Origin of the sequence: Sphingopyxis sp. DBS4 (assembly GCF_024628865.1) — a bacterium.
In the GTDB taxonomy this organism is placed as follows: Bacteria; Pseudomonadota; Alphaproteobacteria; order Sphingomonadales; family Sphingomonadaceae; genus Sphingopyxis.
This window is the reverse complement of the sequence record NZ_CP102384.1, coordinates 872385-985736: the sequence shown is the minus strand read 5'-3', so window position 1 is coordinate 985736 and position 113352 is coordinate 872385. Positions and strand designations below refer to the sequence as shown.

The window sequence follows — 113352 nt, the reverse complement described above, 5'->3', positions numbered from 1 at the left end:
AGGCGCAGCGGCTCGAAGCCGGCGACACGATCCTGGAAGTCATCAATTGCGAGGATTGCGAAGCGAGGCCTAGCCCCGCCAGTAAATCCACCCTGCCCAAAGCCAGCCGATAATCAGCAAAGTCCCGCCGATCGGGGTCACCGCGCCGAGCCATTTCGGCGCCCCGAGCGCCATCGCATAGAGAGTCGCGGCAAAGATCGCGGCCCCGACCAGCAAGGTGATCGCCGGCCCGCGCGCGCTCCCCATGATCGCGAGCGCCGCGACTGCATGGACAAGCTGATAGAGGCCGCCGGTACGCAGCCACTCGGCCTGCTGCGGCCCCGCCGCGCCATGCGCGCCGAACGCCCCTGCCGCCACCGCGATCGCCGCCGAAATCGCCGCCAGTACGCCGATCATGGTTCGCTCCCTCTCATCCGTTTGTCGCGCATCAGGTCGGCATCCCCCTCTTCCGCTCGACACGAACGGAAAGATAGGTCAGCTTCAACACGGCCGCTCTATAGCCACGAGGGAGGGAGAAAGCGATGCCCCGCGACATTCCGCTGCCCCGCGGCCTGAAACCGCCGAGCCGGCTCGCGACGCTCGGCGAATTGGCGCTGCCGTTCGACATGCTGCGCTATGGCCTCGGCGGCTGGCAGTTGATCGGGGCCCCGCGAGGCGACGGGCGGCCGGTCGTGCTGCTCCCCGGCTATGGCGCGAGCGAACTGTCGATGCGCCCGCTCGAAGCGTGGCTCCGCCACCTCGGCTATCATGTCCGCGACTGGGGTCTCGGCCGCAACGAGGGCCGCGTCGGCGCCGACGTCCAGCGCTTCGCCGCGCAGGCGGTCGAATGGGCCAAGACCGACGGCGCGCCGCTGACCCTGGTCGGCTGGAGCCTCGGCGGCGTGATCGCGCGCGAGACGGCGCGCGAATATCCGCATCTGGTGCGCGAGATTATCACCATGGGCACGCCGATCATCGGCGGTCCCAAATATACTGCGCTCGCCGAACGCTTCGCGGGACGCGACTTCGACGCCTATGAGCGCGAGATCCACGCACGCAACCTGAGGGGACTACGCCAGCCGCTAACGGTGATCTATTCGGACCGCGACGGCATCGTCGGACCCGACATCGCGGTCGACATCTACAATCCGCAGGCGCGGAACCTGAAAGTCGACGCGACGCATCTCGGCCTCGGCATCAACCCGCGCGTGTGGCGGATCATCGCCGATACGTTGGCGGGGAAAGGCTGAGTCGTCATTGCGAGGAGCGGAGGCGACGAAGCAATCTCCAGCTATCGACCAGCCAGGGCGATAGCTGGAGATTGCCGCAGTTCCTTCGGAGTCTCGCAATGACGCCAAAGCACAAGCGTGACAAACCCGCAAAAATCCCCTATGGGCGCCGCCGATCATGACAGTCAAAACCCTCCCCTCCCAGCCGAAGGTCGGCATGGTGTCGCTCGGCTGCCCGAAGGCGCTCGTCGACAGCGAACGGATTCTGACCAAGCTGCGCGCCGACGGCTACGGCCTGTCGCCCGATTACGCCGGCGCCGACGTGGTGCTCGTCAACACCTGCGGCTTCCTCGATTCGGCGAAGGAAGAGAGCCTCGAGGCGATCGGCGAGGCGATGGCCGAGAACGGCCGCGTCATCGTCACCGGCTGCATGGGCAGCGAGGCCGACGTCATCCGCGCACGCTTCCCGAAGGTGCTCGCTGTCACCGGCGCGCATCAATATGAGCAGGTCGTCGATGCCGTCCACGACGCCGCACCGCCAACGCAGGGCCCCTTCGTCGATCTCGTGCCCGAGGGCGGGCTGAAACTCACGCCGCGCCATTACAGCTATCTGAAGATCAGCGAAGGCTGCAACCACAGTTGTTCCTTCTGCATCATCCCCGATCTGCGCGGAAAGCTGGTCAGCCGCCGGATCGACGCGGTGCTGCGCGAGGCGGAAAAGCTCGTCGCGGCGGGAACGAAGGAATTGCTCGTCATCAGCCAGGACACCTCGGCTTATGGCGTCGATATCCGCCACGACCCGCGCGCGTGGAAGGGCCGCGAGGTCCGCGCGCACATGACCGACCTCGCGCGCGAACTCGGCCAGCTTCGCACCGGCGAGGGCCGCGCGCCGTGGGTGCGCCTCCATTATGTCTACCCCTATCCGCACGTCGATGCGGTGATCCCGCTGATGGCCGAGGGGTTGCTGACGCCGTATCTGGACATCCCCTTTCAGCACGCGAGCCCGAGCGTCCTCAAGCGGATGAAGCGCCCCGCGAACGAGGCCAAGGTGCTCGAACGTCTGAAGGCGTGGCGCGCGATCGCCCCCGACATCGCGATCCGGTCGAGCTTCGTCGTCGGCTTCCCGGGCGAAACCGAGGAAGATTTCCAATATCTGCTCGACTGGCTGGGCGAAGCGCAACTCGACCGCGTCGGCGCCTTCCGCTTCGAGCCGGTCGCGGGCGCGCAGGCGAACGCCCTGCCCGATCCGGTGCCCGAAGAGGTCAAGGAAGAACGCTTCCAGCGCATCATGGCCAAGACCGCCGCGATCAGCGCCGCGAAACTCGCGGCCAAGATCGGCCGCACGCTGCCTGTGATCATCGACGAGGTCGGCGAGGCGGACGAAGAGGGCAGCATCGGCGCCACCGGCCGTTCGCAGGCCGACGCGCCCGAGATCGACGGTCATGTCTACCTCCGCGACGTCGCGGCGACGCTGAAGGCCGGCGACATCGTCGATGTCGTCGTCGAGGATGCCGACGAGCACGACCTGTTCGGGGTGGTGCCCGGCTGAATTTCACCGCACAGCAAGCCAAAACCGCTGTCCTACAAAGGACGGCCGAGTTAGCGTTTGCTCATGCCCGACCCGTGTCTTTCTTTCTGCCCTATGCGGAAGCGCGAACCCGCACAACGCGCTCCCTGCGGTTATTCGCTTAAGGCGACAAAGGAGACAATTTCATCGCGCACGTCCGTAGCTTTTGTCGCCTTTAGCTTCTTCGCCTTCGGGCGGCGGGACGTCGGTGCAAACCGAATCCAGTGTGAAGTTACGCAGATTTTCGCGCCTTTCCGATCGCCCCTTCTTCACCGGGAACCGCTTCGCGCCATCGACATTATAACCGTCATGGATTGCATCAGGGGCATGACATGCGGATGACCCGGCTCTTGATATCGGCCTTGCTGTCGACCGCGACACTCACCGCCTGCGACCCCGCCAAGGGAGGCGCCGAAGCTCCGCCGCACGCCACCGATAGCGCGCCTACGCCCAGCCAGACGTCGCTGATCGCGGTGCCGATCGACGCGAACATCGCGTCGCTGCGGCAGGAACTCGAACGCGCGGTGCCGCGGACATTATGGTCGATCGACCAGCGCGAGAAGGCGTGCGTGCCGCCGCAGCGCGTCAAGGTCTTCGGGCGCAAGGTCAAGGTCACACCCGCCATTCCCTGCACGATCGTCGGACAGGTCACGCGCGGCGCGCTGCGGCTGCGCGGCGAAGGCAATGAGGTCGTCGTCGACGTGCCGCTGAACGCGACGGTCGCGGCGCGCGACGTCGGCGGGGTGCTGAAGGGCGAGACCGCGACCGGATCGGCGCTCGCCCATGCGCGCATCCGCATCGACCTGACCTCCGACTGGCGGATGCAGGGCAAGGCGCGGATCCGCTATGGCTGGACCAGGGCGCCGGGGATCGATTTCCTCGGCAAGCGGATCACCTTCACCGATCAGGCCGACGCCAAGCTCGCCCCCGTCGTTCGCGACGTCGAGCGCGAAGTGAATCGCGAGATCGCGAAGATCGACATTCGCTCGCAGGCCGCCGACATCTGGCGGCAGAGCTTCACCGCGCTCGAACTCAACCGCGAGAATCCGCCGGTCTGGATGCGCGTGACGCCGCAGCGCATCCTCTACGGCGGCTTCCGGCTCGACGGGCTGCGGCTGAAGCTCAATCTCGGCATCGAAGGCGTGACCGAGACCTTCGTCTCGGACCGCCCCGAAGACCCGAAGCCGACGCCGCTGCCGAAACTGGTGCGCGAGACGCCGCGCCCGCGCCTCGACATCCGCGTTCCGGTGATCGCCGACTATGCGCAGCTCCAACCGGTGATCGACCGCGCGCTGGCGAAGCGCGCAACGCGGCCCTTCGTGCTGCCGAAGCTCGGGCCGATGATGGTCAAGTTCGGTAAGTCGACCGTCTATGGCGCGCCGGGCGGCCGGATCGCGGTGGGCACCGACGTCGAGGCGCGGCTGGAGGCCCGGACCGGCGAACCGACGCGCGGGCGGATATGGATGACCGCGGTGCCGGCGAACGAACCGGGATCGGCGCAGGTCCGCTTCACCGATCTCGTCGTCAACGGCGATACCGATGGCGTCGGCGGCGACTTGCTGATCTTGATCGGCCGCAGCCCGGATTTCGCGCCGCTGATCGCGGAGGCGCTCACCCAGAATTTCACCCGCGATCTCGAAGAACTCGAAGGCAAGATCAGGCGCGCGGTCGACGAGCGGCGAGAGGGCGCTTTCGTGATCCGTACCCGCATCGACGGCTTCGAGACAGGCGAGATCAAGGCCTATGGAAATGGGCTGTATCTGCCGGTGCGGATGACCGGTGGAGCGAGCGTCGCCTGGCGCCCGGCGCGCTGATTCAGAAAAGGCGCGTCAGCGAATAGAAGATCGCCGCCACCACCGCGCTCGCCGGGATGGTGATGAACCAGGCGACGACGACGTTGCTCGCGACGCCCCAGCGCACCGCGCTGGCACGGCGGGCGACGCCGGCGCCGATGATCGCGCCGGTGATCGTGTGCGTCGTCGACACCGGGATGCCGAGCAGGCTGGCCGTGAACACGACGATCGACCCGCCGGTCGAGGCGGCGAAACCCTGATGGTGCGACAGCTTGGTGATGCGGCCGCCCATCGTCTCGATGATCTTCCACCCGCCCGACAGCGTCCCCATGCCGATCGCGATGTAGCAGGAGATCGCGACCCAGTGCGGGACATGGAATTCGCCGGTCATATAGCCGGTCGAATAGAGGAGGACGGTGATCACCCCCATCGTCTTCTGCGCATCGTTGAGGCCGTGGCTCAGCGAATAGGCGGCCGAGGAAAAGAGGTGGAGGAAGCGAAAGCTGCTCTCGGCGAATTTCGCGGTCGCGCGGCGCAGCGCCCAACTGCTGAGCAGCATCACCAGCATCGCGAGCAGCATCCCGAGCATCGGCGAGAGGAAGATCGCGATGACCGTCTTGTTGAGGCCCGTCCACTGGATACCCTCGAACCCGGCATGCGCGACCCCGGCGCCGACGATGCCGCCGACGAGCGCGTGGCTCGACGAGGAGGGAATGCCCTTGAGCCAGGTCACGACATTCCAGAACATCGCGCCGACCAACGCGCCGAACACGACCGCGGGCGTCACCAGATCCTTGTCGATCAGCCCGGCGCCGATCGTTTCCGCCACCTTGTGCAGCGCCGGAAAGGCGAGGCTGAGGAAATATGCCGCGAAGTTGAAGAAGGCCGCGAAGAGCACCGCCTGCACCGGCCGCAGCAGCCGCGTCGCGACGACGGTCGCGATGCTGTTCGCCGCATCGTGCAGGCCATTCAGGAAATCGAACGCCAGCGCGAGCAGGATCAGGCCGGCGAGCAGGGGAAAAGCGAGTTCGTGCATCCGATCAGTCTTCCGCCGATCCGCGCCCCGTTCGTGTCGAGCGAAGTCGAGACACCCATCGGCCGAACGCCGTAACGATGGGCATCTCGACTTCGCTCGATGCGAACGGAATTTGGGGGAGCATTACCCCATCAGGCATGGTCGATGACCAGGCCGTCGATTTCGTTCGCGACGTCCTCGAAACTGTCGGTGACCCGTTCGAGGTGGCGGAACAGTTCGCGCGCGATCAGGAAGCGCATCGTGTCCGACGAGCCATATTCCTTGAACAGGCGCTTGAGTCCCGCGGCGTGGATTTCGTCGGCGTGGCCCTCCATCCGCACCAGCCGTTCGGTCAGCTCGTGCAGCCGTGCGCCGTTGGCGGAGATGTTGCGCAGCAGCGGCAGCGCCTCGACCGTCAGCCGCGCGGCATCGACGATCAGGCCCGCGATATCGCGCATCTCGGGCTCGAACTGGGTGACGTCGTAAAGGTCGACCGCGCCTGCGGTCTTCTGCATCTCGTCGATCGCATCGTCCATCGCCGCGATCAGGTCGGTGATCGCGCTGCGGTCGAACGGGGTCAGGAAGGTGCGGCGCACCGTCTGGAGCACTTCGCGGGTGATCGCGTCGGCGTCATGTTCGCGCTCGACGATCTCCTGGATATGGTCGGCGATCCCCTCGCCGCCCTGCATCATCCGCGCCAGCGCCTCGGCTCCCGCCGACAGCGTCGCCGCATGGGCCTCGAACATGTCGAAGAAATTGCCCTGCTTGGGAAGCAGGCGCTGGAACCAGGCAAACATGCGATTGACCCCCGTTTTCTGGGCAACATTATAGACGACGCCCGACCGCCGCGCCGCGGCGCGGAACCCCCCGTCGCCGAACGAACGGATCATCGCCTGCAAATCGGCCTCGTCGACCGAGTCCGCCGCCTGATCGAGCGTGAACCAGCGCCGCTCGCGCTCGTCCATTTCCTTCCATTCGTCGAGTTCGCGCGTCACCGCGAGCGGAAACACCTCGACATTGTACATGATCGCGGCGCCGTTCGCGCGGCGCTTGCGATATTCATAGCTGCCGATCGAGGTCGGGCAGACCGCGCCGATCACCCCGGCCTCTTCCTCGGCCTCCACCGCGGCGGAGGCATGGCGGTCGAGCCCGGTGAGCGGATTGCCCTTCGGAATCACCCAGCGCCCCGTGCCGCGCGAAGTGACGAGCAAAATCTCGGTCGGCCCGTCCTTGTCGGGGCCGCCGAATCGATAAGGAAGGACCGCGATCTGCCGCATTCGTCTGGTCTGGTTCGTTCCGTTGCCGCCCCGTCCGGCGGCCCTGATTGCAAATGAATGACATCGCCATGACGGATATGTGACAGCGAAAAAAGCCCATAGCCGCAGCGGCACTTTCCGTAAACGTCAATTCGATTGCAAAATGCAACGCGGTGCGTAAGCTGCACCCTAAAGACAGACGGGAGACGAAATCATGGCAGGCACGGCGAGCCCTGTGGACCAGGACGTCCTGATCGTTGGCGCGGGCCTTTCGGGCATCGGCATGGCGGCGCATCTTCAGATGAACTGCCCCGATCGCAGTTTCGCTCTGGCCGAGCGGCGCGCCAATCTGGGCGGCACCTGGGATCTGTTCCGCTATCCCGGCATCCGCTCGGACAGCGACATGCACACGCTGGGCTTCGTCTTCGAACCGTGGAGGCATGAAAAGTCGATCGCCGACGGACCCGCGATCCTCGACTATCTGAACCGCATCGTCGACGAACGCGGCATTCGCGACAAGATCCGCTTCAATGCCAAGGTGATCGGTGCCGACTGGGACAGCGCGGCGGCGCGCTGGACGGTGACGATGGAGAACGACAAGGGCGCGGTGACGACGACGACCGCACGCTGGCTCTATCTCGGCTCGGGCTATTACGATTATGACGAGCCGTTCGACGCCGAATTCGCGGGGCGCGAAGATTTCCAAGGCCAGATCATCCATCCGCAATTCTGGCCGAAGGACCTTGATTACGCGGGCAAGAAGGTCGTCGTGATCGGATCGGGCGCCACCGCCGTGACGATCGTCCCCTCGATGACCGAAAAGGGCGACGGCAAGGGCGCGGCGCACGTCACGATGCTCCAACGCACCCCGACCTGGTATTTCATCCGCCCCGCGAAGGACGCTTTCGCGAACACGCTCCGCAAATTCCTGCCGGAGAAGCTTGCCTACAAGATCACGCGCTTCAAGAATGTCCGGCTCCAGGACATCGCCTTCCGCCGCGCGCGCGAAAGGCCCGAGAAGGTCAAGGAATTTCTGACCAAAAAGCTGAAGGACAGCCTCGGCGACCGCTATGACGCGCAGGCTTTCACGCCGCCCTACAACCCTTGGGAGCAGCGGCTCTGCCTCGTCCCCGACGCCGATTTCTTCGAGGCGATGAAGGCCGACAAGGCGTCGGTCGTCACCGACCATATCGAGCGTTTCGACAAGACGGGCATCCAGCTCAAGTCGGGCAAGCATCTCGACGCCGACATCATCATCACCGCCACCGGGCTGAAACTCGCGGTCGCGGGCAAGATTCCGGTGCGCGTCGACGGCGAAGCGGTCGCGTGGAACGAGCATTATTATTACAAGGCGTGCATGTTCTCGAACATCCCGAACTTTTCGGTCGTGTTCGGCTATCTGAACGCGAGCTGGACGCTACGCGCCGACATCGTGTCCGAATATGTCTGCCGCGTGCTCAACCACATGCAGCAGACCGGCACCGACGTCGCAACCCCGGTGCTCGCCGATCCGAACAGCCTGACCGAGGAAAATATCTTCGACTTCTCGTCGGGCTATATCCAGCGCGCCCTGCACATCATGCCGAAGAACGCCGACAAGCTGCCGTGGCGGCTCAGCCAGACTTATGTGCAGGACCGCATCGACATGCGGACCGGCGAGATCGCCGACGGCGTGCTGACCTTCACCAAGGCGGGCGAGGCCGCAAAGGTGATGCCGGCTCCAGCGGAATTGGAAGCGGCGGAGTAATTCTTCCTTTCGTCATCCCGGCGAAGGCCGGGATGACGAGACAGGGAGAGCGCGCGCTAATCCGCGTGCTCGGGCTTGCCCTTGGTCGAGCCTTTGGCGAAGTCCTCGAGCTGCTTTTCGGACATGCTGTCGACCATCTCCTTCGACGCGCCCTTCAGCTTCGATTTCGGGGTGTCGCCGCGTTTGGCGCTAAGCGCAGCGCCGGCAGCTTTCTGCTGAGCTTTGGATTTGGCTGGCATGAGTCTGTCTCCTTGCTCGCCCCGCAAATCCTTAACGATCGGACCGCCGTCGGGATGCACAGTTCTTACGCGAATCAATGTATCGGCAGGAAATCGCGCTGATATTCGCGCTTCAGCGCATTCACCAACGCCGCCGACATCGGCAGGTTGATCTTGTAGCTGCCCTCGGCATAGGGGCCGATTTCATAAGGGCCGATCGCGATCGTCAGGCGATCGAGATAGCGACCGTCCGACGAGCCGAGCCAGATCGTCTGCGCCGACGGCACCGGGCAATCCGCAAAAGGCGTGCCGGGCTCGCGCGACCAGGTGACGCCGCGCGCTGCCTTTGCGCGCTCGATGCCGGCGCACAGATCGTCCTTCACGGCGTTGTCGAAGGCGGCGGGACTGGTGAAGAGGTCGAGCGGCTTGAGCCGGCGCGCATGGTTGCGGTCCCAGATCAGCGTGTCGAACCCCTGCATCCCGTGCGCGCCGCCCATATAGGTTCCGATCTCGCTCGACAGGCTGAGGAAGCGCGGGGTCGAGGTGACGCGCTTCCAGCTCTGCAAATGGCTGTGCGCATGATAGGGAAAGCCCTCCTTCTCCGCCGTCGCCCGGTCGCGCCGTGCCTCGGCGACCAGCGCGTCGCGCTTCACCGCGCGATCATTGTCGAGCCATTTGGCGAGTGCCGGAATGCGCGCCGCTTCGACCGGATAGGAATAGGCGAATTCGACGAGATCATTCGCTTCGCGCACGTTCGACGCCGTCGCCTGCCGCGCCGCGACATCGTCGGCGCCGCCCGGCGGCGCGCCGGGAACCGCGGCGGCCGCGGCCTTTTCCGCTGGGGTTTGCGCTTTCTCCGAACAGGCGTTGATCAGGGGAAGGCTCGTCAGAAGGAGCGCGGCGATCGGGTGGCGGAATGTCGTCGTCATGCTCCAACAACGCCGGGAATCGACAAAGTTTCCCCACCGGCCTAGCACGGCGGCATGACCGACTATTCCGACCTGATCCAGCCCGACAAGGGACAGGATGCCCGTGCGATCCATGTCGTCGACAAGACGAACTACGACGAATGGCTGAAAGGCCGCAACGCGCGCGAGCGCGCGCACCTCGCCGCGGTCGGGTTCAAGCCCGACGCGTTCGTCCACGCCATCCTGCCCGGCGACGATCCCGAGCGCTGGGCAGTGGTGACCACGGTGGCGAAAGTCGACGCGCTGTCGGCCTGGTGCCTCGCCAAGCTCGCGCAGATCCTGCCCGAAGGCCGTTACCGGCTCGAAGGGCAGCAGCCGGGCAAGGCGCTGTTCGGCTGGCTGAGCGCGCAATATCGCTTCGACGCCTATAAATCGAACCCGCCCGTCAAGGGCCCGCGCGTGCTGCTGACCGCCGACGTCGGCGCGATCGCACCGACGGTCGCGGAGATGCGCGGGGTCGCGCTCGTTCGCGACCTCGTCAACACGCCCGCCGCCGACATGGGGCCCGCGGCGATCGAGAAGGCGGCCGAGCGCATCGCCAAGGCGCACGGCGGCACGCTGACCGTCACCAAGGGCGAAGCGCTTGAACAGGGTTATCCGATGATCCACGCGGTCGGACGCGCCGCGGCGAAGCATCACGCGCCGCGGCTGATCGAGATCGTCTGGGGCAAGGAGGATCATCCGCGCATCGCACTGGTCGGCAAGGGGATCAGCTTCGACAGCGGCGGGCTCGACATCAAGCCCGCGGCGGGCATGCGTCTGATGAAGAAGGACATGGGGGGCGCCGCGCACGTCCTCGCACTCGCCGAACTGGTGATGGCGAGCGGGTTGCCGGTGCGGCTCCAATGCCTCGTCGCGGCCGCCGAGAACGCCATCTCCTCGGACGCTTTCCGCCCCGGCGACGTCCTCAAAAGCCGCAAGGGGCTGACGGTCGAGATCGGCAATACCGACGCCGAGGGCCGGCTCGTGCTCGGCGACGCGCTCGCAAAGGCGGGCGAGGACAAGCCCGAACTGATCGTCGATTTCGCGACGCTGACCGGCGCCGCGCGGGTCGCGCTCGGCCCCGACCTGCCCGCGCTCTATGCCAATGACGATGCCCTCGCCGACGATCTGCTGCGCGGCGGCACCGATCGCGACGACCCGCTGTGGCGGATGCCGCTGTGGGACGGTTATGCCGACCTGCTCGAAACCGACATCGCCGACCTCGGCAATGCGGGCAATTCGTCCTTCGCGGGATCGATCACCGCGGCGCTGTTCCTCAAACGCTTCATCCCCGACGATGCCGCCTGGGCGCATTTCGACACCTTCGCCTGGCGCCCTTCGGCCAGGCCCGGCCGGCCGAAGGGCGGCGCAGCGCTCGGCCTGCGCGCCGCCTGGGCGATGCTGCAAGCACGCTACGACCGCCGCGGCAAGGGCGAAGCGTCTTGATAAAATGGGGACCGCTGGTCTAATGCGCCGCGATTGTCCGCCTGCGGCGGCTTATGACAGGACGGTATGTGACAGCGAATAGTGGCGATTATCTGGCGGCGAACCGCGTGCGGATGGGGCGCCCCGGCGTCGCCGGGCATGGCCGCGACCGTTTCGGGCTGACCGGCACGTCGCAGGCGTTCGACCCGCGCACCGTCGCGATCCGTCCCGACCTCGCCGACATCGCGGTCGCCGGCACCCATTTCGCGCCGCACTATGCCGCGCCGATGATGATGAGCGGCGTGCTGCCCGCCGCGGCGATGCGCGCCTCGCCTTCGCTCGACGCCGAGCAGACAAGCGAATTGCTGTTCGGCGAAGGCTTCGCGCTGCTCGACCTCACCGGCGGCTGGGCGTGGGGTTACAGCCTCGCCGACCATTATGTCGGCTATCTGGCCGCCGAAGCGCTCGGCGCGCCGATTGCGCCGACGCACCGCGTCGCGATGATCGAGGCGATGCTCCACTCGGCGCCCGATGCCGCGAGCGGCGGCCCCGCCGTCCTGCCGCGCGGCGCGCTGGTAATGGGTCAAGCCGAGGGCGAATGGCTCAAGACCGCGCACGGCTACCTCCCCCTCGCCGCGCTCGTCGAAGCAGGCCGCGCCGAGGACGATCCCGCCGCGGTGGCCGAAAGCATGGCGGGCACGCCCTATCTGTGGGGCGGGCGCACCGCGAACGGCATCGACTGCTCGGGGCTCGTCCAGCTTGCCTGGGCCTCGGCGGGCATCCGGCTGCCGCGCGACAGCGATCTTCAGCTTGCCGCGCTCGGCGCTGACAAGGACGTCGCGCCCGCCGACCTTGCGCGCGGCGACCTCGTCTTCTTTCCCGGTCATGTCGGCATCATGGCCGATCCGGGCACGCTCATCCACGCCAGCCGACGATGGATGGAGGTCAGGACCGAGCCGCTCGCCGACGTCGTCGCGCGCTTTGCGGAAGAAGGACATCAGCCGCCGGTGAGCGGCATGAAGAGATTGCGATAGCATCATCATGACACAGACGGTTTTCATCGACGGCGCGGCGGGGACGACGGGCCTCGAAATCGCCGAGCGGCTGGCCGGCCGGACCGAATTTTCGCTGATCACGCTCGACGAGGCGCGCCGCAAGGATGCCGCCGCGCGCACCGAGGCGCTGAACGACGCCGATTTCGTCATCCTCTGCCTGCCCGACGCCGCGGCGGTCGAGGCGACGGCGATGATCGCGAACGAGCGGACGCGGGTGATCGACGCCTCGACCGCGCACCGCGTCGCGCCCGATTGGGCCTATGGTTTTCCCGAACTCAAGGCGGGCCAGCGTGCAGCGATCGCGACGGCGAAGCGCGTCAGCAATCCCGGCTGCTACCCGACCGGCTTTCTCGCGCTCGTCGCGCCGCTCGTCGCGGCGGGCATCGTCGCGCGCGACGCGCGGCTCAGCGTCAACGCGGTCTCGGGCTATTCGGGCGGCGGCAAGGAACTGATCGCGCGCTTCGAGGCCGACGCGGACATCGGCTTTCGCAGCTATGGCCTGACTCTTGCGCACAAGCATGTGCCCGAAATGCGCGACCATGCCGGCCTGATCCATCCGCCGCTCTTCGCCCCCGCGGTCGTTCCCGTCTTTCGCGGCATGCTCGTCGAGGTGCCGCTCGCCTTCGATCACGCGGTTGCGGACGCCGCCTTCGATGCCCTCGCGGCGCATTTCGAGGGATCGCCGCTGATCAGCGTCCGCAGCGCGGGCGATGAAAGCGAACTGCTGCTCCGCAAGAGCGACGTCGCGACCGACCGGATGGAGTTGATGCTCTATGCCGACCCAAGCGCCAGCCAGCTCCGCCTTGTCGCGCGGCTGGATAATCTGGGCAAGGGCGCGAGCGGCGCGTGCGTCCAGAATCTCAATATCATGGCGGGGCTGGACGAAACGGCGGGCCTGCGGCTGTAAGTGAGTCCGTGACGAGCGATCATTGGCTCGTCACGACTATGGCCGCACGACCTCAAGAATCGTGAAATGGGCGTTCGCATATGCGGGCGCTAGGTCGCCAAACGTCGGCGCTTCCGAGGACCGCACGACAAGATAATCAATTCCCTCGCGCCGTGCGAGAGCGACGATCTTCTGGGGTGTGGACGCAGCGTCGAGCGCGGCTCTCCGGTCGGACCAGAGCGGCAGGAAGGACGGCTGCCACAAGACGGCCGCACCCTGCGACTGCTCCCACCACACCGACCGGCGCGAAAAGAGCGAAAAATCATCCGCGACGCCGATCGGCAGGACATTGGCGCTTTGCGGCATATGCACGCGCGCCCATCGCTGCGCCGCCATAAAGTCGCGCTGTTCGTCAGTCGGCGTGGGGGCGAAGCCGTGGCGCGCACCGTTGACGAAACCGGCGACCATCAACAGCGGCACGAGCGCGAAAAGCCCCACCCGGGCGAGCGGCGGCACGATCGCAATCGTGCGCAGCATCGGCGCGAATGCCAGCAACAGGACGCCGAGTCCCATCATCGCCAGAGCGGCCGGATCGTCCCGCACCGTCCAGAGCATCAGCGCCGCCGCCGCGGCAGCCACCGCGCCGGCGGCGTGCGGACGCCGCGGCACGGCGCACAGGATCGCAGCAACGGTCGCCAGCAGGACCGACACGCCGATAACGGGCGACAGCGGCAAGGTCGCAGCCTCGCCGAGCGCGGCGACGGTGAGCCGGAGCGGCAGGGGTGCGCCTTCGGGACGGAGAAGGGCGACCGCCGCCAAAATTCCGCACATCATCAGCAAAGCTAGCGCGGCCTTGCCCGGCGCAGCGGCATCGGGCGCCGGCAGGAACAGCGCAAGCGAGCAGGCGACCGACAGCAGCAGGGCCACGGCTCTCGTCCGCGGATAGTCCCGCGGCACCGCCAGTGCGAAGCCGAACAGGCTGACCACCGGCAATTTCAAGGCGAAACCGCTCAACGCCAGCGCCGCCGCAAACAGTGGCGGTGCATATGGCGATCCGTCCGCCGGGCCGCGCAGCGCTGCAAGGAACAGCGCCCCGGCGCAGCCCGCTGCCAGCACGACCGGGATGCTGGTGAAGCGCAGCGGGTGAAGCAGCAGCAACAGCGATGCGTCGGTCAGATAAGGCATGGCCGCCGCCGCTGCGAGCACCGCAGTAGCGACGAGCATGACGATGCCGAGCCGCTGCCCCGCTTCGTTCGAAAACGCCGAACAAGTCGCCAATCCCGCCGCCAGCAGCAGCGCGAAACTCTGCGTCAGCGCGCGCGGATAATCGAAGCCATAGACATGGCCGGCAAGGAAATCCCGAAAGAAGGCGGCCGGAATGCCCCCTCCGCTTTCGCCCGCCGACAGGCCCCACAATGTCACGGGCGCGGCGATCGCCAGGAACAGCAGCGAAACGCCAAGCTGCTCGCGCGTGACGATCCGACACTGGATGGCGACAAGCGCGCACCCGGCGGTGAGCCCCCCCCAGACCGCCATGAACAAATTGATGTTGGCCGCGATGCCGAACAGGATCGCCGCGAGATAGGGCCGGTTGCCCATGATCAGCGCCAGGCCGAACAGGCACAGCGCGATGGCATATTGGGTATGCGTGGCGTAAGTGACGAATATCTCGGAATAACCGAGCGGCGTCGCGCCCCACAGGCCGTAGCAGAAACACAGAAAGCCGGTAACGAAAGCGGCGGGCCAAGGCCGGTTCCCCGCTTGCCGGATCAGCGTGAAGATCGCGCTGGCGAGCAGCGCATTGCCTGCAAGCTGGATCGCGACGAACACCGCTTCGATATTGCTTTCGTTGGTGAAGCCGCGAACCGCAATCCAGAACAGGCTGATGAAATTGGCAAAGCTGCGCGAATAGGCGTCATGCGGTCCTTCCGCCGAACCGGCAAAATCGAGCACGACGGGAATCTGCCATCGATTATTCTGTTCGGGAAAGTTGATTCCCGAGAGCCAGGTCGAACAAAGCGCAGCCAGCACGCAGAACAGCAACGCACCGCCGCGATGCCGGCCCAGCGCGGCGATGCTTCGCACCGCCAGCCCCTCAGGCGCGGCAAGGCGCGACAGGGCCGTCGTCTTTCTTTCTCTCGCGCTCAAGCTGCCGCGATCCCGGCCGCGGCCGGGCCATAAAGCGCTGCAAGGAAAATGGCCGCCATCGCCGCCCCCACGGCAATGCTGCGCCTGTCCCGGATCGCAAAGGCGACAGGATCACCGTCCACTTCCCCGCGCCGGGCCATCATCCAAAGGCGGTTGATCCAATAGAGCAGCGGCAGGCACAGCAGCCACAGCAATTGGGGCGCGGCATAGTGGCGCGCGGTGTCCGGGTCGTGCGCGAACAGAGCCAGGACCAGTATCGCGACCATCCCCGACGCGACGCCCGACATCATCACCACGTCGAGATCGCTGCCGACATAGCCGCGCCCGCTCAGCAGCCGGTCGGGGGCGATCGAATCGCGCATCTCGATGTAGCGCTTCAGATAGGCGAGGCTGAGGAATAGGAAAACCGAGAACAGCAGCAACCAGAAGCTGAGCGCCACGCCTATTGCGACACCGCCGATCAGGATACGAATGGTATAGAGGGTGGCGAGGACGATGGCGTCGCCGACCATGACGGATTTCAGCCGGAAGGAATAGGCCGTGGTGATCGCCATATAGGCCAGAAGCCATAGCGTCAGTTCGACGCCGCCCAGCAGCCACCCGCCGCCCAGCCCCGCCGAGCCGAGCAACAGCGACAGTCCCAGCGCGACCGGAATCGAAAGATCGCCGTTCGCGAGCGGACGATGCTTCTTGGTGCGATGCGCGCGATCGGCGTCCATGTCGAGCAGGTCGTTGACCAGATAGATCGACGAAGCGATGAGCGACATCAGTCCCGCCGCCGCGGCCGCCGCCAGCAGCACGCGGGGTTCCATGAACAGCCCCGAAGTGAAAGCCGGAACCAGCACCAGCGCATTCTTGGCCCATTGGTGCGGTCGCACCGCCTTCATCGCGGCGCGCGCAAGGCTCATGGATGGTTCGCCCAGCCGCTCGACGGCCGATCCCGTCGGCACATGTCGGACCGACCAGCCTTGCCTCGCGGCGCTCCAGAGGCAGTTGTCCGCCCGGCTATCGCCCACATAGTCGAAGGCGCCGTGCTGACCGACGCGCGAGCGGATGGCCGCGAGCTTGGCCTCGCCTTTCAAATTGGCTCGCCCCCGTGTCGCGATGATCCCGTCCACAAGGCCAAGATACCCGGCGATGCGATGGATGTTGCGCCAATGGCTGGCACTGGCGAGAATGACGGGGCGACCCGCGGCGCGTGCCTGTGCGATCAATTCCAGCACGTCCGCGCGGTAGGGAAGGCTCGCGGGATCGAGGGGATCGCGCCGCGCCGCCATTGCCTTTGCCATGGCCCGCCCCCGCAACAGCCAGAGCATCACCGCAAAGCAAGCGACGAAGCCCTTTCGCGCGACCCGAACCAGGCTTTCCAGCGATATGTCGGCGCGCGTCAGCGTGCCGTCGACGTCGACGAATAGAGGCACGGCATTGCTCGACGCGCCATCGATCGCCGCCGCCGGCGCGGCGCTGTTGTCATGGATAGGGGCAGAACCAGCCATGCTGCGAAATCGTCAGGCCGAGCGCGCGACCAGCACGCAGCCGATGGCGATCAGCATCGTCCCCGCGCCCCGCGCGAGACCGACATGCTCGCCAAGATACAGCGCCCCGGCGAGCATCGTCAGAATGAAGCCCATGCCGACAAAGGGGTAAACAAGCGACAGGGGCGCGCGGCCGAGCACGAACAGCCAGAGCAAGGCCCCCACCCCGTACAGCCCCAGCCCCGCCAGCACCCAGGGAGACTGGATCAGCCCGCCGAGTTCTCCCGCCACGCCCTGCGCACGGCCTGCCGCTGCCGCGCCGGTGCCCACTTTGAGCGCAAGCTGGGCCAAAGCGGACAGGCCGACACTGGCGAGGATGAGCAGGAACAGGCGCAAGGTCATGGACGGGATTACCGTGTAGGGGATCGATGTTGGCCTACCCTACTGATTCAGGAATAAAAATATGGTGAAGCGCCTGCATTTGCCTGTCAACACGCTTTGGTGGGGCAAGAGGCGCTTCGATATTCGGGGCAATGCAAGATCATTGACCGGTAGAAGGTGTCTGAATCGGTGGATCGCCGCACCATTCGTTTCCGCTGCGGGGATCGCCATCGGACCGCGCCCCACCCTTGTCGATGCCGGAATATCGAATGTTTGATATGACGCCGGCCTTTCAGCATATAGCCCAGAGGCTTGGACCAGCCGAATCGTGTGGAACCCGCGTTTTCCCTGCAGTTTGACGCGGCGAAACACATGCGAATGGTTTGCGGCTACCAATGATTTTTAGCGCATGATAGGGCGCAACGATGGACAGGATCGCAAACAAACTCAACCGGTTGTGGAAAGAGCGCGTGCACCGCGCCGCAGCGCGTGCTGTTCTGGATACACCGCCGATCACGCCTGCCGACGACGGACTTATATTGTTCTCGATGATCGGCACGCGCGTGCTGTTGCCCTATTTGGTTGCGGTCAAATCCTTGCATGCAAGACTGCGGCGGGGGCGGATCGTCATTCTTGACGACGGCACATTGACAAGCTCCGATCGGGACGTGCTGGCCGCGCACCTTGGGAATCCACGGCTTTTGTCGATCTCGGATGTCGATACGGGACCGTGTCCGCGCGGCGGCACATGGGAACGACTGCTCACGATCCTCGATTTGCGAGCGGGCGACTATGTCATTCAGCTCGATTCCGATACGGTCTCCCTTGGCGATATGCCGGAAATTGCCGAAGCTATCGCATCCAACCGCAGCTTCACATTGCGCGGCGATCCCGATTCCGAATATCTGTCCTTTGCCGAAACGGCATCTCGTCTTGAAGATGAGGAATATCTCTACAATCCCTCCGTGCATGTGCAGGGCGCGATCGAATGCGGTCTCGACAGGATTTCGCTGCCGATGCTGAGCAGCCCCCGCTATGTTCGGGGTTGTTCCGGCTTTGCCGGGTTCGCGCGGAGCGATGGCGGGCGGACGCTCGCAGAAGCCTTCTCGGTCGAGGCGACGCGTTTGCTGGGAGCCGAGCGTTGGGCGCAATGGGGAACCGAGCAAGTAACGTCGAATATGGTTATCGCCAACGAGCCCGATTCCTTGCTCCTGCCTTATGACCACTATCTCAATTTCTGGGATAGAGGGATACCGGCCGACGCACGCTTTGTTCACTTCATCGGAAGTTGCCGGTTTAACGGTCGGGCTTATATCGACGCGACGCGTGCAGCCATTTCCACCCTGCAACAAGGGGTCGGGGCGCGGGATTCCTAATCGGCTTCGATGCTCTTCCCGCGGACAAGTCGAATCAGATCATCGATCGTTTCGCGCGCGAACAGCACCAGCCACGCGCAATAGATCAGGCCGCCCGAGAAAATGAGGAGGGCCAGCCGGATTGCTTGAGGCAATGACGGCAACATATGATCGATCATACCCACCATGATCGCCATGGCGGCAGCGGCCAATATGGGCGGGGCTGCCGCCCGGATGAAGACCGCCGGTCGAATCCCGATGATCGGCAAGGAACGCGCGGCGGAATAGGCCAGGAGAAGCGGATAGGCGAACAGCCAGGCCCAGGCGATGCCGGCAATCCCCCATCGAGCGCCGACCAGAAAGGTCACCGGCATCAAGAGTGCGCCAGCAGCCGCATTGCCCGATCCAATGCCGGGGCGCCCGAGGGCGTCGGTCGCCGGACGCAAGAGGGTGAACAGGGTCCAGAAAGGCATGGCAAGCGCCAGCGGCAGAAGCAGCGGCACGATTTCGCGCCACTTTTCGCCCAGCAATGTGAGCACCAGCGGCTCCGCAACGGCGGCAAGGCCGAAGAAAAACGGCATCGCGGCGACCATGATGGCGCGGGTCGAGCGCGTGAACCCCGCGGCCAAGGCCGGGCGATCGTCCTGCATTCGCGAATAGGCCGCGAAAGCCACTTCGTTCAACGGCGGCACCACCTTGTTGTTGAAAATCTGCGTCAGCAACAAGGCCGTCGTGTAGACCCCGACCAGATGCGGATCGAACCAGCGGCCGGCGACCAATATATCTGCCTGACTTTGCACGAAGCCGAAAAACTGCCCTACGGCCACCAGCCCACCGTAGCGCGCGATCGCCCCCGCACCGCGGAAATCGAAGCTGGGCCAAAGCCACATCCGCGCTGCGACCGTCAGTCCCAGCGCCCGCGTCGCGAACAGCGCGATCGGCGCCCAGACCAGCGCCCAGACTCCCCAGCCCGCCAATGCGCCGCCCAGCGCCACCGCTGCCCCGATCAGCGCGGACAGCATGTTGACTTGCGCTTGGCGACGAAATTCCAGCGTGCGCGCGAGCTGCGCATAGGCAAGCGAAGAAAAGGGAGTGGTGAGATAAATGAGGGATTGCACGCGCAGCAGGTCCGCTACCCTCGGTTCGCGATAATAGGCCGCGGCCAGCGGTGCGCATGCGATTTGCGCGAGAGCGAGCGTTCCATTGAGCAGCAGTAGCAGCCCGAAAATCTGCCGCATCGCGCGCTTATCGATATCCTGGCGCTGGATCACGGCGCTCGCGAGCCCCTGACCATTGAGCAGGGTCAGCAGCATCAACATGACCTGCGTCAGCGCAAAAAGGCCATAGTCTTCGGGCGTCAGAATGCGAATGACAAGGAAGGTGGCCGCCCAGGCGATAATCTGTCCCGCGATCTGAGAACCCGAACGCCAGATGACGGCGCGGCGTATCCGATGGGCGAAATCGGGCTCCGGCTCCATTCCGGGTGTCATGGTCTTTTTACGGGGTAGCGTGTCGCCTGCCATGACGTCTTACCTAGCACTTATAAGTTCGCAAAGCGTTGCCACGATGCGTGCGCCATCAACGGGACGGGCTCGCCCTTGCCGAGCGTATAGTCGCTGACGCAAGGTTGCACCACGGATGTCCGACAGGCTTTCACCCATTGCGGTTTGCGTCCCGGCCATGCGTTGAAAGAATGTTGAGATTGCTTCTCCGCAATCGCTGTCATCGCAGCGGCTTTGGGTGGAGTATACGGAGAAGCCTTGATTTGCAGCGTCTATGGAGGATGTTTCCGCGAAGGCGGGAATAGGGCTTTAATGCACCGTGTCGAGCGCGCTCTCGATCGAAAGATAGGTGATCAGCCGCTCGATCTGTCGCCAGCGCGCAAAATGGAGGTGATTGCCGAGCACGCGATATTGTTCCGCGCGCGCCGCCGCCGCGAAGCCCGCTTCCTCGCCATGCTCGCGAATCAGCATGGCGGCATCGTCGACCGCGGTGCGGTCGGCTAGAAAAGGTGCTGGCAGTTGCATGCTGTCCCCGGCCCGTTGCATCGGCACCGCTCTACCCCGAACGCCTGACCAGCCCGTTCCCGACCGTGATGAACGTCCAGGTAAGGTTAATGCGGATGCCGCCCGGATTAACCAACATGCTGCGCCAATCGCCCCTTTGCCGCCGCCTCATCGCGGTGTAAGACCGGTTTCATGCGCAAAATCCTGAAAATTGCCGGCCTCGTCCTCGCCCTTCTGATCGTGGTCGCCGTCGCCGCTTATTATTGGCTGTCGCGGCCCGACGTCGCGCGCTTTTCGACCGCCGAACTCAGCGGCCGCGTGCCGGTGATGGCGGCGCAGCGCGGCCAGGTCATCCCGACCATGAACGTGCCGGAGGCGACAAGCTGGCCCGCCGGTCAGGCCCCGCATGCCGCCGAGGGACTGACGGTCGCGCGCTTTGCCGAGGGGCTGGACCATCCGCGTTCGATCTTCGTGCTGCCCAACGGCGACGTGCTGGTCGCCGAAGCAGAGAGTCCGCCGCGCGACACCTCGGGGATCGAGAACAAGATCATGGCCCGCCTGATGAGCAAGGCCGGTGCCGGCGGCCAATCGGCGAACCGCATCACGTTGCTTCGCGACGCCGACGGCGATGGCAAGGCCGAGGTCAAAAGCGCCTATATCACCGGCCTCAACTCGCCCTATGGCATGGCGCTGGTCGGCAAGACGCTCTACGTCGCGAATACCGACGCGATCCTCGCCTTTCCCTATGTCGAGGGCGAGACGAAGATGAGCGGCAAACCGAAGAAGATCGCCGACCTGCCCGCAAAGGGCACCAACCGCCACTGGACAAAGAGCCTCGTCGCGGCGCCCAACGGCTGGCTCTATGTCGGGGTCGGCGCCGATTCCAACATCGGCGAAAAGGGCATGGGCAACGAAACCCGCCGCGCCAGCGTGCTCGAGGTGCGGCCCGAGAACGGCTATGTCCGCACCTATGCCGCGGGCATCCGCAATCCGGTCGGGCTCGCTTACTATCCGGGCAGCGACCGACTGTGGGCGGTGGTCAACGAGCGCGACATGCTCGGCAGCGACGTGGTGCCCGACTATATGACCACCGTCGACGAAGGCGATTTCTTCGGCTGGCCCTGGTATTATTGGGGTGGCTTCGTCGATCCGCGCGTTCCGCCCGAGGAAGAGGATCGCCGCCAATATGTGAAGCGCCCGGACTATGCGCTCGGCGCCCACGTCGCGCCGCTCGGCTTCACCTTCACCAACGGGCTGGCGCTCGGCGAGCGCTGGGCGAACGGCGCGCTGATCGCACGGCACGGATCGTGGAACCGCGAGCCGGTGGCGGGCTATGACGTGATCTTCGTCAAGTTCGGCGCGAACGGCAAGCCGGTCGACGCGCTGCCCGTCCCCTTCCTCGACCAGTTCCTCGCCAAGGACAGCAAGACGACCCGCGGCCGCCCCGCCGACGTCAAGGTCGCGAAGGACGGCAGCGCGCTGGTCGCCGACGATACGGGGAATATGATCTGGCGGGTGGCGAAGGCGGGGTAACGCCAAGACACCTCGTCATTGCGAGCGTGAGGCTCGAGAACCGAATCGTCATCCCGGCGAAGGCCGGGATCTCGCCGTATCGACCTAACGCACCGGTGAGATCCCGGCCTTCGCCGGGATGACGAGATAAGCAGGAAAGTGTCTCAGTATAATCCGATCAGGGTCTTAGACCCGCATCGGCATCAGCACGTACAGCGCCGGGCTCTTCTCGCTCTCGCGGATCAGTGTTGGCGCATTCGCGTCGGCGAGGTGCAGTTCGACGCTGTCGCCGTCGACCTGGCCCAGGATGTCGCTGAGATATCGGGCATTGAAGCCGATCTCCATCGCGTCGCTGTCATAGCCCGCGGCGAGTTCTTCGGCCGCGGTACCGTTTTCGGGGCTGGTCACGCTCAGCGTGATGCGATCCTTGTCGAGGCCGACCTTGACCGCGCGGGTCTTTTCGCTGGCGATCGTCGACACGCGGTCGACGCCCTGGAACAGACTCTTTGGATCGACCTTGAGCAGCTTGTCGTTCGCGGTCGGGATAACGCGGCTGTAATCGGGGAAAGTGCCGTCGATCAGCTTCGAGGTCAGCACGGCATTGCCGAGCTGGAAGCGGATCTTCGACGCCGACAGGCTGATCTCGACATTGCCTTCGGCCTCGTCGAGCAGCTTGCGGATCTCGCCGACGCATTTGCGCGGGACGATGACGTCGGGCATGCCGGTGGCGCCGTCGGGGCGCGTCACCGTGTAGCGCGCGAGGCGGTGGCCGTCGGTTGCCGCCGCCTTCAGCACCGGTCCCGTCGCATCTTCGGCGACGTGGAAGAAGATGCCGTTCAGATAGTAGCGCGTTTCCTCGGTCGAGATGGCGAAGCGCGTCTTGTCGATGATCTGGATGAGTTCCGCGACCGGCAATTCGAAGCTGGTCGGCAGGTCGCCCTCGGCGATCACGGGGAAATCGTCACGCGGCAGCGTCGGCAGGTTGAAGTTCGAGCGGCCAGCCTTCACCTGCATCTTGCCCTCGGCGGCGGCGAGGCTGACTTCGGCGCCTTCGGGCAGCTTGCGCGCGATCTCGAACAAGGTGTGCGCCGACACGGTCGTCGTGCCGGGGGTTTCGACCTTCGCCGCGATCGTTTCGACGACCTGGAGATCGAGGTCGGTCGCCATCAATTTGAGCTGACCGGTCGCATCGGCTTCGATCAGGACGTTCGACAGGATGGGGATGGTATTGCGCCGTTCGACCACCGACTGGACGTGGCCGAGGCTCTTCAGAAGCACTGCGCGTTCGATCGTCGCTTTCATTCTAATCCGCCATCCTCAGTATCTTGCGGGAGAAGTCCCCGAAGGCCGTCATCGCGGGCGCGGCGGCGCCCCGATTCCCTGCCCCCGTAAAAATGTCCACCTTCCTTAACGAACGCATCGCGCCGCGCAAGCCATGCTTGCAAATCAGCCGCTTTCGCGCAATCGAGGCGCGATGCGCCGCGCGGCTTTCCTCCTGTTCCTGTCCTTGGCGCTGCCTCCCTTTGCCGTGGCCGCCGCGCCGGCCGCGCTCGGCATCTTCGACGGCTGGGGGGCGTTTCGCGATCCCGGCACCCCGCGCTGCTACGCCATCGCCGCGCCCGCCGCGACGATCGGCAAGCCGCAGACCAAGGCCTATGCCAGCATCGGCTATTGGCCGAAGTCGCGCATTCGCGGGCAATTCTACGTCCGCCTGTCGAAGGAACGCGGCACCGGGCGCGAGCTTCGCCTGACGGTCGGCAGCCGCCGCTTCATCCTGACCGGCAACGACGCGCATGGCTGGGCGAGCGACGCGCGGATGGACGCCGCGATCATCGCCGCGATGCGATCGGCACCGAGCATGAGCGTCGAAAGCGCGACCGCGACGGGCGGCGCGATCGCCGACACCTATCGCTTGCGCGGCGCCGCCACCGCGATCGATGCAGCGGCACTGGGGTGCGCCAGCTTTCGCTGAGGCCGTTCGGAAAAGCGACGGATTTCCGCGCAACTTCACTCGCAATTCATTCTCTTTCGCCGCCCGGGACTTGATCGAAGGGCGACGACAGCAAAAAAGCGGCTCGCGAGGAAAATGGCAGAAAACTGCGCAACTTCACTCTGAATCGCGCTGACGGCGAAAAAGGCCGATCACGACATTCCCAAGACATGGCTTCACCCGCGCATCATGGCCGACACCCAGGCCAGCACGAAAGACAGGAAGGAGAACAGCACCAGAATAGCCGCCAGGATGCGAGCCTTGCGGCCCTTGACTGGGCGCTTGAGCCCAAGGCGCAGTTCGCGTCGCCGCCAAGTAATCACGGCAAGCGTGAGAAGCGGAAGGTTGATGACCGCCCACATAAAAGGAATCTGGGCGCCCCATGACGTGGTGAAGAGAGAAAGAACCCCCAAGCCAATGAAGCCCGCCGGTATGGAAATATAACCGGCGGTCTTGATCCGAAGTTTCAGATCGTCCTCGGCCCATTCGGCCTCGAGCGCCTGCTGCTCGGTTTCTTCCGCCGGTCCCCAATCTTCTTCAGGCGTATAAAGCCATTCCTCGAAAGCGTTGTCGCCGAGTTGCTTGCGTGCCTTCAGCAGCCCATCGAATGGCGCAGCAGCATTGCCGGAATCCTGCGATCTTTCCAAATACCCCCTCCCGGCCAATCATCGCCAACCACGGCATGACCCCGTCTTCCGTTCCATTTGAACCACGCGCAAACATATTAGGAAAGCGGTATTTCGACAGGATCGAACCCACCTATTCCCGCGCCAGTCGGGTCAGCGCGCCCGCCAGGAAATCGAGGACGATGCGCACCCGCGGCACATGACGCAGCCGTTCGTGGGTGAGCAGCCACAGGCCCGTCGTATCGTCGGCCTTGGGCGGGATGCAGCGGATGAGGTCGGGTTCGTGGTCGGCGAGAAAGGCCGGCAGGATGGTGAGCCCCATTCCCGAGCGCACCCCGGCGAGCAGGCCCGCCGCCGAATCATATTGCATGACCACCGACTCCTCGAGCCGATATTGCCGGAGCCACGCGCGATAGGGTTCCCAGACCGAGCCGCCGCCGCCGATGAAGGGGTGGGTCGCCAGTTCCTCGCGGCTGTGCGGAATGCCGTGGCGGTCGGCATAGTCGCGGCTGCAATAGAGCGTCCAGCCATTGTCGGCGATGCGCCGCCCGACGAGGCCCGCGCCTGCCGGCTGCTTGCTGCTGCGGATCGCGATGTCGGCGGCGCCCGTCGCGAGATCGCGCGGATCGTCCGACGTGTCGAGGTGGATATGGATTTCGGGATGCGCCGCGCGCAGGTCGCGCAGGATCGGCGGCAGGACGGTGATCGCGAAAATCTCCATCACCGTGACGCTGACCGCACCGCCCGCGTCGCGCGAGCGGGCGCCCGCCGCCTCGTCGAAGCGATCGGCGGCGTCGCGGACCGCCAGCGCATTCGCCAACATCGCTTCACCCACCGGGGTCAACGCATAGCCCGCCTGACGGCGTTCGAAGAGGGTAAGCCCCATCGCCGCCTCTAGCGCCGCGATGCGGCGGGCGACCGTGGTCTGGCTGACGCGCAGCGCGCGCGCCGCCGCGAGCGTGCTGCCGCTCTCCGCGACGGCAAGGAAATAGCGAAGATCGTTCCAGTCGAACATGATGTCTTGTGCGCGATACGCGCGATGGCCGCATTCTGCAATTTTGCAGAATGGCCGCGCAACATCGTTGCTCCCGCCGTGGGGAGCCGGGGATTATCTCCCGTCCTGCCGGCTTCCTCCCCTCCTTATCAGCCGGTCGATGGAGACAAAGATGAGCAAGATTCTGATCCTCGCCGCTCTCGCTGCCGCGCCGTTGGCCCAGCCCGTTCTCGCCCAGCCCACTGGGCCGCGCACAGCGACGGTGGCGCATACCGACCTGGACCTGAGCACCGCAAAAGGCGTCAAGGCGCTCGACCGCCGCATCTGGCGCGCCGTCGTCGCGGTGTGCGGCACCGCACCCGACTATGACCTCGAAGGCAAGAATGACGTTCGCGCGTGCCGGCGCGACACGCGCATCCTCGCGGCGGCCGAGGCCGAGCAGGTGATCGCCGATGCGGCGCGGGGCCAGCCGATCCGCATCACGACCCGTGCCAGATAAATCGTCCGGCGGGTGCGTTATCCGCGCCCGTCGAATGCCGTCCGCGCCGCTTCCACCCGATCGAGATTGATTTCCGCCCATTGCCACACGCCGCAAAAGGCTTCTCCGAGGCTATGCCCCAGCGCCGTCAGACTATATTCGACCTTGGGAGGAACGACCGGGTGGACCTTGCGGTGGACCAGTCCGTCGCGTTCCATGGCGCGCAGCGTCTGGGTCAGCATCTTCTGGCTGATACCGGGAACAAGCTGCGCGAGGCGCGTGAAACGACAGGTGCCATGCTCCTCCAACTCTTCGAGTACAAGCAGCGTCCATTTGTCCGCGACTCGTCCGATCAGGTCGTTGACGAGCATTTCGACACGCGGGTCGACGGGCACCTCGGGGTCATAGACGCGTTTTTCCGGTTGCGGCATGGCAGGAAAATCCATTTCTCTCTTTCAGGTAAGTATAGCACCTTTCGGTGCCTTCTTTCCTTTGGAGAGTATAGGAATAAATAGACCTCCTCACCACCCCGAACGAGGAACTCTCCATGAAAACCACAGGCAACACCATTCTCCTCTCCGGCGGCGGCTCGGGCATCGGGCTCGCGCTCGCGCAGCGTTGGCACGACGCGGGCAATGTCGTGATCGTCACCGGCCGCAACGCAGCAAAGCTGGAAGCCGCGACCGCGGGTCGCGCGAATTTGCACGCCCGGGTGCTCGACATCACCGATCCGGCGGCGATCGCGGCCTTTGCAACCGAGATCGTGGCGGCCTTTCCGGCGCTCAACATCATCGTGAACAACGCGGGCGTGATGATGTACGAACGGGCGGACGCAAAGCGCGACCTGGCCGACGCGGAGGCGACGGTCGTCACCAACATCCTCGGCCCGATCCGGCTGATCGACGCGCTGGTCGATCACCTGACGGCGGCGGCGGACAGCGCGATCGTCAACGTCACGTCGGGGCTTGCCTTTGTGCCGCTGCCCAAGGCGCCGACCTATTCGGCGAGCAAGGCGGCGCTGCACAGCTATACGCAGGCACTGCGCGTCCAGTTGGAAGGCAAGGTCGAAGTGATCGAACTCGCGCCGCCCGCAGTCCGTACCGAACTGACGCCGGGGCAGTCGACGCGCGAGGCCTATATGCCGCTCGATGCTTTTGCCGACGAAGTGATGGGGCTGTTCGCGCAGACACCGACGCCGGCGGAAATATTGGTGCAGAACGTCCTGCTGCTGCGTAATGCCGAAGCCGATGGCGCGGTGGCGGAGCGACTGGCGTTTCTGAAGAACCTGTAACCCTGTCTTCAGATCGTCATTGCGAGCGGAGCGAAGCAATCCAGAGTCTCCTTGCTCCGCCCTGGATTGCTTCGTCGCTGCGCTCCTCGCAATGACGAGAGCGAGAATTGCGCTTTTTGCCCTTCCCGCCTATATGCGCGCGCATCATGCAGATTCCTGGCCATATCGACCCAGTCACCACGGGCACCGTTCCCCTGCGCGGGGGCAACCGCATCGACCTGGTCGGGCTGACCCGCGACGCGATCGGCGGCGTGCTGGTCGAGGCCGGGCTCGACGCCAAGGCGGCGAAGCTGCGCGCGAAACAGATCTGGCACTGGATCTATCATCGCGGCGTCACCGATTTCGAGGCGATGACCGATATCGCCAAGGCGATGCGCCCGTGGCTGACCGACCGCTTCATCATTGGCCGCCCCACCGTGCGCGAGGCGCAGGTGTCGAACGACGGGACGCGCAAATGGCTGCTCGCCGCCGCCGACGGCCAGGAATATGAGATGGTCTTCATCCCCGACGCCGATCGGGGAACGCTGTGCGTGTCGAGCCAGGTCGGATGCACGCTCAACTGCCGCTTCTGCCACACCGGGACGATGCGCCTCGTCCGCAATCTGGCGGCGGGCGAGATCGTCGGGCAGGTGCTGCTCGCGCGCGACGCGCTCGGCGAATGGCCCAAGGGGACGATGGCCGGCTTCGGCCCCGATCCCGAGGATGACGACGCCGACGAAGGCGGCAGCCATTACACCGCCGACGGCCGGATGCTCACCAACATCGTGATGATGGGGATGGGCGAGCCGCTCTATAATTTCGACGAGGTCAAGGGTGCGCTGAAGATCGTCATGGACGGCGACGGGCTGGCGCTGTCGAAACGGCGCATCACTTTGTCGACGAGCGGCGTCGTGCCGATGATGGCGCGCGCGGGCGAAGAGATCGGCGTCAACCTCGCGGTGTCGCTGCACGCGGTCAGCAAGGAGGTGCGCGACGAGATCGTGCCGCTCAACCGCAAATATGGCATCGAGGAATTGCTCGCGGCCTGCGCCGCCTATCCCGGCGCGAACAACGCGCGGCGCATCACCTTCGAATATGTGATGCTGAAGGACAAGAACGACAGCGACGACGACGCGCGCGAGCTCGTCCGGCTGATCAAGCACTATAATCTGCCCGCGAAGGTCAATCTGATCCCGTTCAATCCGTGGCCCGGCGCACCCTATGAATGTTCGTCGCCCGAGCGGGTGCGCGCGTTCAGCAGCCTGATCTTCAAGAGCGGGATTTCGGCGCCGGTCCGCACGCCGCGCGGGCGCGACATCATGGCCGCGTGCGGCCAGCTCAAGAGCGCGGCGACCAAGCCGACCCGCGCCGAACTCGACCGCATCGCCGAGGAAAAACAGGCGGCGCTGGGCTGAAACATCGGCCCGGGCAAGTCTCGGCCATCCCGGCGAAGGCCGGGATCTCGACCTCGCATCATGACGCATCGGCGAGATCCCGGCCTTCGCCGGGATGACGGATTGAGGCGTTCTCCCCCGCATACCTATGCTGTGTTGTAAAAATAACACAGGTAAGAAAATTGTCATATTCTGAACGATCCATTCATTGCAGCGACAGCCGCGAAGGCCATTTAGAGCCCCGGGCCGCGACCCAAAGGGCGTGGTCCGAAGGAATGAAAAGGAAAAGATTATGAAGAAGTTCGCAGTTGCTGCCGCTCTCCTCTCGGCTGCCGTCGCCACCACCCCTGCCTTTGCTGCCGATGGCGGCGAAGCCCGCGTCGAAGTGCGCGGCGGTTACATCACCGGCAGCGGTTTCGACGACGCCACCCTCGGCGTTGCGGGCGGCTATGATTTCGACCTCGGCTCGACCGCTTTCGGCGGCGCCGAAATCGCCGGCGACAAGGTCCTGATCGACGGCGCCAAGGTCCAGTTCTCGGCCGGTGGTCGTGCGGGCGCCAAGATCGGTGCCAACGGCAAGCTCTATGCCAACGCCGGTTACACCTTCGGCCAGATCGACGATCCCTATGTCGGTGCCGGCTACCAGCACAAGCTGGGCCAGAACCTGTACGGCAAGGTCGAGTATCGCCACCAGTTCCTCGGCAACAACGTCAACGACTTCGACACCTTCGCTGTCGGTCTCGGCTTCGCGTTCTGATCTTTCGGAACAGCGATATGACACGGAAAGGGGCGACCTGCGGGTCGCCCCTTTTCTTTTGTGGGAATGGCCGGAAGCGGCCGATCTTGCTCTTCGTCATCCCGGACTTGATCCGGGATCCATTCCCGCAGCGTTGAAAGAATGGATCCCGGATCAAGTCCGGGATGACGAAAGAAAAGGACGCAACTCGCATTCCAAGCTGCTCTCCCCTTCCCTTTCCCATCCACCCGCGCCACGGTGCGCGCATGACCGCCTTCGCCTATATCGCCGCTGCACTGGCAGAGATCGCCGGATGCTTCGCCTTCTGGGCGTGGCTGCGGATGGACAAGTCGGTCTGGTGGACCCTGCCGGGGCTGGCGTCGCTGGCGCTGTTCGCGTGGTTGCTGACGCTCGTCGATACCGATCATGCCGGGCGCGCCTATGCCGCTTATGGCGGGGTCTATATCGTCGCGGCGCTGTTGTGGCTGTGGGCGGTCGAGGGCGCGCGGCCCGACCGCTGGGATCTGATCGGCGCCGCGATCTGTCTCGGCGGCGCGGCGCTGATCCTGTTCGGTCCGCGCGGGGGCTGACGATCCCGCGCGGCGCCGAGTTTATTTGAGCGCGTCGAGCGAAGCGCCGAAATTGATGTGATAGGGCTGACCGCCGAGCACGAGCGCGGGAACCGATTGGACGCCCGCGGCCTCCGCTTCCGCGACGCGACCCGGATTTTCGCCGAGGTGAACGCTTTCGACGGTATAGCGCGCGGGATCGATCGCTTCGGCGACTGCCTGTTCGGCATCGACGCAAACGCCGCAACCGGCGTGATAGAAAATCGCTTTCTGGGTCATCGTTCTTCTCCTTCGATCGATCGCAATGGTAGCGAGTCGATACAAATCATATGCCATCCGCAATATGGGTTGAGCAAATGGTTTTTAGTCGATACCATTTGCTCATGACCGACCGGCTATCCGACCTGCTGACTCGTGCGGCGCGGCTGATCGCGGGGGATGGCTATTGGGCGGGATTGAAGCCCGCCCAATGGCAGGCCCTGCGCTATCTTGCCGTCGCCAATCGCTTTTCCCGCACCCCCGGTGCGCTGACCGCGTGGCTGGGCCAGACGAAGGGGACGGTGTCGCAGACGGTCGCCGCGCTCGAACGCAAGGGACTGGTCATGCGGTCGGAGGATCGGGACGATCGCCGTCTCGTCCGGCTGGCGCTGACCCCGGCGGGACGAGCGCTGCTGGCCGAGGCCCCCGAAACGGTCGCCGATGCGATGACTGCCGGCCTGACCGGCGACGAGCGCGCCGCGCTCGCACCGCTGCTGGCACGCATGCTGACCGAACATCTGACGCGGCGCGGCTACCGTCCGTTCGGCCTGTGCGCCGAGTGCCGCCATTTCATCCGCAATGCTGCGGACGGTGCGCCCCATCGCTGCGGTCTGCTGGCACTGCCGCTGTCGGCCGAGGATGCCGGCGCGATCTGTGTCGAGCAGGAGGCGGCATGAGCATAAAGATCGACGCGGTACTGACCGGCAAGGCGCGCGCCTTTCGCGGCGACGAGGCGAGCGCGATCGGCAAGACGCCGTTCGAGGGCGCACGCGCCGTCCGCCGCCTCGGCATCGACGGCGACGAGCAGGCCGACCTGACGGTGCACGGCGGGGTCGACAAGGCGATCCATCATTATCCGCGCGACCATTATCGCTGGTGGGCGGAGGCGCTGGGCGGCCACGCCCTGCTGACGGCACCGGGCGCGTTCGGCGAGAATATCTCGACCGAAGGGCTGGTCGAAAGCGATCTTTGCATCGGCGACCGCTTCCGCCTCGGCACGGCGCTGGTCGAAGTCAGCCAGGGGCGCCAGCCGTGCTGGAAGCTGGGACACCGCTTCGGCATCGCCAGCGTCCCCGCGACGGTGGTGACGAGCGGGCGCAGCGGCTGGTATTATCGCGTGATCGAGGACGGCGCGGTCGCGGCGGGCGATACGCTCGACCTGATCGAACGGCCGCTGCCCGAATGGAGCGTCGAGCGGGTGTTCCGGCTACTGATCGGCGGCGCGGGCAAGCGCGAGCCGGGCGCATTGCGCGAGTTGGCTGCGATGGAAGCGCTGGCAACGACGTGGCGGGCGCGGGCGACGAAATTGCTGCCATAGAGCAGTATCTTTTTGACTGAATCGTCATCCCGGCGAAGGCCGGGATCTCGCCCTCGCTTCCTGACGCACCGGCGAGATCCCGGCCTTCGCCGGGATGACGAGATAAAGAAGGTATGGTTTCAGTCTAACCCCATCACATTCTACCCCTCCTCCCTTCGCTAATGGGCGTTCGGCAACGCATCCTCCACCAGCGGCGCAAGCCCCGCAGCCACGATCTTTACCCCTTCGGCATTGGGGTGGATGTGGTCGCCGAGCATCAGTTCGGGCTTCCCAACCACATTGTCGAGGATGAAGGGATAGAGGCTGGTGTCATATTTGGTCGCGAGTTCGGGATAGATGGGGTTGAATGTCTTCGCATAGTCCGGCCCCATGTTCGGCGCCGCGACCATGCCGGTGAGCACCACCGGGATGCGGCGCTTCTTGAGCTCGGCGAGCATCGCGTCGAGATTGGCGCGCGTCTGCGCGGCGTCGATCCCGCGCAACATGTCATTGCCGCCGAGCCCGAGCAGAACGAGCGCGGGCTTCGTCTTCGCATTGTCGAGCACATAGGCCAGCCGCTGGCGCCCCGCTGCGCTGGTGTCGCCCGAAACCCCGGCATTCTGGACCCGCGCGACGATGCCGTCGGCGGCGAGCGCCGCCTGCAATTGCGGTGCGAGCCCTTCCTTCGGGCCAAGCTGATAGCCGGCATAGAGGCTGTCGCCGAAGGCGATGATCAACGGCGCGTTCGCCGGCATCGCCGCCGCTTTTGCCTCACCAGTCTTGTCCTTGGTCGACGCGGCGGGGGCGTCGGCCGAACCGCAGGCGGCGAGCGGTTGGCAAAGCGCGATTACGCAACCATATATCAAGGCAGAACGCCATCCGGCCGTTTTCATTTCCAAAGGGCTCCTTCTTGACCGACGCCTCACGAGCTTCGCCGGACTTGGCGCCTGATCCCGTGATCGCCGCCCATAATGTGACGCTGACGCTGGGGAGCGACAAGGCCCCGGTCGAAATATTGCGCGGGGTCGATCTGGAGGTCGAAGCCGGAACTTCGGTCGCGCTGCTCGGGCCGTCGGGGTCGGGGAAAAGCTCGCTGATGGCGGTGCTTGCCGGGCTCGAGCGCGCGGGCGGCGGGACGATCCGCGTCGCAGGGCTCGATTTCGGCGCGATGGACGAGGATGCGCTGGCGCGCGCGCGGCGCGGGCGGATCGGCATCGTGCTGCAGGCCTTTCACCTGCTGCCGACGATGACCGCGCTCGAAAACGTCGCGGTGCCGCTCGAACTGGCGGGGATCGCCGATCCGTTCGGCAAGGCGCGCGCCGAACTCGAAGCGGTGGGGCTCGGCCATCGCCTGACCCATTATCCCGCGCAGCTTTCGGGCGGCGAGCAGCAGCGCGTCGCGATCGCCCGCGCGATGGCGAGCGCGCCCGCGATCATCTTCGCCGACGAGCCGACGGGCAATCTCGACACCGCGACGGGGCAATCGATCATCGAGCTGATCTTCGCCCGCCGCGCTGCGCTGGGCGCGACCTTGCTGATCATCACCCACGATCCCGAACTGGCCGAGCATTGCGACCGCGTGGTCGTGATGCACGACGGGCGGATCGAGGAACGCGCGTGAGCGGCGTCGAACGATCCTCCCCCATCGGGGGAGGGGGACCACCCGAAGGGTGGTGGAGGGGCGCAGGCAGATCGATGCACGGTCGAAAGAAGGCGCAGAGAGGCACCTGCCCCTCCACCATGCTTCGCATGGTCCCCCTCCCCGTGCCGGGGAGGATCTGATGCTTCCCTTCGCCACCCTCTGGCGGATTGCGCGGCGCGACCTCGCGGCGCGGATTCGCGGGCTTCGGTTGCTCGCAGTCTGCCTGTTCCTCGGCGTCGCGACGCTCGCCGCGATCGGCAGCCTGACGAGCGGCATCACTTCCGAACTCGAAGCGCGCGGGCAGACGATCCTCGGCGGCGATATCGAGTTCAGCCTGCCGCAGCGCGAAGCCACGGGCGAAGAGATGGCGGGGTTCCGCAGCATCGGCACGCCGTCCTCGACGGTGCGGCTGCGCGCGATGGCGAACGCGCCGGGCGGCGATGCGCTGCTGTCGGAATTGAAGGCGGTCGACGGCGCCTATCCGCTATATGGCACGATGCGGCTGGAGAGCGGTGCGCGGCGCGGCGCACCGCCGTCGGGCGCGATCTGGATCGGCAAGGACCTCGCCTCGCGGCTCGACCTGAAAGTCGGCGGGCCGTTGAAGTTCGGCGAAAGGACCTTCCGGATCGACGGCATCATCGCCGAGGAGCCCGACCGGCTGGGCGAGGGTTTCGCGCTCGGCCCGGTCGCGATCATCGGCTTGGCCGACCTGGCCGCGACGCAGCTTATCCAGCCGGGCAGCCTCTACGAAAGCAAATATCGCGTCCGCCTGCCCGCGGGCGCCGATCCCGCGGCGACCGGGAAACGGCTGACCGCAGAGTTTCCCGAAGCGGGCTGGAAGGTCACGGATCGCAGCAACGGCGCGCCGGGAACACGGCGTTTCATCGAGCGGATGGGGCAATTTCTGGCCCTCGTCGGCCTCGCCGCGCTGGTGATCGCGGGGATCGGCGTCGGCAACGGCGTCGCGAGCTATCTCGCCGGCAAGCGGCCGGGGCTGGCGACGCTCAAGATTCTCGGCGCCGACAGCGCGGCGATCCTGCGCATCTATGGCCTGCAGATCCTCGCCGTCGCCGCGGCGGCGATCGGCGCGGGGCTGGTGGTCGGTGCGCTCGCGCCGAGCCTCATCGGCTGGATCGCGGGCGACGTGCTGCCGGTGCGGCCGGGCTTCGCGCTCTATCCGCTGCCGCTCGCGGTGAGCGCCGCCTATGGCCTGCTGATCGCCATCGCCTTCGCGCTGCCGCCGCTCGCGGCGACGCGGCATGTGCCGGCGGCGGGACTCTATCGCGCGACGGTCGACGGCACGGCGCGGATCGACCGGCAGACGGTCATCGCGGTCGGCGCAGCGCTGGCCGCCATCGTCGCGCTGGCGGTCGGCACCGCGCGCGATCCGCTGTTCGCGCTGTCGTTCATCGGCGCGGCGGCGGCACTGTTGCTGATCCTCGTCGGGCTCGGCTGGCTGGTGCGGCGCACCGCGAGCCGCCTCCCGCGGCCGAAGCGACCGCTGCTGCGCCTCGCGCTCGCCAATCTGCACCGGCCGGGCGCGGCGACCGGCGCGCTCGTCGTCGCCCTCGGGCTGGGCCTCACCCTCTTCGTCACCCTCGCCGCGATCCAGACGAGCATCACCGCCGAGATCGCGCGCACCGTGCCGCAGCGCGCGCCAAGCTTCTTCGTCCTCGACATCCCGCGCGACCGCACGGGTGACTTTCGTTCGCTGGTGACCGATGCCGCGCCCGATGCCGCGATCAACATGATTCCGGCGCTGCGCGGCAGCATCACCGAATTTCATGGGCAACGCGTCGACGAGCTGGCCGAACTGCCCGAAGGCGCCTGGGTGCTGCGCGGCGATCGCGGGCTGACCTACAGCCCTACCTTGCCGAGCGGCAGCACGCTGGTTGGCGGCGCATGGTGGCCGGCCGATTACAAGGGGCCGCCGCTGGTCAGCGTCGAGCAGGAGGTCGCAGCATCGCTGGGGCTGAAGCTCGGCGATACGCTGTCGGTCAATGTGCTCGGCGTCGAGGTGCAGGCCAAGGTCGCGTCGCTGCGTACCGTCGAGTGGGACAATTTCGGGCTCAACTATGTCCTCGTCTTCTCGCCCGGCGCCTTCGACGCGGCGCCGCACAATATGGTCGCGACCGTCGCGGTGCCGCCGAAGGCCGAGGCCGGGCTCGCGCGCAGCATCCCGCGCGCCTTCCCTTCGGCCTCGCTGATCGAGGTGCGCGACGTCGTGTCGCAGGTCACGACCCTGCTCACCCAGATGAGCCAAGCGATCGCCGCGGCGGCGAGCATCGCGATCCTCGCCGGCATCGCGGTGCTGATCGGCGCGATCGCGGCGAGCCGCGAGCGGCGCGTCTACGACAGCGTCATCCTGAAACTGCTCGGCGCCACGCGCGGGCAGATATTGGGGGCGCAGGGGCTGGAATATGCGGTGCTTGCGGGGATATTGGCGCTGCTTGCGCTGGGGCTCGGCCTTGCCGGCGCCTGGTATGTCGTGACGCAGCTTTTCGATTTCCGCTTCGCGCCCGATCCGGCGATCGTCGGCGCAACGCTGCTCGGCGGCGCGGGCCTGTCCTTCCTGATCGGGATCGCGGGAAGCTGGCCGCTGCTCTCGGCCAAGCCCGCGCAGGCGCTGCGGAGCCTTTAGGACAGCAACCGCACCACCGCCGAGATTGCGGCAACGCCCAGTACGACCGCGACCATCGCCTGCCACACATGCGGCGGCACGCGGCCGAACTGGCGACCGCCGACACGGTTGCCGAGCCACATGGGCACGAAAAGCAGCAGCGCGAGCAGGAACAGGCGCTGCGTCGCGATCCCGACCCATAGCGCCGCCGCGGTGCCGGCAATCGCGGTGAGGAAGAAGATCAGCAGCATCGACGCGCGCGCGGTCTTGGGCTCGAGGCGGCGGCGCAGATAGAAGGGCACGACCGGCGGCCCCGGCATCGCGGCGAAGCCGGTGAGGATGCCCGAGGCGACCCCGGTACCGATCACCGCGGCGCGGCCCGGCCTGTGCCCCTCGGGCTGTTTGGGGAGCAGCACGGCGACGAACGCCCCCACCGCGACCACCGTGATCAGCAGCCGCGCGACATCGGGCCGCGTTACGCCCAGCACCGCCATGCCGATGGGGGTCGTCACCATCGCGATCAGCCCGATCGGCAGCGCCGTGGCGCGGTCGGCATCGGCATGGATCAGCCCCAGCCCGACCGGCCCGATCAGCAGTTGCAGCAAGATGCCGAGCACCACCGCCTGTGCCGGCGGAATGATCAGCCCGAGCAGCGGCACGAGGATGATCGCCATGCCGAACCCGGTCAGCCCGCGCACAAAGGCCGCACCGAACGTCATCACCGCCGCACCGATGAGCGTCAGCGGCGCGAAGCCGAGGATCGGGTGCAGGCCGGTCAAGCCGTGCGCAGATCCGGCGGCGTCGCTTCGCCCTTCAGCATCGCGATCGCCTCGGCGAGCGGCAGGATGCGCTGGCCGTCCTGGCCGAGGGTGCGGATCGCGACCGTGCCTTCGTCAGCCTCGCGCTTACCTACGACGAGCAGGTACGGAACCTTCTGCAGGCTGTGCTCGCGCACCTTGTAGTTGATCTTTTCGTTGCGCAGGTCGGCCTCGACGCGGACGCCGGCGGCGGTGAGCTGCTCGACGGCGTCCTTCGCATAATCGTCGGCATCGCTGACGATCGTCGCGACCACCGCCTGCACCGGCGCGAGCCAGGTCGGGAACCGGCCGGCGAAATGCTCAATCAATATGCCGATGAAGCGCTCGTAGGTGCCGAGGATGGCGCGGTGGAGCATCACCGGGCGGTGGCGTTCGCCATCCTCGCCCACATAGGAGGCGTCGAGGCGTTCGGGCATCACGCGGTCGGACTGGATCGTCCCGCATTGCCACGTCCGGCCGATCGCGTCGGTCAGGTGGAATTCGAGCTTGGGGGCATAGAAGGCGCCCTCGCCCGGCAGCTCCTCCCAGCCATAATCGTCGTTCGCCATACCCGCGCGTTCGACGGCTTCGCGGAGTTCAGCCTCGGCCTTGTCCCACATCTCTTCGGTGCCGAAGCGCATATCGGGACGCAATGCGAGCTTTACGGCATATTTTTCGAACCCGAGCTGCTTGTAGACGCGGTCGAGCAGCGCGCAGAAATCGCGCACTTCCTCGACGATCTGGTCCTCGCGGCAGAAGATATGGCCGTCGTCCTGCGTGAACTGGCGCACGCGCATGATGCCGTGCAGCGCGCCGTGCGGCTCGTTGCGGTGGCAGCAGCCCATTTCGGCCATGCGCAAAGGCAGGTCGCGATAGCTCTTGATCCCCTGACGGAAGATCAGGACATGCGCGGGGCAGTTCATCGGCTTGAGCGCCATCCACTCGGCGTCGTTCGAGACGATCGGCCCCTCATCCTCGGTGTTCGGGATTTCGTCGGGGATGACGAACATATTCTCGCGATATTTGCCCCAGTGGCCCGACTGCTCCCACTGGCGCGCGTCCATGACCTGCGGGGTCTTGACCTCCTGATAGTCGGCGCCGTCGATCGCGCGGCGCATATAGGCCTCAAGCTCGCGATAGATGCGATAGCCCTTGGGGTGCCAGAAGACGCTGCCGTGCGCCTCTTCCTGGAGGTGGAACAGGTCCATCTCGCGCCCGATCTTGCGATGGTCGCGCTTCGCGGCCTCTTCAAGGCGCACGAGATGTTCGGCGAGCTGCTTTTTGTTGAGCCAGCCGGTGCCGTAGATGCGCGAAAGCTGCGCATTCTTCTGATCGCCGCGCCAATAGGCGCCCGACACGCGCGTCAGCTTGAACGCGGCGGGATCGAGCTTGCCGGTCGAGGCCAAGTGCGGCCCGCGGCACATGTCCATCCAGCCTTCGCCGCTGCGGTAGACGGTCAGTTCCTCGCCCTCGGGCAGTTCGGCGGCCCATTCGGCCTTGAACGTCTCGCCCTCGGCGCGCCATTTGGCGATGAGCTTGTCGCGCTCCCACACTTCGCGCGTGAGGGGAAGGTCGGCGGCGATGATGCGGCGCATCTCCTCCTCGATCAGCGGCAGTTCGTCGTCGCGGAACGCGCCATGCTCGGCGGTCGGGGCGAAGTCGTAATAGAAGCCGTCGTTCGTCGAGGGGCCGAAAGTGATCTGCGTGCCCGGAAACAGGCTCTGCACCGCTTCCGCCAGCACATGCGCATAATCGTGGCGCACGAGTTCGAGCGCGTCGGCCTCGTCGCGGCTCGTCACCAGCGCGAGGTTGGTATCTTCCTCCAGCGGACGCATGATGTCGCGCAGTTCGCCGTCGATCTTCGCGGCGAGCGCGGCCTTGGCGAGACCGGGGCCTATGTCCGCAGCGATCTGCGCCGGGGTGGTTCCGCGCGCGACTTCACGGGCAGAGCCATCGGGAAGGGTGACGCGGATCATCTGGGACATCGGGAAAAGGAGCCTTTCTGGGCAGGATTGCCGCGCTCCTTTGCCAGCGCGCGAAAGCAGCGGCAAGGGCCGTTTTCATGCCCAGGGGTTGCAATGATACATTGTATCATTATGTGCGGTGCCATCCGCCCGCCGAAAGCCCTGTTCCGAAAGCCCCACCATGTGCCTCCCCGCCCGCCCTTCGCTGCGCTCGCGCGCCGCCGACCTGCTCGGCGTCGGCCTGTCGCTCGCCTGCCTGATCCATTGCCTCGCGCTGCCGCTGCTGCTGCTCGCGGCGCCGGCGCTCAGCGCCTGGCTGGCGCTGCCCGAGGCGTTTCACGCGATCGTCCTGCTGCTCGCGGCGCCGGCGGCGGCGCTCGCGCTGTCGGACGGGTGGCGGCGGCATCGGCATCCTTATCCCGTCGCGGCGGCGCTGACGGGTATCGCGCTGCTCGCCGCCGGGCTCGCCGCGCATGAAGGCTGGATCGCGGGGCTCGATCCCGAAACCGGCGACCGCCTGCTCACCTCGCTCGGCGCGCTCGGTCTGGCGAGCGCCCACATCGCCAATTGGCGGCTCCGCCACGGCAAGACTCCGCCCGGCATCTGAACGCGCGGGGTTGGCTTACTTGTCATTGTGTAAATGACGCTTGACAATCACAAATCATGATGTCAATGTCCCTTTACTGATTAACAAGGGAGCTTGACCAATGCCGAAAACCCTCCGCATCCTCGCCCTGCCCGCCGCGATCGCGGCCCTTGCAGGGGCGGCCGGGCTGGTGTCGCCCGGCCTGACCAGCACGCTGATCGTCGCGCTGCCCGCCTTCACCGCGGCGCTGCTGATCGCCAAGCGGCACGAAGCCGCGCTGGCGAAAGGCTGAAGCGATGGCGATGAATCCCGCGCAGCGGCGCTATATCGGCCGCATGATCCCGGTCAGCATCGCTTATGTGGCCGCGATCTTCCTTGCCAGCAGCCTCGTTCCGAACGGGTCGCCCGCGACCCCGTTGACCGTCGCCATCGCGCTGGTCCCCGGCCTTGCGGTCGTCGGCTTCATCTGGGCGATGGGCAGCTATTTGTTCGAGCTCAAGGACGAATATGTGCGGCTGCTCGAAGTGCGCAAGGCGCTGATCGCGACCGCCCTGACCCTGGGCGTCAGCGCGACCTGGGGGATATTGGAGATCTACACCAATGTGCCGCGCCTCGCGATCTTCTGGGTCTTTCCGATCTGGTGCGTCGGCCTTGCCATCGGCGGGCTGGTCAACCGGCTGACGCTCGGGGCCGGCGGAGGGTGTCCATGAGGAACCGCCTCAAGGTGCTGCGCGCCGAGCGCGACTGGAGCCAGGGGGATCTGGCCGAGCGGCTCGAAGTGTCGCGCCAGTCGGTCAACGCGATCGAGACGGGGAAATATGACCCCTCGCTCCCCCTCGCCTTTCGCATCGCCGACCTGTTCGGCCTCCCCATCGAAGAGATTTTCCTGAAGGATTGATGATGAAAAAACTCGCTATCGCCGCTTTGTTCACTCTGCTGGTCGCGAACCTTGCCGGTCACGCCAACGCCGCGGAAGCCCCGACCGAGGGCGCCTGTTCGGCCGACATCACGCTCGGCAAGAGCGTGACGATCCTGAACGAGGGTCAGGGCCCCGACGTCATCCTGATCCCCGGCCTGTCGACCCCGCGCGCGGTGTGGGACCCGACCGCCGAGCGGCTGAAATCGAAATACCGGCTCCACATCGTCCAGATCCGCGGTTTCGGCGACGATGCCGGTCCGAACGCCGAGGGACCCGTGCTGCCGCGCGTCGTCGAGGATGTCCACGGCTTCATCGCCGACTGCATCGCCGGACAGGACCGTCCCGCCCCGGCGATCATCGGCCATTCGCTCGGCGGCCTGACCGCGATGATGATCGCGGCGCGCACCCCGGACGACGTCGGCAAGCTGATGGTCGTCGACAGCCTGCCCTTCTTCGGGATGCTGTTCGGCCCGACCGCGACCGTCGCCACCGTCGAACCGCAGGCGGCCGCGATGCAGAAGATGCTCGCCGCGAAGAGCAATGCGGAGGCCGACGACCAGACGCTGCAGATCATGTCGGCGACCGATACCGGGCGCGCCCAGGTCAAGGCGTGGACGGCCACCGCCGACGCCCGGGTGGCGGCACAGCTCATATACGACGACATGACCACCGACCTGCGCCCCGAACTCGGCGCGATCCGCGCGCCGCTGACGATGCTCTATCCCCTCGACGTGAGCGCGATGCCGGCCGCGATGGTCGACGGCCTCTACAAGGGCGCCTTCGCCACCGCAAAGACCGCGACGCTGAAGCGGATCGACGGCAGCCGCCATTTCATCATGCTCGACCAGCCCGCCGCTTTTGCCGCCGCGGTCGACGCCTTCCTCGCGAATTGACGGCTTCCCGGCGCGCCGCCCTTGCGGGAGAAAGCCTCTCCCGCTAGGGCGGCGGCAGCCGGAAAGGAGCCACCCCAGATGTTCAAGCGCCTGTTCGTCGATCACCCGAAGAGCGTCGATGAAAATTATGTCGAGCATTTCGGCGTCGCATCGAAATTCGGGGTGACGATGATCTTCGGCGGCCTCTGCGCACTGGTGCACGCGGTCGTCCCCGGCTGGTGCATCACCACCGGCAGCGACACGATCCGCCGCCTGAACCGGATCATGGTCGAACAGCGCGCCGCCAAGGGGCTCGCGACGATCCAGATGAACACGGTCGACTGGGTCATCTGACGCCGGTGGAAACACCCCCCCATTATCTCGACCGGTCCGATCGCCCGCGCCTTGCCTATCGCCATGTCGCGGGCCGGGGGCCGACGATCGTCTTTCTGCCCGGCTATATGTCCGACATGGCGGGCGGCAAGGCGACCGCCCTGTTCGATTGGGCCGCATCCGAAGGCCGCGCCTGCCTGCTGCTCGATTATGCCGGCTGCGGATTGTCGGACGGGCTGTTCGCCGACCAGACCCTGCTCGACTGGCGCAGCGATGTGCTCGACCTGATCGATGCGAAGACCGACGGACCGGTGCTGATCGTCGGATCGTCGATGGGCGGCTGGCTGATGCTGCTCGCGGCGCTCGCGCTGGTCCGGCGCGACGGGCCGAGGCGGATCGCGGGGCTCGTGGGCATTGCGGCGGCGCCCGACTTCACCGACTGGGGCTTCTCACCCGAGGAGAAGGCGATCATCCTCGCCGAAGGGGCGCTGGTCGAGGAGACGCCCTACAGCGACCAGCCCTATGTCACCACGCGCGGCTTTTTCCAGTCGGGCGAGGCGAACCGGCTGCTCGATGCCGACATCCCGCTCGCCTGTCCGGTGCGGCTGCTGCACGGGCAGGAGGATGGCGACGTTCCGCCCGAGATCAGCCTTCGCCTCGCCGCGGCGCTCGCCAGCGAGGATGTGCAGGTGACGCTGGTCAAGGGCGGCGATCACCGCCTGTCGCGCGACGGCGACATCGCGCTTTTGATCGATACCGTCGCGCATTTGGCGGCCGCAAATTAAACTTTGATTGAAAAAAATCCGTTCCCCCGCGAAGGCGGGGGTCCATCTCCGGTGGGCGCAAGCTCGAACCGTCCGGAGATGGGTCCCCGCCTTCGCGGGGACACAAAGCGTTTCAAAGGATCATCATGGCTCGCAGCGACTTCAAATTCCACGTCACCAAGCGCGTCCGTTATGCCGAGATCGACGCGCAGCGCGTCGTGTTCAACAGCCGCTACCTCGAATATTTCGACATCGGCATCACCGAATATTGGCGCGCGGTGGGCGTCTATGACCGCTGGCCCGACCACAGCAGCCCCGAGTTCCACGTCGCGCACGCCGAAGTCGATTACAAGGTGCCGATCCTTCTCGACGAGGAGATCGACATCTGCGTGCGCTGCTCGCGCGTCGGCCGCAGTTCGATGACCTTCCTGTTCGAGCTCCACGGCAAGGGCGCGGACGACCTGCGCGCTACGGGCGTCGAGGTCAGCGTCCACGTCGCCGAAGCGCGCGGTGCGCCGACGCCTGCGCCGGATGATTTCATCGCATTGTTCGAAGCATTTGAAGGACGGGCTCTTCGCGCCTAACATGGGCGCATGACCCAATATCTTCACACGATGATCCGCGTGTCGGATCCCGACGCCACGATCGATTTCTTCAAGCTGATCGGGCTCGAGGAAGTGCGCCGTTTCGACAGCGAGGCGGGCCGCTTCACGCTGATCTTCCTCGCGCCGCCGGGACAGGCGGGCGTCGCCGAGGTCGAGTTGACCTATAACTGGCCGCCCGAGGACGGCAGCGCGCCCGAAGCCTATACGGGTGGGCGCAATTTCGGCCATCTCGCCTATCGCGTCGACGATATCTATGCGACTTGCCAGCGGCTGATGGACGCCGGGGTGACGATCAACCGCCCGCCGCGCGACGGGCATATGGCGTTCGTGCGCTCGCCTGACGGCATTTCGGTAGAACTATTGCAGGACGGCCATCTGCCGCCGCAGGAACCCTGGGCCTCGATGCCCAACACCGGCGTCTGGTAAATCGGCCAAGGCTGACCGCCCGGCGCTCCGTCTGGGAGGCATGAGGCCGGAAGAAAGGAGATATTCGTGAGCCCGCTCGACATCGTCCGCATTCCGGTCCTCAATGACAATTATGTCTGGCTGGTCCACGATTCCGACAGCCAGGCGACGATGGTCATCGATCCCGCCGTCGCCGAGCCCGTGCTCGAAGCGGCGGCGGCGCGCGGCTGGACGATCACCGACATCTGGAACACCCATTGGCACCCCGATCACACCGGCGGCAACGCAGCGATCAAGGAAGCGACAGGCTGCACGATCACAGGCCCGGCGGCGGAATATGAACGCATCCCGACGCTCGATGTGCGGGTGACGGGCGGCGACCGCGTCCGGCTGGGCGCGCATGTCGCCGAGGTCTGGGACGTGCCCGCGCATACCGCCGGGCACATCGCCTATCATTTCGCGACCGACGACGCGATCTTCGTCGGCGACACCATCTTCGCGATGGGCTGCGGCCGGTTGTTCGAGGGCACCGCCGAACAGATGTTCGCGAACATGCGGCGCTTCGACGCGCTGGGCGATGCGACGCGCGTCTATTGCGCGCACGAATATACGCTGTCGAACGCGCGCTTCGCGGTCACCGTCGACCCCGGCAACGCCGCGCTCGCCGAACGGCTGGCGGCGGTCGAGGCCGCGCGCGCGGCGGGCGAGCCGACGGTACCGACCAGCATCGGCGCCGAGCGCGCGACGAACCCCTTCCTCCGCGCCGCCACGGCGGCCGAACTGGGTCGTATCCGCGCGCTGAAAGACGCCGCCTGATGCCGCGACTTCACCATCCGTTCATTTCGAAACTGTCAGCATCACCGATGCTGCAAGGAGCCTGACGATGACCCTGACGATAACGGGCACCGCGTTGATCCGCGCCGCGGCACTGACGCTGCTGGCCGCGCCAATGATGGCAAGCTGCGCCCCCGGCGGCGCCACCGAAGCCGGCGCCGCAGCGCTCAGCCCCAAGCAGGCCGAACAGCTCGACAAACAGCTCGCGGGCAAGGTGCCAGGCGAGCCGGTCCAGTGCCTGCCCAGTTATCGCACGACCGAGACGATCCGCATCTCGGACAATATCCTGCTCTATCGTGCGGGCGGCAAGCTCGTCTACCGCAACGATCTCAAGGGAAGTTGCCCGGGCCTCGCGCGCGACAGCGACATCATGGTCGTGCGTCAGTTCGGCTCATCGACCTGTGAAGGCGATTTCTTCCATCTGGTCGACCGCAGCAGCGGCATTCGCGGCCCGACCTGCGTCTTCGGTCCATTCGTCCCCTATCGCAAACCGGCGGGGGACGCTGGCTGAGTCACTGGCTCAGTCCGCAGGCGGGGCTCCGGTTTGCACCGAGCTCTTTCGGGTCGCATCCCCGCCTGCAACCTCAGCGCTCGCATCGAACTAGCGTCCGCTACGTACCTGCCGGGTCGCTAGCGTCCGCGCCTGCTCGACATACCAGTCGTCGGCGCTGGTTCGGCCATCGACCTTTGCGCGCTGCGCATATTCGGGTGCGAGATTCCGGACCCCGGAACCGACGGCCAATCCGACCGACCGCGCCCATTCGACCGTTTCCGCCCGACCGTGGGCGTTGCTGCGACGTGCGATCTCCGGCTCGATGATCGCAAAGGTCGCATCCTCGGCACGCTTACGCGTCGCCGCGGGAATGCCGCCGATCACCGCTTCGCCGATCGCCGCGCCGCGACTGCCGCTCACATAGCGGGCGGCGATCGCACGCGCGCTTTCGACATACCATTTATCGGCGCCGACACCTCGGCGCCGGTATTCGGCGTTCAGCGCGCCGACCTGCCGGCCGGTATCGCCCGCCGCCTTGTTGAGCCATTGACCGGCATTGGCATTGCCATAGGCCTGCAGCCGGCGCCGATATTCGGCATTGAGGACGGCCATCACCGCATTTTCGGCCTGGTTGGCGACCGCCGACGCGATGCCGGTCGGACGCGGCCGCATCGCTCTGCCCTCGCAACCGCTGAAGCGCCGGTTGGCATCGTAGCAGACGCCGTTACGCGCATCGCTGCTGCGTGTCTGGTCGATCTGGTCCTGATTGATATTGTACCAGACGTTGGTCGTCAGCGTCGCCTGAAACATCTGCTGCGCGCACTCGACGCATTGCGCCTGGACGGGCGCTGCCCAGAGACTGCCGAGCAGGCACAGGATCGAGACAGAATAACGCATTGGAGGCCACCTCTCGTATCAGCTTGTCCGTCATCCGGACATGGCCCCCTCTTCCTTACGCCCCTGTGAACGCGAAGAGTCAAGCCACTGATCTTGCGCGGCAATCGCTTCTGCTTACCCGTCAGCCGCCGTACAGCGCCGCGATCTTGTCCTCATAGACCTGCCGCAGGATATGCCGCCGGATCTTCATCGAGGGCGTCATCTGCTCATTCTCGATCGTGAAGGGTTCGTCGGCGAAGTCGAACTTGCGCACCTTTTCGATAACCGAAAGCTGCTCGTTGACACGGTCGACCGCGGCGCGGACGGCGGCACGGAATTTCTCATGCTCGCGGAGCCGTTCGAGCTCTTTCGGCAACCCCTCCGCCTCGGCCCATTCGGCCATCCATTCCGGGTCGGGAACGAGAATGCCGACAAGATGCGGACGCTTGTCGCCATAGACCATCGCCTGGAGGATTTCGGGCTGCAGCGTCAGCATCCCCTCGACGCGCTGCGGCGAGACATTGTCGCCCTTGTCATTGACGATCAGATCTTTCTTGCGGTCGGTGATGACGATCCGGCCCTTGGCGTCGATATGGCCGATGTCGCCGGTGTGGAGCCACGGCCCCTTGTCGGGCTCCGCCGGGTCGACGACGAGCACGCGCTCGGTCTCCGGCTGGTTGCGCCAATAGCCCTTCATCACCAGTTCGCCGCGGACGAGGATTTCGCCGTCGTCGGCGATCTTCACCTCGGTATTCATCAGCGGCGGGCCGACGGTGTCCATCTTGAGCCCAGCGGCGGGGCGGTTGCAGCTGATCACCGGCCCCGCCTCGGTCTGCCCATAGCCTTGCAACAGGGTCAGGCCGATCGAGTGGAAGAAGACCCCGATTTCGGGATTGAGCGGCGCGCCGCCCGACACCAGCGCCTTCATCCGGCCGCCGAAGCGCTGCTGGATCTTGGGGCGGAACAGCTTGTTGAGGAGGAGGTCAACGGGGCGGTCGAACACGCCCATGCGGCGTTCATAATCCTTTTCGCCGACGCGCAGCGCCTGCCCCAGCATCCAGTTCGCAAGCTTGCCCTGCTTCTCGACCGACTTGATCATCCGCGCGCGGATCACCTCGAACAGCCGCGGCACGACGACCATGATCGTCGGCTTCGTCTCCTCGATGTTCGAAACGAGCTTTTCGAGCCCCTCGCTGTAATAGATTTGCGCGCCGACCATGATCGGCAGGAACTGCCCGCCGGAATGCTCATAGGCGTGGCTCAAGGGCAGGAAGGACAGGAATGTCTCATTCTCGCCGATCCCGAAGTCGTTGACGAGAATCTCGGCCGCCCCGGCGCCATTGTGCAGGATCGCGCCATGATGCTGCATCACCCCGCGCGGCGCGCCGCCGGTGCCGCTGGTGTAGATGAGGCAGGCGGTGTCGTCGCGCGTCATCGCGAGGCCGCGCGCCTTCGTTTCCTCGACCCACGCCTCGCCGCCGGTGACGAGCGGGTCCCAGTCGAGTACGCGCACATCGCCCTGCTGGCCGACGCGCAGGCTTTCCATCGTGATGACGAGCTTGACGTTCGAACGCAGCACCGCGGGCATCAGCGTCCGCGCGAGTTTCGCGGTCGAGACGATCACCGCGCTCGCGCCGCTGTTGTCGAGGATATGCTGGTGATCGCGCTCGGTGTTGGTGGTGTAGGTCGGCACGGTGATGCAGCCCGCCGCCATGATGGCGAGGTCGGCGATGCAGAATTCGGGCCGGTTCTCGCTGACCAGCACGACGCGGTCGCCGTCCTTCAGCCCCAGTTCGCGCAGGTTGTGCGCGAGCGCCGACACCTGGTTCGCGACCTGCCGCCAGCTCAGCGGCTGCCACGCGCGATCGGCCTTGCGCCACAGGAACGGATCTTCGCCGCCCCGCCCCGCGCGGTCGAAGAACATCGCGACCAGACTCGGAAAATGGTCGAGATGGGGGTTTACCAGCTTCATGCCTGCGCCTCTCCTCGGGAGATTATATTGTCATTGGGCCATTCTTAAGGTCAATCGCCACACGATAGAAGCCCATAACCCCTCCGTCATCCCGGCGAAGGCCGGGATCTCGCCGCTGCGCTGTGACGCGAGGGTGAGATCCCGGCCTTCGCCGGGATGACGATGAAAAAGGCCGTAATAATCAGTTCTGCGCCGGCGCGCCATCGACCGACGAGGTGCCGGGGCCGCGCGGATCGGCGGCGCCTTGCCAGCCATCCCCGACCCGTTGGATCGCATTGAGTTTCGAGCCGAGGTCAGTCGGCGTGAAGCTGTAGCCGAAAGGCTTCATTTTCGCGGCAATCGCCTCGCCCGCCGCATTATTCTCGATCAGCACGCCCTGCTGGCCGAAGAAGAGGTTGGGAAGCTCCATCGCCGACTTGGCGTCGAGGCCCCAGTCGAGGACGCCGATCAGCGTCTTGGTCACATGCATGATGATCCGCTTGCCGCCCGCCGAGCCGAGCGCGAGCACGACCTTGCCGTCGGGGCCATAAACGATCGTCGGCGACATCGAGGAAAGCGGCCTTTTACCCGCCTGCACCCGGTTCTGCGTCGGCACCCCATCCTGGGTCGGCGCATGGTCGAAGTCGGTGAGTTCGTTGTTGAGGAAATAGCCGTTCGCCATGAGCTGACTGCCGAAGATGCTCTCGACCGTCGAGGTCATCGACATCACGTCGCCGTCCTTGTCGGCGACGACGAAATGCGTCGTCCCCTGCTCCTTGACCGGCGCCGCCGCGGCGCGCGGCTTGGCGCCCGGCGGAGTGCCGGCCTCATAATGCCCCGCGGCGCCGAAGGGCGAGATGAGCTGGCGGCGTTCGGCGAGATAGGCCTTGTCGAGCAGCCCCTTCACCGGCACGTCGACGAAATCGCTGTCGCCGAGATAGGCGGCCCGATCGGCATAGGCGAGCTGCATCGCCTCGGCGAGCAGGTGCCAGCTCATCGGATCGTCCTTGCCCATCGTCTTCATGTCATAGGCTTCGAGCATCCCGAGAATGCCGAACACGGTCGTCGCCCCCGACGAGGGCGGCCCCATGCCGCAGACTTTATAGATGCGATAGGTGGTGCAGACCGCCGGGCGCTCCTTCGCCTTGTAGGCGGCGAGATCCTTGAGCGTGAGCTGGGTCGCGTTGCGCGGCGCCTTCGCGACCGCGTCGCTGATCGCCTTGGCATTGGCGCCCGAATAGAAAGCTTCCGGGCCGCGCGCCGCGATGTCGCGGAGGATCGCGGCATAGGCGGGGTTCCTGATCGTCGTGCCGACCGGCGCGGGCTTGCCGCCCACATAATAGATAGCGCGCGCCGCCGGGAAATCCTTCCAAAGCGGCTCAAACTGGACGAGCCAGTTATTGAGCGCGGGGGTGACCTGATAGCCCTCCTCGGCCAGCTTGATCGCGGGCTGGAACAGTGCCTTCCATTCGAGCTTGCCCCATTTCTTGTGCGCCATTTCCATCAGCCGGACGTTGCCCGGAACGCCGACCGAGAGGCCGCCCGGAATGATGTCCATATAGGGACGCGGCTTGCCGTCGGGACCGAGGAAACGCTCGGGCTTCGCCGCGGCGGGCGCGGTCTCGCGGCCATCGATCGTCGAGATGCTGCCGTCCCCGGCATCGTGATAGACCATGAAGCCGCCGCCGCCGATGCCGCTCGACTGCGGCTCGACCAATGTCAGCACCGCGACCATCGCGATCGCGGCGTCGGCGGCGGTGCCGCCCTCGTGCAATATCTCGCGCCCCGCCTCGGTCGCGCGCGGATCGGCGGACGAGGTGACGCCCTGCGCGCTCGCAAGCGACGGGAAGGCGATGACGAAGAGGCTGAAGGCCGCAAGGAGTCGTTTGATCATGGGCGCGACATTGGCGCGGGGGTCGGGGTAGCGCAACCCTTGTTCCCCCTTCCGCAGGCGGGAGGGGTTAGGGGGTGGGCCAGCGGCGGTGCGAGGTCCCACCCCGCTGCGACTAGCGGACAAGTCCGCAAGTCTCGTTGCCCCTCCCGTTTACGGGAGGGGAAATCAGTCGCCTGCCCCCACCGCATCGCTCACCCGCGCAAAGCCGTCGCGCGCGGCGAGCGTTTCCAGCCCGCGCGCGATGCGCGCCGCGAGCCCCGGCCCTTCATAGACCATCGCCGAATAGATCTGGATCAGGCTGGCGCCCGCACGGATGCGCTCCCACGCCTGCTCGGCCGAGCCGATCCCGCCCGCGGCGATCAGCGGCAGCTTGCCGCCGCTCGCAGCGCGAAAATCCCTGACGCGCTGGAGCGCCAGTTCGGCGAGCGGGGCGCCCGACAGCCCGCCGGCCTCGCCGGCATGGCGCGAGGCAAGCGCCGGCCGCGCGATCGTCGTGTTCGACACGATCACCGCGGCGAGCCCCTTGGCGAAGGCAACCGCGACGATGTCGTCGATGTCGGCGGGTTCGAGGTCAGGCGCGACCTTGAGGAACACCGGCTTTGCCCCGCCCTTCGGCTGCGCGGCCGCAACGCCGTCGAGCAAGGCCTCCAGCGCGCCCTTGTCCTGCAAGGCGCGCAGTCCGGGCGTGTTCGGCGACGATATATTCACCGTCAGATAATCGGCGAGCGGCGCCATCGCGGCGGTGCCCTTCGCATAGTCGGCGATGCGGTCGGCGCTGTCCTTGTTCGCGCCGATGTTGATGCCGAGCGGCACCGGCAGGCCGTAACGGCGTAGGCACGCAATGCGATCGGCCGCCCGCGCCTGCCCGCCGTTGTTGAAGCCCATGCGGTTGATCACCGCGTGATCCTCGACCAGCCGGAACAGGCGCGGGCGCGGATTGCCGTCCTGCGGCAACGGAGTCAGCGTCCCGACCTCGACGAAGCCGAAGCCGAAATGCGGCATCGCGTGCGCGACGCGCGCATCCTTGTCGAAGCCCGGGGCGAGGCCGACGGGATTCGGGAAATGCAGCCCGGCCAGGTCGGTCGCGAGCGCCGGACTGGTCAGCGCATGCCGCGCGCGCGGTAACGGCTGGAGCGCGTTCAGCGTCAGATTATGCGCCGCTTCGCCATCGGTGGCGTGGACGAGCGGGCGGACGAGCGCATAGGCGGCGTCGGCGGCGGATGCGAGGAGCGACATGGGCCCGCCATTGCGCGCGCGGGGCCCCTATGGCAAGTCCATCGTCACAGGAAAACAGGGAGAAAATCGTGTCGCACCGCCGCCTGATCGCCGCATTGTCCGCCAGCCTGATGGCGCTCGTCATGGCCGGCTGTGCCGCGCAGCCCGGCGTCGTCACGCCCGCCGCCGAGGCCGCGCCGGACCAGCCGCCCGCGGGGGCCAGCCTCGGCGATTTCTTCCAGAAATACGACGATGCGCAACTCTCGCTGAGCCCGCAGGGCAAGGCCTATCGCGGCATTCGCGACGCCGATTATGGCCGCTGGGACGATGTTGGCGACGAGGCTGCGGTCGCGCGCCACAAATTGCAGCAGGCGAGCGCCGACGCGATGCGCGCGAGCTTCGACCCGGCGAAACTGTCCGCCGACGATGCGCTGTCGTTCGAGCTGTTCAACGCGCAGGCGGCGCGCGCCGACCGGCTCTTCGCGTGGCGCGACCACGACTATATCTTCGACCAGATGAACGGCGCGCAGAGCCGGCTGCCCGCCTTCCTCATCAACATTCACCGCATTGCCAACGCCGACGAAGCCTTGGCTTATATCGAACGCATTCGCGGGCTCGGGCCGCTGCTCGACGCGCTGTCGGCGGAATCGGCGAAACGCGCCGCGCAAGGCTATGCGCCGCCAAAGTGGGTTTATGCTTATGTCATCTCCGATATCGACAACCTGCTCAAGGATAAGGGAGGCCCCATCCTCGATGATTTTGATGCCAAGATCGGACGACTGCTACCCGACAACGACGGACGCTCCCGCGACATGCGGCTGAACCTAATACTGGATGCCACAAGCGCGTGGCAGAATTCAGCGCGGCCTGCATATGAACGGCTGCGCGCCGAGATGGAACGCCAGCAGGCGGCCGCACCGACCGAGGACGGCGTCTGGCGGATGCCCGGCGGCAAGGATTATTACGCCGCGCTGCTCGCCAATTATACGACCACCGACATGAGCGCGGCCGAGATTCACGCGCTCGGCCTTTCCGAAGTCGCGCGCATTCACGGCGAGATGGAAGCGATCATGAAAAAGGTCGGCTTCAAGGGCGCGCTGCCGCAATTCTTCGAGCATCTGCGGACTAGCCCGCAATATTATTACACGACCCGCGAGGCCTATCTGTCCGACGTCGCGGCGAAGGTGAAGGCGATGGAGGCGCGGCTTCCCGCCTATTTCAACACGCTGCCGAAGGCGCCCTTGCAGGTGAAGGCGGTCGAGGCATTCCGCGAGAAATCGGCGGGCAAGGCCTTTTATCAATCGCCCTCGCCCGACGGGTCGCGGCCCGGCACCTATTATGTGAACCTCTATGACCTGCGCGACATGTCGAAGATCGAGCTCGAGGCGCTGGTCTATCATGAGGGCATTCCCGGCCACCACCTCCAGCGCGCGGTGCAGACCGAGCTCACCGGCCTGCCGCCCTTCCGCCGTTTTGGCGGCTTCACCGCCTATACCGAGGGCTGGGGCCTCTATTCGGAGGAGATGGCGAAGGACATGGGCGCCTATACCGATCCCTACAGCGATTTCGGGCGGCTGGGGATGGAGCTGTGGCGCGCGTGCCGGCTCGTCGTCGACACCGGCATCCACGACAAGCGCTGGAGCCGCGAACAGGCGATCCAGTATCTGAAGGACAATACCCCCAACCCCCAAGGCGACATCGAGAAAGCGATCGAACGCTATATCGTCTATCCCGGGCAGGCGACGGCCTATCTGATCGGCAAGCTCAAGATCATGGAGCTCAGAACCCGCGCGCAGACCGCGCTCGGGGACCGCTTCGACATCCGCGCCTTCCACGACACGGTACTGCAATCGGGTCCGGTGCCGCTCGACATATTGGAGCGCCGGGTCGATGCCTGGATCGCGAGCGAGAAGCAGGGCTGACACGGAATTGCGGCTTGACGCCTCGCCGTAAATGGAAAATTATGGCGGATAGAAAAAGGCGGCAACAAAGCTGCCTGGGGTCGGTCTCGTCATGTCGGAAACTGCTACGCCAGCGGGCGCGGAGGGCGATGCGCCGTTCGAGCTCCAATATTTCCCGCCCGATCCCGATCTGGCGGAGATGGTATCGAGCTTCTACTTCGTGCGGATCGACATGCCGTTGTTCGACGAGGCCGAGCGCGCCGACCGCCCGCAATTCCGGATCATGAGCACGGCCGAGGGCGAATATGTCTTCCCCGACGGCCATCGCTTTCCCGCCGGGCGCGCGACGATCATCGGCCCCACGAGCGGCAGCGTGCGCGCGATCGGCCGCGGCCCGCTTCGCATCTATGGCTTCGGGATGATGCCCGCGGGCTGGGCGACGCTGATGGGCGATCATGCCGATAAGCTCACCGACCGCGCGATCGATGCCGCCGACCTGTTCGGAAACTGGATCGAGGAGGTGATCGAAACGCTGATCGGCGCGGCCGACACCGCCGAGCGGCTGGTGATCGCCAATAATTTCGTCCGCGAGATCCTGAAGAAGAACGAGCCGGCGCCGGTGTGGTTCACGCGCACCGTCGACCAATGGCTGACCGCATCGATATCGCCGCAGGTTCCCGATCTCGTCGAGGCGACGGGCATGTCGATCCGCTCGGTCGAACGGATGACCAAACATTATTACGGCCTGTCGCCGCGGATGCTGGCACGCAAATATCGCGCGGTGCGCGCAGCCTCCGCGCTCGCGCGCGGCGAATGCCTGGAGGAAGCGCAACTCGGCGACGCCTTTTACGACCAGTCGCACCTGATCCGCGAAATGAAGCGCTTTGCAGGCGCGACACCGGGCCAGCTCGCCCGCCCGACGCTTTATACCGAAGCAACGACCAAGGGGCGCAAGCAGATGGCGGGCAAGGTCAGTCCGCTCGTCTCGGACACCTGATCCCCGACCTGTCCCGGGACAGGACGAAAGAAAATAGCGCCGGATGACGATTTGGCGTTTCCATCCAATCGCGAATCGCGCGGTCGGCATAATTCGAGCTTGCGACCCAGAAGAGCTCTTCCTCTGACGAGGACAGAGACCTTCATCTCGGCACTCGTTCGGCCTCGGCCGGGCGGGTGCCTTTTTCTTTGGACCTCCCAATTCGCGCTTGCTTGCGCCGCGCGCAGCCCTCGCCTATATAAGTGGAGTAATTCGCTCCAGTTAAGAATCATTCGCAATTCCAACGAGGATTTCGTGCGCCTGTCGAACCTTGCCGATTATGCCGTCGTGCTGATGAGCGCCGCCGCGCGCCAGTGCGGATCGGTGGCGCTCAGCGCCGGGATGCTCGCCGAACAGACGGGAATTCCGGGGCCCACCGCGCAAAAGCTGGTGAGCGGCCTCGCGCGTGCCGGCCTGCTCGTCACTTCGCGCGGCAGCGGCGGCGGTATCCGCCTCGCCCGGCCCGCGGCGGCGATCAGCGTCGCCGACATCATCGAAGCGGTCGAGGGACCGATCGCGCTCACCGCCTGCTGCGACGAGGGACGCCACGACTGCGGCTTCGAGGGCGCGTGTCAGGTGCAGCCGCATCTGGGCGTCGTCAACGGCGCGGTCCGCGCGGCGCTGGATGGGATCAGCCTCGCGAGCCTCGTTAAGCCCCTCCCGCTTGCGGGAGGGGTTTGGGGAGGGCCTGTTGCCACCCCCGCTTCCGCCGACATTCCCTCCCCCAACCCCTCCCGCAAGCGGGAGGGGAGGATAGAAGCATGACCGACAACCCCACCCTCCCCGTCAAGGACCAGGCCGCGCACGATGCCGCGGCGAAGGTCGCCGATTATGAACATGGCTGGTCGTCGGCGATCGAAACCGATTTCGCGCCGAAAGGGCTGAACGAGGATATCGTACGCTTCATCAGCGCCAAGAAGAACGAGCCCGAATGGATGCTCGACTGGCGGCTGAAGGCGTTTCGCCACTGGCTGACGATGACGCCGCCCGACTGGGCGAAGCTCGACGTCCCGCCCATCGATTACCAGGACGCCTATTATTACGCAGCGCCCAAGGCGAAGCCGAAGCTGGCGAGCCTCGATGAGGTCGATCCCGAAATTTTGGAAGTCTACAAGAAGCTCGGCATCCCGATCGAGGAGCAGAAAGTGCTCGCCGGGGTCGAGGGCGCGCGCAAGGTCGCGGTCGACGCGGTGTTCGACAGCGTCAGCGTCGCGACGACCTTCCGCGAGGAACTGAAGCGCGCGGGCGTGATCTTCCTGTCGATCAGCGAAGCGATCCGCGAATATCCCGATCTGGTGAAGAAATGGCTCGGCAAGGTCGTGCCAATGCACGACAATTATTTCGCGACGCTCAATTGCGCGGTCTTTTCGGACGGCACCTTCGTCTATGTGCCCGAGGGGGTGCGCTGCCCGATGGAGCTCAGCACCTATTTCCGCATCAATGCCGAGAATACGGGGCAGTTCGAGCGCACCCTGATCATCGCCGACAAGGGCGCCTACGTCTCCTACCTCGAAGGCTGCACCGCGCCGATGCGCGATGAAAACCAGCTGCACGCCGCGGTGGTCGAACTGGTCGCATTGGACGATGCCGAGATCAAATATTCGACCGTCCAGAACTGGTATCCCGGCAATGCCGAGGGGCTGGGCGGCATCTATAATTTCGTCACCAAGCGCGCACTGTGCCAGGGCGCGCGGTCGAAAGTGTCGTGGACGCAGGTCGAAACGGGCAGCGCGATCACCTGGAAATATCCGAGCTGCGTCCTCAACGGCGACGACAGCGTCGGCGAATTCTATTCGGTCGCCGTCACCAACAATTTCCAGCAGGCCGACACCGGCACCAAGATGATCCACAACGGCAAGCGCACGCGCTCGACCATCGTGTCGAAGGGCATCAGCGCGGGCCAGTCGAACAACAGCTATCGCGGCCTGGTGCGCGTCGCGCCGAACGCCGAGGGCGTACGCAACTTCACCCAGTGCGACAGCCTGCTGCTCGGCGACCGCTGCGGGGCGCATACGGTGCCCTATATCGAGGTCCGCAACCCGAGCGCGCAGGTCGAGCATGAGGCGACGACGAGCAAGATCAGCGACGACCAGCTTTTCTACGCGATGCAGCGCGGGCTTTCGCAGGAAGAAGCGGTGGCGCTGATCGTCAACGGTTTCGCGAAAGAGGTATTGCAGCAACTGCCGATGGAGTTCGCGGTCGAGGCGCAGAAGCTGCTGGGGATCAGCCTTGAGGGGAGCGTGGGGTGATCGACATCAATCAAGTGATCACGGGCTTTCTTCTGGCCCCCTCCTTGTGGCTGTTTAGTTTAGCCTTTGCGTGGTGGGGTGTCCGGAACCGCAGTCCAATCGCCGCAGGCGCAATCATGTTTGCCTTATGGATGATCTATCGCTTTGTAACGCTCGGAAGCGTCATCGCTATGTACATGATCGTATGGACGCCCGTTGCGGCGATAGTGGCTTTCGCCTTTTGCTTCATGATTATGTTCTTCCTCAACAACGCTCTTTCTCAGAATCGGTAACATGCTCAAAATTGAAAACCTCCACGCCACCGTCGCCGACAAGCCGATCCTGAGAGGCCTTTCGCTCGCCATCAATGCGGGCGAAATCCACGCGATCATGGGGCCGAACGGCGCGGGCAAGTCGACGCTGTCCTATGTGCTCGGCGGTCGGCCGGGGTATGAAGTTACCGAGGGGTCGGTGAGTTTCATGCCCGATGTCATGTTCCCCGGCGCTGGTTCCGACGAAGTCGGTTCAGATTTTGTCCGGGGTACGGGGACCACCGAAACGCTCGACCTGCTCGCCCTCGATCCGCACGAGCGCGCCGCGGCGGGGCTGTTCCTCGGCTTCCAATATCCGGTCGAAATTCCCGGCGTCTCGAACGTCCAGTTCCTGCGCGAAAGCCTCAACGCCCAGCGCAAGGCGCGCGGTGAGGAGCCGCTGTCGGGCGGCGATTTCCTGAAGCTCGCGCGCGAGAAGGCGGGGCTGCTCAAGCTCGACATGGATATGCTCAAGCGCCCGGTGAACGTCGGCTTTTCGGGCGGTGAGAAGAAGCGCAACGAGATGGTGCAGATGGGCATCCTCGATCCGAAGCTCGCGATCCTCGACGAAACGGACTCGGGGCTGGACATCGACGCGCTGCGCATCGTCGGCGACGGGATCAACGCGATCATGCGGCGCCCCGACAAGGCGGTGCTGCTGATCACCCACTATCAGCGGCTGCTCGATTATGTGCAGCCCGATTTCGTCCACGTCCTCGCCGCCGGGCGCATCGTCAAGTCGGGCGGACCCGAACTGGCGCGCGAACTCGAAGAACATGGCTATGCGGAGGTGGTGGCGTGACCCGCTTTCGCGCCGCAGGCGCAATCTCTTCTTTTCTCCGCGTCTCCGCGTCTCCGCGTGAATCCTTCATATTGTTCACGCGCAGACGCGGAGACGCGGAGAGGAGCAGGCCGTGAGCGCAGCGACTCTCCCTACACGCCGCGACGAGGCGTGGCGGTATAGCGATATGGAGGCGCTGGCGCGCCTCTGGCCGCTACCCGCGCCCGAAAGCATCATGGTGCCCGCAGGCGGCAGCTTTGCGCGCGCGATCGTGCAGGACCTTGGCGACATCCGCCAGATCAACCTCACCCTTGGCAAGGGTGCGGTTGCCAAACTGCATGTGCTGAACATCGGCGGCGCCTACGGGCGCATCGAGATGAACGTCACCCTCCATGAGGGCGCTGATTTCACGCTCGGCGCGGTGCAGATCGGCGGGGGGGAACAGACGCTCGAGATCGTCACCACCGTCACCCACGCCGAGCCCGGCGCGACCTCGCGGCAGGTGGTGCGCTCGGTGCTGGCGGGGACCGCGACGGGCACCTATCTCGGCAAGGTCGCGGTCGCGCGCGGGGCGCAGCAGACCGACAGCGCGCAGGATGTGAAGGCGATGCTGCTGACGCGCAGCGCGACCGCCAACGCCAAGCCCGAACTCGAAATCTTCGCCGACGACGTCAAATGCGCGCACGGCTGCGCGATCGGCGAGCTCGATGCGGAAGCGCTCTTCTACCTCCAGTCGCGCGGGATGCCGCCCGCCGAGGCGAAGAAGATCTTGCTGCAGGCGTTCGTCGCCGGCGTGTTCGACGGGGCGGAGGACGAGGCACGGTTGCAGGAACTGGCGCTGGCGAAGCTGGGAGAATTGGTGTGAGCGTCGCGGCAGCCACGGACATGCCCTCCCCTAACCCCTCCCGCAAGCGGGAGGGGGACATAAGGGCCGAGTTCCCCGGCCTCACCCCCGGTTGGCATTATCTCGATACCGCCGCGACGGCGCAGAAGCCGCAGGCGGTAATCGATGCCTGCACGCTGGCGATGGGGCGCGACTATGCGACCGTCCATCGCGGCGTCTATGCGCGGTCGGCCGACATGACGCTCGCCTATGAGGCGGCGCGGCGGCGGATCGCGGCGTTCATCGGCGGGATCGAGGAGCAGGTGACCTTCGTGCGCGGTGCGACCGAGGCGATCAACCTCGTCGCCTATAGCCACCCGCGCAAGGGTCGCGTGCTGCTCTCGACGCTCGAACATCACAGCAATATCGTGCCGTGGCAGCTCGCGGGCTGGCAAATCGACGTCTGCCCACTGACGGCGGACGGCCGCATCGATCTGGGCGCGGCGGAAAAGCTGCTGACGCGCGATCACACGATGGTCGCCTTCGCGCATGTCTCGAACGTGCTCGGCAGCCCGCTCGACGTCGCGCGCGCGGCGGAGCTCGCGCACCGCGTCGGCGCCGAGCTGCTGATCGACGGCTGCCAGGCGGTGCCGCGGCTGCCGGTCAACGTCGCCGCGCTCGGCTGCGACTATTATGTCTTTTCGGGGCACAAGCTCTATGGCCCCACCGGCATCGGCGTCTTGTGGAGCGACAAGCTCGACGCGCTGGCGCCGTGGCAGGGCGGCGGGTCGATGATCGACCGCGTGACGTTCGAAAAGACGACCTACGCCCCTGCCCCGACCCGCTTCGAGGCCGGCACCCCGGCGATCGTCGAGGCGCTGGGGCTCGCGGCGGCGGCCGATTATGTTTCAGCGCTGGGCGTCGAGGCCATTCATGCGCACGAGTGTGCGCTCGTCGGCTCGTTGCGCGAACAGCTCGCGCGCAAGAACAGCATTACCCTGTTCGGCCCCGAGGACAGCGCCGGGATCGTCAGCTTTGCGATGGCGGGGGTCCACCCGCACGACATCGGCACGATCCTCGACGAAAGCGGGGTCGCGATCCGCGCCGGGCATCATTGCGCGCAGCCGCTGATGGCGCACCTCGGAGTGCCGGCGACCGCGCGCGCCAGCTTTGGACTTTACAGCAACGACGACGATGTGGCGGCGCTGGTCGACGGCCTCGCCCGCGTCGAAAGGATTTTCGGATGAGCGACGAGCGGACGATCAGAATCGAGGAAGTGGAAAGCGTCGAGGCGCCGCCCAGGGCGCGCGTCGAGGACGCCGAGCCCCCTGCGGCGAAGCTGGAGCGCAAGCGCGATTATCTGGAAGGTTTTCTCGCCGCCAAACCGGTCGCCGAGGATCCGAGCGCGGTCGGCGGCGACCTCTACGAAGCCGTCGTGGGGGCGCTCAAGGACATCTACGACCCCGAAATCCCGGTGAACATCTATGACCTCGGCCTCATCTATAATGTCGAGATCGACGAGGGACATGTGCTGATCACCATGACGCTGACGACCCCGCATTGCCCGGTCGCCGAATCGATGCCGGGCGAGGTTGAATTACGCGTCGGCGCGGTGCCTGGCGTGGGCGATGCCGAGGTCAATCTGGTCTGGGACCCGCCGTGGTCGCCGCAGAATATGAGCGACGAGGCCCGGCTCGAACTCGGGATGCTTTGACCGGGACTCGTTAGGGGTGGGCGCGAACGCGAACCGTCCCTATATTGCCGGAAACCACCCCCGACCCCTCCTGCAAGCCGGAGGGGGGAGATGACGATGACCGACACCAACACCCGCACCCGCCCCGCCGCGGTGACCCTGACCCCCAACGCCGAGGCGCGCGTCGCCGCCTTGATGGCGGCCGCTCCCGACGGCGCAATCGGCGTCCGCCTGTCGACCCCGAGGCGCGGCTGTTCCGGCCTCGCCTATTCGGTCGACTATGTGACCGAGGAGGCCAAGTTCGACGAGAAGATCGAGACGCCGGGCGGCATCTTCTACATCGACGGCGCGTCGGTGCTCTATCTGATCGGCAGCGTCATGGACTGGGTCGAGGATGATTTCGCCGCGGGCTTCGTCTTCCAGAACCCCAATGCCAAGGGCGCCTGCGGCTGCGGCGAGAGCTTCACGGTATAGGGGCCCGGATCTTGATCGGGTTGGACTGAAACACTACCTTTCTTAGCTCGTCATCCCGGCGAAGGCCGGGATCTCACCGTCTCGGCCTTACGCACCCGCGAGATCCCAGCCTTCGCCGGGATGACAATTCAATCAAAAATGATCATGCTCTAGCGGCACACCGTCCACCCCAGCGGCCGCGCCGCCAGGTCGAGGTGGAAATGATTGGCATGCGCGGCATTGTGGTCCGGCGACAGCACAGTGCTGAACAGCCCGCACGCCCCGTCGCGCACCGCGTGCAGGAACTCGCTCCGCACATCCTCGTCCTTCCAGTCGTTCAACAGCGAGACGCGCGTGCCGTCGGCGAGGATGAAGGCGGAGATATCGATCGCATTGGCGGTCGAATGCTCGCTCTGCGCGCGCTGTCCCGCGATCTTGCGGCAATTATAGCTGCCGAGATTTTCGAGCGCGACGACCCGCTGCCCGAAATATTTCCGCGCCGCCGGCTGCACGACATCGCGCGTCCAGAGCGCCATCGCCGCGGTGACCGCGCAGCCCGGCGCGGCATTCGCGGGGCGCATCGTCGGCACCAGCCGGTCGCGGGTCAATATCATGCGCTGGCTGGCGCGGCATATCCCCTGCCCCACCACCGGGCGCCGCAGATAGCCCACCTTGGCGCGGTCGAACACCGCGAAGCAGGCGGCATCGTCGGCGGCAAGCCCCACCAGCTTGCGATGCGTCGCCCAGCCTTGCGGCTGGTCGAACTCGAAGCGCGCGCCGGGGAAATGTTCGGGATGCTTCTTCGCCCATCCGATCGCCCGGATCGCGCCGAGCGTCAGCAGCACGGCAACGGCGAACCAGATCAGATAGGGGCGCAGGCTTGTCATCGCTCCCAGATGGGACATTCCCGGCCTTCAGACAACAGCACCGCCCCATGTAGCGAGGCAGATCTCGGATCGTCATTCCGAGCGAAGCGAAGCAATCCAGAGCGGCTTGTCACGCCCTGGATTGCTTCGCTTCGCTCGCAATGACGGACTTGGTTGATAGTCGCCCTCGCGACAGTCAGAGCGGCTCGAACGTCACCGTCAGCCCGTCCTTCGGACGCGGGATCGGCAGCATCTGCCATTCGGGCGCGTAGCCGTCGCGCACGACGACCCGATGCGTCGTCACGACATGATGGAAGAAGATTTTCGCCTGCATATAGGCGAAGTGCAGCCCCAGGCACATATGCGCGCCGCCACCGAAGGGAACCCAGGCATATTTATGCCGCTCGCGCGTCGGCTCGGGCGCGAAGCGCATCGGGTCGAATGTCTCGGGGTCGGGCCAATGCTCCTCCATCATGTGCGTGAAAGCGGGGCTCACCCCGACACTGGTGCCGGCGGGGATGCGGTAGCCGCCGAACTCGAAATCCCTGAGCGCGCGGCGCGGGAAGGTCGGCACCGGCGGCACGAGGCGCAGCGATTCCTTGAACGCCCACTCGGTCATTTCCAGCTCGCCGAGGCCGTTGTGCCCGACGCCTTCGCCCGCAGGCGCGACGCTCAGCATCTCCTCGCGCAGCCGGTCCTGCCATTCGGGGTGCTTGGCGAGCTGCCAGACCATCGTCGTGACCGAGCTGGTGATCGTATCGTGCGCCGCCATCATCAGGAAATTCATATGATCGACGATCGCGTCGACCGGCAGATATTCGCCGTCGTCGTCCCTTGCGCGGCAGATCTGGCTGAAGATGTCTTCGCCCGCGCCCTCACGCCGCTCGGGCACCATCTTGCCGAAATAATCGACCAGAAAGGCGCGCCCTTTCGCGCCGCGGCCCATTGCAGTGAACGGCAGCGGGCGGCGCACGACGCCGATCGACGCCTGCACCATATCGACGAAAGCCTTGTTGACCTTGTCGGCCTCCGGCCCCCAGGGAATGCCGAGAAAGCTGGTCGCGGCAAGGTCGAGCGTCAGTTCCTTGATGGCCGGGTAGAATTTGAACGACTTGCCGCTCCACGCGGCGACGCGGTCGCGAATCCCCTCGTTCAGCGAATCGGCGTAATGGCGCATCGGTTCGGGCTTGAAGGCGACCGACAGCACCTTGCGGTCGGCGCGGTGCTTCTCGAAATCCATCAGCATCAGCCCGCGCGGAAAGAGCAGGTTGAGCACCGGCCCCCAGCCCTGTTCGGACGAGAATATCTTGTCGCGGTCAAACATGACGAGTTCATTCGCGTCCGCGCCGTGCAGCGCGACGCTGCGCCCGCCGAAGCTGTTGTTACGATAGACGCGGCCATATTTGGCGACCATCCGCCGCGCGAAGCCCGGATAGTCGCGCAATTGTTCGAGGGTGTTGCCGATCACCGGCAGGCCGTCCTCGCCCGGAATATGATCGAGCAGGCTCTCGGAGCCACGCGGCAGCCAATGCGCCGTGTCTGGCCCGAACCGGCTTTCCGACCATGTCAATTTCGCGGGGGCATTCATGCGCAAGACCTCGTCCATCGTTGCAATGGCAGGAGGCTATCGAACTACTGACATCAATGCAAGTAACGCCTTTTCGGTGCACCGCCTCCATTCACCGCAAATTCAACTCGACTCGCGCAATCTGGCACTCAAGATGACGGGTCGCATCCGTTGACCCTCCAAAGGACAAGACCATGCCTCAGAGTTTCAGGCGCTCTCTCTCCATCGCGCTCGGCGCGCTCGCAACGACGACGCTCGGCGGCTGCTATTATGGCGACGTCTACGGCAGCAGCTATGCCTCGGGCGGCGATTGCGCGTCGCGCTATGGCGCCGATTATTACGACAGCGACGGCTATGCCTATGACGACGGCTATGGCTATGACTGCTACGACGCCGCCGATTACAGCGGCGGCTTCGCGCAGATCGGCTTCGGCGGCGGCTGGTACGACGACTATTATTATCCGGGCTACGGCATGTGGCTCTTCGACAGCTATCACAACCGCTATCCGCTGCGCGGCCAGTATCTGAACTATTGGGGCGGCCGCCGCGCGTGGTGGAAGCATCGCAAGGATCGCCCGAACGGCGGCAACTGGACGCCGAGGCCCGGTCAGGGAGGCCATGACGGCAAGCCCGGCCGCCCCGGCGGCTGGAATCACGGCGATCGCGACGGCCCGCACGGCAGGCCCCCAAACGGCTCCGCACCCGGCACGCCGCCGCCAGCCGCGGTCAGCCCGAACCGCCCCGACCGCGGCCCCGGCGCAGCGAGGCCTCATCGGCCGGCGCCGGATGGCAATGCCCGCCCGCCCCGCAACTGGTCACCCACCGCGGGTGGTCCTCCGCGCCGCCCACAAGCCACAGCGCCCACTCCCCAGCCGGCGGCGGCGACGCCTCCCGCGGCACGGCCTTCGGCAGCGCGCCCGGCGGCGCCCGTCGCTCGCCCGGCGACGCCGCCGCGCCAAGCGCCTGCCGAGCGGCCGCGGCCTCGTTTCGAGCGCCCCAAGGCGTCAGACAAGCGCTGACGGTCAGCTATCGGCGGGCGGCTTACGCTCGTCGGTCACCATATCCTCGGCCAGTTCGAGCCCGCGCGCGCCGCGATGCGCGGTGTGCGCGGGCGCGTGCGGGCGCTCGGCATCGACGGGCTCCTCGACCTCCAACATCCCTTCCCACTTGGTGATGACGCTGGTCGCGACCGCGTTACCGACGACGTTGGTCGCGGTGCGGCCCATGTCGAGGAAATGGTCGATGGCAAAGACGAGCGCGACGCCCTCGACCGGCAGGTCGAACATCGCCAGCGTCGCGGTGATGACGACCAGGCTGGCGCGCGGCACCGCCGCGATACCCTTCGACGACACCATCAGTGTCAGCAGAATCAGGATCTGCGTCGTGATCGACAGTTCGATGTCATAGGCCTGCGCGATGAAGATCGTCGCGAAGCTGGCATACATCATCGACCCGTCGAGATTGAAGCTGTACCCCAAGGGCAGCACGAAGCCCGAAATGCGGCGCGGCACGCCGAAACGATCGAGCTGCTCGAACAGCTTGGGCATCGCCGCCTCCGACGACGCGGTCGAGAAAGCGATCAGCAGCGGCTCACGGACATAGCGGATGAGCGAGAAGATGCGCGTGCGCAGAAAGATCGCCCCGGCGCCGAGGAGCAGAGTCCAGAGCAGCAGCAACGCGATGTAGAATTCGGTCAGAAGCTCGGCATAGGTGCCGAGGATGGCGAGCCCATATTGCGCGACGACCTTTGCCAGCGCGCCGAACACCGCGAGCGGCGCAAGAAGCATCACATAGCCGGTGATCTGAAGCATCAGTTCGGCCAGCGCCTCGGCGCCGCGCACCAGCGGCTTCCCCTTCTCCCCGATCGCGGTCAGGCCGACGCCTGCAAACAGCGCGAAGACGAGAATCTGGAGGACGTTGTTCTCCGCCATCGCCTGGACGACGTTTTTCGGGAAGATATGCTCGATGAATTCGAACAGGTCGAGCTTCTTGACCTCCCCGACCTCGGCGGTCGAATGCGCCCCGACCGCCAGATGGAGCCCGGCGCCGGGTTCGAGCAGATTGACCATGACGAGGCCGAGGCTGATCGAGACCAGGCTGGCGAGAATGAACCAGGCGAGCGCACGGGTGCCGATGCGGCCCAGCGCCGAACTGTCGCCCATATGCGCGATACCCGCGATGAGCGTGCCGAGGATCAGCGGCGCGACGAGCATCTTGATCAGATTGAGGAAAATGGTGGCGAGCGTGCCGAAGCCGCGTAGCCAATATTCATAGGCCTGGCTGTCGGCGGGCACGAAGCTTCGCACCGCGAATCCGACGACGATGCCCAAAACCATGCCGATCAAGATGAAAACCGTAAGGCGACGCGCCATCCAATACTCCCCTGTCCCGCCGGTGGCGGTTGCTATCGGGCGGGGGTAACAGGCTGGCTGGCCGCGGGCAATCTCAGGTCAGGAAAAACACGATCGCGAGGCAGGTCGATACGCCGGTGATAATATTCAGCGGCACGCCGATCCTGACGAAATCGACGAAGCGATAATCGCCGGCGGCATAGACGATCGTGTTGGTCTGATAGCCGATCGGCGTCGCGAAACAGGCCGACGCACCGATCATCAGTGCTATCACCAGCGGCCGCGGGTCGACGCCGAGTTCGGCCGCGATCGCGAGCGTCACCGGGGTCATCAGCGCCGCGACCGCATTGTTGCTGAGCAGCTCGGAGAGGAGCAGCGCAAAGAAATAGATGCCGAAGACGAGCACCCAGGGGGGCGCACTGGCGAGCGACGGCTCGACCCAGCCGACCATCATCGCGACCGCGCCGCTGTTTTCGAGCGCGACGCCGACCGCGAGCATCGCGAAGATCAGGATCAGCACGTCGCCATCGATCGTTCCCCACGCCTCGTCGCTGTCGATGCAGCGAGTGACGAGAATAACGCCGATGGCGATGATCGCGGCGACGCCGATCGGCATCACGTCGAGCGCCGCGAGGCTGACGACCCCCGCCATGCACAGGATCGCAATCCACGCCTTGCCACGCCGAAAGGCCCGCGTCTTGGCGAGGTCGGCACCGATCAGGCCGGGATTGTCGCGCAGCGCCTCGACCTCGCGCGGGCCGCCTGTGACCAGCAACCGGTCGGCGGGGCGGATGCGAACGCTCGCGAGGTCGGGACCGGCTTCGTGCAGCGGCCGGTCGAGACCGATGATGCGCGCGCGAATCTTTTGCAGAAATGGAATGTCGGCAAGCCGCTGCCCGATCGATGGGTGAGTGGGAGCGATCATCGTTTCGACGACCATATCGCTCGCGGACGGCTCGCCGTTGCCGATCCCCAGCAGGAAGCGCCCCTGTTCCCGCCAGGTCACCAGCGTCGCGCCATCGACCCGGACGATCAGCCGGTCGCCGGCGGCAAGCGTCCAGTGATCGAGTTCGGCGCCGTGGATGACGGCCGAAGCGCGGCGCACGCCGACGACGCGGCCCGATCGCGGCAGATCGCGAAACGCCTCGACCGTCATGCCGACCAGATCATCATCGTCGCCGAGTACCAGTTCGGTCAGATATTGATGCGTATCGTGCGTCCCGGCGGCGCCCGCGATCGGCTTGTCCGAGGGCAGCAACCACCACATCAGCCCGAGCGCGATCATCCCCGACGCGGCGGTGACGAGGCCGATCGGGGTGATCTCGAAAATGCCGAAGCGCGGCATTCCGGCCTGGCGGACGATGCCGTCAACGACAAGGTTGGTCGACGTGCCGATGAGCGTCAACGTGCCGCCGAGCACCGCCGCGATCGACAGCGGCATCAACAGCTTTTTCGCGCTGACCCCAGTCACTTCGGCCAGTTTCATCATGATCGGCAGCAGCACGACGACGACCGGCGTGTTGTTGAGAAACGCCGAGGCGGCGAGCGCGCCGAGCAGCACCTCGATGATGGCGAGGCGTGGATGTTTTTCGGCTCGCGCCATGATCGCGTCGGCAACGCGCTGGATCACCCCGGTGCGGATCAGCGCGCCCGACAGCACGAACATCGCGCCGATGACGATCGGCGCCGAGTTGGAAAACACCGAATAGGCCGCCTCGGCATCGAGGATGCCGAGCGCGAGATAAGTGCAGGCGCCGAGGATCGCGATCACCGTCGCGGGAAGACGTTCCATCAGAAAGCCGACGAACATCGCCGCCAGTATTGCCAGGGACAGGACCGCTTGATGCGCTTCGATGAAAGATCGCAGCGCCTCGATCATGTCAGCCACACTGGGCGCGGTGGAGCAGCTTGTGGTCGGCGAGGACGAGCGCCATCATCGCTTCGACCACCGGCGCGCCGCGGATGCCGACACACGGGTCGTGGCGGCCCTTGGTGACGATGTCGGCCGCCTCGCCCGCCCGGTTGATCGTCGGCACCGGGGTAAGGATCGAGCTCGTCGGCTTGAAGGCGACGCGGACGACCACCGGCTGCCCGGTCGAAATGCCGCCCGCGATGCCGCCGGCATTGTTCGACAGGAAATCGGGGTGGTTGCTGCCGTCGCTGGCAGGACGCATCGCGTCGGCATTTTCCTCTCCGCGCAGGCGCGCAGCATGAAAGCCCGCGCCGATCTCGACTCCCTTGACCGCGTTGATCCCCATCATCGCCGCAGCAAGGTCGGCATCGAGCTTGGCATAGACCGGCGCGCCCCAGCCCGCGGGTACGCCGCTCGCGGCGCATTCGACGACCGCGCCCAGCGAACTGCCTGCCTTGCGCGCGGCGTCCATCAGCGCTTCCCAGCGCTGCGCCGCGGCGGGATCGGGACAGAAAAAGGGATTGCGGTCGATTTCCTCGAGGTCGAAATTTTCGAGATCGATCGCATCGCCGCCGATCTCCGACACCCAGGCATGGATCTGCACCTCGGGGATCACCAGCCGCGCGACGCCGCCCGCGGCGACGCGCGCCGCCGTCTCGCGCGCGCTCGACCGGCCGCCACCGCGATAGTCGCGAATGCCGTATTTGGCGTCATAGGCATAATCAGCGTGGCCGGGGCGATAGGCCTGCGCGATGTCGCCATAATCCTTCGATCGCTGGTCGACATTCTCGATCATCAGGCTGATCGGGGTGCCCGTGGTCTTGCCCTCGAACACCCCCGACAGAATACGCACCTGGTCGGGTTCCTGCCGCTGCGTCGTGTGGCGCGACTGACCGGGGCGGCGTTTGTCGAGCCAGGGCTGGAGATCCCCCTCCGCCAACGACAGCCGCGGCGGACAGCCATCGACCACGGCACCGAGCGCCGGCCCATGGCTCTCTCCCCAGGTCGTGAACCGAAACACGCGTCCGAAGCTGTTGAAACTCATTGCCTTACCCCAACCGGCCGAATGCGGGCGCATAGTCCGCGCGCCCGCCTAGCGGCCAAGGCGAGCCCGAGTCCAGCATCATCGCCATGAAATGCGGCCCCGCAAAGGGCGATGCGAAGCGCGTGGCCAGATCGGGCGAATAGCCGAAGCGCGGATAATAAGCTTCATCGCCGAGAACGAAGCTCATCGCCGCGCCCTGCTCGCGCAGCGCGTCGAGTCCCGCGCGGATCAGCTTACCACCAACCCCCTGTCCTTGCTGCGCCGGCGAAACCGACACGGGGGCGAGGCCCGCTGCCGAAACCGGCGCACTATCGGCCTCGACGTCCATGCGACTGAACAGCACGTGCCCGACGATAACGCCATCCGCTTCGGCGACGAGCGAAACCAGCCCATCGCCATCGGCCTCCAGCACCCGCACCAGATCGGCTTCGCCCTGATGGCCGAAGCCGGTTCCGGCGAAGGCGGCGCGAACGACCGCATCGATGGCATCGGCATCCGCCGCTGTCGCGGCACGGATGACGAAGCCGTCAGGCAAGCGCGATGTCCGGCGCGTCTTCCTGCTTCATCCCGACGGTGTGATAGCCTGCGTCGACATGATGCGTTTCGCCGGTGACGCCCGACGCAAGGTCGCTGAGCAGATAGAGCGCCGAACCGCCGACATCGTCGATCGTGACGTTGCGGCGCAGCGGGGCATTATGCTCGTTCCACTTGAGGATCAGGCGGAAATCGCCGATGCCGCTTGCGGCCAGCGTCTTGATCGGCCCGGCCGAGATGGCGTTCACGCGCACTCCCTGCGGACCGTAATCGTTGGCGAGATATTTGACGCTGGTTTCCAGCGCCGACTTGGCGACGCCCATGACATTATAGTGCGGGATCACCTTCTCGGCGCCGTAATAGCTCAATGTCAGCAGCGATCCGCCGCCCGCGCCGGTTTCGGGGTCGAAGGGCGTCATCATCGCCGCGGCGCGCTTGGCGACCGCGGTGAAGCTGTAGACGCTGATGTTCATCGTCATCAGAAAGTCGTCGAGGGTCACGTCGGCATAATGGCCGCGCAGCGCCTCCTTGTTGGTATAGCCGATCGCATGAACGACGAAATCGATCGTCGGCCAACGCGCCGCGAGGGTCGCGAACGCGGCATCGAGATTGTCCATGTCGGCAACGTCGCAATCGATCAGAAAATCGCAGCCGAGCTGATCGGCAAGCGGCTTCACCCGCTTTTCCATCACCTCGCCCTGATAGCTGATCGCGAGTTCGGCGCCGTGCGCGTGAAGCGCCTTGGCGATTCCCCAGGCGAGGGACTTGTCGTTCGCAAGGCCCATGATCAGCCCGCGCTTGCCCTTCATCAGACCCGTCATTCCGTTTCTCCGGCCTTTTTCTCTTCGACAATGATGTCGTCCACGCGCCCAATAGCGTCGTGTCCCAAATCCTCAACCTCGACGAGTGCGGCGTTGAGTTCGGCACCGATCACCATACCCAATCCGACGAGATAGAAAAAGAACAGCGCGACCATCACCCCGGCGAGGCTGCCGTAGGTCGCGTCATAGCTCATCAGGCTGGCGAGCAGCGGCGGCAGCGCGAGCGTGACCGCGACCCACCACAAAGTCGTGAACAACGCCCCCGGCCATTTGGGGCATTTGAGGCGGCGGTATTTCGACGGAGTGAGCGAATAAAAGAGCATGTAGATGGCGAGGAACAGCCCCGCCGCCGACACGATGCGCGACAGCGCGACCGTTCCCGCCGCCTGATAGGCGGACGGCAGCACGCGCGTCACGAATTGCTCGATACCGACGATCAGCACCTGCATGCTGAACGACAGGATCATCAGCACGACCGCGCCGGTGATGATGCCGATCGACAGCAGGCGATAGTGGAAGAATCCGCGCGAGAAATGGGTGCCATAGGCGCGGCGCAATATATCGCGCATCGTCTCGATGAAGCTGCCGACCGTCCACAGCGCGACGATCGCGCCGAGCCACAGGAAAATGCCGGTGCGCGCGCCCATCACCTCGCGAATCGGCCCCGCCAGCGCTTTGGCGACGGTCGGCGGCATGACCGAGAACACCGCCTCGATCGCCGCCTCGCCCCCCGCGCTGCCGCCGAGCAGGCTGACGACGGCGGCGACGAGGATGAAGAAGGGGAACAGCGCGATCAGCGCGAGATAGGCGAGATTGCCCGCATGGATGAAGCCGTCGGTGTAGGTGCCGACGAGCACCCGGCGCATCACCCGGAAGACGCGCGTTCCCGGCCCCAGCGTCTCGCGGCCGCGCTCGATGACGCCTTGCGCCCGCGCGCGCAATTTGACGCGCTTGGCGCGCTCGGCCCGCGCTTCGGGCGAATGCGGCGAATGGCCTTCGGCCAGGAAGAGCTGATCGACCTCGGCGGCGACTTCGCGTTCGAGCGCGGCCGCCACTTTTTTCTCGCTCGGTTCAGCCACGCATCACACGCCGAGGTCCGCCCGCACGGCGCGGCCGTCGGTCCAGCCCTCGACCAGCCTGGCAAGCTCGGCATCCTCCTTGGGGATATCGACCATCAGCCGCACGAGTTGGTCGCCGCGACCGCCGCCCTTGCGGCTGAACCCCTTGCCCTTGAGCCGCATCACCTTGCCCGAGGTCGAGCCGGCGGGAATCGACAGCATCACCGGGCCGTCGACCGTGGGCACCTTGATCTTCGCCCCCTTGACCGCCTCGTTCAGCGTGATCGGCAGGTCGAGCCGGATGTTGTCGCCGTCGCGCTCATAAAAGGGATGTTCTCCGACGCTGATCGTGACGATGCCGTCGCCGTTGCCGCCCGGTCCCGCCTGTCCCTTGCCCGCGAGGCGCATCTGGGTGCCGGTCTCGACTCCGGCGGGGAGCTTGAGGTCGATCGTCTTGCCGTCGGCGAGCGTGATCCGCTGCATCGCCTGCGTCGCCGCGTCGACGAAGGACACCGACAGGCGATAGGCGACATTCGCACCTTTTGAGGGCGGCGGCGCATGGCGGCCGCCGCCGAAGCCGAACGGACCGCCGCCACCGCCGCCGCGTCCGCCGAACAGCCCCTCGAAAATATCGCCGAAATCGGCGCCGTCGCCGCCGAAGCCGCCCTGCGGATGCCCGCGCGGGTCGCCGCGAAAACCGCCGCCCCCGCCGCCGAAGCCGAAGGGCATGGCAGGATTGCCGTCGGCGTCGATCTCGCCGCGGTCGAATTGCGCGCGCTTCGTCTTGTCGGACAGCAGGTCATAGGCCTTGGTGACGTCGGAGAATTTCTCCGCCGCGTTCGGCTTGTCCTTGTTGCGGTCGGGATGCAGTTCCTTGGCGAGCTTGCGGTACGCGGACTTGATCTCCGCTTCGCTCGCGCTTTTCGCGACGCCGAGGGTGGAATAGGGATCTGCCATCTGTCTTCTGTAGCCCGATAAGTGTCTGGCCGTGAAGGCCTGATGAGCGCGCGATGTGGTGCGGGTATTCGAGACGGTCAAGTCTACTTCCCTCTTCACACCGGACTTGGTCCGGGGTGACGAACTAAAGAAAACATGTCTTTCGCTCGACCATCCGCATGTCACATATTATGACCGCGCGCATGACGACCGATCCCTTTCCCCTGTTCGACGCCTGGCTCGCCGAAGCGCGCGCGAGCGAACCCAATGACGGCAATGCGATGGCACTCGCGACCGCGACGCCCGACGGCCGCCCCTCGGTCCGCATGGTGCTGCTGAAGGGGCATGGCCCGGACGGCTTCATCTTCTATACCAATCTCGACAGCCGCAAGGGCAGCGAACTCGCCGCGAACCCGCAGGTCGCCCTGCTCTTTCACTGGAAGTCGCTGCGCCGCCAGATCCGTATCGAGGGGCCGGTCGCGCCGGTCGAGGACAGCGTCGCCGACGCCTATTTCGCGACGCGCAGCCGCGACAGCCAGCTCGGCGCCTGGGCGAGCGACCAGTCGCGCCCGCTGGACGACCGTGCGACCTTCGAAGCGCGCTTCGCCGAAATGCAGGCGCGCTTCGCGGGACAGGACGTGCCGCGCCCGCCGCGCTGGTCAGGCTGGCGCGTCACGCCCGAGCGGATCGAGTTCTGGCAGGACCGCGAACATCGCCTGCACGAGCGCAACCTGTATGTGCGCGACGGCGACGGCTGGACGAAAGGGCTTCTCTATCCATGACCGCGCTCCACTCCTTTCCGGTCACCCGCGTCGACGCCTTCGCCGACCGGCCGTTCACCGGCAATCCGGCGGCGGTAATGCCGCTCGATGAATGGCTGAGCGACGAGGTGCTGCAGGCGATGGCGGCGGAGAATAATCTCGCCGAAACCGCCTTCCTCGTCCCCGACGAGAGCGGCGAGGCCGATTATGAGCTGCGCTGGTTCACCCCGGCGATCGAGGTCGCGCTTTGCGGCCACGCGACGCTGGCGAGCGGGCATGTGCTGCTCTCGGCCGCTCAATGGCGGAACGAGATGCGCTTCCGCACCCGCAAGGCCGGCATATTGCAGGTCGCACGGAACGGCGACGATGAAGGCTATCGCATGGAACTGCCCGCCTATCGCGCCAGCGCCAAACCGCTGCCCGACATCACGCGCGCGATGGGCGGCGACGTCGTCGAGACGCTGTGGCACGACGGCGGCTATGCGCTGATCGTCTATCACAGCGCCGAGGAGGTGCGCGCGCTGACACCCGATCTCGCTGCGCTGTCCGAGGGCGACATTCTTTATATCGCGACCGCGCCCGGTGGGGGCGATCCGTCGGGCGCCGACATCGTCAGCCGCGCCTTCGCCCCCGGCGCCGGCATCCCCGAAGACCCGGTCACCGGATCGGCACACAGCGTGCTGACGCCCTATTGGACCACCCGCCTCGGCCGCGACGCCTTCGCCGCTTATCAGGCCAGCGCGCGCGGCGGGCATGTGGGGTGTCGGCTGATCGGCGACAGGGTCGAACTGACGGGGCGCTGCGTGACGACGCTGGTGGGGGAATTTCTGCTGTAGCGTGTAAGGGCGAAGGTCGCGTTCTCGATCTTCGTCATTCCCGCGAAAGCGGGAACCCAGTGTGGGGTCAGCCGACGCACGCCCTGGGTTCCCGCTTTCGCGGGAATGACGAAGCTATAAGACGCAAATGTCGCGACGGCCCCAATGGGCGCCCTCAAAGCGCCGCCGTCAAATCCGCCAGATGCCGCCTGAGCGCCGAAAACTGATCGTCCTTCGTGATCCCCAGCCGCACGATCGTCACCCGCTGCGACGGCGAGACGATGATATATTGCCCCTGATGCCCGATGCAGGCGAAAAGGTCGTTCGGACCGCGGTCGGGCCATAGCGCGACATCGGCGCCCTGCGGACGGCGGCGGTTGAGCCAGATATGGCCGCCATAACCCGGATCGTCCTCCGACGGGGTCAGCATGAAGCGCATCCACGTCTCGGGCAGCAGGCGCTGACCGCCCGTGACGCCATGGTTGCGCAGGAACTCGCCGAACTTCGCATAGTCGCGCGCGGTCGCGTGCATGATCGAGCCGCCGATCATCGTGCCCTTGGCATCGAACTCGGGGGTCAGGCTGGTCATGCCGAGCGGTTCGACCAGCCGCCCCTGGATGAAGTCGCGCACGGCGTCGCGCCGCGCCTCGGGATTTTGCGAGGGGGTCAGCGTGTCCGCCAGGATATCGGCGAGGATGACGCTGGTCGCCGAGCTGTAGTTGAATATCTCGCCGGGCTTCGCGGCCGCGGGCTTGGCTTCGGCAAAAGCAGCCATATCGCCCGCGCCGCCGCCGAACAGCATCTCGACCGTATCCCCCTTCCACACCGGGTCGCCCGTCTCGACATGCTCGAGCCCCGAGGCCATGTGCAGCAGGTGGCGCAGCGTGATCGCACCGCGCGGATCGCCGGTCCGCTGCCACGCCGCGATCGGTGCCGGGGCATCGAGCGACAATTGCCCGTCGGCGACGAGGAAGCCGACGAGCACCACGGTGATGCTTTTCGCCATCGACCAGCTGATCAGCTTCGAGTTGCGGTCGAACCCCTGACCATAGCGTTCGTAGACCGGATCGCCGTCGCGCAGCACGAGCAGCGCGCGCGTCTCACCTACATCGTCGGCGTCGGCAAACAGCGCGTCGGCCTTGGCCCGGATCGTCGGATCGAGCGCGGGAAGCGCGGGCGAAGCGTCGACCGGCCGGGCCTCACCGATCGGGGTACCGGATTGCCCTGCCGCCCCGGCAAGCGACCAGCCGCCGAGCAGCAACAGCGCGGCACTTGCCAGCATGGCTTTTTTCGTGATCATGGCGATCCCGTGAGTAACACCAACCCACCCGAAACGGCAACGGTCGACCAGCGGCCCGGCGAGACGCCGCCGCCAGAGGTGCCGCCACACCTGCGCGGTGGCAAGCGGCGCGATGGCAAACAGAGTGGCTGTATGCCGTGGGCCCTTGGTTTCGCGGTCCTGTTCGCAATGTTCCTCGTGTGGAAGCTTCCCTCGTTCAAGGCGCAGGCCGAACTTGGGTCGGCCTATGCCGCACGGGTCGGCTGCTCGTGCCGCTATGTCGAGGGGCGCAGCCTCGAAAGCTGCCAGACCGACTTCGAGCCCGGCATGGAAATGGTATCGCTGAGCGAGGATGCGGCGACCAGGACCATCACCGGTAGCGTGCCGCTGCTCGCATCGCGCAGCGCCCGCTATGCCGGGGCGAGCGGCTGCCTGATCAATCCCGCGAACTGAGGCGCGCGGCCGTCAGGGCGAGCGCGGCGGGCACGCCGAAGACGAACAGCCAGACGACCATCTCCTCGCCCCAGCCATAGCCCGCCGACAGCACGCCGACGAACAGAGTGCCCAGCGAGACAATGAGCCACAGAAACAGAAAGGCCCACGTCGCCCGCGCCTTGTCGCGGACGAGAAGGCGCAGCACGATCAGCAGCGCGAGGCCTGCGATCAACATGATGACGCTATGCGGCATGGGCTGGTCCCCCTTCCAACGGTCTATTTGCTCCGGTCGAAGCGTTCGATCCACGGCGCCCAGCGCTGCCAGCCGCCGTGATAGCTGCCCCACTCCCAGACGGCGGTGAAGACGAGCGCCGCGAAGGTCGCGAGGCCGAGCGCGATCGGCTGCCAATGGCCGAACCACGCCGCGGCGCCCGCGGCGAGCAGCAGGGCGCTGCCGATCATGTGCGAAAAGGGCGGCAGGCGGCGATCGTTCGTCGCCTTCTTGAACCCCATGTTGCCGATCAGGAACAGCAGCGGCCCGCCGACCGAAACCGCGAGCAGGCCGGGCTCGATATGCCCCTGCGGGTGCATCAGCAGCATTTCGTCGGCAACCGCCGAGACGACGAGCCCCGCGACGATCGCGATGTGCCAATAGGTATAGGCGTTGCGCGCGATCAGCCCCGCCTGGTCGCTCGCCTCGATCCGCTCGCTGCCGCGCTTCGCGCCGCTGTCGAAATAAAGCCACCAGAGCGCCGCCGACCCGAGGAAGCAGATCGCGAAAGTGAACCAGTGGAGCCGGTCCTGCGGCAGTTCGGCAAAGGTCGCGCCGGTGATCAGCACCCCCTCGCCCAGCGCGATGATGATGAACAGCGCGCAGCGCTCGGCCATGTGCGCCCCCGAAATGTCCCAGTCGCCCGCCTGCGAGCGCCCGAGGATCGGGGTCGGATAGAAAAGCGCCGGCCCCGAATAATCGATCAGCAGCGCCGCGCCCCAAAACAGCAACCGCTGTTCGGGCGCAGCACATGCCCCGGCGACCCACAGCGGCAGCGACAGCAGCAGCCAGAAAGTGATCCGCAGGAAACTGCGCGCCCGTGCGGGATGGACGCCCCAGCTGACCCAGACCATGTAGAGCGAGCGGCCGATCTGCATCGAACAATAGGCCGCGGCGAACAGCCAGCCGTTCTTGCCGAAAGCGCCGGGGATCGAACTCGACAGCACGAGCCCGCCGAGCATCAGCACGATCAGCATCAGCCGGACATTCGCGCGTTCGGGGTCGAGCCAGTTCGCGACCCAGGTGGTGTAGATCCACACCCACCAGACCGCGAACAGCAGCAGCAGCGTCTGCAGCGCCCCCAGCCACCCCAGATGGTGGAGCAATGTATGCGACAATTGGGTAATCGCGAAGACGAAGACGAGGTCGAAGAAAAGCTCGATATTGGTGACCGGCGCATGGCCGTGACCGCCGTGATCGCGGAACAGTTTCGCCTTAGCCGTCACAATCGACTCTCCCCCTCGCAAAATCGCGCCATTCCCCTGGGGACATAGCAAGCTTGCGGCGAAAGGCAGCACAGAGATGCGCATGGCTCGAAAAGCCGGTGGCAAAGGCGATCTCGGCGACCGACAGCGGCCGGTTGGCAAGGAACCAGCAGGCGCGCCGCAAGCGCTGGTGCAGCACATATTGCGCCGGTGTCCGCCCCGTCACGCGCGCGAAATTGCTGATCAGGCTGTTGACCGACATGCCCGCCTCCGCCGCCATCTCCTCGACCGGGATCGGCATTTCGAGCTGAGTCTGGATCGACGCCATCAGGTCGTCGATGCGCCGGGCGATCGCGGCGGGAACAGGCCTTGCGATGCGGCGAGCGAAGGTTTCGGCGAGCAGCACCGGCAACGCGTCGGCTGCCGCCCGCTTTCCCTCGGCTATCTCGCGGACGAGGCCGGCAAGCATCCGGTCCTGATAGGCTGCGATCGGGTGCGCGCCGGGTGGAACCGACAGCATATCAGCCGGTATTTCGACCTCGACGATCCGCACCCCGCCCCCTTTGGCCGCGGCGCGATAGATATGGCCCGCGGGCACAAACCACATCTCGCCCGGCAGCGGGTCGCCGAGCGAAGTGCGATGCCCGTCGAGCCAGGTTTCGAGCCAGTGATAGCCTCCCGCCTCATGCAGAATGAGCAGATGGGCATCGCGCTCGATAGTCCAATCGGAAGGGCCGTCGATCCGGTCGACCGTCGTGACCGCGCTGAGCCTGCCGACTTTCATGGGCACGAATATGCCAGAGGCGGGAGAATCTGAAAGCCTGCAACTAGGACCAAACTTATGGTTAACTCGCGCCCGGGCTACGCGGGCGCATGATTTTGACCAATTGCGGCAACCCCGCAGAACCGACCCCTCCCGGCAGGCGGCGGCACCCCTGCCGCCTGCCAACTTTTTCTTCCTATTTCAGCCGTTTGTTTTGAAGCGGCTTCAGCCGCCGGCGAGGAAATCATCCATCGCCGCGTTGACCGCGTCGGGCTTTTCCCACGGCACGAAATGGCCGCAACCGGGCACCTTCACGATCGTCGATTGCGGCACCAGTTCGTCCATCCCATCAAGGTTGCACGCGGGCAGGGCGACGTCGTCGAGCGCCCAGATCACCAGCGTCGGGATCGTCAGCTTCGGAAAGGGCGCGGCGGGCGGCGCAGCATAGGGTTCGTCCATCGCGGGGACCACCGCGGGCGAAGCGCGATACCAGTTGATCATCGCGCGGCAGGTGTCGCGATCCTCCCAGTCTTTCAGCAGCCGGGCGATTTCATCGGGCGGCTGGATGCCGCCGCTCGGGACGCGCCCGGCAAAGGCGTGCGCGAGAATGCCGGCAATGCCATGCTCCGCGATGATCGCGTCGCTTGCCGGGTCGCGGAAGGTGCGGATATATTGGCTCGCCGCGCGCTGCTCTTCATTGGTGAGGAGCAAGCGCTGGAAGATAGCGGGATGCGGTGCGTTGGCGATCACCGCGCGGGTGACCCGACCCGACCATACGGGATGCAGCCCGCCCGGCTGGCCGCCCAGCGCGACACCCCACGCGATCGCCCCGCCCCAGTCGTGCCCGACGATCGTGAACTCCCCAACATCCAGCGCATCGGCGAGCGCGAAGATGTCGGCGATCAGCTTGTCGGGCGTATAGGCATCGACCTCCTGCGGCTTCGACGAGCCGCGATAGCCGCGCTGATCGGGCGCGATGCAGCGATAGCGGTCCGAAAAATGCGGCAACTGAAACCGCCAGGTGCGATGCGATTCGGGAAAGCCGTGGAGGAAGATCAGCACCGGCGCATCGCGCGGCCCCACGTCGACGACGTCGAGCTCGACTCCGGTCGCCAGCTTCACCCGCACCTGCTCGAAATCGCCGCTCATGCATCGCTCCCTTGGTTTCGTTTCGAAACTGTCTGACGGAGCGCGGGGTTACTGACAAGGGGGCAACGATCCCGGCTCCTCCACTTTTGGGGTGGGAAGCGGACATCCCCCATCTTCGTCATTCCCGCGAAAGCGGGAACCCAGTGTGGGGTCAGCCGACACGCGCTCTGGGTTCCCGCTTTCGCGGGAATGACAAAATCATGAAACGCAGAATGTCGCTTTTAAGCTCAAGGATAGGTCGGCGTCTTCGGCATCCCGGGCAGCGGAATGAACTCTTCCGTATCGCCCGGCACCAGCGGGAATTTGCGGTCCCTCCAGTCGTGCTTGGCCTCGTTGATCCGGTCGCGCGAGGAGCTGACGAAATTCCACCACAGGTGGCGCGGCGTGCTGAACGCCTCGCCGCCGAGCAGCATCACCCGCGCGTCGGTCGCGGCGCGCAGCGTCATCGCTTCGCCGGGCTTGAGGATATAAAGGCTGTAGCGTTCGAGCGCCTCGCCATCGAGGCTCGCATCGCCCATCGCGACGACCACCGCGCGCTCGTCGGCTTCGGCCTCAATCGGCAGGCTGGCGCCCGCGTTCATCACGATGTCGGCATAGATCGTCGCGCTGTGCTGCGTCGTCGGGGCGGCCACCCCCCACAGGCTGCCCATGATCACCCGCGCCGAGACCGCTCCATCCTCGACCAGCGGCAGGTCTTCGGCCGCGACATGCTCGAACGCCGGGTCGATCTCTTCCTTGCCGTCGGGCAGCGCCAGCCAGGTCTGCATGCCGGAGATCGGCGAACCGGTGGCGCGTTCGGCCTGCGGCGTGCGCTCCGAATGAACGATACCGCGCCCCGCGGTCATCAGGTTGCACGCGCCCGGCCGGATCGTCGCATAGGTGCCCAGGCTGTCGCGATGGTCGATTGCCCCTTCGAACAAATAGGTCAGCGTCGACAGGTTGATATGCGGGTGCGGCCGCACGTCCATCCCCTGTCCGATGTCGAAATGCGCGGGGCCGAACTGGTCGACGAAGATGAAGGGGCCGACCATCGTCCGCTCCTTGTCGGGCAGCGTCCGCCGCACATCGAAGGCGCCGATATCGTGGGTAGAGGGCGTGATGACGGTGAACATCAGCGAATCCTTTCGAGTTTCCGGCGCGTCCTTTCGGTTTCGACATTGCCCGTGTTGCGCGTCGAATTAGGTTCGAGCAGCAGGACATGGCATTCGCCGTCCAGCGCCTCGGGACAATGTTCGATGCCGTGGGGGACGATGATGAACTCTCCCGGTCCGACGATCACGTCGCGGTCGCGAAACGCCATCTTCATCCGTCCCGCGACGACAAGGAATAATTCGTCTTCTATATCATGGTGATGCCAGTCGAACTTGCCGTCGATCTTCACCAGCTTGACCTGGAAATCATTGATGTCGCCGGCGACACGCGGGTTCCAGTGATCATCGAAGGTCGCGAAGGCGTCGGCGATATTGACCTTGTCGATCGTCATGGCGCTGGTGCCCGCAATATCTTCTCCATCGCCTTCCCCTTGGCGAGTTCGTCGATCAGCTTGTCGAGATAGCGGATCTCGCGCATCAGCGGCTCGGCGATATCCTCGACGCGCACGCCGCAGACGACGCCCTTGATCTCGGCCCGCGCCGCGTTCATCGCAGGAGCCGCGGCGAAGAAACCGGTAAAATCGGTGCCGGCCGCGAGCTCTGCGTCGAGTTGCGCCTGGCTGTAGCCAGTCAGCCAGTGGATGATTTCATCGACCTCGGCCTTCGTCCGCCCCTTGCGCTCCGCTTTCGCAACCAGCAGGGGATAGACCTTCGCAAAGCTCATCCGATAGATGCGATGCTCCGCCATGCCGCGTCCTATTCTCCCGGCGCCGTCGCCTTGATCGCCAGCGCATGGACGCGGTTCCCCGGCAGGTCGCCGAGCGCCTTGTTCACCGCGCGCTGACGCGCGACGCGATTCTGCCCCGCAAAGCCCGCCCAGGTGATGCTCAGGCTGAAATGCGATTCGCCCGAACCGTCGTCCCCGGCATGTCCGTGATGCTGGGCGCTATCGTTGCTGAGAATGAAATCGGCATCGGGAAAAGCCGCGCTCAGCCGCTCCTCCATCTCGTGTTGCACTGGACCTTTTTGCGTCATGCCCCCATGTTGGGACCGGACGATCCACATGACAAGCCCCCGCTCCCCCCGATTCCATGGCCGCGTTCCGCGCGAAGCCCCCTGTGCCGTTGCCGGTTGCCGCGAGCCCGGCGAGTTTCGCGCGCCCGCGACCCAGCAGCGCTCGCCCGACGGCCCGCCCCCCTATCGCTATCTGTGCCTCGACCATGTCCGCGAGTTCAACGCGGGCTATAATTTCTTCGAGGGGATGAGCGCCGACCAGATCATGGCGGCGCAGTCGCCGACCGCCGGCTGGGAAACCGAAAGCCGCGCCTTTCGTCCCGCGGGCAGCGCCGATCTGCCGCCGCGCTGGGCCGATTTCAAGGATCCGATGGACGCACTCGGCGCGCGTTTCCGCCAGCGAATGTACGAGGCGCGCCGCGAAGCCGCCGATCCGCGTTTCAACCGCGAGGAGCATCGCGCGCTGGGGCTGATGGGCCTCTCGCCCGAGGCCGACCGCGCCGCGCTGCGTCGCCGCTACAGCGAACTCGTGCGCAAATATCACCCCGACCGCAACGGCGGCGACCGCAGTTTCGAGACGCGGCTCGGCGAAGTGGTCGCGGCCTACCAGTTGCTGAGAAAGACGAAGGCGTTCGCATAGGAGAAGCGCGATGAGCGACCTCGACGAAAGGCGTATCGAAACCGTCCGCCGCCACATGGCGCTGGAGATCACGCACGATTGGGACGGCGTCCTCGCGACCTTCGAGCATCCGCGCTACGAACTGCTCGGTCCCGGCACCATCTTCGACGGCGAAGCGGCCGTGCGCTCCTATTTCGCCGCCTCGCGCGAGCCTTTTCCCGATCAGGCGAACGAGGTGATCGCGATCGCCGCCGACGCGGCGACCGACACGGTTCTCGTCGAATTCTGGCTGACCGGCACCCATCTCGGCCCGCTGCGGCTCGGCCTCCGCACGATCGAGCCGACCGGCAAGGCCTTTCGCGTCCGCATGGCGGCAAGCTTCGAATTCGCGCCCGGCAGCGACAAGATCGTCTGCGAACGCCCCTATTACGACCAGTCGGCGGTGATGAAGGCGCTCGAGATCTTCTGAATAAGCCGTTGCAAGCCGCAACCCATGGCGATACCGCGACGGCGAAGCGCCGCAGCGCGGCGACTCTCCCTGATCTATCGCTGGACAAGAAACATGACCGACATCCCGAACAGCCTCCCCGACCATCACGGTTCGACGCTTCTTGCGGCCCCGGATATCGAGGTCGACGCGCGCGAGGTGTTCGGCGTCGATATCGACATGAAGGTGCCGGCGTTCAGCGAGGCCGACGAGCGAGTCCCCGACCTCGACCCCGCCTATGTCTTCGACGGCGACACGACGCTCGCGATCCTCGCCGGGTTCAAGTTCAACCGCCGCGTCATGGTGCAGGGCTATCACGGCACCGGCAAGTCGACCCACATCGAGCAGGTCGCCGCCCGCCTCAAATGGCCGTGCATCCGCGTCAACCTCGACGCGCATATCAGCCGCATCGATCTCGTCGGTCGCGACGCGATCGTGCTGCGCGACGGCCAGCAGGTTACCGAGTTCCGCGAGGGCCTGCTCCCCTGGGCGCTGCAGACCCCGACCGCGCTCGTCTTCGACGAATATGACGCGGGGCGCCCCGACGTGATGTTCGTGATTCAGCGCGTGCTGGAGGCGGAGGGCAAGCTGACCCTGCTCGACCAGAACCGGGTCATCCGCCCGAACCCGCATTTCCGCCTCTTCTCGACCGCGAACACCGTCGGGCTCGGCGACACGAGCGGGCTCTATCACGGCACGCAGCAGATCAACCAGGGCCAGATGGACCGCTGGAACATCGTTGTCACGCTGAACTATCTGCCCGCCGCGACCGAAAGCGCGATCATCCTCGCCAAGGTTCCCGGCACCGACGACGCGACCGTCGCCAATATGGTGAAGGTCGCCGACCTGACACGCCAGGGCTTCATCAACGGCGACATCTCGACCGTGATGAGCCCACGCACGGTGATCAGCTGGGCGCAGAACGCCGCGATCTTCCACAATATCGGCTTCGCCTTCCGCCTGTCGTTCCTCAACAAGTGCGACGAAGCCGAACGGATGATCGTCGCCGAATATTATCAGCGCGTGTTCGGCGAGGATCTGCCCGAGGGCGTGATCGGCAAGTGATGCGAATGCCACCCCACCCCCTCCCCCTCGATGGGGGAGGCGGCGAGACTTGGCAGCTTGCCGCCTAGTCGCAGCGGAGGGGGTGACGTCGCGTGACAATGCAACGCTGGATAGCCTCGACCCTTCCTGCCCTTCTGCTGACGGGCTGCATCTCGCCCGTCGATTACGGCGATGTCCGCCACGCCGCCTATGTCGCCGACCCGCGCTGCACCACGGCGGCGGGAGTGCCGGTCGATGCAGCGGCGCTGCCGCTCTTCTTCGTCACCAGCCGGCTGCCCGATTGCCGCACCGAGGCGGTCACGCTCACCAACCATCGCGGCGACACGATACGCTACGGCCGCTTCGCCGCACCGGGCGAGAGCACCATCGGCGGCAAGAAAAAATTCCGCACGCCGATGGCGTTCCAGGACGAGGGCGACTGGTGGCAGGCGCTGCAGGCCGAGACCGACCGCAAGCAGGGCCGCGTGCTCCTCTATGTCCACGGCTATCGCGAGACGTTCGAGACGACCTCGAAGGATGCTGCGCAGATCGCGCGCATGACCGGCTTCGACGGGCCGGTAATCGAATATAGCTGGCCGTCGCAGGGCGAAGTACTGAAATATGCGGTCGACGAAACCAATATGTATCATGACGTGCGCTATTTCGGAGATTTTCTGCGCACCCTCGCCGATCGGCCTTGGGTCAAGGAGATCGTCGTCGTGTCGCACTCGCTCGGCGCGCGGCTGGTGATCCCCGCGATCGCGACCGCCGATCGGCTGTCGCGCCGCGCCGGACGCGCGACGAACATCTCCAACATCATCCTCGCCTCGCCCGACATCGACCGCGAGACCTTCGAGCGCGACATCGCGGGCGACGTGCTGGCGCCCGAGCGCGTCGAGCGCGGGCGGCATATGACGATCTATGTCTCGCTGCGCGACAAGGCGCTCGCCGCCTCGCGCGCGCTGCACGGCTATCCGCGGCTCGGTTCGCCCTATTGCTTCGATCCGTTCGAGGCTGCCGACCTTCGCGCCAAGGGCCTGCCCGAGCGCTGCTATGTGCGCGCAGTGCCGGGCGTGACCGTGATCGACACGACCGACGTCTCGCGCGGATCGACCGGGCATAGCAATTTCCTGCGCAGCGCGGTCGCCTGCCGCGACTTCGTCGACGTGATCGCCGGCAAGCCCGCGCGGCCCGAGCGCGTCGCGACGCCTTGGGCCTATATCTTCCGCCTGATCCCCGATCCGGCCGACCCCAAGCCCGACGACAATGCGATCTGCCATCGCACCGCGGGCGACGAGGAGGATTGAGCGTGGCGCCCCTTCCTTCCGTCCCAAAAGCTGGTTAGAGCCGACTCGTCATGGCCTCCCAATCTCCCCTCGACGATCTGAAAACCGCGCTGTCGAGCGTCGCGCGCGCGGTCACCCGCGATGCGGAGGTCGAGGTCGGCTTCACCGCCGACGCCCCCGCGCAGATCGGCAAGGCGATCAAGGTGCCGACCCCGTCGCGCACGCTGCCGCGCGATCAGGTCGCCGAGGCACGCGGCTTCGCCGACAGCTATGCGCTGCGCATGAAGCATCACAGCGACAAGCTGCACAACGCGGCGCGCCCCGCCGAACCGCTCGCCGCCGCGGCGTTCGATGCGATGGAACGCGCGCGGGTCGAGGCGCTCGGCGCGCGCAACATGGTGGGGATGCGCGCCAACCTGTCGGCCAGCCTCGCGATGCGGATGCGGTCGGACCCGATCGCCCGTGCGCAGACCAAGGACGACGTGCCGATATCGAGCGCGCTCGAACTGATGCTGCGCGAGGCGCTGACCGGCGAGCAGGCGCCGCAGGGGACCGAGACCGGCCTGTCGCTGGTGCGCGAATGGATCACCAAGGATGCGGGCGGCGACCTGACCGCGCTTGCAATGCTTATCGACGATCAGGCCGCCTTCGCCGAAACCGCGAAACTCGCGCTCCGCCACCTCGACCTCATTCAGGGCGACGAGCCGGTCGAGCAAGGCTCAGAAGACAGCGGCGAAGAGGATGAGTCCGAGGCCGAGGACAGCCAGGAGGAACAGGAAAGCGAGGACGGCGGCGCCGGCGAAAGCCAGGTCGACGCGCGCGCCGAAATGGCGGGCGACCAGGCCGACGACGGCGAATCCGACCCCGACGCGCAGGAGATGGAGGCCGACGGCGAGCCCGAGATGGGCGGCGAAGGCGACGAGGGGATGCTCCCCGTCCGTCCCAACCGCCTGCCGACCGACGTCCCCGATTTCAATTACATCCGCTTCACCGAAAAGCACGACGAGATCGTCGCCGCGACCGAGCTTTGCGACGCCGACGAGCTGACGCGGCTGCGCGCCTATCTCGACCAGCAGATGACGCATCTGCAGGGCGCGGTGACCAAGCTCGCCAACCGCCTCCAGCGCCGCCTGATGGCGCAGCAGAACCGCGCGTGGGATTTCGATCAGGAGGAAGGCCAGCTCGACGCCGCCCGCCTCGCCCGCGTCGTCGTCTCGCCCGGCCAGTCGCTGTCCTACAAGATTGAACGCGACACCGATTTCCGCGACACCGTCGTCACCTTGCTGCTCGACAATAGTGGATCGATGCGCGGGCGGCCGATCAGCATCGCCGCGATCAGCGCCGACATCCTCGCGCGCACGCTCGAACGCTGCGGGGTGAAGACCGAAATCCTCGGCTTCACCACCCGCACCTGGAAGGGCGGGCAGAGCCGCGAGGACTGGCTCGCCGCCGGGCGCCCGCCACACCCCGGCCGCCTCAACGATCTCCGCCACATCATCTACAAGCCCGCCGACGAACCCTATCGCCGCGCGCGCAAGTCGCTCGGCCTGATGATGCGCGAGGGACTGCTCAAGGAAAATATCGACGGCGAAGCCTTGATGTGGGCCCACCACCGCATCATCAACCGGCCCGAGGAGCGCCGCATCCTGATGGTGATCAGCGACGGCGCCCCGGTCGACGACAGCACGCTGTCGGTCAATCACGGCGCCTATCTCGACCAGCATCTCCGCCAGGTGATCGAATGGATCGAGAACCGCTCGCCGGTCGAGCTTTGCGCGATCGGCATCGGCCACGACGTGACCCGCTATTACAGCCGCGCGGTGACGATCATGGACGCCGAACAATTGGGCGGAACGATGGTCGAGCAGCTGGCGGGGCTGTTCGATATCGATTGAGGCGCGATTATTTGCCTTCCTCTGGGCATGAAGGGTTCAAGCAATGTCGCTCCAAGGAAGTTGCCTGTGCCGTGCGGTCCGATATGAAATCGATGAACTGTCGAGCCCCATCGGATTTTGTCACTGCCACACATGCAGAAAGGCCCACGCAGCGGCAGCGGCCCCGACCGCTCGGGTCCGTCGCGAGAATTTTCGTTGGCTGATCGGCGACGAGATTGTGAAAGGCTATGAATCTTCACCGGGCAAGGTGAGGTATTTCTGCGGCCGGTGCGGGTCACACCTCGTTGCTATGCGTACCGGGCAAGACGAATATATACTGCGCGTCGCCACTCTCGATGCCGACCCCGTGCTTCGGCCCGTGATTCATATCTGGACATCGCACGATGTTCCTTGGCTGGCAGACGACGACCTGCCCATGGTTCCGGAAGGCCTCGCCTAACGATCGCCCGCTTTTTCCGCGCTGTCGTGTGAATCCCCTTTTCTCTGCGGCCTCTGCGCGAATCTTATCCGATGCAGCGGTAACGAAGCCGTCCCCGCTGCGACTAGCGAGCAAGCTCGCAAGTCTCGCTGCCCCTCCCGCTTGCGGGAGAGGAATAAGATGACTGCGCTCGCAATGACGAGGTTCAGAGGAATGGTTTACGCCCTCACCAAGCCCCGCGTGACAACCCCCTCCCCCCTCGTTACAAATCCTTCCCGGCACAGCAGGGACTCGCGACCAACGACGGGAACCGCCGCGCCGATATTGCGCCGCTGGTCGCCGGCACGGACTGAAAAGCCGCACCGGCACGGTGCATGGGCTGAGGGGGCGACTAGAGCATGAAAAAAGCATCCGACCTGTTCATCGAATGCCTCGAGGAAGAGGGCGTCGAATATATCTTCGGCGTTCCCGGCGAGGAGAATCTCGATTTTCTCGACAGCCTGTCGCGCTCGAAAAAGATCAAGCTGATCCTGACCCGCCACGAACAGGGCGCGGGCTTCATGGCCGCGACCTATGGCCGCCACACCGGCAAGACCGGCGTCTGCCTCGCGACGCTTGGTCCCGGCGCGACGAACTTCGTCACTGCAGCGGCTTACGCGCAGCTCGGTGGGATGCCGATGATGATGATCACCGGGCAGAAACCGATCAAGAAATCGAAGCAGGGCCGCTTCCAGATTCTCGACGTTGTCGCGATGATGGGTCCGATCACCAAATATACCCACCAGATGGCTTCGTCCGACAATATCCCGAGCCGCGTGCGCGAGGCCTTTCGCCTCGCCGAGGAGGAAAAGCCCGGTGCGGTGCATATCGAACTGCCCGAGGATATCGCCGACGAGCATACCGAAAGCCTGCCGCTGAAGCGCAGCCATTCGCGCCGGCCGACCGCCGACGTCAAATCGATCCGCGAGGCGGTGAAGGCGCTCGAGAACGCGAAATCGCCGGTGCTGGTGATCGGCGCGGGCGCGAACCGCACGATGACCAGCCGGATGCTGCTGCAATTCATCGAAAAGACCGGCATCCCCTTCCTGACCACCCAGCTCGGCAAGGGCGTGATCGACGAGCGGCATCCGAAATTCCTCGGCTGCGCCGCGCTGTCGGCGGGCGACTTCGTCCACCGCGCGGTCGAGGCGTCGGACTGCATCGTCAACATCGGCCACGACGTCATTGAAAAACCGCCCTTCTTCATGAAGGCGGGCGGGCCGACCGTCATCCACGTCTCGACCAAGACCGCCGAGGTCGATCCCGTCTATTTCCCCGACATCGAGGTGATCGGCGACATCGCCAACGCCATCTGGCAGATGAAGGAGGATATCGTCCCCAACGGCGGCTGGGCGTTCGATCATATGCTCGCCTATCGCCAGGCCGAGGTCGACCATACCGCGCCGCTCGCCGCCGACGCGCGCTTCCCGATCTTCCCGCCGCATCTGGTGCAGCAGGTCCGCGATGCGATGCCCGACGACGGGATCATCTGCCTCGACAACGGCGTCTATAAGATCTGGTTCGCGCGCGGCTATACCGCCTATCGCCCGAACACCGTGCTGCTCGACAATGCGCTCGCGACGATGGGCGCGGGGCTGCCGTCGGCGATGATGTCGGCGATGGTCTATCCCGATCGCAAGGTGATGGCGATCTGCGGCGACGGCGGTTTCATGATGAACAGCCAGGAGATGGAGACCGCAGTGCGCCTCGGCCTCAACATCACCGTGCTGATCCTCAACGATTCGAGCTATGGCATGATCCGCTGGAAACAGGCGAACATGGGCTTTCAGGATTGGGGGCTGACATACGGCAACCCCGATTTCGTCAAATATGCCGAGAGCTACGGCGCCAAGGGCCACCGCGTCGAAAGCGCCGCCCACCTAAAGGAATTGCTGGCGCATACGCTGAGCACGCCGGGCGTCCACCTGATCGATTGCCCGGTGGACTATTCGGAGAACGACCAGATTTTGAACGTCGACATCAAGAAGCTGTCGAAGGAACTTTAAACGCCTTCGGAGCCGCCAGCTTTCTTGTCATCCCCGCGAAAGCGGGGACCCAGGAGTCGGATGAGCCAGACCTATCACGTCTATGTCCTCGCTAGCGGACGCAACGGCACGCTTTACACCGGCGTGACCGGGGACTTGGCCCGGCGGATGGGGCAACATCGAAACGGCGAAGGCTCGAAATTCGCTGCGAAATATGGTGTTGATCGTCTGGTACACGCGGAGGCCTTCTCCGACGTGAACGAGGCTATCGCGCGGGAAAAGGCGATCAAGAAATGGCGCAGAGCGTGGAAGCTGGAATTGATCGAGCACGGTAATCCGCAATGGCTCGATCTGTTTGATCGGATCAACGACTGAGCTTGCCGCCCCTGGGTCCCCGCTTTCGCGGGGATGACGCTAAGGGGCGGCGACGCGGGTGCCGACAGCCTTGGAGAATGATTGTGAAGTTGAAAGACGTCTATCCGCTCTACCTCAACAACAAGGCGGTGCAGCCGAACACCGACCTTGTCGTCACCGACAAATATACCGGCGAGGTCGCGTTCCGCACCGCGCTCGCCACCCCCGACGTGATCGACGAAGCGATCGCCGGAGCGGTGCGCGCCGCCGAGCCGATGGCGAAGCTCGCGAGCTATGAGCGGCGCGACGTGCTGACCCACTGCGTCGGCCGCTTTCAGGAGCGCTTCGACGAACTCGCCTATGCGCTCTGCGTCGAGGCGGGAAAGCCGATCGCCGACGCCGAGGGCGAGGTCGGCCGCCTGATCGACACCTTCCGCATCGCCGCCGAGGAAGCGGTGCGCAACTATGGCGAGGTCCAGCCGCTCGACATTTCGGCGCGCGCCAAGGGCTATATGGGGATGTGGAAGCGCGTGCCGATCGGGCCGTGCAGCTTCATCTCGCCGTTCAACTTCCCGCTCAATCTCGCCGCGCACAAGATCGCCCCCGCGATCGCGATCGGCTGCCCCTTCGTGATGAAGCCCGCGTCGATGACCCCGCTCGGCGCGATCATCATGGGCGAGGTGCTCGCCGAATGCGACATCCTGCCCGAAGGCGCGTTCAGCATCCTGCCCGCGAGCCGCGACGGCGCCGACCTGTTCACCACCGACGAGCGGCTGAAACTGCTGAGCTTCACCGGCTCACCCGGCGTCGGCTGGGACCTCAAGGCCAAGGCGGGCAAAAAGAAGATCGTTCTCGAACTCGGCGGCAACGCCGCGGTGATCGTCGACAAGGACGCCGACCTCGACCATGCACTCGCACGCATCATCTTCGGCGCTTTCTACCAGTCGGGGCAGTCGTGCATCGGCGTCCAGCGGATCATCATCCATGCCGACATCTACGATCAATTCCGCGACATGCTGGTCGAAAAAACCAAGACGCTGGTCGCGGGCGATCCCAAGGACCGCAGCACCTTCATCGGCCCGATGATCTCCGAAAAGGAAGCCGCGCGGCTCGATGGCTGGATTCAGGAAGCGGTCGCGAACGGCGCGAAGCTGCTCGTCGGCGGCAAACGCGAGGGCGCGATGCTGGAGGCGACCTTGCTCGAAGACGTCGACCGCCGCGCCAGCGCCTACCGCGAGGAGGCGTTCGGCCCGCTCGCCATCCTCTCGAAATTCACCGATTGGGACGCGGCGCTCGCGGAGGTCAACGACAGCAAGTTCGGCCTCCAGGCCGGCCTCTTCACGCGCGATCTGCATCAGGTGCTGGAGGCGTGGGACCATCTCGACGTCGGCGGCGTCGTCGTCAACGACGTCTCGAGCTACCGCGTCGACAACATGCCCTATGGCGGGGTGAAGGATTCGGGCCTCGGCCGCGAAGGCATCCGCTTCGCGATGGAGGATATGAGCGAAATCCGGAATCTGGTGATCCGGCGGGCCTGATCCCCCTCTCCCCTCCCGCAAGCGGGAGGGGAGCCTATCGTCACCGAACCGCCTTCGAACTTTCTTCGAACCGTCATCGCTCCACCCCGCACGCTGTAACAAAACTCCTGTCTAGGCCGTGGGCAGCCAAGGCTGCCTTCGGCCGAGGCTCCCGGAGTGCGTGACATGGCAACGATTTCGACCCTGCCGATCCCCGCCCGCTTTGCCGACCCCTTCACCACCGAGCCGCATATCCCCGAGCGCGTGATCGGCGAGCGGCGCAGCTATCGCGCGGTGTGGGTCAGCGACATCCACCTCGGCACGCGCGGCTGCAACGCCGCGATGCTGATCGACTTCTTCGACCATGTCGATTGCGAGACGCTGTATCTCGTCGGCGACATCATCGACGGCTGGCGGCTCAAGAAGCGGCATTTCTGGCCGCCCGAGCATAATGACGTCGTCTGGCGCGTCCTCAAGCGTGCCAAGCGCGGCACCCGCGTCGTCTATGTCCCCGGCAACCATGACGAGATGGTGAAGCCGTTCGACGGCTTCGATTTCGGCGGGGTCGAAATCCGCCGCGAGGCGATCCACCAGACCGCCGACGGCAAGAGCCTGCTCGTCGTCCATGGCGACGAATTCGACGCAGTGATGCTCGCGCACCGCTGGCTCGCCTTCGTCGGCGACGCCGCCTACACCGCGCTGATGAAGGCGAATGTGGTGGTCAACGCCATCCGCGGCAAATTGGGCCTTCCCTATTGGTCGCTGTCGATGGTCGCCAAGCACAAGGTCAAGAACGCCGTCCAGTTCATCGGCCGCTATGAGGAAGTCGTCGCTCACGCCGCCCGCTCGCGCGGGGTCGACGGCGTGGTGTGCGGCCATATCCACAGCGCCGAGATGCGCGAGATCGACGGCGCGCTCTATTATAACGACGGCGACTGGGTCGAGGGTTGCACCGCGCTGGTCGAGCATCATGACGGACGCATGGAAATCCTTCATTGGGCCGAGGAAGTCGCGGCGCGCGCCGTGCCGGCCCAGCTCGCGCTACCGGCGGCCGCATGAAAATCCTGATCGTCACCGACGCCTGGGAGCCGCAGGTCAACGGCGTCGTCCGCACCTTGCAGGCGACGATCGGCGAACTCCGCAAGGCGGGGCACGAGGTCGCGGTGATCTCACCCGACCTGTTCCGCTCGATCCCCTGCCCGAGCTATGGCGAAATCCGCCTCGCCTTCGCCGGCTGGCGAAAGGTCGGGCGGATGATCAGGGGCTTCGCCCCGCAGGCGATCCATATCTCGACCGAGGGTCCGCTCGGTCTCGCCGCGCGGCGATGGTGCCTGAAGACAGGTTTTCCTTTCACCACCGCCTATCACACGCGCTTTCCCGAATATGTGGCGGCGCGGCTGCCGGTTTCGCCCGCCTTCGTCTGGCGCTTCATCCGCTGGTTCCACCGCCCGGCGCGCCATATCATGGTCGCGACGCGCAGCCTCGCCCGCGAGCTCGCGGATCAGGGACTGACCCAAACGATGCCGTGGGAGCGCGGCGTCGATCAGGCGCTGTTCCACCCCGAGCGCACGCCGCATCCGGCATTCGCGGAACTGCCCCGCCCGATCCAGCTCTATGTCGGCCGCGTCGCGGTCGAGAAGAATATCGAGGCCTTCCTGAACACGGCGCAGCCGGGCTCGAAAGTGATCGTCGGCGACGGCCCGGCGCTCGATGCGCTCAAGGCGCGTCATCCCGACGCGCTTTTCCTCGGCAAGCTCGGCGGGGAAGCGCTGGCGCGTGCCTATGCCGGGGCCGACGTCTTCGTCTTTCCCAGCCGCACCGACACGTTCGGCCTCGTCGTCATCGAGGCCTTGTCGTGCGGAACCCCGGTCGCCGCCTATCCGGTGCCCGGCCCCGGCGACATCGTGCAGGGCGGCGCGGGGGCGCTCGACGAGGATCTGAACGCCGCAATCGCCGCCGCGCTGGCCTGCGACCGCATCAACGCAGTCGCCCTCGGCGCGCGCTACAGTTGGGCCGCCTGCACGGCGCAATTCGTCCAGGCGCTGACCTTCGTGCCCACCGAACCCGCGGCGATCGCCCCGTCGGGCACGCCCTATCCCGCCTAGAAGGACTTGCGCCACTCGAGCTCGATATAGCGGCCAAGCGGGTCGGTGTAACCGGGCTGATAGTTGATCGGCACGATGCCGTTGGCGTCGGTGATCTTGCGCTGCGCATCGAACAGATTGTCGACCGACAGGCGCAGGCGCGAATTTTTGAGGAACGGCAGCGCCTTCGTCATCTTCGGCTGCTGGTTGAAATCCATGAAGACGCGAAGGTTGAAGGTCGCAAGGTCGCCGAACTTCAGGTCGCCCGCGCTACCGCCGGTGACGGTGCTGCCGCTGTCGTATTTGGCGCTGACGCGCGCGCCCATCCCCTTGTAGAAGACCCCGCCGTCGAGCTCAACGAGGTTGCGGTTGCTGCCGCCGCCATTGCCCGTCGCCGATCCGTGGAGCAGGTCGAGTTCAGGCACGCCGGGCCGGATGAGCACCGTGTCGGTGAGCTTGATCGTGTGATAGAGCGACACCTGCCAGCGGCCGCCCTGCGGCCCGCCGAGCAGGCCGCCCGGACCGCCGCGACCACCACGGAAGCCACCACGGCCGGAGCCGCCCGAGCCCCGCGGCCCGCCATCGCCGCGCGCACCATCGGGTCGGGGGCCGCCCTCGCCGCCGCGCGCCTCGCCCTGCTTCGGCTGGGCAAAGCTCTTGCCGAAATTGAAACCCCAGCGGATCTGCGAATTCTCCGCCCGGTCGAAATTGACCGGACGCTGGTCGATCGCGATCAGCGTGCCGTCATTGGCGCGCATCACGCGGTCGGGGAAAGCCGCTTCGATCTCCGGCGTCAGCAGCGGAAAGCTGTTCGCGGTGTCATAGCTTTTGTTGCTGTTGTAATTGATCGAGAGGTTGAGCCCGTCGATCATCGGCGGCGACCAGTTGAGCCCCAGCTTGAAGTCGCGATGCTGTTCGGCGAGCAGGAAGGGATTGCCGCCGGTGGTCGTCGTGATCAGCACCGTCTGTCCGGTCTGGAAGTCGTAATAGGTCACCGCGGGCGTCACGAGCGGTGCGGCGCCGAGTTGCTGGATGCCGGGCGCGGCCTCGTCACGATTGAAGCTGGCAATCATCGACAGATTTTTTGTGATCCCCCAATTGAGGTTGGCGCCCCAGCTTTTCAGCGATCCGAAATCGCTCGGGTTCTGGACCTCGCCGCTGAGGGTCAGCGACACGCGGCCGACCTTGCCGACATGATAATCGGGGTCGAGCAACGGAATGGTCAGCGAACCGAACACGCCCGGCAGATCGCGGGCAAGATCGCTCGTCGTCACTATGCCCGAGCGGTCCGACTGGCTGTCGTAACGGATTCCCGAATAGCTGCCGGTCATCGACAGACGGATCGGGCCCGCCCAGCCCTCGGTGACGGTCCCCGACAGATTGGCGCTGCCGCCGAAAGTCTGCTGGCTGCTGTCGAACCGGTCGCGCCCGCCGCCGATCCGGTCGGTGAAGGTGCGCTGATCGGCATCGGCATAATTGCCCGACAGCGACCAGCGCCAGTCGCCGAGCATCCCGTTGACGCTGGCGGTCGAGGTCAGGTTGCGGCTGCGGCTGTCGCGTTCGAGCGGGTCGCTCGTCCCGCCCGCGCCGGGGCCGAGCAGCGACAGGCTGTCAGTCTGGTCAAGGCGCAGGTTGAGCGAGGCATCGGTCACTTTGTTCAGGCTGCGCTGGATCGTCCCGTCGATCGAATAGGTGTCCGATTCGGGAAGCAGGCTGCGCCCGGTATCGCCGAAACCGCGCTCGCGTTCGAGGAGCATCGTATCATGCTCCCATCCGCCATTGAGGTTGACGCGGCCATTCTTGCCGATCGCAACGAAACTCGGCTCGATCTCGCTCTGAAAACGGCCGCCCTGGGTCGGAATACCGCCTTCGGCCTCCACCGAGAGCTGCCGGAAATTGGGCTTGAGCACGAGGTTCACGACGCGGTCGGTCGCGGCATAGCCATATTGGAGCGCGACCTCTTCGGGGAAAATCTCGACCTTCGCGATCGCCTCGGGCGGCAGGTTGCGGACTTCGCCGAAGCCGCCGATGCGCCGGCCGTTGACGAGGATGATCGGGCGCCCGCTGCCGCGCCCGCGCCCCGACCGCGTCTGCGGCGCCAGCGCGTCGAGCAGTTCGGAGACGTTCGACACGCCATAGCTGGCGATCGCCGCTTCATCGAGTTCGGCCTCGGCCTTGATGTCGGTGTCGAGCTGTCCCGCCAGTCGCGGCGCGGTGACGATGATCTCGTCCCCGACATAATCATCATAATCGTCCTCGTCGTCCTGAGACGGGGCAACGGCGGGATCGGCGGGCTGTTCGGCTACCGCCGCGACGGCGGCAGAGCCGATAGGAGCCTCCGCCATCGCCGGCAGCGCCAGCGACGCTCCGGCCGCCAGCAGGACGGCGCGGGTAGACATGGAGAGGCGATGATTAGTCATAAGGAGAGAGCCTTGTTCTTTTTATCTTGGTTTTTACTTTGCATGGCGGGACTTAACGCTCGCTGACGCCACTCTTTGTTCGCGGTTCAGCTATGTCGCAATTGTCGCAACAATGTGTCGGGACCATCGCCATTCCACTAACGGCGGATATCGACCGCTGGACAGCATGGCCCGCCTTCCTTATCGGCCAGCCATGCCGACTCCAGACTCTTCCGCTTCGCCCGAATCCATCCTGATCGTCGATTTCGGCAGCCAGGTGACCCAGCTCATCGCCCGCCGCGTCCGCGAGGCGGGGGTCTACAGCGAGATCGTCCCGTTCAGCGCTGCCGAAGCCGCGCTCGAACGGATGCGGCCCAAGGGCGTGATCCTGTCGGGCTCGCCCGCCTCGGTCCCCGCGACCGGCAGCCCGCGCGCGCCGCAATCGGTGTTCGACAGCGGCCTTCCCGTTCTCGGCATATGCTATGGCCAGCAGGTGATGAGCCAGCAGCTCGGCGGACAGGTCGAGCCCGGCGGCGCGGACGGCGAGCGCGACGGCGAGTTCGGCCGCGCCTTCCTGACCGTGACCGAACCCTGCGTGCTCTTCGACGGGCTGTGGGAGGTCGGCGAACGGCATCAGGTGTGGATGAGCCATGGCGACCGCGTCACCGAATTCGCGCCCGGCTTCCGCATCGTCGCGATCAGCGACGGCGCCCCCTTCGCGCTGATCGCCGACGACGAGCGTCGCTATTACGGCACCCAGTTCCACCCCGAGGTCGTCCATACCCCCGACGGCGCCCGGCTGATCGCCAATTTCGTCCGCCACGTGTGCGGCTGTTCGGGCGACTGGACGATGGCCGAATTCCGCGCCACCAAGATCGCCGAAATCCGCGCCCAGGTCGGCGACCAGCGCGTGCTCTGCGGTCTGTCGGGCGGCGTCGACAGCGCGGTCGCCGCGGTACTGATCCACGAAGCGATCGGCGAACAGCTGACCTGCGTCTTCGTCGATCATGGCCTGCTACGCATGAACGAGCGCGAGCAGGTCGAGCGCCTGTTCCGCGACCATTACAACATCCCGCTGGTGGTCGTGGACGCCGAGGAACGCTTCATGGCGGGCCTCAAGGGCGTCACCGATCCCGAGAAGAAGCGCAAGTTCATCGGCGGCGAATTCATCAACGTCTTTGAAGAGGAAGCAAAGAAGATCGGCGGCGCCGATTTCCTCGCGCAAGGCACGCTCTATCCCGACGTGATCGAAAGCGTCTCCTTCACCGGCGGGCCGAGCGTGACGATCAAGAGCCACCACAATGTCGGCGGCCTTCCCGAGCGGATGAACATGAAACTCGTTGAGCCGCTGCGCGAACTGTTCAAGGACGAAGTGCGCCTGCTCGGCAAGGAGCTCGGCCTTCCCGACATCTTTGTCGGTCGCCACCCCTTCCCCGGCCCCGGCCTCGCGATCCGCATCCCCGGCGAAGTCAGCAAGGAACGCTGCGACATCCTCCGCAAGGCCGACGCCGTCTATCTCGAGGAAATCCGCAACGCCGGGCTCTATGACGCGATCTGGCAGGCCTTCGCCGTGTTGCTTCCCGTCAAGACCGTCGGTGTAATGGGCGACGGGCGCACCTATGACCATGTCTGCGCGCTTCGCGCCGTGACCTCGACCGACGGCATGACTGCCGACATCTACCCCTTCGACGCCAGCTTCCTCAGCCGCTGCGCGACGCGCATCATCAACGAGGTTCAGGGAATCAACCGTGTGGTCTACGACTATACGTCGAAGCCGCCGGGGACGATCGAGTGGGAATGAGGAAATGGCCTGTTTTCAGGAAATTATCATTTCTTTATAAAATGTTATATGCCAAACTGCGTATCATATGTTCTGTATCATCAACGAGCGATAACTCATTGAATTTTATACGCGTCGTATCGAATGCCAGATTTATAGCGATGGAATTTGACGGTGTTTTGGGCCCAATTTTCCATCAAAATGCCAGATCGCGCGCGGGCGGCTCCGCTGACGGTGTTTTTTTGACCCTAAAAGTCTGATAAAATTATCGATTCCTGAGATTGTGGCCAGAAGAATCTCCAATGGCACACTCGATATTGACGGCTATTGGCCGGTGCACGAACCGCTGCGCGGATTGGCGCTAGCCTCGATGTAAAGCAGCCCTTCGAGCGCATCGCCTGATTGAACGTGGGCTGCCGCAGGCAGACCCTTTCGGCTCCTTCACCTGAGGAGTCGAACGATGAATGAACTTATCCAGATTGGCCCGATCAGCCCGCTGCGCCAGCGCCTGATCGACGATATGACCATGCGCCGCTTCTCGAAGGAGACGCAGCGTAACTATCTGCGCGACGTTGGGAGGTTCGCGACCTGGCTCGGGCGCTCGCCGCACACCGCAAGCGCCGAGGATATCCGGCAGTTCCAGATCGAGCAGCAACAAGCCGGCGTCCCGGCGCCGACCATGAACAGCATCGTCGGCGCGCTGAGGTTCTTCTTCACGCACACGCTCGACCGCCCCGACCTCGCGCGCAAGCTGGTCCGCACCAGGCAGGTACGCAAGATCCCGGTCGTCCTCACCATGGCCGAGGTGAAGCGCCTGCTCGATGCCACGCGCTCCTTGAAGCACCAGGCGGCGCTGTCGGTCGCTTACGGCGCGGGCTTGCGCGTCGCCGAGGTGTCGGCGCTCAAGGTCAGCGATATCGACAGCAAGCGGATGCTGCTCCGGATCGAGCACGGTAAAGGCGGGCGATACCGCAATGCCATGCTGCCCGAAGGGCTGCTCCTGCTACTGCGCGACTGGTGGCGCGCCGGGCGGCAACAGGGCATCCTCGTCCCCGACGGCTGGCTCTTTCCCGGACAGAGCACAGCGGCGCCGATCAGCACCCGCCAGCTCTACCGTGTCGTCGTCGAAGCCGCTGAAGCAGCAGACATCGACAAGCGCGTCGGACCGCATACGCTGCGCCACAGCTTCGCCACCCACTTGCTCGAGGACGGTGTCGATATCCGCGTCATCCAGGCGCTGCTCGGCCATGCCAAGCTAAACACCACCGCCTTCTACACCCAGGTTGCGACGAGGACCGTTCGCTCGATCGTCAGCCCGCTCGACAGGCTCGCGCTCGCATCGCCCAGCGAGGAAGCGCCCGACGGCTGAGGTCGATGCGCGCCTCACTCGAGGTCGCCGACATCTTCCGCGCTGCCGGGCCAACCTACCGCGCCGCCCATGCCGGGCATCTGAGCCTGCACCAGCTCAAGATCATGTCGGCGATCGAACATTGCCGCACCGCCGCGCTCGGCGGGCATGTCGAGGCCTGCACCGACTGCGGGCACTGGCGGATCGCCTATAACAGCTGCCGCAACCGGCACTGCCCCAGGTGCCAGGGCGCTGCGGCGCGCAGTTGGCTCGAGGCGCGCGAGGCCGATCTGCTCCCAGTCGGCTATTTCCACGTCGTGTTCACCCTGCCTGCCGAGGTTGCCGCGATCGCCTTCCACAATAAGGCGCCCCTCTATGACCTGCTGTTCAAGGCCGCGGCCGATACGATGCTGACCATCGCCGCCGACCCGAAGCACCTCGGTGCCCGGATCGGCATCACCGCCGTCCTCCACACCTGGGGCTCGGCGCTCACCCATCATCCGCACATCCACATGATCGTGCCCGGCGGCGGCATCTCCCGCGATGGAACGCGCTGGATATCCGCACGCCCAGCCTTCCTGCTCCCGGTCCGCGTCCTTGGTGCCCTGTTCCGACGCTTGTTCCTAACCCGCCTTCGCGCGCTGCACGATGCCGGCAAGCTCGCCTTCTTTGGCAGCCTCACTCATCTTGGCGAACGACGTGCTTTCCTGCGGCACCTCTCTCCCGTCAGGAAGAAGCGCTGGGTCGTATATGCCAAGCCGCCGTTCGCTGGTCCCGAGGCCGTGCTCGCTTATCTCGCGCGCTACACCCACCGGGTCGCCATATCGAACAGTCGGCTCCTCCGGTTCGATGAGGAAGGCGTCACCTTCCGCTACAAGGATTACCGCAAGGCCGGCGCTGGACGGCAGCAGGTCATGACGCTCGGCGCCGACGAGTTCATCCGCCGCTTCCTCCTCCACGCCCTGCCGCGCGGGTTCCACCGCATCCGCCACTATGGCCTCCTCGCCAGCGCACACCGCAAGGATCATCTCGAACGCGCCCGCCGCCTGCTCGATGTCGCACCCCCACCGACCGACGAGCCCGCCGACGATGCAGAGCCCCGACCGACCTGCCCGTGCTGCGGCGGTACCATGATCATCATTGAGGTCTTCGAGCGCCGCTACCAGTCCCGCGCGCCGCCACCGCCATCCCTCGCACCCGGGACACCGGCGCCGTGACCCGGCACGGCCCGTCGCCTTCCTCGTCCAGGGCAGACCCGCGCCTGGAAGCGGACCCGCTCGCGACGGGGCTGCCCAAAAGCAGACGTCGCACCACCAAAATCGGTCCGCCCGCTTTTCGGCGTCCGCTTTTGCGACCCATATGCAGACGGTCCGCTATCGCGCACGTCCGCTTTTCGGCAGCACCTAGCTACCCCACGATCTCCGCAAAACAGCTTTCCCCATAGCTCACACCATGACCACCGCGGTTCGGGCATCGAAGACTTTCCGACGCCTGGCGGCGTCCGAAACTCTCAACGCGTGCAGCCGGTCTGCTTTCGCCCCTAAATCGTAAAAAGCTGCCGCCCAAATGGCCTCCATTCGAACAACTACTAACGGGTTGCACGGTCAACATGTGACTTCGGCAGCAGGTGAGCATCGGTGATGATGATAACGCGTCGATCAGCAAGCTACCACTAATCGGGCCGGGCCTGGTTCACACCAGATAGCCCCTCTGAATCCCCACAGCCCCTAATCGGAAATATTCTTCACCAAGTCGGCAGCCACATCCCTCGCGCGCCCCTTTGAAGCCGAGCCCACGGTAAGGACCACAAATCTCTGGTCGTCGAGGAAGACGTTCATCTGGTTTATGCCCGGCACGAAAAAGGCCGCCTTGCCAAGGTTCGGGACATCCTCGATCGCCTTGTCGCTGAACGCCCGCATCGTCGCCTCCGTGGCCTTGCGCGTCTGCGCGATCGCCTCGGGAGTGTTGTCCGCAATCGGCGAGCGACGGGCCATGAGCGTCGCCGTGCCACCGCCCTTCAACCGATAGGTGCATTCCGACGTCGCGGCTTCGACCGCGGTCGGCTGATGGACAAAAGCCAGGCTCGTTTCGGTAACCGTATCGCCGAGCGCCGCGCCAACCGCTGCCTTGTCGAGCAATTTACAGGCGTCCGTCGCATCCCAGCCGGACGCCTGGGCGGCGGCGCTCTTGGCATCCTTGCTGTCCGGTTGGGAGCCGCCGCATGCGGCGAGCGCGAGCACCGGAGCCAACGCAAGCATCATTTTCTTGTTCATAGACCCTCCTTCAGCACCCGCCGGCACGATTGCCGGTCTTTTCAGCGCTGTAATATGCGTAAAAGCCGTCGCGGTTCGCCGGACCCGCCGTCCGGACAATCCCGACCAGCTTTCGTCCGTCGGGCGAGAACTGGAACAGCCCCGTCTGCGGTTCGGCGCCTTCGTCGCGCATCGTCAGACGCATCACGCGCCCGTCGATGACGCCATCGAAACTGCCGTTCTGATATTGGTAACAGCCGCTGACGCGATCGCCGGACTGGACCAGATGAATCCATCCCCAACCGCTGGCGCCGTCGTAATTGCCGGTGAGGTTCGTAAGCGTGGCGTCGCGGGTCAGTTGTTCGCCGTAACCGCGAAACCCCGTGAACCCCTGATATTCATCGCCATAATTGTCGTGGATGATCAGGCGGACCCAGCGCGCGACCGGCCGCTCCTCGGGTTTGAAGGCAAAGCTCTGGTTGTTGCGCGCCATCTGCAGGGTGCCGCTCAACACCGGCCGGAACCCGGCCTTCGATGAGGTTTCGGACACTTCGATCGTGAAGTTCTTGGGCGCCTTGCGATCGCGGTTGAGCCCCGCGGTATCGAAAGCGATCCGGCCGAGCCGCGTCGTTTCGGCCAGTTCGAGCACGAACACAGCCTCGCCGCCTTCGCCCAGCCAATCGGTCGCCGGTGTATCGTCGATCAGATTGAGCGGACTCCATGCCATTTGCGACATGTCGGAGTCGGGCGGAACCGTTGTCAGCCGCGCGCCGGCGGCATAGGAAAAGATATCTTTCTGGGCATTTTGCGCGTCGCCAGGCGTTGCCCCGATCGCGACAGCGGACACCATCAGCGCCAGACCCAGCGCGGCTTTCGACATCATGGTCATTGGCTTTTCTTCCTTTCCTGCGCTTCCTTGACGATCCGGCGAAGGATGGGCGATGCCCCGGCCGTGCCCGGTGCGCTGATCGCCTGATCGCCGGTCAGGACATTGCGCAAACCGCCCAGCACGGTCCCGGCATCGCTGTTGTCCTGACGCTCGGCATCGCGTTTTTCGCCAGTTACATCGCGCCCGAGACCGCGCCCGGCGATATCCTGCACGCGGCGGCGGGTCAGGGCGCCGTTGACGGCGTTGCCCGAACTGCCATAATCTTCCTCGGGTCGGTCGGGGCTGCCGTTCGAATTGCTGTTGGCGCCGCCACGGTCGCCTTCGCCGTTGTCATTGCCGCCGCCATCGCCGGTCCCGCGATCATTGTCGTTAGAGCCGCCCTGGTCGTTCGCGTTGCCCCGGTCCTCCGAATTGCGCCGCTCCTCGTTCCGGTTTGCGCCATCTCCGGAGCCGCCGCTGTTCCATCCGCCGTTGTCGTTGCCGCGTCCCCGCCGCTCGGTGTCCGAATTTCGCCCGCTTTGGCGACTGTTCAGCCCGCCGCCAGTCGTATCCGACCCCGCGCTCCCACTCGAATTCAACCCGCCCGTGGCCGAGTTGTAACCTTCGCCATCCGAATTGCGTCCACCCGAATCCGAATTTCGTCCGTTCCCGCTCGAATTGAAACCGCCCGTGCCGGAATTTCTGCCGCCGCGATCGCTGTTCAACCCGCCCGAGCCCGAGTTCAGCCCTCCGTCCGAATTCCGGCCACCACCCTCGCCGTAGAACGTGTCGCTGGAGGAATTGAGATCGCTGCCGCCGTCGGAATTCCTGCCGCCACGGTCGCTGTTCAGGCCGCCGGTGTCCGAGTTGAGGCCACCAACGTCCGCATCGGCTGCGGACGAATTGAGCCCGGCATCGCGCCCCGAATTGAAACCGCCGGCACCCGCGCCGTCGCTGTTGAGGCCACCGCTCGAATTAAGGCCATGACCGTCGCTCGAATTGAAACCTCCGCCGTTGCCGCCCAGTTCCCGGCCCGAATTATACCCTCCTCCGCCGCCGGCGCTGTTTCTGCCCCGGTTGGCGGAGCCAACGGCCGTACTCCCGCGATCGCTGTTCGCCGATCGACGGCCACCCGAATTCGAACCGCTGTTGCCGCCGAGGCGATTGCTGATCGCCGGTCCGCGATCGAGGCCGGCAGCGTCTTCCGCATCGCGATTGTCGATCGCCCCAATACGCTGCGCGACCGGCGAAACCTTTTGCACATTGCCACGGGCGACTCCCGGTTCGGCATCGAGCTGCGCCGATGCCGGAGCGGTGATGAACAGCAGCGGCGGGATCAGGGCCCCCGCCATCCAGGTCCGGTTTCGCATTGCCTGTCTCCTTCTCGCCGCCGAAATGGACGTCGAAAGGCAAGACGGGAAAACGGACCAAAGCCGGACATCCGGCCCGAATATTTTTCAAAACCCTATCCGCCTGAAATTAGAGGGTTGCACGGCGGCGGCGCATGGGATCATCTGAAGACGGGCCGACGGTGGGGGGGGAATGGGCGATGAAGCGGCTGGACCAGGACGAATGGCGGACGGTTCAGGACCTTTTCGAGCGGCTGGTCGACCTTCCGCCCGAAACCCAGCGCCAGCGATTGGCCAGCGTCGCGCAACCGGCGTCGGTTATCGACGCGGTCCGCAACCTGCTGACAGCATCGCGGAGCGATGGAATATTGGACATGGCCCCGCCGGTGCTGGGGACCGAAGAAACAGCCCCCAGCCATAGTTCGCTGACCGAAGGCCAGACCATCGGCGGCTTCACGATAGAACGGCCGATCGGGCGCGGCGGACTCGGCGAAGTCTATCTGGCGCACCGCGCGGGCACCGACTTCGACCAGCGCATCGCGTTGAAGCTGCTTCGCATCGACGCGGCCGAACGCGCGGAAAGCTTCGCACGCGAGCGGCGACTGCTCGCGCGGCTCGACCATCCGGGGATCGCGCGGCTGATCGACGCCGGGGTAGCGCCCGATGGGCGCCCCTATATCGCGATGGACTATGTCGACGGACAGCCGATCGACGCCTGGTGCACCGCACACGGCGCCGATCTCGACGCGCGGCTCGACCTGTTCCGTACCGTCTGCGACGCGGTCGCCTATGCCCACGGCAACCTCGTCGTCCACCGCGACATCAAGCCGTCGAACATATTGATCGACACGGGCGGCAAGCCGCGCCTGCTCGATTTCGGCATCGGCACCCTGCTCGACGAGAGTGCGGCGCTGCCCGCGACGACGCAGGCGATGCTGACTCCCGACTATGCGGCGCCCGAGCAGCTCGACGGCGAGGAAGCGACGGTCGCGACCGATGTCTATGCGCTCGGCGTGCTGCTTTACGAACTGGTCAGCGGCCAGAGCCCGTGGCGCAGCGGCAAGGCATCGGTGCCGGTGATGATTCGCCGCGTCCTCTATGAGGATGCCGCGCTGCCGAGCCGCGCCGCCGCGGCGGGTTCAGGGCCGGTGCCCGCGCGCCGCATCGCAGGCGACCTTGACGCGATCATCCTGAAGGCGATGCGGCGCGATCCCGCGCAGCGCTACCGCAGCGTCAGCGCACTCGCCGAAGACATCGCGCGCCATCAGCAATATCTCCCCGTCCATGCGCGCGACGGGTCGACGCGCTACATGCTCGGCCGCTTCCTGCGCCGTTATCGCTGGGGGGTCGCAGCGACCGCGGCGGTGCTCGCGGCGCTGCTCGTCGGCGCGGGCGGGATCGCGTGGCAGGCGCGCCAGACCGCGATCGAGCGCGACCTCGCGGTCGCCGAGGCGCGGCGGTCGGAAGCGATCAACCGGATGCTGACGGTGATGATGCGCGATACCGCCGAGGATGCGGGCGGAGAAAATATCAACGTCAAGCAGATGCTCGACCAGACCTCGGCCCGGCTTGCCGCGTCGCTCGATACCAGTTCCAAATCGGCCGACCTGATCGTCACCCTGTTCGACCTTTATGCGAATATCGAGGACACGGCGGGCGCCGACGCGCTGATTCAAAAGGCGCTCGCGCGCGGGATCGGGCGCGGCGACCCGGTCGCGACCGCACAGCTCAGGATGCGGGCCGCGGTTTCGGCCGCGGCGCTGGGCCGGGCCGACGAAATCGCCCCCAACGTCGATGCCGCCGAACCGGTTTTCCGGGCCGATCCCGACCATTTCCAACGCGAACTGGTCGAAATCGCGCTTGCCCGCGCGCAGCTCTGGCGGCGAACGGATCGGCTCGAAGATGCCATTTCGCTGTTGATCCGCACCCTGCCCGACGCCGATATCGTCTATGCGGAGAACCACCGCGACCTGCTCACGACCTATAATAATCTTCTCGTCTACATGGTCGAGGCGAACCAGCTCGACGCCATGCCCGCGATCTTCGATCGCGCCGACGCCGTGCTTCGCCGAACCGGTCAGCAGGCGAGCATGCAGGGGCTTGCGATCGCGCAACTGAAAGCCGTGCGCCTCCTCAAGCTCGACCGGCCCGAGGTCGCCGAGCAGATCGTCACGCGCGTCGCGGCGCAGCGGCGCGCGACCTTCGGCCGCTCGGCGGGGCTCGCGGTCGACCTCCTCCAGCTCGGCCGCGCCAAGCTGGCGCTCGGCAAATATGCCGAAGCGAAAGCGATCCTCGCCGAGGCGCGCCCGATGGCGGCGCAATATCTCAGTCCCCAGGCGACGCCGACGCTGATCATCGCCGCGGGCCTGATCGAGGCAGAGGCCGAATCGGGCGACCTCGCGGACGCACGGCGCACGATCGCCGAGACCGAACCGCTGATCGCGGCGCTGCCCAAGCCAGGCCTGCCGCAAGCGATCTTCGCGCGCGCGAAGGCGATCGCGCTGCTCAAATCGGGCAAGCTCGGCGAAGCGCGGCGGGAAACCGACCGGGCCGAAGCGCTGTTCAAGGCCGAAGGGCCGGCGGGCGCCTCCTACCTCAAATCCTTCCCCGCGCTGCGGGCGCGGCTGGGGCCGGAATAAGGCCGTCATCCCCGCGGGAATGAGGCCCCCAGGATCAGGCCGCCGCCATCTCATGGTGTATCCAGGCGCGCGCCTGCACCCACCAGCGACGGATCGTGCGGTCGGAAACGCCGAGGACGAGCGCCGTCTCCTTCTCGTCCATCCCCGCGAAGAAACGGCAGTCGACGACCTGCGCGAGGTTGGCGTCGAGCCGCTTCAGCCCCTCGAGCGCCTCGCCCAGCCGGACGACCTGCTCATCCTCGGGCACTGCGGCGGCGAGCGAGTCGAGGCTCTGGGTAAAGCTGTAGGTCGGCGCATCGCGCTTCGACGCTAGCCGCGCCCGCGCGGCGTCGATCAGGATATGCCGCATCGCGGTCGCCGCGCAGGCGAGGAAATGCGAGCGGCTCTCCCAGCCGGCGGCCTTGCGCAGCTTCACATAGGCTTCGTTGATCAGCGCCGTCGTCTGGAGCGTCTGCGGCAGGCCGGCACGATAATGCTCGCGCCGCGCGATCGCCCGTAATTCCCCATACAGGCCCGCGATCAGCTCGTCCGAGCTGCCCGCCCCATTTTTTTCGGCCCCATTTTTTTCGGCTGGCGTGTCCGCTTCCTCGGAAATTTTCCGTCTCGCTCTCTGTCAGGCGTCCGCCGCTCTTCGCAGGTCGGCGGACGCAAGGCAAGCGCGGCAATGACTTAGCGGCCGCACGCGCGGGAGAGAGGCGCCGGAACAGGCGCCCGCCGGGTCGAGATATCCACCGTGGAGGCCGACGGCCTTCGCTCGATCGAGGGGAAGACAAGATGCGTAAATATGCTTGGCTGATCGCCACCGCCACGCCGGCGCTGACCATCGCGCTGCTCGCCATGCCGAACGCGGCACGGGCAGCGGAAGGCGACGTCACCTGTGCAAAGCGCGTGAACGACATCAACGAGGCGGTCCAGTCCGACGGTTCGGTATCAAACGCCTCCAGCGTCGCCTGCGGCCGTCAGGCGCAGGCCACCGCCGAGGAGACGGTGTCGGTCGGCGCGGGGTCCAGCGCCGATGCGGCAGGCGCGACGACGGTCGGGGCTTTCGCGCACGCGACCGGGGCCACCGCAACCGCGGTTGGTTACAAGGCATTCGCGTCGGACGAAAACACGATCGCGATCGGCCACGAGGCCACCGGCAATGGCGGAGGTATCTTCATCGGCAATCTCGCGCGCGGCACCGGCGGCATCTCGATCGGCAACGATGTCTATTCGCTGGGCGGCGGTGTGGCGATCGGCAACGGCAGCTCGGCCGGCAGCAATTCGGTCGCGCTCGGCACCGGGTCCACAACGGCGGGGGAATATGTCGTCAGCGTCGGCAGCGACACGATCAAGCGGCGGATCATCAATGCCGCCGATGGTGAGATATTCGACGGCAGCTCGGATGCCGTCACCGGCAGCCAGCTTTATGCCGTCAAGCAGGACATCGCAGACACCACCGACCTGATCGACGGCGTCGAAGATCGCGTCCTCGACCTGGAAACTGAGGCTTTTTATACCGACGGCCGCCTGTCCCGCCTTGAGGACAGCGGCGTGGGCGGCGGCTACGCGATCGGAGAAAACGCCATTGCCGTCGGCACGGACGCCTCAGCCGACAGCGACGAAGCCGTCGCCATCGGCATGGGCGCCACCGCGCAGGACGGCAAGGCGGTATCGATCGGATCGCAGAATGTCGCCTCGGGCAACGGCGCGGTCGCGATCGGCGATCCCAATGTCGCGACCGGCACCGGCGCGGTCGCCGTCGGCGCCGACAACACCGCCACCGGCACCGGTGCGGTGGCGCTGGGCAATGCTTCGGTCGCGAACGGCGCCAGCGCATTGGCGCTGGGCGACCAGGCCAATGCACAGGGCCGCGGAACCGTTGCGCTGGGCGAACTGACGCAGGCGACGGGACAATCGGCCGTGGCGCTGGGGCAACAGGCGCAGGCGATCGGCGACAACAGCATCGCCATCGGCGGCGGCGACACGCTGACGACGCGCGCGATCGGCGCCAACAGCATCGCCATCGGCGGCCAGGCGCTGGCGAACGGGGCCGACAGCATCATGCTGGGCAACCGCGGCGGCGCCGGGGAGGACGCCGTGGCCATCGGCGCGGGCGCCTTTGCCAGCAGCGACCGTTCGGTGGCGCTGGGCGACAGTGCGACGGCCTTTGCCGAGGGCGCGGTCGCCATCGGCGCCAATTCGACCGCAACGCGCGCCAACACCGTGTCGGTGGGGTCGGCGGGCAATGAGCGGGCGATCACCAATGTCGCCGCCGGCACCACCGATACCGACGCGGTGAACGTCGCGCAGCTCAATGCCGCGCTCGCCGCACAGGGCAATGCGGCGGCGGCCGCGCAGACCACTGCAACCACCGCGCTCGCCAACGCCGCGGCGGCACAAGGAACGGCCGATACGGCGCTGGCCAATGCCGCGACCGCGCAAACGACCGCCGATACGGCGCGCACGGAAGCCGCCGCGGCCCAGACGACCGCGACGACGGCGCTGACCAACGCCGCGGCCGCGCAGACGACGGCAAACACGGCGCTCGCAGGCGCGACCGCCGCACAGGGAACGGCGAACACCGCCCGCACCGAAGCGGCGGCGGCGCAAGGCACCGCGAACACCGCGCTCGCCAATGCCGCCACCGCCCAGACCACGGCAAACGGCGCACAGGCAGCGGCGACAACGGCGGTCCTGCGCGGCGACACCGCGGGGGTCAGCCTGGCGGCGGCGCTCGGCAGCGGCGCGAGTTATGATACGGCGACGGGGGCGGTCAGCGCGCCGAGCTATTCGGTCGGCGGCACCGCCTATCACGACGTCGGCTCGGCGATCGGCGCGCTCGATACCAATGTTGCCGCGCTCAACAGCCGCATCGATGCGCTCAGCCTCGGCAACGACCGGCGCTTTCGCGAAGCGACCGGCGGCATCGTTACCGCGATGGCGATGGGGGGCACGATGATCGTCCCCGACAGCAATGTCTCGGTCTCGTTCAACCTTGCGACCTATCAGGGCGAGCAGGGCTTCTCCGGCGCCGCGGTGGTTCGCCTGACACCGCGCGTGTACGTCAGCGGCGGCTTTGCCGGATCGACCGTCAAGGGAACGACTGGCGGCCGGGTTGGCGTGGCCTTCGGCTTCTAGAATTGATCCCCCGGCTCCCGGCCCCGGAAAAACTGGGGCTGGGAGCGTGGGGGAGTCAGCCTTGCGTCGAACTCCAACGAGTTTGCTTGGCTGTGACGCCTCACCGTCAGCACTTCGCCCGCAGCGGCGGGGTGCCCAACAACCGCCGCCCTATGGTTTCAGCCACTCGAAACCGGCTAGCGAATGGAATTCCAGTCAATCCCTCGTACCCGTAACGGATTGCACATCGCGCTTGTCAGGCCCTGGCGAAGCGTTGGGAAGCGTCCCTGGGTGCCCGGATATCTGCGTGGCGAGCAGACGCGCCGCTTCCGCAAGTTGCGGATCGTCGCCACCCAGCTTCGCATCCGCGTCGAAACCGATTTCGACATCGGGCTTCACCCCTTCGCCCTCGACGATCCACGATCCGTCAGTTGCGGCGAGCGCATATTGCGGCACATTGGTCTCGGTCCCGTCGAGCAGCGGCCCGGTCGATCCGGTGCCGATCACCCCGCCCCAGGTCCGCTTTCCATAGATCGGACCCAGCTTCGCCTGCCGCCATTCATAGGCCATGGTATCGCCGTCGGACATCGTTGCTTCGTTGACGAGCAGCGCGAGTTTTCCGGTGAACACCTGCGTGAACCCGCCCCAGGGGTAGGTCGTCGGATAGTCCATTCCCTTGACATGCCCGGTCGTCAGGAAGGGGCGCAGCAGCCGGTCGATGACGAGCGGCGATCCGCTGCCGCCCAGATTGCCGCGAATATCGACGATCAACCCATCCTTGCGGATTTGTCCGAAATAACCGCGCGCGAACTCCGCCAGCCCCTGCGGCGACATGGCGGGGATATGGACATAGCCGATCCGTCCACCCGACACCCGATCGACGAGATGCCGGTTGTTTTCGCTCCATTCACGATAGGCCAGCCCCTCCTGGCTGGCGATCGGCTTGACGACCAGCGTCCGCTCGCCTTTCACGCCGTCGCGGCCGATCGTCAGCGCGACCTCCTTGTCCGCCTTGCCGATCAGCGCCTCGAACGGGTCGGTGCGGGCATCGAGCGCGCGACCGTCGATCGCGAACAGCCAGTCGCCGACCCGCACTTCCTTGCCGAGCGCGCCGAGCGGCGAGCGATAGAGCGGATCGACGGGGTCGCCCGCATAGATATGGCTGATGCGCCAGCGCGCTTTCGCGGCGTCGAAGACCCAGACCGCGCCGAGCGCCGCCGACCCCGGCGTCGCGGGCTGCCATTCGTCGCGCCCATCGATATAGGCATGGCCGACGTTCAGTTCCGACACCATGCGCCCGATGACCTCGGTCAGGTCGCCCCGGCTGCCGATGCGCGGCAGATCGGCGCGATAGCGCGCGCACAGCGCCGCCCAGTCGAAGCCGTGCATCTTCGCGTCGTAGAAGAAGTCGCGGTAGCGTCGACAGACCTCGTCGAAGACCGCGCGCCATTCCTCGCGCGGCGCGATCGTTCCGGTGAGGCGGCCGATGTCGAGCTTCCTCGCCTTGCCGCTGGCGGTATCGAGCAGCGCATAATCCTTCTCGCGCCGCGTCACCGCAGACGCGCTCCAGGGCAGGAAAGCCACCGCATCGACGCGATCCGCGACGGTGCGCGTTTCCTTCTTCTCGAACGAATAGGCGCTCAGCCGATAGGCATCGTCGTCCGCGATCGCCGCCGAATAGACAATATCGTCCTTGCCGACGGTGAAGGCGTCGATGTTCGCGCTCGCGATCGGCGTCGGCGCGAGGCGGTCGATCAGCCCGTCGAAATCGATCGTCGCGAGCGGCGGAACGGTTTCGTCCTTGCTCGCGGTCAGGAAGGGATCGGGTAGCCCTGCGCGAAGCGGCAGGATGGCGATCGAGCGCTGGCGCGGCACCTGGAAATTCCACTCGCGCCCCTCGAACCGGCCCCGGAACTGGCGGTCGGTCAGCGCATAGAGATAATTGCCGTCAGGCGAAAAGGCCGGCTGCGACATGTTATAGAGCGGATCGCTCGCCGCGACGGTCTTGCCGGTCGCAACGTCGAGGATCTGCACCTGTCCCATATCGGCTGGGCCGAAGCGCGTGTAGGCGAGATAGCGGCTGTTGGGCGACCAGGCATAATCGTTGACGAAGACGCTGCCGCTGCGCCCAGCCTCGCGCATCGCTCCGCTCGCGACATCGACCAGATAGATTGCCCCGTCCTTCCCCGACAGGGCGATGCGCTTGCCGTCGGGCGCCCATTGCGGCCGCGAGAAGCGATCATGGTGACCCGAGGTGAGTTGCCGCGCGGCACCGCCGTCGGCAGACGCGATCCACAGTTCCTCCTCGCCGCCCCGGTCGGAGACATAGGCGATCCATTTGCCGTCGCTCGACATGGCGGCCTCGCGCTCCTGGGCGTCGGAACTCGCGGTTACGGCACGGACCGGTGCGTCGCCCGCGGCCAGATCGAATATGTCGCCCCGCGCCACGAAGAGCGCGCGATCGCCATCGGGCGTCGGGACGAAGCTGTCGATCGCCTCGCCATAGCGCGCGAAGCGCGGGCGCGCCTGCAACGCATCCGACGAGACCCGGATCACCTGCTGCTCTGAGGCACCGGTCGCCGGATCGAAGCGCCAGATGCGGCCGTCGACCTCATAAACGATGGCTCCTGCGCGATCGGCCGACGCCCATTTCGCGTCGCTCTCGTGCCGCGTGAGCTGCTCGGCCTCGCCGGTTGCCGGATCGGCGCGGAACAGGTTCATCGCCCCGTTCCGGTCGGAGAGAAAGAAGAGGCCCTGCCGTGTCCACATCGGGTCGCGTTCGGTCGCATCGGTCCGGGTGAGCTGCCGCGCCGCGCCGCTCGACCGATCATAGATCCACAGGTCCTGCGCCCAGCCCCCGCGATAATGTTTCCAGGTTCGGAAATCGCGCGACCAGGGCGAATAGAGGATCTGCGTTCCATCGGGCGAGAAGACCCCGGCGCCGGCGCGCGCGGTGCCGGCGGGCTCGATCGTGCGCGTCGCCAGGCTGACGGTATAGAGGTTGCTCTGCGACAGCATCGCCGCGTCGCGCATCGACCGGATGAGGATGGCGCTCCCATCGGGCGTCCAGCCGACCACCTGATTATCGCTGCCCCAGCGCGTCGACAGCCCCTTGCGCGAGGGCGCGCTGGTCAGACGCCTTGCCTCGCCCCCGTCGGCGGGCATCACATAGGCCTGGTCGTCGCCGTCGATGCGCGCGGTGAACGCCAGCATTTTGCAATCGGGCGAGAATTTCGCGAAATATTCGGGGCCGGGGGTGCTGGTCAGCCGCCGCGCTTCCGCCGCCGTTCCATCCTGTAGCCACAGATCGCCCGCAAAGCTGAAGACAATCCGCGATCCGCACACATCGGGATAACGGAGATAAGGATCGGCGGGGTCGGGCGCCTGCGCGGACGCCGCGGTGGCGACGCTGCTGAGGAGCGCGGCGACGATGAAGCGCTGGCGCGCACGATCTTTTGAAAAGAAGTTCACGAACGAAGCCCCTCCCGAGCAGGTATCAGGGCCCCATCTGTCCGTGTGCCTGAGATCGTTATCCCGTCGGCGGACGCCTGCGCGCCTCTCTCCAGATTCCATGCGCCGGATGGTCCTTCGTGCCTGAGAGTTTCCGGGGCGGTTGCTCCTTCGGCGGCCTGCGCGAGGCAGGCTCTCTCCCATCCGACTCGCTCAGGATGACGCGGCGTCCGTCCGCTTGTCAAGGCCTTCCGGCGCTCTCCAGCACCCGCAGCGCCGTGGGCCGGTCGATCACGCTGCGCAGGACGAAGGAACTGCGGATCCGCGCGACATTCGGCAGGCTCGACAGCTCCTGCCGATAGGTTTCGTCGAAGTCGTGCAGCGACGGGACATGCACGAGCGCGAGGAAATCCACGTCGCCCGACACGAACCAGCATTTCGACACCGCGCTGCATTTCTGGATCGCCGCTTCGAAGCGATCGAGCGCGTCGTCGGACTGCGACACCAGCTCCATCTGCACCAGGACGAGGATGCCGAAACCCAGCCGGTCGAGATCGAACTGCGCCGTATATCGCTCGATCACGCCATGGCCTTCGAGCAGCCGGCGCCGCCGCGCCGCGGCGTTGCTCGAAAGCCCCACCGCCTCGCCGATCGCGACATCGCTCGACCGCGCGTCCGACGCCAGGATATGCATGATTCGATAATCTAACCGATCAAGCTCAAGTGTTTCCATATTTTCCATAATAATATCGTATCACGACGATATTTCATTCCACAAGCCAATTTGGCACCGAAATTTGGTGGGATCGGCAAGGCCGATGAATGCTAGGTGTCGGTATCGGGGAAAATCAGCAAGCTCATTGCATAAACCGGACATTAGGGGGCCAGTCCGCAAACGGAAGCCAATCTGCAAGGTCCGATCAGGGAGGAGGGATCAACATGCGATTCAATTTTCATGGCGTGTCGTCGGCGGTTTTGATCGCGGCGCTCGCCCATTCGGCCGCGGCGCAGGCTCAAACCGCCGATGCGGACACCCGCGACGGCGACGCCGCAGAGGTCCGGTCGGCCGACAGCGCGCCCGATACCGGTAGCAAGGAGGCGGAAAGCGACATCGTCGTCACCGGCTCGCGCCTGCCGTCGGAATTCTCGACCACCGCGCCGGTGCAGGTGCTCAAGGCGGACCGGGGCGCCGTGCTCGGCAATGCGACCGCGGCGGAGATCGTCGCGCATGCCACCGCCGCGGCAGGCACGCAGCAGATCAACAACCAGCTTTCGGCGACCGGAGCCGGCGGATCGGTTGTGCTGGGCGGCGCCAACGTCAATACGATCAGCCTGCGCAACATGAGCGCGACGCGGACGCTGACCCTGCTCAACGGCCAGCGGATCGCCCCGTCGGGAACCGGAAGCCAGGTCGCGCCGGTCGATTTCAACGTCATCCCCTCGGTCGCGCTCGACCGGATCGAGGTTCTGACCACCGGCGCTTCCTCGGTCTATGGCTCTGATGCGATCGCCGGGGTGATCAACGTCATCACTCGCAAGGGCGGCGACGGGCTCGAACTCGGCGGCTTCGCCCGCCTCCCCGAAAAGCACGGCGGGCGCTATGTCCAGGCGAACGCCTTCTGGGGCCGCAATTACGACAATTTCTACGTGACCGCGGCGCTCGAATATGATCAGCAGTTCGAGCTCGATCTCAAGGATCGGCCCCAGACCGCGTGCCGGCAGGATTTCGTCTACGATCCGACGAGCGGCGAGCGCGTCGACGCCCGCGACACTTCGGGCAACTTCCGCTGCATCAACCACAATCCGAACGGCATCTTCTTCGATCAATATTGGTACGGCGGCGCCTTCGTCTATGATCCGACGCAGGCGAACGGCCCCTATCCCCCCGCCGCGCTCGGGCTGCAGGATCCCACCAATCCGGCCCTTGCGCCGCTGCTCGACTGGGTCCGCGCCAACCGCGGCGGCTTTCCCGACACCTATCCCTATTCGCCCAACACCAGCCGCGCCTATGACGAGGCCGACTCCATCTCGCCCTATCGCCGCATCAACGCCTATGTTTCGGCGGGCGTGAACGTCGGCGACAATTCGGAGCTCTATTTCAGCGCGCTCTATTCGAACCGCCATTCGCAATCGAACGGCTGGTATTTCCTCTACCCCTTCCTGTCGGCGACCAACCCGAACAACACGGTCGGGGAGGCGCTGATCATCGCGAGCGGCGGCAATTCGTCGGGCGACGTCGGCCCGCAGATCGTCCGGCCGTTCCGCGCCGAGCAGAAGGTCGATTTCTTCCAGTCGACCGTCGGGCTGCGCGGCAAGTTCGGCGGGGGAGTGCTGCGCAACTGGAATTACGACATCAGCGCCCGCTTCGGCCTGTCGCGCGGCACCTATGGCCAGACCTTCTATTATCAGGACCGGCTCAACGCCGCGACGGCGCCCGGCATCGCTTGCGACCCCAGCCTGATCACCATTTCGGGTCCGACCGAATGCGTCTCGATCCCCTGGCTGACCAAACGCTTCCTCGTCGACCAGGACTGGACCGACACCGAACGCAATTTCCTCGAAGGCTATGAGGAAGGCCATACCAAATACGACCAGTTCGCCATCGAGGGCAGCCTGTCAGGGCCGCTGTTCACGCTTCCGGCCGGCGAGGTCGCGGGCGTGTTCGGCTTCGCCATCCGCACCGACGACCTCGACGACACGCCGGGCTACAACGCCCGCAACCACAATTATTTCGCCTTCTCGACCGCGGGGCGCACCGCGGGTTCGGACACGGTGCGCGAGGTCTATGGCGAAATCGGCGTTCCGATCGTCGCCGACAAACCCTTCTTCCACAGCCTGCGGCTGACCGCGTCGGGGCGCTACACCGACTACAAATCCTATGGATCGAACGCGACCTACCGCATCGCCGGCGCCTGGGAAATCTCGCCCGCCATCGCGTTGCGGGCCTCCTACGGCACCTCGT

109 protein-coding genes and 1 riboswitch (2 of these 110 running past the window's edge) are annotated in these 113352 nt (G+C 65.8%); of the genes, 62 read left to right on the top strand and 47 right to left on the bottom strand.

Annotation, left to right across the window (positions count from 1 at the left end):
* On the top strand, positions 1–113 hold the end of the coding sequence (locus NP825_RS04525) for a TrkA family potassium uptake protein (protein ID WP_257548840.1). It extends 985 nt beyond the left edge of the window; the window shows 113 of its 1098 coding nt (coding positions 986–1098); its start codon lies beyond the left edge, outside the window; it ends in the stop codon at positions 111–113.
* On the opposite strand, the gene NP825_RS04520 is transcribed toward NP825_RS04525, so the two are convergent.
* Entirely contained in the window at positions 70–396 is a 327-nt protein-coding gene (locus tag NP825_RS04520) for a DUF423 domain-containing protein (protein ID WP_257548838.1), read from the bottom strand. The genes NP825_RS04525 and NP825_RS04520 overlap by 44 nt on opposite strands.
* A 125-nt stretch (positions 397–521) precedes the next feature.
* Here NP825_RS04520 and NP825_RS04515 point away from each other — a divergent pair, with 125 nt between their 5' ends.
* The 3 genes from NP825_RS04515 (at position 522) to NP825_RS04505 (ending at position 4589) form a co-directional block, all read left to right on the top strand.
* A complete protein-coding gene (locus NP825_RS04515; RefSeq protein WP_257548826.1) occupies positions 522–1229 on the top strand; it encodes a triacylglycerol lipase in 708 nt (235 codons plus the stop codon).
* Positions 1230–1386: 157 nt separating this feature from the next.
* Positions 1387–2757: a 30S ribosomal protein S12 methylthiotransferase RimO gene (gene rimO, locus NP825_RS04510; protein ID WP_257548824.1), complete on the top strand. Its 1371-nt coding sequence runs from the start codon at positions 1387–1389 to the stop codon at positions 2755–2757.
* Between the two features lie 356 nt (positions 2758–3113).
* Positions 3114–4589: a DUF4403 family protein gene (locus tag NP825_RS04505; RefSeq protein WP_257548822.1), complete on the top strand. Its 1476-nt coding sequence runs from the start codon at positions 3114–3116 to the stop codon at positions 4587–4589.
* A 1-nt stretch (position 4590) separates the two neighbouring features.
* On the opposite strand, the gene NP825_RS04500 is transcribed toward NP825_RS04505, so the two are convergent.
* Positions 4591–5604, bottom strand: coding sequence for an inorganic phosphate transporter (locus tag NP825_RS04500; protein WP_257548820.1), 1014 nt, complete (start codon positions 5602–5604; stop codon positions 4591–4593).
* A gap of 131 nt (positions 5605–5735) precedes the next feature.
* The gene (locus NP825_RS04495) at positions 5736–6860 is read right to left on the bottom strand and encodes a DUF47 family protein (protein WP_257548818.1); all 1125 of its coding nucleotides are present in this window, start codon (positions 6858–6860) and stop codon (positions 5736–5738) included.
* 193 nt (positions 6861–7053) lie between these two features.
* On the opposite strand from NP825_RS04495, the gene NP825_RS04490 reads away from it, so the two are divergent.
* Positions 7054–8586, top strand: coding sequence for an NAD(P)/FAD-dependent oxidoreductase (locus NP825_RS04490; protein ID WP_257548816.1), 1533 nt, complete (start codon positions 7054–7056; stop codon positions 8584–8586).
* Positions 8587–8642: 56 nt separating this feature from the next.
* On the opposite strand, the gene NP825_RS04485 is transcribed toward NP825_RS04490, so the two are convergent.
* Both NP825_RS04485 and NP825_RS04480 read right to left on the bottom strand, forming a co-directional pair.
* A complete protein-coding gene (locus NP825_RS04485; protein ID WP_257548814.1) occupies positions 8643–8825 on the bottom strand; it encodes a DUF3008 family protein in 183 nt (60 codons plus the stop codon).
* Between the two features lie 74 nt (positions 8826–8899).
* On the bottom strand, positions 8900–9733 hold the full coding sequence (locus tag NP825_RS04480; RefSeq protein ID WP_257548811.1) for a DUF3298 and DUF4163 domain-containing protein: 834 nt from the start codon (positions 9731–9733) through the stop codon (positions 8900–8902).
* Positions 9734–9787: 54 nt separating this feature from the next.
* On the opposite strand from NP825_RS04480, the gene NP825_RS04475 reads away from it, so the two are divergent.
* From NP825_RS04475 to argC, 3 genes are all read left to right on the top strand, one after another.
* Positions 9788–11200 carry a M17 family metallopeptidase gene (locus NP825_RS04475; protein WP_257548809.1) on the top strand — a complete coding sequence of 471 codons (1413 nt, stop codon included), beginning with the start codon at positions 9788–9790 and terminating at the stop codon, positions 11198–11200.
* A gap of 68 nt (positions 11201–11268) precedes the next feature.
* Positions 11269–12213, top strand: a complete 945-nt coding sequence (locus NP825_RS04470; protein ID WP_257548807.1) for a C40 family peptidase — start codon at positions 11269–11271, stop codon at positions 12211–12213.
* Positions 12214–12220: 7 nt separating this feature from the next.
* A complete protein-coding gene (gene argC, locus NP825_RS04465) occupies positions 12221–13141 on the top strand; it encodes an N-acetyl-gamma-glutamyl-phosphate reductase (protein WP_257548806.1) in 921 nt (306 codons plus the stop codon).
* A 36-nt stretch (positions 13142–13177) separates the two neighbouring features.
* On the opposite strand, the gene NP825_RS04460 is transcribed toward argC, so the two are convergent.
* Genes NP825_RS04460 through NP825_RS04450 form a run of 3 tightly spaced genes read right to left on the bottom strand, consistent with a single transcriptional unit; the run spans position 13178 to position 17145 of the window.
* Positions 13178–15205, bottom strand: a complete 2028-nt coding sequence (locus tag NP825_RS04460; protein ID WP_257548805.1) for a hypothetical protein — start codon at positions 15203–15205, stop codon at positions 13178–13180.
* 59 nt (positions 15206–15264) lie between these two features.
* Positions 15265–16764 carry a UbiA family prenyltransferase gene (locus NP825_RS04455; protein ID WP_257548804.1) on the bottom strand — a complete coding sequence of 500 codons (1500 nt, stop codon included), beginning with the start codon at positions 16762–16764 and terminating at the stop codon, positions 15265–15267.
* A gap of 12 nt (positions 16765–16776) precedes the next feature.
* Positions 16777–17145: a hypothetical protein gene (locus NP825_RS04450; protein WP_257548803.1), complete on the bottom strand. Its 369-nt coding sequence runs from the start codon at positions 17143–17145 to the stop codon at positions 16777–16779.
* Positions 17146–17549: 404 nt separating this feature from the next.
* Here NP825_RS04450 and NP825_RS04445 point away from each other — a divergent pair, with 404 nt between their 5' ends.
* The gene (locus tag NP825_RS04445) at positions 17550–18500 is read left to right on the top strand and encodes a hypothetical protein (RefSeq protein ID WP_257548802.1); all 951 of its coding nucleotides are present in this window, start codon (positions 17550–17552) and stop codon (positions 18498–18500) included.
* Here NP825_RS04445 and NP825_RS04440 read toward each other — a convergent pair.
* Both NP825_RS04440 and NP825_RS04435 read right to left on the bottom strand, forming a co-directional pair.
* Positions 18497–19957: a lipopolysaccharide biosynthesis protein gene (locus tag NP825_RS04440; protein ID WP_257548801.1), complete on the bottom strand. Its 1461-nt coding sequence runs from the start codon at positions 19955–19957 to the stop codon at positions 18497–18499. The two genes, NP825_RS04445 and NP825_RS04440, sit on opposite strands and share 4 nt — an antisense overlap.
* A 333-nt stretch (positions 19958–20290) precedes the next feature.
* A complete protein-coding gene (locus NP825_RS04435; RefSeq protein ID WP_257548800.1) occupies positions 20291–20506 on the bottom strand; it encodes a hypothetical protein in 216 nt (71 codons plus the stop codon).
* Positions 20507–20677: 171 nt separating this feature from the next.
* Here NP825_RS04435 and NP825_RS04430 point away from each other — a divergent pair, with 171 nt between their 5' ends.
* Positions 20678–22018, top strand: a complete 1341-nt coding sequence (locus NP825_RS04430) for a sorbosone dehydrogenase family protein (protein ID WP_257548799.1) — start codon at positions 20678–20680, stop codon at positions 22016–22018.
* 165 nt (positions 22019–22183) lie between these two features.
* Here the strand turns inward: NP825_RS04430 and dnaN are convergent, their stop codons facing one another.
* Positions 22184–23299, bottom strand: a complete 1116-nt coding sequence (gene dnaN, locus NP825_RS04425; RefSeq protein WP_257548797.1) for a DNA polymerase III subunit beta — start codon at positions 23297–23299, stop codon at positions 22184–22186.
* A gap of 172 nt (positions 23300–23471) precedes the next feature.
* Between dnaN and NP825_RS04420 the strand changes: the two genes are divergently transcribed.
* Entirely contained in the window at positions 23472–23969 is a 498-nt protein-coding gene (locus NP825_RS04420) for a hypothetical protein (RefSeq protein ID WP_257548795.1), read from the top strand.
* A 194-nt stretch (positions 23970–24163) separates the two neighbouring features.
* Here NP825_RS04420 and NP825_RS04415 read toward each other — a convergent pair whose 3' ends face one another.
* Together NP825_RS04415 and NP825_RS04410 are read right to left on the bottom strand one after the other, a co-directional pair.
* Positions 24164–24634 carry a hypothetical protein gene (locus NP825_RS04415; RefSeq protein ID WP_257548793.1) on the bottom strand — a complete coding sequence of 157 codons (471 nt, stop codon included), beginning with the start codon at positions 24632–24634 and terminating at the stop codon, positions 24164–24166.
* A gap of 112 nt (positions 24635–24746) precedes the next feature.
* On the bottom strand, positions 24747–25628 hold the full coding sequence (locus NP825_RS04410) for a LysR family transcriptional regulator (RefSeq protein ID WP_257548781.1): 882 nt from the start codon (positions 25626–25628) through the stop codon (positions 24747–24749).
* A gap of 151 nt (positions 25629–25779) precedes the next feature.
* Here NP825_RS04410 and NP825_RS04405 point away from each other — a divergent pair, with 151 nt between their 5' ends.
* Entirely contained in the window at positions 25780–26106 is a 327-nt protein-coding gene (locus NP825_RS04405; RefSeq protein WP_257548779.1) for a UrcA family protein, read from the top strand.
* A gap of 17 nt (positions 26107–26123) precedes the next feature.
* Here NP825_RS04405 and NP825_RS04400 read toward each other — a convergent pair whose 3' ends face one another.
* A complete protein-coding gene (locus NP825_RS04400; RefSeq protein ID WP_257548777.1) occupies positions 26124–26516 on the bottom strand; it encodes a helix-turn-helix domain-containing protein in 393 nt (130 codons plus the stop codon).
* A 116-nt stretch (positions 26517–26632) separates the two neighbouring features.
* Between NP825_RS04400 and NP825_RS04395 the strand changes: the two genes are divergently transcribed.
* From NP825_RS04395 to NP825_RS04380, 4 genes are all read left to right on the top strand, one after another.
* Complete coding sequence (locus NP825_RS04395; RefSeq protein ID WP_257548774.1) at positions 26633–27376, top strand: SDR family oxidoreductase; 744 nt, start codon at positions 26633–26635, stop codon at positions 27374–27376.
* Positions 27377–27522: 146 nt separating this feature from the next.
* A complete protein-coding gene (rlmN, locus tag NP825_RS04390) occupies positions 27523–28770 on the top strand; it encodes a 23S rRNA (adenine(2503)-C(2))-methyltransferase RlmN (RefSeq protein WP_257548772.1) in 1248 nt (415 codons plus the stop codon).
* Positions 28771–29041: 271 nt separating this feature from the next.
* Positions 29042–29506 (top strand): outer membrane protein, encoded by a 465-nt coding sequence (locus NP825_RS04385; protein ID WP_257548770.1) that lies wholly within the window; start codon positions 29042–29044, stop codon positions 29504–29506.
* A gap of 245 nt (positions 29507–29751) precedes the next feature.
* Positions 29752–30075: a YnfA family protein gene (locus NP825_RS04380; protein ID WP_257548765.1), complete on the top strand. Its 324-nt coding sequence runs from the start codon at positions 29752–29754 to the stop codon at positions 30073–30075.
* 21 nt (positions 30076–30096) lie between these two features.
* Here NP825_RS04380 and NP825_RS04375 read toward each other — a convergent pair whose 3' ends face one another.
* The gene (locus NP825_RS04375) at positions 30097–30333 is read right to left on the bottom strand and encodes a thioredoxin family protein (protein ID WP_257548763.1); all 237 of its coding nucleotides are present in this window, start codon (positions 30331–30333) and stop codon (positions 30097–30099) included.
* 104 nt (positions 30334–30437) lie between these two features.
* Between NP825_RS04375 and NP825_RS04370 the strand changes: the two genes are divergently transcribed.
* Positions 30438–30989, top strand: coding sequence for a MarR family winged helix-turn-helix transcriptional regulator (locus NP825_RS04370; RefSeq protein WP_257548761.1), 552 nt, complete (start codon positions 30438–30440; stop codon positions 30987–30989).
* Positions 30986–31630: an MOSC domain-containing protein gene (locus tag NP825_RS04365; protein ID WP_257548758.1), complete on the top strand. Its 645-nt coding sequence runs from the start codon at positions 30986–30988 to the stop codon at positions 31628–31630. Before NP825_RS04370 ends, NP825_RS04365 begins: the two co-directional genes overlap by 4 nt.
* Positions 31631–31788: 158 nt before the next feature.
* Here the strand turns inward: NP825_RS04365 and NP825_RS04360 are convergent, their stop codons facing one another.
* Positions 31789–32502, bottom strand: a complete 714-nt coding sequence (locus NP825_RS04360; protein ID WP_257548756.1) for an arylesterase — start codon at positions 32500–32502, stop codon at positions 31789–31791.
* 47 nt (positions 32503–32549) lie between these two features.
* Between NP825_RS04360 and NP825_RS04355 the strand changes: the two genes are divergently transcribed.
* Both NP825_RS04355 and NP825_RS04350 read left to right on the top strand, forming a co-directional pair.
* Positions 32550–33230 carry an ABC transporter ATP-binding protein gene (locus NP825_RS04355; RefSeq protein WP_374046526.1) on the top strand — a complete coding sequence of 227 codons (681 nt, stop codon included), beginning with the start codon at positions 32550–32552 and terminating at the stop codon, positions 33228–33230.
* Positions 33231–33390: 160 nt separating this feature from the next.
* Positions 33391–35892 (top strand): ABC transporter permease, encoded by a 2502-nt coding sequence (locus NP825_RS04350; RefSeq protein WP_257548753.1) that lies wholly within the window; start codon positions 33391–33393, stop codon positions 35890–35892.
* Here NP825_RS04350 and NP825_RS04345 read toward each other — a convergent pair.
* Both NP825_RS04345 and thrS read right to left on the bottom strand, forming a co-directional pair.
* Positions 35889–36650 (bottom strand): sulfite exporter TauE/SafE family protein, encoded by a 762-nt coding sequence (locus NP825_RS04345; RefSeq protein ID WP_257548752.1) that lies wholly within the window; start codon positions 36648–36650, stop codon positions 35889–35891. The two genes, NP825_RS04350 and NP825_RS04345, sit on opposite strands and share 4 nt — an antisense overlap.
* A complete protein-coding gene (thrS, locus tag NP825_RS04340) occupies positions 36647–38653 on the bottom strand; it encodes a threonine--tRNA ligase (protein ID WP_257548751.1) in 2007 nt (668 codons plus the stop codon). Before thrS ends, NP825_RS04345 begins: the two co-directional genes overlap by 4 nt.
* 160 nt (positions 38654–38813) lie before the next feature.
* On the opposite strand from thrS, the gene NP825_RS04335 reads away from it, so the two are divergent.
* The 11 genes from NP825_RS04335 (at position 38814) to NP825_RS04285 (ending at position 44461) form a co-directional block, all read left to right on the top strand.
* Positions 38814–39239, top strand: coding sequence for a MerC domain-containing protein (locus NP825_RS04335; protein ID WP_257548750.1), 426 nt, complete (start codon positions 38814–38816; stop codon positions 39237–39239).
* Between the two features lie 100 nt (positions 39240–39339).
* Positions 39340–39510, top strand: a complete 171-nt coding sequence (locus NP825_RS04330; RefSeq protein WP_257548748.1) for a hypothetical protein — start codon at positions 39340–39342, stop codon at positions 39508–39510.
* A 4-nt stretch (positions 39511–39514) separates the two neighbouring features.
* Positions 39515–39928, top strand: a complete 414-nt coding sequence (locus NP825_RS04325) for a hypothetical protein (RefSeq protein ID WP_257548747.1) — start codon at positions 39515–39517, stop codon at positions 39926–39928.
* Entirely contained in the window at positions 39925–40116 is a 192-nt protein-coding gene (locus tag NP825_RS04320) for a helix-turn-helix transcriptional regulator (RefSeq protein WP_257548746.1), read from the top strand. Before NP825_RS04325 ends, NP825_RS04320 begins: the two co-directional genes overlap by 4 nt.
* A 2-nt stretch (positions 40117–40118) precedes the next feature.
* On the top strand, positions 40119–41030 hold the full coding sequence (locus tag NP825_RS04315) for an alpha/beta fold hydrolase (protein ID WP_257548744.1): 912 nt from the start codon (positions 40119–40121) through the stop codon (positions 41028–41030).
* Positions 41031–41108: 78 nt separating this feature from the next.
* On the top strand, positions 41109–41363 hold the full coding sequence (locus tag NP825_RS04310) for a DUF6356 family protein (RefSeq protein ID WP_257548742.1): 255 nt from the start codon (positions 41109–41111) through the stop codon (positions 41361–41363).
* On the top strand, positions 41360–42127 hold the full coding sequence (locus tag NP825_RS04305) for an alpha/beta fold hydrolase (protein ID WP_257551302.1): 768 nt from the start codon (positions 41360–41362) through the stop codon (positions 42125–42127). Before NP825_RS04310 ends, NP825_RS04305 begins: the two co-directional genes overlap by 4 nt.
* A 125-nt stretch (positions 42128–42252) precedes the next feature.
* Positions 42253–42690, top strand: coding sequence for a thioesterase family protein (locus NP825_RS04300; protein ID WP_257548740.1), 438 nt, complete (start codon positions 42253–42255; stop codon positions 42688–42690).
* 9 nt (positions 42691–42699) lie between these two features.
* Positions 42700–43137, top strand: a complete 438-nt coding sequence (locus NP825_RS04295) for a VOC family protein (RefSeq protein ID WP_257548738.1) — start codon at positions 42700–42702, stop codon at positions 43135–43137.
* A 66-nt stretch (positions 43138–43203) separates the two neighbouring features.
* Complete coding sequence (gloB, locus tag NP825_RS04290; RefSeq protein ID WP_257548736.1) at positions 43204–43932, top strand: hydroxyacylglutathione hydrolase; 729 nt, start codon at positions 43204–43206, stop codon at positions 43930–43932.
* A gap of 67 nt (positions 43933–43999) precedes the next feature.
* Complete coding sequence (locus NP825_RS04285) at positions 44000–44461, top strand: hypothetical protein (protein WP_257548734.1); 462 nt, start codon at positions 44000–44002, stop codon at positions 44459–44461.
* A 90-nt stretch (positions 44462–44551) separates the two neighbouring features.
* Here the strand turns inward: NP825_RS04285 and NP825_RS04280 are convergent, their stop codons facing one another.
* The 4 genes from NP825_RS04280 to NP825_RS04265 all read right to left on the bottom strand — a co-directional run bounded on the left by NP825_RS04280 (position 44552) and on the right by NP825_RS04265 (position 50400).
* Positions 44552–45340, bottom strand: a complete 789-nt coding sequence (locus tag NP825_RS04280; RefSeq protein WP_257548732.1) for a hypothetical protein — start codon at positions 45338–45340, stop codon at positions 44552–44554.
* A 121-nt stretch (positions 45341–45461) separates the two neighbouring features.
* Complete coding sequence (locus NP825_RS04275; RefSeq protein WP_257548730.1) at positions 45462–47291, bottom strand: long-chain fatty acid--CoA ligase; 1830 nt, start codon at positions 47289–47291, stop codon at positions 45462–45464.
* A 181-nt stretch (positions 47292–47472) separates the two neighbouring features.
* A complete protein-coding gene (gene ggt, locus NP825_RS04270) occupies positions 47473–49164 on the bottom strand; it encodes a gamma-glutamyltransferase (protein ID WP_257548728.1) in 1692 nt (563 codons plus the stop codon).
* A gap of 165 nt (positions 49165–49329) precedes the next feature.
* Positions 49330–50400 carry a quinone-dependent dihydroorotate dehydrogenase gene (locus NP825_RS04265; protein ID WP_257548726.1) on the bottom strand — a complete coding sequence of 357 codons (1071 nt, stop codon included), beginning with the start codon at positions 50398–50400 and terminating at the stop codon, positions 49330–49332.
* Between the two features lie 68 nt (positions 50401–50468).
* On the opposite strand from NP825_RS04265, the gene NP825_RS04260 reads away from it, so the two are divergent.
* From NP825_RS04260 to NP825_RS04215, 10 genes are all read left to right on the top strand, one after another.
* A complete protein-coding gene (locus NP825_RS04260) occupies positions 50469–52301 on the top strand; it encodes a DUF885 family protein (RefSeq protein ID WP_374046525.1) in 1833 nt (610 codons plus the stop codon).
* 91 nt (positions 52302–52392) lie between these two features.
* Positions 52393–53277 (top strand): AraC family transcriptional regulator, encoded by an 885-nt coding sequence (locus NP825_RS04255; protein WP_257548721.1) that lies wholly within the window; start codon positions 52393–52395, stop codon positions 53275–53277.
* Between the two features lie 294 nt (positions 53278–53571).
* Entirely contained in the window at positions 53572–54081 is a 510-nt protein-coding gene (locus tag NP825_RS04250) for an Rrf2 family transcriptional regulator (protein WP_257548719.1), read from the top strand.
* On the top strand, positions 54078–55565 hold the full coding sequence (sufB, locus tag NP825_RS04245; RefSeq protein ID WP_257548717.1) for a Fe-S cluster assembly protein SufB: 1488 nt from the start codon (positions 54078–54080) through the stop codon (positions 55563–55565). The genes NP825_RS04250 and sufB overlap by 4 nt, the downstream gene beginning before the upstream one ends.
* Positions 55562–55837: a hypothetical protein gene (locus NP825_RS04240; protein ID WP_257548715.1), complete on the top strand. Its 276-nt coding sequence runs from the start codon at positions 55562–55564 to the stop codon at positions 55835–55837. Before sufB ends, NP825_RS04240 begins: the two co-directional genes overlap by 4 nt.
* A gap of 1 nt (position 55838) precedes the next feature.
* A complete protein-coding gene (gene sufC / locus NP825_RS04235) occupies positions 55839–56657 on the top strand; it encodes a Fe-S cluster assembly ATPase SufC (RefSeq protein WP_257548713.1) in 819 nt (272 codons plus the stop codon).
* 112 nt (positions 56658–56769) lie between these two features.
* Positions 56770–57501 (top strand): SufD family Fe-S cluster assembly protein, encoded by a 732-nt coding sequence (locus NP825_RS04230; RefSeq protein WP_257548711.1) that lies wholly within the window; start codon positions 56770–56772, stop codon positions 57499–57501.
* A gap of 20 nt (positions 57502–57521) precedes the next feature.
* On the top strand, positions 57522–58706 hold the full coding sequence (locus tag NP825_RS04225) for an aminotransferase class V-fold PLP-dependent enzyme (protein WP_257551297.1): 1185 nt from the start codon (positions 57522–57524) through the stop codon (positions 58704–58706).
* Complete coding sequence (locus NP825_RS04220; RefSeq protein WP_257548708.1) at positions 58703–59173, top strand: SUF system Fe-S cluster assembly protein; 471 nt, start codon at positions 58703–58705, stop codon at positions 59171–59173. Before NP825_RS04225 ends, NP825_RS04220 begins: the two co-directional genes overlap by 4 nt.
* A gap of 90 nt (positions 59174–59263) precedes the next feature.
* Positions 59264–59626: an iron-sulfur cluster assembly accessory protein gene (locus tag NP825_RS04215; protein WP_257548706.1), complete on the top strand. Its 363-nt coding sequence runs from the start codon at positions 59264–59266 to the stop codon at positions 59624–59626.
* 149 nt (positions 59627–59775) lie between these two features.
* On the opposite strand, the gene NP825_RS04210 is transcribed toward NP825_RS04215, so the two are convergent.
* Both NP825_RS04210 and NP825_RS04205 read right to left on the bottom strand, forming a co-directional pair.
* Entirely contained in the window at positions 59776–60492 is a 717-nt protein-coding gene (locus NP825_RS04210) for an extensin family protein (protein ID WP_257548705.1), read from the bottom strand.
* Between the two features lie 175 nt (positions 60493–60667).
* On the bottom strand, positions 60668–62059 hold the full coding sequence (locus tag NP825_RS04205) for a cytochrome P450 (RefSeq protein WP_257551295.1): 1392 nt from the start codon (positions 62057–62059) through the stop codon (positions 60668–60670).
* Positions 62060–62232: 173 nt separating this feature from the next.
* Here NP825_RS04205 and NP825_RS04200 point away from each other — a divergent pair, with 173 nt between their 5' ends.
* Positions 62233–63057 carry a hypothetical protein gene (locus tag NP825_RS04200; protein WP_257548704.1) on the top strand — a complete coding sequence of 275 codons (825 nt, stop codon included), beginning with the start codon at positions 62233–62235 and terminating at the stop codon, positions 63055–63057.
* A 3-nt stretch (positions 63058–63060) separates the two neighbouring features.
* On the opposite strand, the gene NP825_RS04195 is transcribed toward NP825_RS04200, so the two are convergent.
* From NP825_RS04195 to NP825_RS04165, 7 genes are all read right to left on the bottom strand, one after another.
* Positions 63061–64410: a dicarboxylate/amino acid:cation symporter gene (locus NP825_RS04195; protein WP_257548703.1), complete on the bottom strand. Its 1350-nt coding sequence runs from the start codon at positions 64408–64410 to the stop codon at positions 63061–63063.
* 73 nt (positions 64411–64483) lie between these two features.
* Positions 64484–66268: an SLC13 family permease gene (locus tag NP825_RS04190; RefSeq protein ID WP_257551286.1), complete on the bottom strand. Its 1785-nt coding sequence runs from the start codon at positions 66266–66268 to the stop codon at positions 64484–64486.
* Between the two features lies 1 nt (position 66269).
* Positions 66270–67346: a chorismate synthase gene (gene aroC, locus NP825_RS04185; RefSeq protein WP_257548702.1), complete on the bottom strand. Its 1077-nt coding sequence runs from the start codon at positions 67344–67346 to the stop codon at positions 66270–66272.
* Positions 67347–67350: 4 nt separating this feature from the next.
* Positions 67351–67881: a GNAT family N-acetyltransferase gene (locus NP825_RS04180; RefSeq protein ID WP_257548701.1), complete on the bottom strand. Its 531-nt coding sequence runs from the start codon at positions 67879–67881 to the stop codon at positions 67351–67353.
* A complete protein-coding gene (fabI, locus tag NP825_RS04175) occupies positions 67874–68701 on the bottom strand; it encodes an enoyl-ACP reductase FabI (RefSeq protein WP_257548700.1) in 828 nt (275 codons plus the stop codon). Before fabI ends, NP825_RS04180 begins: the two co-directional genes overlap by 8 nt.
* On the bottom strand, positions 68698–69780 hold the full coding sequence (locus tag NP825_RS04170) for a YihY/virulence factor BrkB family protein (RefSeq protein WP_257548698.1): 1083 nt from the start codon (positions 69778–69780) through the stop codon (positions 68698–68700). Before NP825_RS04170 ends, fabI begins: the two co-directional genes overlap by 4 nt.
* A 3-nt stretch (positions 69781–69783) precedes the next feature.
* On the bottom strand, positions 69784–70716 hold the full coding sequence (locus NP825_RS04165) for a DnaJ C-terminal domain-containing protein (RefSeq protein WP_257548696.1): 933 nt from the start codon (positions 70714–70716) through the stop codon (positions 69784–69786).
* A gap of 182 nt (positions 70717–70898) precedes the next feature.
* Here NP825_RS04165 and pdxH point away from each other — a divergent pair, with 182 nt between their 5' ends.
* Both pdxH and NP825_RS04155 read left to right on the top strand, forming a co-directional pair.
* Positions 70899–71477: a pyridoxamine 5'-phosphate oxidase gene (gene pdxH / locus NP825_RS04160; RefSeq protein ID WP_257548694.1), complete on the top strand. Its 579-nt coding sequence runs from the start codon at positions 70899–70901 to the stop codon at positions 71475–71477.
* A complete protein-coding gene (locus NP825_RS04155; protein ID WP_257548691.1) occupies positions 71474–72292 on the top strand; it encodes a PhzF family phenazine biosynthesis protein in 819 nt (272 codons plus the stop codon). Before pdxH ends, NP825_RS04155 begins: the two co-directional genes overlap by 4 nt.
* 154 nt (positions 72293–72446) lie before the next feature.
* Here the strand turns inward: NP825_RS04155 and NP825_RS04150 are convergent, their stop codons facing one another.
* The gene (locus tag NP825_RS04150) at positions 72447–73571 is read right to left on the bottom strand and encodes a serine hydrolase (protein WP_257548690.1); all 1125 of its coding nucleotides are present in this window, start codon (positions 73569–73571) and stop codon (positions 72447–72449) included.
* A 9-nt stretch (positions 73572–73580) separates the two neighbouring features.
* On the opposite strand from NP825_RS04150, the gene NP825_RS04145 reads away from it, so the two are divergent.
* Positions 73581–74003, top strand: coding sequence for a hypothetical protein (locus tag NP825_RS04145; protein WP_257548688.1), 423 nt, complete (start codon positions 73581–73583; stop codon positions 74001–74003).
* Here the strand turns inward: NP825_RS04145 and NP825_RS04140 are convergent.
* From NP825_RS04140 to NP825_RS04105, 8 genes are all read right to left on the bottom strand, one after another.
* Positions 73987–74238, bottom strand: a complete 252-nt coding sequence (locus NP825_RS04140; protein WP_257548686.1) for a hypothetical protein — start codon at positions 74236–74238, stop codon at positions 73987–73989. The two genes, NP825_RS04145 and NP825_RS04140, sit on opposite strands and share 17 nt — an antisense overlap.
* Positions 74239–74261: 23 nt before the next feature.
* Positions 74262–75482: a low temperature requirement protein A gene (locus NP825_RS04135; protein ID WP_257548684.1), complete on the bottom strand. Its 1221-nt coding sequence runs from the start codon at positions 75480–75482 to the stop codon at positions 74262–74264.
* The gene (locus NP825_RS04130) at positions 75472–76245 is read right to left on the bottom strand and encodes a helix-turn-helix domain-containing protein (protein ID WP_257548682.1); all 774 of its coding nucleotides are present in this window, start codon (positions 76243–76245) and stop codon (positions 75472–75474) included. The genes NP825_RS04135 and NP825_RS04130 overlap by 11 nt, the downstream gene beginning before the upstream one ends.
* A gap of 204 nt (positions 76246–76449) precedes the next feature.
* Positions 76450–77373, bottom strand: coding sequence for an alpha/beta fold hydrolase (locus NP825_RS04125; RefSeq protein WP_257548680.1), 924 nt, complete (start codon positions 77371–77373; stop codon positions 76450–76452).
* A gap of 227 nt (positions 77374–77600) precedes the next feature.
* Positions 77601–78485 carry a pirin family protein gene (locus tag NP825_RS04120; protein ID WP_257548678.1) on the bottom strand — a complete coding sequence of 295 codons (885 nt, stop codon included), beginning with the start codon at positions 78483–78485 and terminating at the stop codon, positions 77601–77603.
* A complete protein-coding gene (locus NP825_RS04115; protein ID WP_257548676.1) occupies positions 78485–78856 on the bottom strand; it encodes a cupin domain-containing protein in 372 nt (123 codons plus the stop codon). Before NP825_RS04115 ends, NP825_RS04120 begins: the two co-directional genes overlap by 1 nt.
* Positions 78853–79212: a DUF2200 domain-containing protein gene (locus NP825_RS04110; protein WP_257548674.1), complete on the bottom strand. Its 360-nt coding sequence runs from the start codon at positions 79210–79212 to the stop codon at positions 78853–78855. The genes NP825_RS04115 and NP825_RS04110 overlap by 4 nt, the downstream gene beginning before the upstream one ends.
* Positions 79213–79220: 8 nt before the next feature.
* Entirely contained in the window at positions 79221–79499 is a 279-nt protein-coding gene (locus NP825_RS04105) for a BolA family transcriptional regulator (RefSeq protein WP_257548672.1), read from the bottom strand.
* 28 nt (positions 79500–79527) lie between these two features.
* Here NP825_RS04105 and NP825_RS04100 point away from each other — a divergent pair, with 28 nt between their 5' ends.
* The 11 genes from NP825_RS04100 to NP825_RS04055 all read left to right on the top strand — a co-directional run bounded on the left by NP825_RS04100 (position 79528) and on the right by NP825_RS04055 (position 91227).
* Positions 79528–80118, top strand: coding sequence for a J domain-containing protein (locus tag NP825_RS04100; RefSeq protein WP_257548670.1), 591 nt, complete (start codon positions 79528–79530; stop codon positions 80116–80118).
* A 10-nt stretch (positions 80119–80128) separates the two neighbouring features.
* Positions 80129–80566: a nuclear transport factor 2 family protein gene (locus tag NP825_RS04095; protein WP_257548668.1), complete on the top strand. Its 438-nt coding sequence runs from the start codon at positions 80129–80131 to the stop codon at positions 80564–80566.
* Positions 80567–80659: 93 nt separating this feature from the next.
* Entirely contained in the window at positions 80660–81649 is a 990-nt protein-coding gene (gene cobS, locus NP825_RS04090) for a cobaltochelatase subunit CobS (RefSeq protein ID WP_257548666.1), read from the top strand.
* Positions 81650–81747: 98 nt separating this feature from the next.
* Positions 81748–82935, top strand: coding sequence for an alpha/beta hydrolase (locus NP825_RS04085; protein WP_257551284.1), 1188 nt, complete (start codon positions 81748–81750; stop codon positions 82933–82935).
* Positions 82936–82985: 50 nt separating this feature from the next.
* On the top strand, positions 82986–84809 hold the full coding sequence (gene cobT, locus NP825_RS04080) for a cobaltochelatase subunit CobT (RefSeq protein ID WP_257548664.1): 1824 nt from the start codon (positions 82986–82988) through the stop codon (positions 84807–84809).
* Between the two features lie 43 nt (positions 84810–84852).
* The gene (locus tag NP825_RS23620; protein ID WP_374046524.1) at positions 84853–85248 is read left to right on the top strand and encodes a GFA family protein; all 396 of its coding nucleotides are present in this window, start codon (positions 84853–84855) and stop codon (positions 85246–85248) included.
* Between the two features lie 377 nt (positions 85249–85625).
* The gene (locus tag NP825_RS04075) at positions 85626–87272 is read left to right on the top strand and encodes an acetolactate synthase large subunit (RefSeq protein WP_257548662.1); all 1647 of its coding nucleotides are present in this window, start codon (positions 85626–85628) and stop codon (positions 87270–87272) included.
* A 60-nt stretch (positions 87273–87332) separates the two neighbouring features.
* Complete coding sequence (locus NP825_RS04070) at positions 87333–87626, top strand: GIY-YIG nuclease family protein (RefSeq protein ID WP_257548660.1); 294 nt, start codon at positions 87333–87335, stop codon at positions 87624–87626.
* 77 nt (positions 87627–87703) lie between these two features.
* On the top strand, positions 87704–89143 hold the full coding sequence (locus NP825_RS04065; protein ID WP_257548658.1) for an aldehyde dehydrogenase family protein: 1440 nt from the start codon (positions 87704–87706) through the stop codon (positions 89141–89143).
* A gap of 165 nt (positions 89144–89308) precedes the next feature.
* Complete coding sequence (locus NP825_RS04060; RefSeq protein ID WP_257548656.1) at positions 89309–90181, top strand: UDP-2,3-diacylglucosamine diphosphatase; 873 nt, start codon at positions 89309–89311, stop codon at positions 90179–90181.
* Positions 90178–91227, top strand: coding sequence for a glycosyltransferase family 1 protein (locus tag NP825_RS04055; RefSeq protein ID WP_257548653.1), 1050 nt, complete (start codon positions 90178–90180; stop codon positions 91225–91227). The genes NP825_RS04060 and NP825_RS04055 overlap by 4 nt, the downstream gene beginning before the upstream one ends.
* On the opposite strand, the gene NP825_RS04050 is transcribed toward NP825_RS04055, so the two are convergent.
* Positions 91224–93605, bottom strand: a complete 2382-nt coding sequence (locus tag NP825_RS04050) for a TonB-dependent siderophore receptor (RefSeq protein WP_257548651.1) — start codon at positions 93603–93605, stop codon at positions 91224–91226. The two genes, NP825_RS04055 and NP825_RS04050, sit on opposite strands and share 4 nt — an antisense overlap.
* 214 nt (positions 93606–93819) lie before the next feature.
* Here NP825_RS04050 and guaA point away from each other — a divergent pair, with 214 nt between their 5' ends.
* The 3 genes from guaA to NP825_RS04035 all read left to right on the top strand — a co-directional run bounded on the left by guaA (position 93820) and on the right by NP825_RS04035 (position 97950).
* Complete coding sequence (gene guaA / locus NP825_RS04045; RefSeq protein ID WP_257548649.1) at positions 93820–95406, top strand: glutamine-hydrolyzing GMP synthase; 1587 nt, start codon at positions 93820–93822, stop codon at positions 95404–95406.
* Positions 95407–95845: 439 nt separating this feature from the next.
* Entirely contained in the window at positions 95846–96754 is a 909-nt protein-coding gene (locus tag NP825_RS04040) for a site-specific integrase (RefSeq protein ID WP_257546696.1), read from the top strand.
* A gap of 5 nt (positions 96755–96759) precedes the next feature.
* Positions 96760–97950: an IS91 family transposase gene (locus NP825_RS04035; protein WP_257546699.1), complete on the top strand. Its 1191-nt coding sequence runs from the start codon at positions 96760–96762 to the stop codon at positions 97948–97950.
* Between the two features lie 510 nt (positions 97951–98460).
* On the opposite strand, the gene NP825_RS04030 is transcribed toward NP825_RS04035, so the two are convergent.
* The 3 genes from NP825_RS04030 to NP825_RS04020 are packed head-to-tail and all read right to left on the bottom strand — an operon-like array spanning position 98461 to position 101223.
* Positions 98461–98973 carry a hypothetical protein gene (locus NP825_RS04030; RefSeq protein WP_257548647.1) on the bottom strand — a complete coding sequence of 171 codons (513 nt, stop codon included), beginning with the start codon at positions 98971–98973 and terminating at the stop codon, positions 98461–98463.
* Positions 98974–99016: 43 nt separating this feature from the next.
* Complete coding sequence (locus NP825_RS04025; RefSeq protein WP_257548644.1) at positions 99017–99874, bottom strand: SUN domain-containing protein; 858 nt, start codon at positions 99872–99874, stop codon at positions 99017–99019.
* The gene (locus NP825_RS04020; RefSeq protein ID WP_257548642.1) at positions 99871–101223 is read right to left on the bottom strand and encodes a hypothetical protein; all 1353 of its coding nucleotides are present in this window, start codon (positions 101221–101223) and stop codon (positions 99871–99873) included. Before NP825_RS04020 ends, NP825_RS04025 begins: the two co-directional genes overlap by 4 nt.
* 179 nt (positions 101224–101402) lie before the next feature.
* On the opposite strand from NP825_RS04020, the gene NP825_RS04015 reads away from it, so the two are divergent.
* Positions 101403–103841, top strand: coding sequence for a serine/threonine-protein kinase (locus NP825_RS04015; RefSeq protein WP_257548640.1), 2439 nt, complete (start codon positions 101403–101405; stop codon positions 103839–103841).
* Between the two features lie 34 nt (positions 103842–103875).
* Here the strand turns inward: NP825_RS04015 and NP825_RS04010 are convergent, their stop codons facing one another.
* Positions 103876–104436, bottom strand: a complete 561-nt coding sequence (locus NP825_RS04010; protein ID WP_257551282.1) for an ECF-type sigma factor — start codon at positions 104434–104436, stop codon at positions 103876–103878.
* 179 nt (positions 104437–104615) lie between these two features.
* Here NP825_RS04010 and NP825_RS04005 point away from each other — a divergent pair, with 179 nt between their 5' ends.
* The gene (locus tag NP825_RS04005) at positions 104616–106961 is read left to right on the top strand and encodes a hypothetical protein (RefSeq protein ID WP_257548637.1); all 2346 of its coding nucleotides are present in this window, start codon (positions 104616–104618) and stop codon (positions 106959–106961) included.
* Between the two features lie 195 nt (positions 106962–107156).
* Here NP825_RS04005 and NP825_RS04000 read toward each other — a convergent pair whose 3' ends face one another.
* Together NP825_RS04000 and NP825_RS03995 are read right to left on the bottom strand one after the other, a co-directional pair.
* Positions 107157–110411 carry a S41 family peptidase gene (locus NP825_RS04000; protein ID WP_257548635.1) on the bottom strand — a complete coding sequence of 1085 codons (3255 nt, stop codon included), beginning with the start codon at positions 110409–110411 and terminating at the stop codon, positions 107157–107159.
* A gap of 100 nt (positions 110412–110511) precedes the next feature.
* Positions 110512–110603, bottom strand: a riboswitch (glycine riboswitch).
* A 28-nt stretch (positions 110604–110631) separates the two neighbouring features.
* A complete protein-coding gene (locus NP825_RS03995) occupies positions 110632–111123 on the bottom strand; it encodes an Lrp/AsnC family transcriptional regulator (protein WP_257548633.1) in 492 nt (163 codons plus the stop codon).
* 206 nt (positions 111124–111329) lie between these two features.
* On the opposite strand from NP825_RS03995, the gene NP825_RS03990 reads away from it, so the two are divergent.
* Positions 111330–113352 carry the 5' portion of a TonB-dependent siderophore receptor gene (locus NP825_RS03990; protein ID WP_257548631.1) on the top strand. Its footprint extends 1034 nt past the window's final position, so the window shows 2023 of its 3057 coding nt (coding positions 1–2023); the start codon lies at positions 111330–111332; its stop codon lies off the right edge, out of view.

Bases quoted from the DNA above. Each gene is read 5' to 3' on its own strand.
- NP825_RS04520 (WP_257548838.1), bottom strand. From the start codon at position 396: ATGATCGGCGTACTGGCGGCGATTTCGGCGGCGATCGCGGTGGCGGCA.
- NP825_RS04515 (WP_257548826.1), top strand. From the start codon at position 522: ATGCCCCGCGACATTCCGCTGCCCCGCGGCCTGAAACCGCCGAGCCGG.
- rimO (WP_257548824.1), top strand. From the start codon at position 1,387: ATGACAGTCAAAACCCTCCCCTCCCAGCCGAAGGTCGGCATGGTGTCG.
- NP825_RS04505 (WP_257548822.1), top strand. From the start codon at position 3,114: ATGACCCGGCTCTTGATATCGGCCTTGCTGTCGACCGCGACACTCACC.
- NP825_RS04500 (WP_257548820.1), bottom strand. From the start codon at position 5,604: ATGCACGAACTCGCTTTTCCCCTGCTCGCCGGCCTGATCCTGCTCGCG.
- NP825_RS04495 (WP_257548818.1), bottom strand. From the start codon at position 6,860: ATGCGGCAGATCGCGGTCCTTCCTTATCGATTCGGCGGCCCCGACAAG.
- NP825_RS04490 (WP_257548816.1), top strand. From the start codon at position 7,054: ATGGCAGGCACGGCGAGCCCTGTGGACCAGGACGTCCTGATCGTTGGC.
- NP825_RS04485 (WP_257548814.1), bottom strand. From the start codon at position 8,825: ATGCCAGCCAAATCCAAAGCTCAGCAGAAAGCTGCCGGCGCTGCGCTT.
- NP825_RS04480 (WP_257548811.1), bottom strand. From the start codon at position 9,733: ATGACGACGACATTCCGCCACCCGATCGCCGCGCTCCTTCTGACGAGC.
- NP825_RS04475 (WP_257548809.1), top strand. From the start codon at position 9,788: ATGACCGACTATTCCGACCTGATCCAGCCCGACAAGGGACAGGATGCC.
- argC (WP_257548806.1), top strand. From the start codon at position 12,221: ATGACACAGACGGTTTTCATCGACGGCGCGGCGGGGACGACGGGCCTC.
- NP825_RS04455 (WP_257548804.1), bottom strand. From the start codon at position 16,764: ATGGCTGGTTCTGCCCCTATCCATGACAACAGCGCCGCGCCGGCGGCG.
- NP825_RS04450 (WP_257548803.1), bottom strand. From the start codon at position 17,145: ATGACCTTGCGCCTGTTCCTGCTCATCCTCGCCAGTGTCGGCCTGTCC.
- NP825_RS04445 (WP_257548802.1), top strand. From the start codon at position 17,550: ATGGACAGGATCGCAAACAAACTCAACCGGTTGTGGAAAGAGCGCGTG.
- NP825_RS04440 (WP_257548801.1), bottom strand. From the start codon at position 19,957: ATGGAGCCGGAGCCCGATTTCGCCCATCGGATACGCCGCGCCGTCATC.
- NP825_RS04435 (WP_257548800.1), bottom strand. From the start codon at position 20,506: ATGCAACTGCCAGCACCTTTTCTAGCCGACCGCACCGCGGTCGACGAT.
- NP825_RS04430 (WP_257548799.1), top strand. From the start codon at position 20,678: ATGCGCAAAATCCTGAAAATTGCCGGCCTCGTCCTCGCCCTTCTGATC.
- dnaN (WP_257548797.1), bottom strand. From the start codon at position 23,299: ATGAAAGCGACGATCGAACGCGCAGTGCTTCTGAAGAGCCTCGGCCAC.
- NP825_RS04420 (WP_257548795.1), top strand. From the start codon at position 23,472: ATGCGCCGCGCGGCTTTCCTCCTGTTCCTGTCCTTGGCGCTGCCTCCC.
- NP825_RS04410 (WP_257548781.1), bottom strand. From the start codon at position 25,628: ATGTTCGACTGGAACGATCTTCGCTATTTCCTTGCCGTCGCGGAGAGC.
- NP825_RS04405 (WP_257548779.1), top strand. From the start codon at position 25,780: ATGAGCAAGATTCTGATCCTCGCCGCTCTCGCTGCCGCGCCGTTGGCC.
- NP825_RS04400 (WP_257548777.1), bottom strand. From the start codon at position 26,516: ATGCCGCAACCGGAAAAACGCGTCTATGACCCCGAGGTGCCCGTCGAC.
- NP825_RS04395 (WP_257548774.1), top strand. From the start codon at position 26,633: ATGAAAACCACAGGCAACACCATTCTCCTCTCCGGCGGCGGCTCGGGC.
- rlmN (WP_257548772.1), top strand. From the start codon at position 27,523: ATGCAGATTCCTGGCCATATCGACCCAGTCACCACGGGCACCGTTCCC.
- NP825_RS04385 (WP_257548770.1), top strand. From the start codon at position 29,042: ATGAAGAAGTTCGCAGTTGCTGCCGCTCTCCTCTCGGCTGCCGTCGCC.
- NP825_RS04380 (WP_257548765.1), top strand. From the start codon at position 29,752: ATGACCGCCTTCGCCTATATCGCCGCTGCACTGGCAGAGATCGCCGGA.
- NP825_RS04375 (WP_257548763.1), bottom strand. From the start codon at position 30,333: ATGACCCAGAAAGCGATTTTCTATCACGCCGGTTGCGGCGTTTGCGTC.
- NP825_RS04370 (WP_257548761.1), top strand. From the start codon at position 30,438: ATGACCGACCGGCTATCCGACCTGCTGACTCGTGCGGCGCGGCTGATC.
- NP825_RS04365 (WP_257548758.1), top strand. From the start codon at position 30,986: ATGAGCATAAAGATCGACGCGGTACTGACCGGCAAGGCGCGCGCCTTT.
- NP825_RS04360 (WP_257548756.1), bottom strand. From the start codon at position 32,502: ATGAAAACGGCCGGATGGCGTTCTGCCTTGATATATGGTTGCGTAATC.
- NP825_RS04350 (WP_257548753.1), top strand. From the start codon at position 33,391: ATGCTTCCCTTCGCCACCCTCTGGCGGATTGCGCGGCGCGACCTCGCG.
- thrS (WP_257548751.1), bottom strand. From the start codon at position 38,653: ATGTCCCAGATGATCCGCGTCACCCTTCCCGATGGCTCTGCCCGTGAA.
- NP825_RS04335 (WP_257548750.1), top strand. From the start codon at position 38,814: ATGTGCCTCCCCGCCCGCCCTTCGCTGCGCTCGCGCGCCGCCGACCTG.
- NP825_RS04330 (WP_257548748.1), top strand. From the start codon at position 39,340: ATGCCGAAAACCCTCCGCATCCTCGCCCTGCCCGCCGCGATCGCGGCC.
- NP825_RS04325 (WP_257548747.1), top strand. From the start codon at position 39,515: ATGGCGATGAATCCCGCGCAGCGGCGCTATATCGGCCGCATGATCCCG.
- NP825_RS04320 (WP_257548746.1), top strand. From the start codon at position 39,925: ATGAGGAACCGCCTCAAGGTGCTGCGCGCCGAGCGCGACTGGAGCCAG.
- NP825_RS04315 (WP_257548744.1), top strand. From the start codon at position 40,119: ATGAAAAAACTCGCTATCGCCGCTTTGTTCACTCTGCTGGTCGCGAAC.
- NP825_RS04310 (WP_257548742.1), top strand. From the start codon at position 41,109: ATGTTCAAGCGCCTGTTCGTCGATCACCCGAAGAGCGTCGATGAAAAT.
- NP825_RS04300 (WP_257548740.1), top strand. From the start codon at position 42,253: ATGGCTCGCAGCGACTTCAAATTCCACGTCACCAAGCGCGTCCGTTAT.
- NP825_RS04295 (WP_257548738.1), top strand. From the start codon at position 42,700: ATGACCCAATATCTTCACACGATGATCCGCGTGTCGGATCCCGACGCC.
- NP825_RS04285 (WP_257548734.1), top strand. From the start codon at position 44,000: ATGACCCTGACGATAACGGGCACCGCGTTGATCCGCGCCGCGGCACTG.
- NP825_RS04280 (WP_257548732.1), bottom strand. From the start codon at position 45,340: ATGCGTTATTCTGTCTCGATCCTGTGCCTGCTCGGCAGTCTCTGGGCA.
- NP825_RS04275 (WP_257548730.1), bottom strand. From the start codon at position 47,291: ATGAAGCTGGTAAACCCCCATCTCGACCATTTTCCGAGTCTGGTCGCG.
- ggt (WP_257548728.1), bottom strand. From the start codon at position 49,164: ATGATCAAACGACTCCTTGCGGCCTTCAGCCTCTTCGTCATCGCCTTC.
- NP825_RS04265 (WP_257548726.1), bottom strand. From the start codon at position 50,400: ATGTCGCTCCTCGCATCCGCCGCCGACGCCGCCTATGCGCTCGTCCGC.
- NP825_RS04255 (WP_257548721.1), top strand. From the start codon at position 52,393: ATGTCGGAAACTGCTACGCCAGCGGGCGCGGAGGGCGATGCGCCGTTC.
- sufB (WP_257548717.1), top strand. From the start codon at position 54,078: ATGACCGACAACCCCACCCTCCCCGTCAAGGACCAGGCCGCGCACGAT.
- sufC (WP_257548713.1), top strand. From the start codon at position 55,839: ATGCTCAAAATTGAAAACCTCCACGCCACCGTCGCCGACAAGCCGATC.
- NP825_RS04225 (WP_257551297.1), top strand. From the start codon at position 57,522: ATGCCCTCCCCTAACCCCTCCCGCAAGCGGGAGGGGGACATAAGGGCC.
- NP825_RS04220 (WP_257548708.1), top strand. From the start codon at position 58,703: ATGAGCGACGAGCGGACGATCAGAATCGAGGAAGTGGAAAGCGTCGAG.
- NP825_RS04215 (WP_257548706.1), top strand. From the start codon at position 59,264: ATGACGATGACCGACACCAACACCCGCACCCGCCCCGCCGCGGTGACC.
- NP825_RS04210 (WP_257548705.1), bottom strand. From the start codon at position 60,492: ATGACAAGCCTGCGCCCCTATCTGATCTGGTTCGCCGTTGCCGTGCTG.
- NP825_RS04205 (WP_257551295.1), bottom strand. From the start codon at position 62,059: ATGAATGCCCCCGCGAAATTGACATGGTCGGAAAGCCGGTTCGGGCCA.
- NP825_RS04200 (WP_257548704.1), top strand. From the start codon at position 62,233: ATGCCTCAGAGTTTCAGGCGCTCTCTCTCCATCGCGCTCGGCGCGCTC.
- NP825_RS04195 (WP_257548703.1), bottom strand. From the start codon at position 64,410: ATGGCGCGTCGCCTTACGGTTTTCATCTTGATCGGCATGGTTTTGGGC.
- NP825_RS04190 (WP_257551286.1), bottom strand. From the start codon at position 66,268: ATGATCGAGGCGCTGCGATCTTTCATCGAAGCGCATCAAGCGGTCCTG.
- aroC (WP_257548702.1), bottom strand. From the start codon at position 67,346: ATGAGTTTCAACAGCTTCGGACGCGTGTTTCGGTTCACGACCTGGGGA.
- fabI (WP_257548700.1), bottom strand. From the start codon at position 68,701: ATGACGGGTCTGATGAAGGGCAAGCGCGGGCTGATCATGGGCCTTGCG.
- NP825_RS04165 (WP_257548696.1), bottom strand. From the start codon at position 70,716: ATGGCAGATCCCTATTCCACCCTCGGCGTCGCGAAAAGCGCGAGCGAA.
- pdxH (WP_257548694.1), top strand. From the start codon at position 70,899: ATGACGACCGATCCCTTTCCCCTGTTCGACGCCTGGCTCGCCGAAGCG.
- NP825_RS04155 (WP_257548691.1), top strand. From the start codon at position 71,474: ATGACCGCGCTCCACTCCTTTCCGGTCACCCGCGTCGACGCCTTCGCC.
- NP825_RS04150 (WP_257548690.1), bottom strand. From the start codon at position 73,571: ATGATCACGAAAAAAGCCATGCTGGCAAGTGCCGCGCTGTTGCTGCTC.
- NP825_RS04140 (WP_257548686.1), bottom strand. From the start codon at position 74,238: ATGCCGCATAGCGTCATCATGTTGATCGCAGGCCTCGCGCTGCTGATC.
- NP825_RS04130 (WP_257548682.1), bottom strand. From the start codon at position 76,245: ATGAAAGTCGGCAGGCTCAGCGCGGTCACGACGGTCGACCGGATCGAC.
- NP825_RS04125 (WP_257548680.1), bottom strand. From the start codon at position 77,373: ATGAGCGGCGATTTCGAGCAGGTGCGGGTGAAGCTGGCGACCGGAGTC.
- NP825_RS04120 (WP_257548678.1), bottom strand. From the start codon at position 78,485: ATGTTCACCGTCATCACGCCCTCTACCCACGATATCGGCGCCTTCGAT.
- NP825_RS04115 (WP_257548676.1), bottom strand. From the start codon at position 78,856: ATGACGATCGACAAGGTCAATATCGCCGACGCCTTCGCGACCTTCGAT.
- NP825_RS04110 (WP_257548674.1), bottom strand. From the start codon at position 79,212: ATGGCGGAGCATCGCATCTATCGGATGAGCTTTGCGAAGGTCTATCCC.
- NP825_RS04105 (WP_257548672.1), bottom strand. From the start codon at position 79,499: ATGACGCAAAAAGGTCCAGTGCAACACGAGATGGAGGAGCGGCTGAGC.
- NP825_RS04100 (WP_257548670.1), top strand. From the start codon at position 79,528: ATGACAAGCCCCCGCTCCCCCCGATTCCATGGCCGCGTTCCGCGCGAA.
- NP825_RS04095 (WP_257548668.1), top strand. From the start codon at position 80,129: ATGAGCGACCTCGACGAAAGGCGTATCGAAACCGTCCGCCGCCACATG.
- cobS (WP_257548666.1), top strand. From the start codon at position 80,660: ATGACCGACATCCCGAACAGCCTCCCCGACCATCACGGTTCGACGCTT.
- NP825_RS04085 (WP_257551284.1), top strand. From the start codon at position 81,748: ATGCAACGCTGGATAGCCTCGACCCTTCCTGCCCTTCTGCTGACGGGC.
- cobT (WP_257548664.1), top strand. From the start codon at position 82,986: ATGGCCTCCCAATCTCCCCTCGACGATCTGAAAACCGCGCTGTCGAGC.
- NP825_RS23620 (WP_374046524.1), top strand. From the start codon at position 84,853: ATGTCGCTCCAAGGAAGTTGCCTGTGCCGTGCGGTCCGATATGAAATC.
- NP825_RS04075 (WP_257548662.1), top strand. From the start codon at position 85,626: ATGAAAAAAGCATCCGACCTGTTCATCGAATGCCTCGAGGAAGAGGGC.
- NP825_RS04070 (WP_257548660.1), top strand. From the start codon at position 87,333: ATGAGCCAGACCTATCACGTCTATGTCCTCGCTAGCGGACGCAACGGC.
- NP825_RS04065 (WP_257548658.1), top strand. From the start codon at position 87,704: ATGATTGTGAAGTTGAAAGACGTCTATCCGCTCTACCTCAACAACAAG.
- NP825_RS04060 (WP_257548656.1), top strand. From the start codon at position 89,309: ATGGCAACGATTTCGACCCTGCCGATCCCCGCCCGCTTTGCCGACCCC.
- NP825_RS04055 (WP_257548653.1), top strand. From the start codon at position 90,178: ATGAAAATCCTGATCGTCACCGACGCCTGGGAGCCGCAGGTCAACGGC.
- NP825_RS04050 (WP_257548651.1), bottom strand. From the start codon at position 93,605: ATGTCTACCCGCGCCGTCCTGCTGGCGGCCGGAGCGTCGCTGGCGCTG.
- guaA (WP_257548649.1), top strand. From the start codon at position 93,820: ATGCCGACTCCAGACTCTTCCGCTTCGCCCGAATCCATCCTGATCGTC.
- NP825_RS04040 (WP_257546696.1), top strand. From the start codon at position 95,846: ATGAATGAACTTATCCAGATTGGCCCGATCAGCCCGCTGCGCCAGCGC.
- NP825_RS04035 (WP_257546699.1), top strand. From the start codon at position 96,760: ATGCGCGCCTCACTCGAGGTCGCCGACATCTTCCGCGCTGCCGGGCCA.
- NP825_RS04025 (WP_257548644.1), bottom strand. From the start codon at position 99,874: ATGACCATGATGTCGAAAGCCGCGCTGGGTCTGGCGCTGATGGTGTCC.
- NP825_RS04020 (WP_257548642.1), bottom strand. From the start codon at position 101,223: ATGCGAAACCGGACCTGGATGGCGGGGGCCCTGATCCCGCCGCTGCTG.
- NP825_RS04015 (WP_257548640.1), top strand. From the start codon at position 101,403: ATGAAGCGGCTGGACCAGGACGAATGGCGGACGGTTCAGGACCTTTTC.
- NP825_RS04005 (WP_257548637.1), top strand. From the start codon at position 104,616: ATGCGTAAATATGCTTGGCTGATCGCCACCGCCACGCCGGCGCTGACC.
- NP825_RS03995 (WP_257548633.1), bottom strand. From the start codon at position 111,123: ATGGAAACACTTGAGCTTGATCGGTTAGATTATCGAATCATGCATATC.